Genomic DNA, 115,343 nt, shown 5'->3' with positions numbered 1-115,343 from the left:
TCCTGATCACAAACTCAATTACAACAGAGTGATTGAGGTGGTTGAGCAATCTTCCATATTTACACCTTTTCAATGGATTGACGCACTTCTTGCAGGCAAAGTAAATCGTGCTAAACGAATTTTAAGTGGTTTACAGGCGGAGGATATTCAACCAGTAATTTTACTTCGTACCTTACAACGTGAATTATTGACAATACTTGAGCTTACAAAACCCCAACAACAAGTTTGCATAATCAATGCCTTACCTATTCAACAAATTAAATCGGAATTTGATCGTCTTAAAATCTGGCAAAATCGCCGACCGCTCTTTTTAACTGCGGTACAACGATTAACCTATCAAAAACTCTATGAAATTATCCAAGAATTAGCTAATATTGAGCGCCTTGCGAAACAAGAATTTAGCAATAATGTATGGGAAAAATTAGCGGATTTATCCGTCAAAATTTGCTCATAACATCAGTTTCCGCAATTAAACGCTGAATAAGCTTTGCATTGGCAGGTGGAAATAATCCTGCATCCAGTGAGTGTTGTTCAATCCAAAACCCCTCCTGTCCTTCACGCCCAAAAGGTTCACCAATCCATTCATCCACAACATAAAAAAAGAACGAAATAATCTTAGTGGGATATTCAAACTGAAAGCGTTCATACAACTCGGCATTTAGCATCACAATACCGATTTCTTCTTCCAATTCACGCTTTAAAGCCTGCTCCGGCGTTTCACCGGCATCCACTTTACCACCGGGAAATTCGAGAGATTGTGCAAAATCCTGCCCTTCTAGGCGCTGAGTTAAATAAATCTGCCCGAATTCATTACGAATAATACCTGCGGCAACTTGTATTACTGGTTTTTCCATTTTGTTAAATCCAATATGAAAAAAGTGCGGTCAAAACAACCGCACTTTTAGTGAGTGCCATTAATTATACTTAGCGCGGCTACCATGGCAATGTTTATATTTCTTGCCGGAACCGCAAGGACAAGGCTCATTTCGTCCTACATGGCGATCAGAATAATCTTCCGCCTGTTCTGCCGAACTATTTTCATCTACAGGCTTATGACTCTGAGTTTCACGTGCTGCCATTTCTTGACGCAAACGTTCCGCTTCCTCAACTTCCTCTTGAGTACGGACACGGACACGAGTGAGAGTCGTAATAACCTGATGTTTTAAAGAATCGAGCATTTCCGTAAACATACGGAAAGACTCTTTTTTGTATTCCTGTTTCGGATCTTTTTGCGCATAGCCGCGTAAATGAATCCCTTGACGAAGATAATCCATCGCCGCCAAATGCTCTTTCCAAAGCTCATCTAGCGTTTGTAACATCACGCCTTTTTCAAAATGACGCATAGTTTCTTCACCGGCAAGCGCTTCTTTTTCTTTGTATTCTTCTTCTGCAATTTCTACAATGCGTTCACGCAAGTTTTCTTCGTGAAGGTTACTATCTTTTTCCAACCAATGCTCAATCGGTAATTCCATACCGAACTCTTGCGTAAGACGTTCTTCAAGCCCTTTGATATCCCACTGTTCTTCCAAAGATTGTGGTGGAATATATTGATTAATCACATTGTTAAATACATCATGGCGAATTGCTTTGATGGTGTCTGAAATATCATCGTTATCCAACAAGTGATTACGCTGCTCATAAATGGCGTGTCGTTGATCATTGGCGACATCATCATACTCAAGGAGATTTTTACGACCATCAAAATGGAATGCTTCGACTTTCGCTTGTGCAGAAGCAATCACTTTCGCCAACATTTTAGATTCCATCGCCTCTCCCGGCACAGTGAAGGCTTTACGCATTAAGTTGAGCTTGCCTTCATTGAGGTAAATTCGCATCAAACCATCTTCCAAAGAAAGATAGAAACGGGACGAGCCGGGGTCACCTTGACGGCCGGAACGACCACGTAACTGGTTGTCGATACGGCGTGATTCGTGACGCTCCGTACCGATAATATGCAATCCTCCTGCTTTCATCACAATTTCGTGATTTTTCTCCCACTCTGCTTTTAAAGCATCAATTTGTTCTTGAGTCGGATTATCTAATTTGGCTGCCTGCGCTCTCCAGTTACCACCTAGGATAATATCTGTACCACGTCCTGCCATATTGGTTGCGATAGTTACCGCCCCAGGGTAACCAGCCTCAGCTATAATTTCCGCTTCTTGTTGGTGGAATTTCGCATTTAATACATTGTGTTTGATACCCGCTTTATCCAAGGCTTTCGATAATTCTTCCGATTTCTCAACAGAGATTGTCCCCACTAATACCGGTTGTTGGCGAGCGACACAATCTTTTATATCCTCAATAATCGCATTAAATTTGTATTCTTCGTTTTCAAACATCAAATCAGTGCGATCATCTCGAATCATTGGGCGATTTGTTGGAATCACCACAGTTTCTAAACCATAAATTTGCTGGAATTCAAAGGCTTCGGTATCCGCCGTTCCCGTCATCCCAGCCAATTTTTCATACAAACGGAAGTAGTTTTGGTAAGAAATAGAGGCAACGGTTTGGTTCTCACTCTTAATTTCCACCCCTTCTTTGGCTTCAATGGCTTGATGTAAACCGTCAGACCAACGACGCCCAGCCATGGTTCGACCGGTATGTTCATCTACGATCACGATTTCACCATCTTTTACAATATAGTCCACATCACGCTCAAACAAAGTATGCGCACGTAATGCCGCCATAACGTGATGTAATAAGACAATACGACCCGGTGAATAAAGCGAGTCCCCCTCCGACATTAACCCTTGTTCAATTAACCAATTTTCGACTTTTTCCTGCCCGCGTTCGGTGAGGTGTGCCTGTTTAGATTTAAGATCCAGCGTGAAATCGCCTTCCCCCTGATATTCTTCGGTATCCTCCTTTTCTTGTTTAATCAAACTAGGAATCAACTTATTAACAGCAATATAAAGATCCGAACTGTCTTCCGCCTGACCGGAAATAATTAACGGAGTACGGGCTTCATCAATTAAAATAGAATCCACTTCATCCACCAACGCATAACCTAAGGTGCGTTGGAAACGTTCTTCTTTCGAATGAGCTAAATTATCGCGTAAATAGTCAAAACCAAGCTCGCTATTGGTGGCGTAAGTAATATCTGCTGCGTAAGCGGCACGTTTTGCTTCCGGCGGCAAGCCCGGAATATTCACCCCTACACTCATCCCTAAAAATTCAAATAATGGGCGATTGGTTTCTGCATCTCGGCGTGCTAAGTAATCATTTACGGTAACTACGTGTACGCCTTTTCCTTCAAGGGCGATAAGGTAACAAGGCAACGTTGCGGTTAAGGTTTTCCCTTCACCGGTACGCATTTCTGCAATACAGCGGTTGGTGAGTACCATCCCACCCACAAGCTGAACATCAAAGTGGCGCATACCCAACACACGTTTACTCGCTTCACGCACCGTAGCGAAGGCTTCCGGTAAAATATCTTGTAAGGTTTCGCCTGCATTCAAACGATCACGGAATTCATCAGTTTTAGCACGAAGTTGTTCATCGGTTAGAGCTTCAAATTCCGGTTCCAATTTATTAATTTTGATAACTTGTTTTTTAAGTTTACGTAAAATACGGTCGTTACGACTACCAAAGATTTTTGTTAAAATACTCATAATTTCTCTTTAAAAAATAATAGGTTAAAATGATCAATATGTGAAATTTCTTAAATTTTGCATATCACAATGATCTTATAATACGAATTTTCCAAATTCGTACCGATTATAGAAAATCAGAAATTAAATAAGTAAAGGGCCTGCACGAATAGGGGCTTGAGAATTCAATACTTCCGCGATAAAGTGCGGTTGAATTTCAAGTTGTTTTTTTGTTGAGTGGGAAATAGAGGGTTGCTGGAATTGTTGATGTTGCTCATTGCGCAACACTTTTACCGTTTCCAACACTTGTTGAACCGATACATTGGATAAATAGTTTTCCGCCGGCTGATTTTCTAAACTTTGAGCATTAGGCAAGGCAAAGATGGCGATCATACTTAAAAGTAATCGCGACCAAAAATTCTGCTTGGTTTTGCCTGAAATCATCATCTCGTTGTTTATTACAAAAATTGCGTGTATTGTAGCGGAAATCGAAACTGATGTCATTTATTGGGGTTATTTCATGAAAAACAAGGTAGAACGTTATCAAAAAGCCGTGAATATTGTCGAGATAATGGAACAGTCATCCTTTGCTCAAATAATGCAAAAAGGTTTGGCAATACATGAATTAAACCAAAAATTTAACCGCACTTTCCCCCAAGAATTTCAAGGTTTATTTCGTATAGGTCAAATAAACGGGGATACAATATTTATTGAAGTAGCAAATGCGATTGTTAGACAAGGAATGCTGTTTCGCCAACTGGATTTATTAACATTGATTCAAAAAGATTACCCACAGATAAAAAAACTTGATTTGAAGATCAGTCCTGAATTTAACAGAGCTATGCCTTAAAAATCGCAATCAACTCTTTCACTTTCACCCGTTTTTCTGAATTTTGGCTAATTGAACGCTGCACTTTGACCCGTTTAAATTTCGCGCCTTTGTAAATTTCTCGGGTAAATTTTATATCGTGGTTAGAAATCAAAACTGAGATCTGCTGTTCCTTTTGTACTTTTTTAGCGAGTTCTGCTAAGGCTCGTTGATGTTCCAAATCAAATTCATTGCCTGCATAGCCGGTGAAATTAGTCGTTTGTTGCAACGGCGCATAAGGTGGGTCACAGTAAATCACCGATGTTTTATCCGCCAATTCAAAAGTTTGTTTAAAATCACTACATAAAAAAACCGCACTTTGAGCTTTGTACGCAAAATAACGCAGTTCATCCTCCGGGAAATAATGGGTTTTATAATCACCAAAAGGCACATTAAATTCATTTTTACTGTTATAACGACACAGCCCATTAAAACCAAATCGATTTAGATAAAGAAAAATGACAGAACGTTCAAAGGGATCGCGGGATTCATTGAATTGTTGGCGTTTCGCGTAATAGTACTCGGGCGTATTGGCATGAGGTGAAAAGAAAATCGGTTTACAAGCGTCAATATATTGATCTACGTTATCTTTAACAATATTAAATAAATTAATCAAATCAGGGTTAATATCCGCCAGAATATAGCGCTCAAAATTAGAATTTAAAAATACGGCTCCTGCACCTACAAAAGGCTCAATCAAACATTGCTTTTTCTTTGGGAAGGCTTTGTTAATATCGTCCGTTAATCGAAATTTACCACCCGCCCATTTCAAAAACGGGCGGTGCTTTATTTTAGATTTAATTTGTTTTTTCGGACGTAACATTTTAGTCCGCTTGAGAACAACGGCAGATAGCATTTAGCACAAGCTTATGATCCGTGTCTGTTGCCACATAAGCTTGTCCTAGCGATTTAAGCAATATAAGGCGTAATTTACCGGCGAGTACTTTTTTATCGCGCATCATATGGGGCAGATAGTCTTCCGGTTGCATACCATCCGGTGATACAGTGGGTAAATTGGCGCGGGCAAGTAATTTTTCTAAACGGGCGACATTTTCTACGGAAATATTGCCCAATTCCTCCGAAAGTACGGCTGCCATCATCATTCCCACGGAAACCGCTTCACCATGTAACCAGTTGCCATAGCCAAGATGTGTCTCAATAGCATGACCAAAAGTATGCCCAAGATTTAATAGGGCACGATCGCCTTTCTCCGTTTCATCGCGCGCCACAACATCCGCTTTTATTTGACAGCAGAGGGCAATACAATGCTGAAGTGCCTCTTGTTTCAGCGCCACAAGATCATCAATATTCTTTTCTAACCATTCAAAAAATTCATCGTCTAGAATGGCACCGTATTTAATGACTTCCGCAAGACCAGCATTGACTTCACGCTTTGGTAAGGTATTCAACGTAAGCGTATCAATCATCACTGCGCTAGGTTGATAGAACGCACCAATCATGTTCTTACCAAATTCATGATTGACCGCTGTTTTGCCCCCTACGGAGGAATCAACTTGGGAAAGTAAGGTAGTCGGAATTTGAATTAAGCGGACACCTCGCTGATAGCTTGCCGCAGCAAAACCTGCAACATCTCCGATAACGCCGCCACCAAGTGCGATGATGGTTGTATCACGACCGTGGTTACCTTGTAAAAGTTTGGTAAAAATCAGATTGAGAGAATCAAGCGTCTTATACTTTTCACCATCAGGTAGCAAAATATAATCAACAACACAACCTCGCTTTTCAAGAGTATCGGTCACTGTTTTCAGATAAAATTGTGCGATCGTTGGATTGCTCACAATCATCACTCGTTCCCCATCTTCAACCGGATAGCGATGTTTATCTTGTAACAAACCACTACCGATTAAAATCGGATAACGACGTTCTTGTAATTCCACATTTATGCACTGCATAATTTATCCTTACAATAATGATTAAATACAGCTAATAAAGCTAAAGAGAGCCATTGAGTCCATTCATATTATCAATTAAATCAATAATTTGATTCACCATCACTTTGGCGTTTTGGTCATCGGTCGGGAGAGTAATATCCGCAATTTCTTCATATAATGGGTTACGGATTTTCGCAAGATCTTCCAATACTTGGCGAGGATCTTCCACATCTTGCAAGAGAGGGCGTTTTTTATCCCGTTGTGTACGTTGGAATTGTTTATCTACGGTCGTTTCCAGATAAATCACAATACCACGTGCTGATAAATAGTTACGACTGTCCTTTGAAAGCACCGTTCCGCCACCGGTCGAGAGAACAATGCCTTGCATTTGGGTTAATTCATTAATGATACGTTCTTCACGTTTACGAAAACCTTCTTCGCCTTCTAAATCAAAAATCCAACCGATATCTGCGCCCGAACGTTCTTCAATCACTGCGTCAGAATCTAAAAAATCCATATTTAACTGTTGTGCTAATTGACGACCAATTGTGCTTTTACCCGCACCCATAGGGCCTACTAAAAAAATATTACGTTTTTCTGCCATTACTCTTTTTTCTAATGATAAATTTACTCAAATTGATCTTCTTAACACTAAGCAAAACCATGAAATGAAGGCTGCCAAAAGATCACCCAAAAAATAATGGGGATTATCGCAATAAACCACCTTAATTTTCAACCTTTAAAGGGAATTTATTTTTAAATAAGCCTAAAGTGTGGTCAAAAATCGTTTAATTTTTGCTTACCTACTAAAGTGGCGATTAAATTTTCCTTTCCATTCTGTCTCGTAGCAACAATTTTTATGGAAAATTCTAAACATTGAATTCATCCCTTATGTGCCATATCCGACGAATAAAAGGAATAATTCCAACTAAAGCACGATTAATTGAAATCAGGCCTAAATTCATTTGTGTTTCTTTACCGGCTGGCGGACAAAATGCAAGGTGCTTATCTGGATCATTAATCGGTTTCCAGCGCCTTGGTTGAGAGGAACGGCTATTAGGATAAAACCCCACCGTTGGAAGATTAAAGGCACTACTTAAATGCAAAGGTCCTGTTGATCCCGCTATAAATAAATCCGCACAAGCTAGGGAATGAGCAAAATCAACCAAACCTTTATTTTTATCGTAAATCACAAGACGCGAATCCCCCACTAATTGAGCAAGTTCATGCGCTTTTTCACTTTCATCGGGGCCGGCTGTGAGCACGATCTGGCAATCAAACTCGGCGAGTAATCCTTGAATTAATTCGGCATATTGAGCAAGCGAAAGATTGGTTGCCGATCCCCCTGAACCGCTATGCACAAAAATCCATTTTTTATCCGTTGAAAGTCCTAAGTTTTTTTGTAAAAAAACACGCTGATTTTCAACCGCACTTTTATCAAATGCAAGATAGGGCGGTTTGGGTTCAACAATCGGCATATTGTATTTTTTTAAAAAAGCCCGAACTAAATCCTGATTATATTCTGCTTCCGATTTTTCCGAACGGGAACGGCGTTGTGTAAGACGATGATTATAAAGAAATTGAACCAGCTTTGTCGCTGGTGCAAGGCGGTATTTAATTCCGCTTTTCCACGCTAATTTAGCATTATGCGTATTGGAAAAAAAACTGATCATCGCATCAAAGTTTCTTATTTTAATTTCACCAATAAGGCGGTTAAAATCTGCTTTGTCGCCTTTTTTACTATCAACAATCACATCATCCAAATAAGGACAAATTTCTGCAAGCGGTGCAGTATAACTTGGCACAAGAGCGGTCAATTTTAGTGAAGGATTTGACGCTTTCAGCATAGCAAAAGCCGGCCATGCCTGCATAAAATCACCCAGTTTATCATTACGAATAACCAGAATTTTTTCCATTACACTCGCTCCAAAGATTGTCTTTTTTCACTTTGTTTTAACATGGCATAAAACACTGTTGTTAAGAAAAGATAGAAAATATTACCGGAATTATGCGCAAAAAAACCTTGACTCAAACAATAAATCATAACCGATAAAATATGCACCACTCCTAATGCGGCAATTAATTTTGTTTCTGAAGAAGTGCTGTTTAAACGACGTTTAAATTGATAAAACGGTACAAGTAAAATACCTAAAAATGCGATGAATCCAACAATACCCCGCTTAGATAAATCATCAAGATATTGATTGTGTGCATGGGTAAATCGTCCTATATTCCCTATTACTGCCTTGGTTTTCACATCTTGCTTACGCTTGTCTGTCGCCCCTTGCTCTCCCCAGCCTAAAATCGGTTTTTCTTTTATCATTTGAATCGCACTTTTCCACATTTCAAAACGTAATCCAAGTGAGGTATTCGCATTATTTTTCTCATATCCGGCAATATCACTTTGAATTAAAGAGAGACGCGCCATCACAGGACTATTTGGCATTTGGGTAACACCCACCGCTACCACCGCAAATACGCCTATTAAACTAAGGAAAAAACCTTTTGATAATGACCGACTATAAATCAGCAAGATCACAATCAGCACAATAGGCAATACAATCCAGCCTCCACGTGCCGTTGAAAGAATACTTCCCACTATGCCAAAGAAGGATGCAAAAATACAAAGTGCGCTGATTTTTTTCTGTGATTTTTGCCAGTAATAAAGCCCGACCACGATACTAAATAATCCTAATGACATCGCAATATCACCGCCTTGAATCTGCATAGTTCTGGGTGAATAAGCCATAGCACTATGTAAAATAAATTTATCATAAAGAGCAACCAATCCGGCAATGAGTGAGCCTAATGGGATAGCATAAACGACCGAACATAATTTTAAGGACATTCTTAATAGGAAAATTAACGCAGGAATCAATAAAATAGCACGGCTTGGATTATCCAGTTCCCTTCCCCTTCCTTCATTTATAAACAACGAAAGTACAAATACCGAAAAATAAAAAATATAGCTATAAATTAGCCATTTATCCTCTTGAGATAAGTTCCATTTAAACTTTTTAATTAATCCGTAAATACCGTAGCCAATCCCTAAAGTGATTAAAAAGAACGGTGCAACATTATGTCCGCCTTTAAATGCCAACACAGATAAAAAAAAGAAACTGATGCTAAAATTTGCGAGAAAAGGCAATAAATTTTGTTTTGAAATTTGCATAGATAATCACCAAAAATAAAAAACCGCACTAAAAAGTGCGGTCGTATTTTATGCTATTTTTGTGGATTATAAAACATCAACACAGTTTAAGTCTTCGAAAGATTGTTCTAAGCGTTTAGACATAGATTCTTCCATTTTTCTTAACCAAACACGCGGATCATAGTATTTTTTATTTGGTACGTCCGGACCTTCAGGGTTACCTAATTGACCTTGTAAATAGGCTTCATTCGCTTTATAGAAGTTTAAAATACCGTTCCAAGCCGCCCATTGCGTATCGGTATCAATGTTCATTTTGATTGCACCGTAGCCGATTGCTTCACGGATCTCTTCGCGAGAAGAACCGGAACCGCCATGGAATACGAAGTTGATTGGTTTAGCCGAAAGATTACGCTCTTTTGAAACAAATTCTTGTGATGCACCTAAGATGGACGGTTTTAATTTCACATTACCCGGTTTATAAACACCGTGAACATTACCGAATGCCGCTGCAACAGTGAAATTCGGGCTTACCGGATTTAATTGATCATAAACGTATAATACGTCTTCCGGCTGGGTATAGAGTTTGGATTCTTCAACATCTGAATTATCTACGCCGTCTTCTTCACCGCCTGTGATGCCGATTTCAATCTCAAGGGTCATACCCATTTTATCCATACGGGCAAGGTATTCACGGCAAATTGCCATATTCTCTTCCATTGGCTCTTCAGATAAATCGATCATATGAGAAGAGAATAACGGGCGACCGGTTTCGGCAAAGTGTTTTTCACCTGCTTCTAATAAACCGTCAATCCATGGAAGTAATTTTTTCGCTGCGTGGTCGGTATGAAGGATAACCGGTACACCATATTCTTTTGCAAGGGTATGTACATGTTTCGCTCCGGCAATTGCGCCTAGCACATCTGCACGTGCACCTGACTCCGGTTTGAGACCTTTACCCGCATAGAAAGACGCACCACCGTTAGAAAATTGAACAATGACCGGCGCTTTTACGCGTGCCGCCGTTTCCAATACCGCATTCACAGAATCAGAACCCACACAGTTTACCGCAGGGATTGCGAAATTATGTTCTTTCGCATAAGCAAATACTTTCTGAACATCTTCACCGGTTAATACACCCGGTTTTACGATATTTAATAAACCCATCTTATTGTTTCCTTCTTTAAGTGTTGAGAATTTTTGCACAGTGCATGGATCATTCAACCCACACACCATCATCATATTCGGTTAATTAACCGTTCGCACGTTTTTCAAGAATTTCTACTGCCGGTAACACTTTACCTTCTACAAATTCTAAGAACGCACCACCACCGGTTGAAATGTAGGAAATTTTATCTGCAATACCAAATAAATCAATCGCCGCAAGGGTATCGCCACCACCGGCAATAGAGAATGCTTCGCTATTGGCAATGGCATGGGAAATCACTTCAGTTCCTTTACGGAAGTTAGGAAATTCAAACACGCCTACCGGACCGTTCCATAAAACGGTTTTCGCATTTTTGATGATTTCCGCCAATTGCTCTGCTGATTTATCACCGATATCAAAAATGGATTCATCGTCTTTCACTTCAGTCACAGATTTTTCTGTTGCCGGTGCGGTTTCAGAAAATTCTGTTCCCACACGTACATCAACAGGAACAGGAATATCCGTACTTGCAGCTAATTCTTTTGCCACTGGAATTAAATCTTCTTCATACAAAGATTTGCCTACATTGTGACCTGCGGCAGCAATGAATGTATTTGCAATACCGCCACCCACGATAATTTGATCTGCAATTTTTGAAAGAGAATTTAATACTTCCAATTTGGTGGAAACTTTAGAACCCCCCACTATTGCCACCATTGGGCGAGCAGGTTCTTTCAATGCTTTACCTAAAGCATCTAATTCAGCCGCAAGCAACGGACCCGCACAAGCAACCGGCGCAAATTCAGCAACACCATAAGTTGAAGCTTGCGCACGGTGTGCTGTACCGAATGCATCCATCACAAACACATCACAAAGTGCGGCATATTTTTTACCTAATTCAGGATCGTTTTTCTTTTCACCGTTGTTTACACGAACGTTTTCCAGAACAACGATTTCGCCTTCTTTCACATCCACGCCATCAAGGTAATCACGCACTAAACGCACAGGAACATCAAGATGTTCGTTCAAATAATCAACAACCGGTTGTAAAGAATCTTCAGGCTTAAATTCACCTTCAGTCGGACGACCTAAGTGAGAAGTCACCATCACTTTCGCGCCTTTTTCAAGAGCTAATTTCAAAGTAGGGATGGTTGCACGGATACGTGCATCGGAAGTCACTTTGCCGTCTTTCACCGGTACATTAAGATCTGCGCGAATAAACACTCGTTTGCCCGCTAAATCTAAGTCGGTCATCTTGATTACTGACATAATCTATCCTCTTGGTTAGTTAAAATTAAAACTTCGCCTATTATACCTAGATCTCGCTAGGTTGTAACGATTTAGATCAAAGAAATCCTTATTACTTCTGACAATCAATCACTTGCCACTGCTTGTTATAACAAATAAATAATTCATTTCGGCTTGCACCAAGATAGGTGTTTTTAAGCTGCGGATTGTTTTGTTTCATCCAACGGAATAATTCACTTCGGCTTAAATTTTCTTTCGGTAAACGCAGCCCATTAAATAATTCCTGTTCTTTCGCAAAATATTGCTCTGCGGAATTAAAAGCACAACTACCGTGTTTTTCCCACTCTCCTTGCAATAGTTTTGCCCCCGGCGATAAGGTTAAATAAGGTTCAACAATTGATTTCGGTAACACCGGTAAATCCCCTTGGCAAAAACGGGGATGATCCGCCACAGAGCGAGCTTTGGCATTTTGTGGCCATAAACCGTGCACCACCCAGCCAAAAGTGCGGTTATTTTCACATTGATATTGCGCTGACGAAGGTAACTGATTGCCATATTTTTCACGCTGAGAAGCGCAAAAACTCGGTGACCAAGAAAGCACCAGCATATAATAATCCACCGACGCATTAGCATTTTGTCCGATAGGATCATCACGCATAATCACATCGTAATCGGCAAAAATATCTGTATTTTTAACCGCACTTTTACCTTTTTGGGGAGTGGAAGATTCTGCTTGAGAAGAAAACTTTTGATTTTCGCTAAAATATTGCCAAATGCTGAATGCAGCAAGGGCAATCATGGAAAGTGTAGAAAGCTGTTTTTTCATAAAATACGTTTGTTTTTTTGTCAATTTTGTGTTTGTCGGCTATAATCCGCCACCTTCTATTTCAGACATTGTAAAGGATTATTATGGCATTACTCATCACGCAAAAATGCACGAACTGCGATATGTGCTTACCGGAGTGTCCCAATGAGGCGATTTCTGTCGGTGATGAAATTTATGTCATTGATCCTGTGCTTTGTACCGAATGTGTCGGACATTATGATACGCCAACCTGCCAAAAAGTTTGCCCGATTACGAACTGTATTAAACCAGATCCTGACAATCAAGAAACGGAAGAACAACTTTGGGAGCGTTTTGTGATGATCCATCATGCCGATAAACTTAAAGGTTAAGCCATGTTTTCTCGAATGACTAAAACAAAATTACTCAAAATCGTGGTGATTTTAATTTATCTGTTTAGCCCTATCGATATTCTACCGGAAGCCGTACTCGGACCTTTGGGTTTAGTGGATGATGCGGCCGCCGTGTGGCTATTAATAAAAATTTTACTTGCTAAATAAAAAAGTGCGGTTAATTTTCTCTGAGAATTTCAACCGCACTTTTCCATATTATGCCGTCTTCATTTGGAAGATCACCAATTCTGCCTGACAACAGAAAGCAAATTTTGCCTTTAATAAATAGCCGTCATCGACTTTACTGATTTCCGCCTGAATTTCACAAGGTTCACTTTCAACCTCACGAGCTTTCTGAGTAAAAAAATCTAAAGCGGTTTGCGCTTGCTCTTGGGTGTCATAGATATAGTTGATCTCTTGTGTACAATCCCGATTATCAAACAATGATTTCATATCAAAGGTGTTACAACCGACACATTCAACCGGTCTTTCTGTTTGAATTGCCATATTTCTCTCCTTTTTAATTAATCGCTATTTTGCCGCCACAAACCCCACGGCTTCATACACTTTTGCGAGAGTTTCCTGCGCTTTCGCCCGTGCTTTTGCGGCACCTTGGCGAAGAACTTCATCAAGCAAGGCTTCGTTGCTACGATATTCATGAAAACGTGCCTGCAACTCTGCAAGTAAATTAGACACTTCATCAGCCACCGCAGTTTTTAAATGGCCGTACATTTTACCTTCAAATTCTTGTTCAAGTTCAGCAATGGATTTATCCGTTACGGCAGAAAGAATATCCAATAGATTCGATACCCCTGCTTTGTTTTTTACGTCATAACGAACAACAGGCGGCTCATCAGAATCAGTCACCGCACGTTTAATTTTTTTCGCCACGGATTTCGGATCTTCTAAAAGCGTCACCACATTATTGCGGTTATCATCAGATTTTGACATTTTCTTTTCAGGATCCTGCAACGACATAATGCGTGCACCGGCTTTACCAATAAAAATCTCAGGAATGGTGAAAATATCGCCATAAAGAGCGTTAAAACGGTTTGCAATATCACGCGTAATTTCTAAATGTTGTTTTTGATCATCGCCCACCGGCACACTTTTAGCCTGATAAAGTAAAATATCCGCTGCCATCAACACCGGATAATCAAACAAGCCCACATTAATATTTTCCGCATAACGTGCCGATTTATCCTTAAATTGCGTCATACGGCTCATCTCACCAAAATAAGTATAGCAATTTAACACCCAGCCCAATTGTGTATGCTCCGGCACATGAGATTGTACGAAAATCGTTGCTTTATTAGGATCGATACCGCATGCCAAATAAAGCGCCACCACATCAAGGGTCGCTTTACGCAGTGCCGCCGGATCTTGGCGAACCGTGATCGCATGTAAATCTACCACACAGAAAATACATTCATAATCATCTTGCATTTTCACCCAATTACGTAGTGCGCCTAAATAATTCCCGATAGTCAATTCACCGGAAGGCTGCACACCGCTAAATACGATTGGTTTTGCCATAACTTATCCTTTCTCATCTTGAAAATAAATTGGCGGTATCATATCAAAAGATCGCTTCTTTTTTAATGAGATAGTTCAAAACAGGCGGTAAAAATGCTATATTGCGTGCAATTTCAGCCTGTTTATCACGCCTATTACGTTTTTATATGACAAATTACCATGACATGGTGCTGGCACTTGCCGGCATTTATCAATCCACAGCATTGGTCAATCAACTTGCGATGAAAGGCAAAGTGGAAAATCAGGAGGCTTTTCACGCTACCATCAACTCCCTTTTTCAAACCCGACCGGAAAACACGCTTGCCGTTTTTGGCGGGCAAATTCATCCTCTAAAACTGGGTTTGGAAACACTTATTGAACAACTGTCCACCCTTGATGATAAAAATATCGTAAATTATTGGAGCAGTTTATTGGGCTTAGAAGGTATTCTGAATAAAAACCCTGAAGCAAAATCCGAACTGGCTCAACGTATTCAACGCTTGCAGGAACAACGGGCATATCACAAATCACTTGATGCACAGATGATTTCCATTATGGCTAATATTTATGTTGATATCATCAGTCCTTTGGGGCGAAGAATTCATATTATTGGTAACGAAAATTATCTACAACAACAATTTGTGCAAGACAAAGTTAGAGCCTGTTTGCTTGCCGGCATTCGTGCTACCGTGCTATGGCGACAAGTAGGTGGCAATAAATGGCGATTATTATTCTTCCGTAGCAAAATAATTAATGCAGCGAAAGAAATTTATTCAACGATTTATTCTTAATTTATCAACATTCCTTAATACACCGGAGTATTTTATGCAACTTTCCGCACTTACTGCGATTTCCCCAATTGATGGTCGTTATCAAGATAAAACGACCGCACTTCGCGATATTTTTAGCGAATTCGGTTTACTTAAATTCCGCGTTACCGTTGAGGTTCGTTGGTTACAAAAATTAGCAGCGACTGCCGAAATTCCTGAAGTATCTATGCTGTCTAAAGAAGCAAACGATTACCTAGATAAAATTGTCAGTGAATTTAGTTTAAAAGATGCCGAACGCATTAAAGAAATCGAACGCACCACCAACCACGATGTAAAAGCGGTGGAATATTTTTTAAAAGAAAAAAGCGAAGCGTTGCCGGAACTGGCAAAGGTTTCAGAATTTATCCATTTTGCCTGCACCTCCGAAGACATTAACAATCTTTCTCACGCCTTAATGCTAAAAACAGCGCGTGATAGCGTGATTTTACCGGAATGGCAAAAACTCATTGATGAAATCACCCGCCTTGCAAACGAATATAAAACAATCCCATTGCTTTCTCGCACGCACGGTCAACCGGCTTCTCCAACAACTGTCGGAAAAGAAATGGCGAATGTGGTCTATCGTTTACGTCGCCAATTCAAACAACTGCAACAAAATGAGATTCTCGGCAAAATCAATGGTGCGGTGGGTAACTATAACGCACACCTCTCCGCTTATCCAAACCTTGATTGGCATAAATTCAGCGAAGAATTTGTTACCTCACTGGGTTTGAACTGGAATCCCTACACTACGCAAATCGAACCTCATGATTACATCGCCGAATATTTTGATGCTATCGTGCGTTTCAATACCATTATTGTTGATTTCGACCGTGATCTTTGGGGCTATATTGCGTTAAATCACTTCAAACAACGCACCATTGCCGGCGAAATCGGTTCTTCCACTATGCCGCATAAAGTGAACCCGATTGACTTTGAAAACTCCGAGGGCAATCTTGGTCTTGCCAATGCTGTGATGACCCACTTAGGACAAAAGCTCCCTATTTCTCGTTGGCAACGGGATTTAACGGATTCCACCGTGTTGCGTAATCTTGGTGTGGGCGTGGGCTATTGCTTAATCGCTTATGCAGCGACCCGAAAAGGTATCAGCAAATTAGAAGTAAATGAACAACATTTACGTGATGAACTCAATCAAAACTGGGAAGTACTGGCAGAGCCGATTCAAACCGTTATGCGCCGTTATGGTATTGAAAAACCGTATGAAAAACTGAAAGAATTAACGCGAGGCAAGCGTGTGGACGAGCAAGCCATGCGCGAATTTGTAGAAAAATTGGAGATTCCGGCTGAAGAAAAAGCCCGTTTACAACAACTCACCCCTGCTACTTATATCGGAGCGGCAGTTGATCTGGTAGAAAAGCTCTAATTTGACACAATAAAGTGCGGTCAAAATTCTATGAGAATTTTGACCGCACTTATGAATAACAGAGTATTAATGAGCCAAAGAAGAAAAGTATTTAGGAGAATCAACCATCACACCATCAACACCTAATTTATTCGCCAGCTCCAAGTCTTCTTTTGTTTTTATACCGAATAAAATAATATGCTGAGGTTTTTGTTTAAAACATTTTATATCTTCCGGTGACCAAGCTAATACCGCTTCACTTACCCCTTCCCCTAATGTAAAGGTTTCAACCACTTTAACTTTTCGATAAAGTTCAAATCCATGCCAATATTCCTCTTTTAATGGTGTCGGACAATGATTACTGTTTAATGCCGTTTCGACTAAATATTGTCGAGTAAGATCCCGTGTAGCAAAAGTCGCTATTTCCGGCGATAAAATCTCTGTGAATGCCTTGTTTGTAGAGTACACTCTCACTCTGTTAAACGCCTTATTTTTGGTCAGTACTTGTAACAAAGAATTTTTCATGCTTATAGGATCGGCATCGGGCGATTTTAGATCCAAATAGAAAAAGGTTTCCGGATAAGACATTAAAATATCATCTAAACTGGGAATACCAATATCTTTATTACGATAGGGATAACCATCATTCGGTTTGAAATAATATGCCGCATCCAATTTTTTTAATTCAGCCGCAGAATATTCTGAAACAAAACCTTTAGCATTAGTATTCGCCGATAAATCCTGAGGACGATATAGAACAGGAATGTGATCTTTTGACAGTTGAATGGAGATCCAAATTGCATCCGCTTTATTTTTCAGCGCCTCATTAATGGCAAATGAAGTATTCTCCGGCGCATCGTCTTTTCCTGCACGATGAGCAATTAATTGTAACTGTTGAGAAACACTTGAAAAAGATGATTCGGTTGCGAGCAATATTTTCGGTATTAATGTAATTACCAATGTGGCAAATAAAATTCGATAAATAAACATAAGAATCTCCCATAAATTAAGTGATATATCACTCAATTTATTCTAAAAAAGATTTGTGACAATCAAATGACTCAAACTTGTATCAAGATTGTTTCGTTTTTGTTGTATTTATAGTGTTTATTCATCAATATCATATTTTTTAAGAGACAAACTTTAAAATTCATTCTAATATATGCCCCAGTATCTTTTAATGTTAATCTTAAATAGAGGAAAGCTAAAATGGCAAAAATCGTTAAAGTGATTGGTCGTGAAATCATCGACTCACGCGGTAACCCAACTGTAGAAGCAGAAGTTCATTTAGAAGGTGGTTTCGTGGGTCTTGCTGCTGCGCCATCAGGTGCTTCAACCGGTTCTCGTGAAGCATTAGAATTACGCGATGGCGATAAATCACGTTTCCTAGGTAAAGGTGTATTAAAAGCGGTGGCGGCAGTAAATGGTCCGATTGCTGAAGCATTAGTGGGTAAAAATGCTTTAAACCAAGCTGAGATCGACCAAATCATGATCGACTTAGACGGTACAGAAAACAAATCTAACTTTGGTGCAAATGCAATCTTAGCGGTTTCATTAGCAAATGCTAAAGCAGCCGCAGCATCTAAAGGCTTACCGCTGTATGCTTACATTGCGGAACTCAACGGTACGCCGGGCGTCTATTCTATGCCATTACCAATGATGAACATCATCAACGGTGGTGAGCACGCAGATAACAATGTTGATATTCAAGAATTTATGATTCAACCGGTTGGTGCGAAAACATTACGTGAAGCACTTCGTATCGGTGCGGAAGTATTCCACAATCTTGCAAAAGTATTAAAAGCAAAAGGCATGAGCACGGCTGTTGGTGACGAAGGTGGTTTTGCACCAAATCTTGCGTCTAACGCAGATGCCTTGGCTTGTATCAAAGAAGCCGTAGAAAAAGCCGGTTATGAATTAGGTAAAGATGTGACCTTAGCGATGGACTGTGCCTCTTCTGAGTTCTATAACAAAGAAACCGGCAAATATGAAATGAAAGGCGAAGGTCGCTCATTCACTTCTGAAGAGTTCACTCATTATCTTGAAGAGCTTTGCAAACAATATCCGATTGTTTCTATTGAAGACGGTCAAGATGAATCTGACTGGAACGGTTTCGCATACCAAACTAAAGTATTAGGTGACAAAGTGCAATTAGTCGGTGATGACTTATTCGTAACAAACACCAAAATCTTAAAAGAAGGTATCGAAAAAGGTATCGCAAACTCAATCTTAATCAAATTCAACCAAATCGGTTCTTTAACAGAAACGCTTGCCGCAATCAAAATGGCGAAAGATGCGGGCTACACTGCGGTCATCTCTCACCGTTCAGGTGAAACTGAAGATGCGACTATCGCAGATTTAGCGGTAGGTACGGCAGCAGGTCAAATCAAAACCGGTTCTATGAGCCGTTCTGACCGTATTGCAAAATACAACCAATTAATCCGTATTGAAGAAGCATTAGAACGTGCGGGTACGCCGGCTGCATTCCCAGGTTTAAAAGCAGTTAAAGGTCAAGCATAATCTTCGGTTGGTTTAAACTGAATCGCACCGCACTTTTGGAAGAAAGTGCGGTGTTTTTCTATTGAATTTTTAAGGAAAGAAAATGTTACATTTAACCCTTGAAGACGAACTCTTTCTCGGTCAGCCAAAACAAGTAGGGACTCATTCAACCGTGCATGATCATCTTGCAGTGATGTTTGAAGATGATGGTGAAACCGGTTATTTTTACGCACTTGATATGCGTCAAAACGGTCAACCGATTGTGGATGTATTGCACGTTTACAATGTGGATTCCACCTCAAATCACCACGAAGCCCGTAAATTGGAAATTTGTTGGGATAAAAACGGCTATTTAGCCCTGCTCTTAATTAACGGTTATCCACACGCAGTATTTGATTTTGCTCGCTTAGTCGGTTATAACAGCAATAAATATCCACAACCGAATTTAATGAGTATGTGGACACGAGAACAACTCAGCAACGATAAAGCCGAGCAATGGCTTGGCGTAAAAACCATCAAATAAATGAAATTTTATCGCAATCTTCAGCCTTTCAAAGTCATTAGCTTTGATTTGGACGACACTCTCTATGATAACCATGATGTGATTCGCACCGCTGTTTCACGCTTTGTGCAATTCACGCAAGACCTAACTCAATGCCCAACGTTTGAAACAGAGTGGTTGGATTGGAAAGAACGTGTTGCACAAGAAAATCCTCTTTTAAGCGAAGATGTAACAGAGTGGAGAAAAGAAGCATTACACCAATTTTTAAATGCACAGGGAAAAAGTGCGGTTGAAATTGACCGCACTTTAGCACGCTCAATGAATGAATTTTTACATTGGCGACATCAAATTGATGTTCCCCAAGACACGCTAAGGGTATTAAATCATTTAAAAACAGGCTATAAACTCTGTGCCATCACCAATGGCAATGTGGATCCTTTACGTATTGGATTATCACAATTTGACCTTATTTTACGTGGTGGCGAACATGGCAGGGCGAAACCTCATGAAGATCTGTTCCAACAAACCGCACACTATTTTAATGTTTCGCCACAAGAAATTTTGCATGTGGGCGATAACTTAACGACAGATGTACAAGGGGCGATTCAAGCAGGTTGCCAAGCGGTGTGGATTAATTTATCGGATAAACATCTCATTGATTTTCCACAAGCAACTCTTTTACCTACTTTAGAAATCAACAACTTAACTAAACTCTTATTACTATGAATATGAAAAAGAAAAACCAAATTCTCGTTACTCTTTCCATTGTCGCATTACTTGGTGGCTGTTCGGAAGAAGAAGTACAACGGGATGTGTACCATTCCCTTGAAGATTGCCTCGCCGATTGGAAAAAAATTGAGTTATGCGAAGCAGACAAAAATGCACAAGCAGCACCGACTAATGTGAATACTCAGGCACAACAAAACAGCGCTTCTCTCTCCGGTTTAGGTTTACGCAATAACAGTGAAAATGCCAATGCCGTCAATGGTGAATGGCAAAACGCCAACCAAAACAATCCTGCAGCATCTGAATCCAACAATGTAAACGGGGAAACCACTGCTAATGCTGAAAGTAGCGATCCTTCCTTAGGCGCAGCGGTTGCCGGTGGTGTGATGGGATATATAGCAGCCCGTGCCATTAGTAACTTTTTAGGTCCGAGCTATCATCCAAGTAATCGTGCCGTCTCCACCCCAAGCGGGCAAGTCATCCAGCCTCAAACCAACCGTTCCGTAGGCAAACCAATGCTCGTAAAAGGCAATGCAGGAAGTATGAACAGCAAACCGGTTTCACGAGGCGGTTTTAGCAGCCCAAGCAATTCAAACCGTAGTAGCGGAGGTTAAAATGAAACGCATAACCGGTTTTCCAACCCGTCCCGATATGGTGCAACAACTGCTTGATGTCGGATTTGATTATTACAATTTGCCTTCCAGTGACGGTTCTCATTATTGGTCGGATAATGTCGCTTATGAATTTACCTTAGCGGAGATTGATCGGATTGAAGATACAACAAATGAATTGCACACAATGTGTTTAGATTTTGTCGCCGATGAAATCAGACAAGGTGATTATGCCCATTATCGTTTTACCGATTTGCAAAAACAATTAATTGAAAACTCGTGGCGCAAGCAAGCACCCTATTTATACGGACGTTTTGATTTTGGCTATGATGGTGAAAATTTAAAAATGTTTGAATACAACGCCGATACGCCCACCTCTTTACTGGAGGCTGCCGTTGTACAATGGCAATGGTTAGAACAAATTGAAGGTTTGCAACATCGTGATCAATTTAATTGGATTCACGAAGAATTACTTAAACATTTCACCTTTCTCAAACAGCAAAGCGGAAAAAACGATTTCTATTTCAGTGCAATGCAAGAAGCCGGTCGGGAAGATTGGGGAAATGTAGATTATCTCGCAGACGTTGCTTACAATGCAGGCTGGAATATCCACCAACTTGCGGTGGAAGACATTGGCTATAACAAGGAAGGTAAAGAATTTGTCGATTTAAACGATGCGCCTATTGAGATGCTTTTCAAACTTTACCCTTTGGAATGGTTAAGCGGTGCAGAATTTGCCCAATATGTCCCTACTGCGAACACACACTTTATTGAGCCTGCTTGGAAAATGTTATTAAGTAACAAAGCATTACTCGCAAAATTATGGCAACGTTATCCGAACCACCCGAATTTACTGCCGGCTTATTTTAACAAATTCGATATTACCGATCGCAACACAATCTGGGTAAAAAAACCGATGCTTGGTCGAGAAGGGGCTAACCTATTCTATTATGAAAAAAGTAATGGCGTAGAATTTGCCGCTAAAGGGAGTGAACATTCGGCCTTCTATGATACATCAGGCTATATTTACCAACAAAAATTTGAACTGCCTAATTTTTACGGGATGTATCCGGTCATTGGTTCTTGGGTCATCGGTGATGTGGCTTGTGGTATGGGGTTACGTGAGGATTTCACAGCTGTGACAGGAAACGATAGTCATTTTGTGCCGCACTATTTTGTACCATAGCTTAAGCTAATACAAACAAAATAATGGAATGTGCTGGTTTCTCATATGTCTGAACATTATTAAAAAATATATTAAAGGGCATGTAATTGTGTCAATCTACATGCCCTATCTTTCCTACTTAGCCTCAAACACCAAAATTGCACCTGAATTTTGCATCTGCATATTTTGTTTGCCGTCTAATCCAAGTGAGGCTCCTGCAGTATCGGTCATCACGTAAATTTTACTGCCGTCTTGATTGACTTCTACATTGCGGTAGCGACTTGGACTGGTGAAATGTTTATAGAGTTCACCTTGTACATCATCGCTGTTACCATTCAATGGCATACGGTAAATTCCACCACTTTTTAGCCCTGACACTAAAATAGAATTGCGCCATTCTTTCACTTTGCCATCTTTCGGGTAATAAGTAATACTCGAGAGTGCCGCAGTCGGCCAACATAAATAACTGGAATCAGGACAATTCGGATCGAACATATTATGTCCGTTACGCACCGTGAAGAAAGTTTTTAACGGATTGCGATAATTTTCTTCCTGTTTAAAGTCGGTTTCTTTTTGTGCCACCATTTTATTCGGCGCAGCACCGCCAGAGGTTTCAAATTTCGTATCGCCGATAGTTTCCGGTAGGGTATTACATTTTTCTGCCGTAGCATAGCTGGTATAAACGTAATTTTGGTTATCGGGATAACCTGCCACATACGGCCAACCATAGTTAGCCCCCGCTTCTAATAAATTCACCTCATCATCCGAACCCGGTCCTTGTTCTTCTTGGAATAATTTATCACCCACGAATACAATACCTTGTGGATTGCGGTGTCCATAGGTATAAACATGGCTTCTCACGCCGTTAATAACCGGATTATCTTCGGGAATCGAGCCATCAACATTGAAACGCAAGGTTTTGCCTTCATAAGCGGCAAAGTCTTTGTTATCCACTTCTTGTTGAGTCGGTAAGCGTTGCGCACGATCCGCATAACAAGTACGGGAATATTGGTTTGCACCTTGGTTGCCGATGGTGTAGTACAATTTTCCATCCGGTCCTAAACGTAAGCGACCGCCTTGGTGATCGGTAAAAGAAGCCAAGTGATCCAGCACAATATCTGTTTTTTCTACTTTACGGGCGATTTTATCTAAGGTGAGCTTGACGATTTTAGTATACTCTTGCCCGTCTTTTCCTTTATAGGCATAAGCTGCATAAAGTACGTTTTCACCGTTGCCGGATAGAAAATTCGGATCAAGCGTCAAGCCCAACAAACCTTGCTGCTGACCACCATTCACCACATCATCAAAATGATGAATCACCTGATGTTTTCCCGTTTCCGCATCCACCAACAAAATATTTCCGCCCACTTCCGTGACCCAAAGCTGCCCGTTGCGGTCGATCGCCATATCCCAAGGGCTTTGCAAACCTTCCACCAATACTTTACCGCTGAATGGTTCTGATTGTTGGGTATTAAATATGTCGCCGGCTTTAGCAAAAACAAAAGTCGATGTGATTAGCCCTAATGCAAGGGAAAGTGCGGTCTTTTTCATAAAGATTTCCTTTTTATAAGTGAACGTAAAACGGGCGGATGGTAGCATACTTTTATGTAGGAAAGTAAGTGAGGGTAAGCCCACCTTTTTAATTTGTAAGTGACAGGATTAATAAGGTTTTTCCTAGTAAATACGGATTTTACTGTATGTATCGTCCGCCAAGTAAACCCGCACTTTCCTCGTCACATAGGTAGCCCCAATAACGATTACTTTCATCGTTTTCTTTTATTCATCGAAATGTATAAAATGAGTAAAACATAATACACGAGTTTCTATCCTAACTATTTCAATCGGAACACTTATGAACGAACAACTCTTGCAAACGCTTTCAACCTTAATTACCGAACAGCGTAATCCACGTTCTATGAATATCGATCAGCTTTCTGCCTTAGAAATTGTCACCTTAATGAACCAAGAGGATCGCCAAGTTCCCCTTGCCATTGAACGGATATTACCTCAAATCGCACAAGCAGTGGAAACGATTGTCACTGCATTTCAGCAGGGTGGAAGATTGATATATATAGGTGCCGGCACAAGCGGACGTTTAGGTGTTCTCGATGCCTCTGAATGTCCGCCGACTTTTGGTGTCAGCAATGAGATGGTAAAAGGAATTATTGCAGGTGGTGAAGTTGCTATTCGCTATCCTGTAGAAGGCGCTGAAGATAATCAAACCGCAGCAATTGACGATTTATGCGCAATCAAATTTTCAGCTCAAGATGTTTTGGTCGGCATTGCCGCCAGTGGGCGTACGCCTTATGTTTTAAGCGCCTTAAATTATGCTAAACAGTTAGGTGCGATAACGATCTCTATTGCCAGCAATCCACATTCGGCAATGGCTCAAATCGCCGATATTGCCATTGATACCGTCGTCGGCGCAGAAATACTGACCGGCTCTAGCCGTTTAAAATCAGGTACTGCTCAAAAATTAGTACTCAATATGCTAACTACCGCATCGATGATTTTACTGAGTAAATGCTATGAAAATTTAATGGTGGACGTGCAAGCCAGTAATGAAAAGCTTAAAGCTCGCGCTATTAGAATAGTAATGCAAGCAACCGATTGTGATAAAACCATCGCAGAAAAAAACCTTATTCTTGCCGAACAAAACGCAAAATTGGCGATCATGATGATTTTAAGCGGCTTAGATAAAAATGAAGCCCAGGCATTATTAGACAAAGAAAAAGGGCATTTGCGGAAAGCTTTGGCAAAATAAAACGGAAAGTGCGGTTAAATTTGACCGCATTTTTACTGATAGGATAAAATCTGTCTTGTTATTTATCATATTGATTTTTAAATAACGTTATCAATTCTATATAGGAACAAAATCGGAACATACTATGAAAAAACTTCTTACATTTATTGCTATTGCAATCACTGCTACCTCTACTTTTGCTTCATCAGAAGAACTTGTCAATCTTCGTGATGAAATGACCATTATGGCGCAACGTTTAAATTTTGCTAACCGTGCAAATTCTTCTGAAGAATTTCAAGACAGCATGGCAAAATTTATTGACGCAGCAGAAAAATCCAAAGCGACCGTTCCGCCTAAATGGAACGGAGATACATCACAATTTTCAGGCTATCAACAAGGGTTACAAAAAGTCATTGACGTTGCAACGGAAGCCTCGGTTCTGGCGAAACAGAATAAATTAAATGAGGCTAAAGAAAAGCTCAGCGAGCTACCTGAGCTAAGAACAATGTATCACAAATTGTATAAATAATTTTACGCTATTTTATGTAATATTTTTGTCTAAAAATCCTCCCTTATCTCTCTTGAAATCAACCCTATAATGGTGTTAAATCTACCCCTCTTATAGGGTTATTCATTTAGTTATATTTTAGAAGGGTTTTATGTGTCAATTACTTGGCATGAACTGTAACACTCCAACAGATATCGTGTTTTCTTTTGAAGGTTTCCGTCGCCGGGCAGGCTTAACAGGACGTCATTCCGACGGTTTCGGTATCGCTTTTTTTGAAGGACGGGGAGTACGGATTTTCCGAGATAATCGCCCTGCCTCCGATTCTCCTATCGCCGATTGTGTAAAACAATATCAAATAAAATCACTTAATGTGATTGCACACATTCGTAAAGCTACACAAGGTGAAGTAAATATTGAAAATACCCATCCTTTTATTCGCGAAATTTGGGGTGAAAATTGGGTGTTTGCACATAATGGTAATTTGAAAGATTTACCGGATATGTCCGAGAGTTTCTGCCAACCAATAGGTTCAACAGATTCTGAAGCTGCATTTTGTTACATGGCTGAATATTTAAAAAATCGTTTTCGTAAAAAACCGTCAGAAATGCAAATTTTTGAAGCGATTCAAGATATCACCCAAAAATTGGCGACACATGGTACATTTAATTTTATCCTTTCTAATGGTGAATGGATGATCGCCCACTGTGCAACCAATTTGCATTATCTCACTCGGAAAGCGCCTTTTGGTAAAGCTCACCGTATTGATGATGAGGGGGTAATTGATTTTAACGATTATGCCAAAGATGGAGATAAAGTTACCATCATCACTACCTTTCCTCTAACCAAAGATGAATCTTGGACCAAAATGGAAAACGGCGGTTTCGTCTTTTTCAAAGAAGGGGATAAAGTGGCAGAAATCATCGGCGTAGCAAAAGAAGCAACTGACGATGGAACTCTATAACATACCCGTTGGAGTTACATCAACCCGTTCACGCTTCAAAAACAAAAAGTGCGGTTAAAATTAACCGCACTTTTTATTGTTCTCGATAAAATTAACGCATTGTAACGAATTCCTCCGAACCGGTCGGGTGAATCGCTACCGTATTATCAAAATCTGCCCTTGTTGCACCCATTTTGATTGCCACAGCAAAACCTTGAATCATTTCATCAACACCATATCCAATTCCATGCAAGCCGACAATTTTTTCATTTTTTCCTACACACACTAATTTCATTCTACAAGGTTGACGATGCTGAGTAACAGCCGTGTACATCGCAGTAAAGGAGGATTTATACACTTTCACATTTCCTTCGCCGTATTGTTCAATGGCTTGTGGCTCAGTTAAACCGATAGTGCCAATCGGAGGATGGCTAAATACAACGGTAGGCACAAGATTGTAATCCAAGTGCTCATTAGGTTTATTATTGAATAAACGCTCGGATAAACGACGACCTGCAGCGACGGCAACCGGTGTTAATTCAATCCCACCCTCAATAATATCGCCCACAGCATAAATGCCTTTCACATTGGTATTTTGATATTTATCGACTTTGATATAACCTCGTTCGTTCGTTTCTACTCCGGCATTCTCTAAGCCGATTTTATCCGTTGCCGGTTCACGACCTGCCGCCCAGATTACACAATCTACCGTCACGCTACGTTCGTGATCAAATTTTACTGTGAGAGAATCATCTGCATTTTTAACGATTTCCTGAACCGTTGTATGTTTATGTAAAGCAATACCGTCTTGCTCCAGCACTTCAAGTAAAGTTTCAACAATTAACGGATCTTGATTACGCATCGGTGCGTGGCGACGTACCACTAAATGAGTTTCCGAGCCAAGACTATTTAATACTCCCGCAATCTCTACCGCAATATATCCTGCCCCGATAATCGCAACACGTTTTGGTAATGCTTTTAACGCAAAGAAACCGTCTGAATCAATGCCATATTCTTGCCCTTTTACAGAATGAGGGCGGAAAGGTCTTCCCCCTGTTGCAATCAGGATATGATCAGCTGTTATACGTTCGACCGAACCGTCCGCTAACGAGACTTCAATAGTATGTGTATCAACAAATTTCCCAAATCCATTAATCACATCAACATTATTCTTCGCTAACACATTATTGTAAGAAGTGTGAATACGGCTGATATACGCCTGACGACTTTCAATGAGTTTCTCAAAATCAAATTTTTTCACATCCACATTAAAACCATAATCCGGCGCATAATGATTAATGGCTTCTGCAATCTGTGCTCCATAAAACATTACTTTCTTCGGCACACAGCCCACATTTACACAAGTTCCGCCTAAATATTTCGCTTCTATAATCGCACATTTTTTGCCATAGCTTGCCGCACGATTAATTGAAGCAATGCCACCACTGCCACCACCGATAGCAATATAATCATAATGTTTAGTCATCATTTTATCCTTTATTCCGAATATAAAAATTTTCTACATTCTGCCGAAATTTCATAAATAAAGCTATAAATTAGTATAATTGGAAATGTCTATATCAAAATAAAAGTGCGATCATTTTTTATCGTATTTTGACACCTCCACGTTATTATGTAGTAGTTGCAAGGCCTAATAACTTGGAAACTCTACAATCTCCATTGAATTAACTATTTAGTAGAAAATTTTATTATGTATGTCGAAACCTACCGTATTTTGAAAATATTAGAGCTGTTTAAGGAAGTACTATCGTTTCTTACAAGTTGAAGGAACTAGTCGAAAGTTTTTAAATACACAGGTTATCTATTTGCGACATCTTCTTGAGGACATATCGATCCTAACTTTGATTTTAAAGCGATTAGAAAAGATTATGATGCAGCACAAATAGACAACGGGAAATGTACTGCATAAACTATATAATCAAGAAATAATTGAATAAAAAGAAAAAATCTGCATTACAAGATTAAGAAAAGGGGAATATTTGATAAATCGAATCGGACTTTAAAACGGTTCGAGTAGGAATGATAGGCAGAAGATAAACTAGAGATAACAAGTTATAACAACAGCGAGTGCTTTCCGTTTAAAATATGAACATCAAATTCAGCCTAAACAAAATAAAGAAAACACTCATATTTTATTCTAATAACACTCTTATAAAGACTGCTTTAATCAATTTATCTGTAGAAGATCAAATTATGATTGTTTATCTTGTTTTAATAGAGAAACCATCTCCTTAAGAAGTTGGATCTCATTATCCTTCTGCTCTAATAGCTGTTGATTGTACGATAACGATAATTTTAGCCTCTCATTTTCAATCATTAAAGCTTCATTATCACCGTAATAATTCGTACTCAAATATGAGTTCTCGTTTATCTGAAAACAAATATTTTTACCATCAAACTGCATTAGCTCTACTATATCAATACCAAACACATGGGCGATTTGTTCAAGCTTATACAAATAAATTTTACTCTCTCCACGCTCAATTTTCGCATAGCCATTTAGCGACATATTTAGTTTTTCTGCCATTTGCTCCTGAGACCATTTCTTTGCTTCTCGGATTTTTCGAATCTTCTCGTTTACACTCATTTTCTTTGTTTGTCGTTGAAACACCCACTAATAGTATGGGCAATAACCACCTGCAGTAGCTACATTATGCCAATTCTATTTCGTATCATATTTGCTATTGGTATCAAAATCAAAAGGACTACGTGATGAAAAACATACTTTATTGACACTTTTAGGCTTAATACTTTCAACGGGCACATTTGCCGTGTCAATGTTTTTGTTCCCAATACAGTTGTGGAGTTTGGATTAAGACAGATAAAGCAAGTGGCAACATGGAAAGGATGCATAGCAAGTTATCTAAGGCAATCATGGATAGATACACTGTTCCCACAAGCTCCTTGTTGTAAGAGCCCTTAAAATCGGTTGGATTATAACACAGTGGAAGGTTGAGTGGAAGATATCATTAATTTTCACTCGGTGTCGGATGAGGCTTTTACACCAACGTGAGGAAGTCACATATAAATTACTTTCCAAAGTAAAGAAAAGTTACAATATTACATTAAATAGGTGAACATTTATGAATAAAATTTTCCGAGTCATTTGGAATCACGCTACACAATCTTGGATAGCTGTGTCTGAATTAAGTAAGACTAAGGGAAAATCAAAATCCTCTTCCGGAAAAAAAATTTCCCTTTTAGCTATTTCTTTGACAACAGCAGGTGCAACGTTATTAGGGAGTACGGCTCAGGCTGCAATATCCGGTGATGCTGTGATATGGGGTTCTAACTCAGCAGGCACAAAAGCACCAGAAATCGTGGTGCAAAAAGATCCATTTGGTAACCCAATGGGGGAATATTCAATAGGCATTGCACCAGGGCAAGTAAAATTCCTTGGTGAGGGTAAGGATAAAGAGGTTAATGTAACTAATGCAACTAAGCCGCTCTATGTTTACGATAGTAACACCGGTGCATTATTAGATTATGTCCCTATAGGGGGATCATTATCAAAAACCTATAACACAGAGGTAACCAGACTTGAATATAGTGGCGAGTGGGTTGCGAGACCAACTGGGCGTTATAGTATCTCAATAGGTCAAAGTTCAGAGGCTGGTTCAATGCAGTCTGTTACATTAGGGCGTTTCTCAAAGGTTGATAATGCAAGTTTAGAAGGTTACGTTATTGGTTCTCAATCTAATGTGACGAAATCAGAGCAAGGTGTTCAGGTCGGTTCGCGTAGTAATGTAAATGCGAGTGCTCGTGGTATTTTGGTGGGGAATCGCGGTAATGTAACTAACAGTGATTATGCAAGTGCCATAGGATCTTATGGTGTAAATGTAACAAATAGTGGTTATAGTTCAAGTGTTGGTACAAATACGATTACTAATCAGAGTTATGGTGCAATAAATATTGGTCCTCATGGGAAAGTTGATAATTCTCAACTTGCTACTAATGTAGGTCCTTGGTCTGAAATAAATCGCTCAGAACAGGCGATTGCAGTGGGACGTAATGCCAAAGCTTTAGATAGTGTTGCTTCTACGGTCGTTGGTACATATGCAAAAGCAAATGTTAGTAACAATTCTGTTGCAGTGGGACGTAATGCTAATGTAGATAATAGCGAATTCGGTGTCACAGTTGGTCCATATACGAATATTTTAGGTTCACAACAGGCAACAGCTTTAGGACGTAATGCTAAGGTAGATAGCAGTCGATCCGGTGTGGCTTTAGGTACATTTGCTGTAGTTAATGGCTCCGTTTCAGCGACAGCGGTTGGACCTGGTGCAAACGTTCTAAATAGTGAAGGTGGATTTTCTGGTGGTCGTAATTCGAAAGTAGAAAACAGTAAAGACGGAACCGCTCTTGGTGTGGGAGCTACTATATCAGGAGCAGCAAATGCTACAGCTCTAGGGGCTCGTGCAAATGCTACCTTGGCTGACTCTGTAGCACTTGGTGCTGATGCAATAACGTCCGCAGCGACACCAACAAATAGTGCCAGTGTAAATGGGATAAATTACAGTGGCTTTGCAGGTGTGAATAATGATACTAACTATGTCGTCTCTGTGGGTAAGAATGGGGGAGAACGACAAGTTCAAAATGTTGCTGCGGGTCGTATTACTGAAAATTCAACAGATGCTATTAACGGTAGCCAGTTATATCACGTTTTGGCAGCAGGGAGCTGGACGATAGGTGATCAAACAGATCACTCGGGCAATGGTGTAAATAATGTTCGCTTTGGGGATCGTGTTGATTTTATAGGTAGTGGTGCAACCACAGTTAATGTGAGCAAGACAGCTGATAATAAAACGTTAGTAAATATTTCAAGCCCAGTTTATACAGCTGGTAATAATATTAACCTGACGACTAACAGCGATGGTTCAATTACAATTAGTTCATTGGATTCAAATACATTATCTAACTTAACCAGCCATTTACCGGATACAAGCAAAGTGGCTAACCCGAATGGTAGCGATGTTAACAAACAAGATGCCCCGACTACTTTAACTGACGACAATCGTAAAGAAGCAGCGACAGTGCAAGATGTCTTAAATACAGGTTGGAACCTCCAAGGTAATGGAGTGGAGAAAGACTTTGTTGCTGCATACGATACGGTGAATTTTGCTAATGGCTCGGCAACAGATGTTGTTGTTGATAATAAAGACGGTAAGCTATCAAATATCACGTTTAACGTGAAATACGATAACTCAACCATCGTATTAGATGAGAACGGTAACTTAAAAGCGAATCTAAGCAATATCATTAATGGTGATAACACAACGACAGAAGCTAACAACGGCACAGTAAGTGTGAAAACCGGTGATGTCACAGCAAACACCACCACAGGTAAAGCTGAGTCCAATACTGCTAACGGTACAATTGCGAAAGTAGAAGATGTTGCTAATGCAATCAACCACAGCGGTTGGAAAACGAACGCGAAAGATGCAAATGGTAACGATGTAACAGATGTATTAGTGAACCCGGGTGATATGGTTAACTATGTCGATGGTAATGGCACAAAAGCAAATGTCACAGTAACTAAGGGTGAAAACGGTAATCCGGATACCTTCAATGTGACTTACGATGTGAATACGACCAACGCAGTTGCAAATACCACAACAGGTAAAGCAGAATTACCGGATGCAACGAAAGGTGGTGATACGTTAAATGCAACCACAATCACTAACTTAGTGAATAACGTATTCCACACAGTGAATGCAACGAACAAAGATGAGCAAATTGAAGCGACTAACGGCACAACGACGGTAAAAGCGGGTGATACGATTGATTTTGTTGCGGGTAAAAACTTAGTGGTTAACCAAACAAGCAAAACGATTGCGTTTGGCTTATCTAGAGATATTGACGTAGGTAATATCACAGCGGGTAATGTCACTGTGGGTGATACTGTGTTAACAAACGGTACATTATCGAACTTAACCAGCCATTTACCGGATACAAGTAAAGTAGCTACCCCAAGTAGTGACAATAAAAATGAACAAACTGCACCGACTGATATTGCTAACAAAGGTAACGAAGCAGCAACAGTAAAAGATGTTTTAAACGCAGGCTGGAACCTACAAGGTAATGGTGAAGCGAAAGACTTCGTTGCAGCGTATGATACAGTGAATTTTGCTAACGGTACGGCGACAGATGTTGTGATTGGTACAGATGGTAAAACGTCGAATATCACGTTTAACGTGAAATACGATAACGCAACCATCGTATTAGATGAGAACGGTAACTTAAAAGCGAATCTAAGCAATGTCATTAACGGCGATAACACAACGACAGAAACCAACAACGGCACAGTAAGTGTGAAAACCGGTGATGTCACAGCAAACACCACCACAGGTAAAGCTGAATCCAATACTACTAACGGTACAATTGCGAAAGTAGAAGATGTTGCAGGCGCAATCAATGGCAGCGGTTGGAAAACTACCCCAACAAAAGTATTTGATAAAGACGGAAATGAAGTAAACAACCCTACAGACCAACTCATCAATCCGGGTGACCAAGTAAACTACGTAAACGGTAATGGTACGAAAGCGAATGTAACTGTGACGCAAGGTCAAGATGGTAAAGATACGGTAAACGTAAGCTACGACATCAAACCGGCGGATGAGACAATTGCGGTAACACCGGAAGGCGTGAAAGTGAACACCACAACGGGTTCGGTAAATGACAATGGTACGGTGACAGTTGAGAAACCTAACTTGTTATTAAACGCAAGTGAAGTGGCAAACTTGGTGAACAATGCGTCATTTAATGTCACCACTGAGAAGCACAATAATCAAGTTACAAGCGGAGGACACGCAAGTAAGCAAGTGAAAGCGGGTGATACAGTGACCTATAAAGCAGGAAAAAACCTAGAGGTTTACCAAGATGGTCATAATATCACCTATGGTTTAAGTGAAAACATCACAGTGAACCAAGCAAATGCTACCACGTTGACGGTAGGTAATGTTTCTGACTCTAGTGCACCGAAAGTAGATTTCAATGCAGAGAAAGCAACACTGGCAAATGTGAATCCTAATGCAACTGCGCCTGAAAATGCGTTGAATATCACGACAGCGGGCAAACCGACTCAAATTACCGGTGTGGGCTCAGTATTGAATTTGGGTGATGCACCAACCAATACAGGTGATGAGAAAGATGTGTCAGGTAATGTTACGAAAGCTGGTACAACAGGTAACGACCAGTTAGTTAATCTTACCAACCTACCGGATAATACTCTCAATTCAGCTGCAACAGTACGTGACTTAACCAATTTAGGTTGGGTGGTGAATGCGTCTGACAACAACTACACCAACACTGTGAAAAATGCGAACAAAGTTGACTTTGTGGGTGGTGATGCGATTACTGTAATCGGTTGGAATGACGGCGCTGTTCGCAAAATTACCGTAACAGCGAAATACGATAACTCAACCATCGTATTAGATGAGAACGGCAACTTAAAAGCGAATGTCAGCAATATCATTAACGGCGATAACACAACGACAGAAGCTAACAACGGCACAGTAAGTGTGAAAACCGGTGATGTCACTGCAAACAGCACCACAGGTAAAGCCGAGTTCAATACTACTAACGGTACGATTGCGAAAGTAGAAGATGTTGCAGGTGCAATCAACGATAGCGGTTGGAAAACAAACGCAAAAGACAAAGACGGTCAAGATGTACCAGATGCATTAGTGAACCCGGGTGATACGGTTAACTATGTTGATGGCAATGGTACGAAAGCGAATGTCACAATAACTAAAGGTGAAAGAGGTAATCCAGATGTCTTTAATGTGACTTACGATGTGAATACAACCAACGCAGTTACAAATACCACAACAGGTAAAGCGGAATTACCGGATGCAACGAAAGGTGGTGATACGTTAAATGCAACCACAATCACTAACTTAGTGAATGACGTATTCCACACAGTGAATGCAACAAACAAAGATGAGCAAATTGAAGCAACTAACGGCACAACGACAGTAAAAGCGGGTGATACGCTTAATTTTGTTGCGGGTAAAAACTTAGTGGTTAACCAAACAGACAAGACGATTGCGTTTGGCTTATCTAGAGATATTGACGTAGGTAATATCACAGCGGACAATGTCACTGTGGGTAACACTACTATTACTAACGGTACAATTAGTGGCTTAAACCCTAATTTGCCGAATACAAATAACAATGATGAGTACAAAGTTGGTGATGAGATTACTAAATCACAAACGTTACCGTCAACCTTGAATATTACGAACGCAGCGACAGTAGGCGATATCCTGAATTCAGGTTGGAACTTACAAAATAATGGTCAAGCACGTGATTTTGTGAAACCGTATGACTCAGTAAACTTTGTGAATGGTACTGCGACCACAGCGGTTGTTGAGACTGAAGCAAACGGTACGGTAAGCAACGTGACGTATAATGTGAACGTAGATGACAACACCATTAAAGTCGTTGACGGTAAATTAGTTGCAAATGCAACTAACATTGTTAATCAAGTAACAGGTAACTCGACCGTAACTGATGGTAGAGCAAATGCGACCACTGTAGATCAAGCGGGTAACCAAGTTGATAACAGTAATAAAATTGCAACCGTAGGTGATATTGTTAATACTATCAATAATGTACATTGGAATGCGACTGCAGGTAATGTAACTGGTACAAATGGTGAGTTTAGTAGTACCGGTTCAGAGCCAATCAAAGCTGGTGATACAGTGGCTTACAACGCAGGTAAAAATATTAAAATTGAACAAAATGGTAAAACCTTTAATATTTCGACCACGGACAATGTAACGTTTACTCATACAAACACGACAACATTAACGGTAGGTAATGTTTCTGATCCAAATCACTCAACGAATATCACATCAGGTCCTGAAGGCTTAAATGTGAATGGTGATAAGATTACAGGTGTCGCAAATGGTACTATTTCTGACAATAGTTCTGATGCTGTAAATGGTAGCCAGTTGTATAGCTTGGGTGATTCCATTACAAACATTTTTGGTGGTAATACAACGTTTAATACAACAACAGGTAAAGTTGAAGGATTTGAGCGTGTATTAAATACTACGGGCTTAGCACCTAGTGAGAACTATACAATACCAGCTGCAGCAACTAACATCACAGAAGCATTTGAGCAATTAAACAATTATGTAAATGCAGGTTGGAAACTAGGTAATGCAAGTGGTGCTGTGGTTGAACGTATTTCACCTGATGAACAAGTAAACTTTGTAGATTCTAATACGATCACATCAACGGTTGTTGCGAATGACAAAGGTGGTGCGAATATCTCATTTAATGTGAATGCGACCGCAGTAGCAAATAATGCAGCAGGTAATGTGTCTGCGAACAGTACAACCGGTAAAGCAGAGTTTGATAACCACAACAATACCAAACCACTTGCAACAGTAGAAGATGTTGCCAAAACGGTTAATAACACAGGTTGGTTCATGAATACGACCACTGGTGAGAAAGCACTGGTAAATCCAGGTGATACAGTTAACTACGTTGATGGCAATGGTACGAAAGCGAATGTGACCGTCACAAAAGGTGCAAATGGTCAACCGGATACCTTCAATGTAACTTATGACATCAAATCGGCGGATAACACCATTGCGGTAACTCCGGAAGGCGTGAAAGTGAACACTACAACGGGGTCGGTAAATGACAATGGTACGGTAAAAGTTGCGCAACCTGACTTGTTATTAAACGCAAGTGAAGTGGCAAACTTAGTGAACAATTCGTCATTTAACGCAACGATTGGCAGAGATGATACAGACTTTGTTGATCAAGCCGGTAAAGATAACTATAAAGTGAAAGCTGGTGATACTATCACATTCAATGCGGGTAAAAACCTTCGTGTGAAACAAGAGAACGGCACATTCACTTATGCGTTAGATAACAACATTACGGTGAACCACGCCAATGCAACGACATTAACTGTAGGCAATGTATCGAACCCGACAGCACCGAAAGTAGATTTCAATGCTGAACAGGCGAAACCGGCAACTAACAACCAAGAGGCTCCGAAAAATGCGCTGAATATCACAACAGACGGTAAACCAACGCAAATCACAGGCGTAGGCTCTACACTGAATACAACAAATGTTGTAACCAACCCGGATGGTAATGCATCAACACCGGTTGAAAATAAAACATTAGTTGACTTAACTAATGCAACAACACCGGATTCAGCAGCAACAGTGCGTGACCTACAAAACATGGGGTGGGTTATTGAAACAAGCGGTAACGGTTACGTTGATACGGTGAAAAATGCAAATCATGTGAAATTCAGTGGTGATGGTGCTGTTACAGTAACGGGTTCAACCGATGCTAACGGTACACGCAATATCACGGTGAAAGTTAATGCAACTCAGATGGCAAATAACGCAGCCGGTAATGTGTATGCGAATACGACAACCGGTAAAGTTGAATTTAACAATGCAAACGGTTCGAAACCACTTGCAACTGTTGAAGATGTTGCAAGTGCAATTAACGGTTCCGGTTGGGAGCTAAACTCTGCCAGTGTTGGTGGTGAAGTTATCGGTGATACAGCACCTACCCGTGTAAATCCTGGTAGCAAGGTAAATATCAATGCAGGTAAAAACGTTGTGATTACACGTTCCGGAAAAGATATTACTATTGCGACATCAGCAAAACCTGTATTTGAAAATGTTCAGGTTGGCGGGGACAAAGGTCCAATCGTTGGTGGAGATGCAAACGGCGATGTGAAAGTGTCTAAAGCAGATGGTTCACCAACAAAAGTAACAAATGTTGCAGCCGGTACCGCAAGTACTGATGCAGTCAATGTCGGTCAATTGAAAGGCACTGTTGGCAACATCAACAACCGTATGAATAAGATGAACAAAGATCTCCGTGGTGGTATCGCGGGAGCGAATGCAGCGGCAGGCTTACCACAAGTTTACATTCCAGGTAAATCAATGGTAGCGGCATCCGCAGGTACTTTCAAAGGTCAAAGTGCAGTTGCAGTGGGTTACTCCCGTGCAAGTGATAATGGTAAACTTATCTTGAAATTACAAGGTAATGCCAATACCCGTGGCGATCTTGGCGGCTCTGTTGGCGTAGGTTATCAGTGGTAATCACTCCATAATTGACAATATGAAGGCTAACCCAAAAAGTTAGCCTTATTTTTTTGAGGCTTTTACAAAGGGAGGAGAACAAGTTTCTTCACTTTTATGTAGCAAACGCACAAAAAACAATCAATTCGATTATTGCTATTACATTACCTCAACTATCAGCTAACACAGATCTATAAATTGAATACCCTCTTTTCCTATCTTTACTTGCAATTCCAGCAAATCTTAGTAAGATTCGAGTCCTTATTTTAACTCGGGTTCCCTCACCCCGATTTTCCATTAAATTAAAAAGGTATAACATGAAAATCCAACATTCTATTTTTAATGCGCAACAAAAGCGCACCGCTCTTATTTGGTTAAGTTTTTTCCATATTCTAATCATTGCGGCAAGCAATTATTTAGTACAAATTCCCTTTGAAATTACTCTAAAACTGACCGCACTTGGTGCCGCAGAAAACTTTTCTTTTCACAGCACTTGGGGAACGCTTACTTTTCCCTTTATTTTCCTCGCTACGGATTTAACCGTACGTGTATTCGGTGCAAAAGAAGCCCGTTGGATTATTTTTATCGTGATGATTCCGGCGTTAATCGTGAGTTATGTCATCTCAGTAGTATTTTCCGATGCTCAATATCAGGGTGTAGGTGCATTAAGAAATTTTGATATGTTCGTCTTCCGCATCGCACTTGCCAGCTTCTTAGCTTACGTAGTGGGGCAATTATTGGATGTTTCAGTATTCAACCGATTACGACAACTTAAAACATGGTGGGTTGCACCAAGCAGTTCTATGCTCTTCGGAGCTCTAGCAGACACTTTCGTATTTTTCGGCGTGGCATTTTATCAAAGTACGGATACCTTTATGGCAGAACATTGGATGCGACTTGGTTTTGTGGATTATTTATTCAAATTATTTATTGGTATCTTGTTATTTGTGCCGGCTTATGGCGTAGTATTAAACTTTATTTTGCATAAACTTCAAACTCTGAGCGGTCAAAACGAGGTGTCTCATTTAACCTAAAGTCAGAATAAACGAAATAAAGTGCGGTCATTTTTAACCGCACTTTTCTACTATAACCTCGCCTTTTCGCCACCGAATTCGTCTAATAAATTTTCAGTGAGTTTGCTAAGAATGCCTGTCATCAAGACAAAATCCGCATCAAATCGTTGGGCAAAATCTTCTTTTAAAATATCGTCATTCTTGTCACGAACCGTATCGGCAAATTTTAAGCGTTTAAGGGTACAATCCTCATTAAAGACAAAGGTGAGAGTCTCTTCCCATTCCAAGGCTAGTTTGCTCACGACTTTTTTACCCTCTTGTAAAAGAGCAAGAATTTCATCGTTTTCAAGGGGTTGTTTCTTGCAACGAATCACACTGTCTTCTTGACTGCCACGCAATTCAGCTTCTTCAAGGGCAATCAGCCAGTGTGGCAAACTATCTTGTGAGATCCAATTTGTCATTACCGTGCTAGGCTCATTAGCAAAGGCTAAAGGCACGACCGGCAAAGAGCCAAGGGATTTTCTCAATAAGGCTAAAGCATCTTCCGCACGTTTACTTGATGCAGCATCCACATGAATCAGTTGATTTTCCGTATCAATCCATAGAGCGGTATGTTGATTTTTACTGAAGGCGCGCGGCAAGAGATTCATCACCACATCATCTTTTAAGGTTTGTTTTTCCACCTTTTTCAATTTGCGGTTTTCTTTCTGTTCCAAGCTTTCAATGCGCTCATCCAACTCACGCTTCACCACGTTTGCCGGTAGGATTTTTTCTTCCTTTTTGGCAACTAATAAAATGTGATTGCCCACGGAAAAATAGAATAAATCCGAGCCACGCAACGGATAACCCCAGCCGAATTTACTTTGATCTTGTGCGCCACAAGGATGAAATTGACAGCTTTCAAGCTGAGTTTGAAGTTGATTGCGATCCCATTCCAAAGGCTTGGTGAGCCTATAACTCATTAAATTTTTAAACCACATCGTACAGCTCCTTCATAATCGGGTAAAATGGGCAACATTGTAGCCCATAAACTCATAGGAAAAAACGATGCAACAAAAATTAATTACCTTTATTGGTGGCGGTAATATGGCACAAGCTATCGTGCTGGGGTTATTGAAACAAGGTTATCCTGCGACACAAATTATTGTAAACGATCCCAATGAAGAAAAACGGGCATATTTCGCCAAATTGGGCGTGCAAACAGCAGAAAATAATGCGGAAAGTGCGGCTCGAGCAGAGGTTGTATTATTGGCGGTGAAACCACAAATGATGGCTGAAGTTTGCTCCCCATTAAGTGAGGTGGATTTCTCCAATAAATTACTCATTTCTATTGCAGCTGGCATTTCCACAACCCGATTACAAACTCTTATTCCCAGTGCAAAATCCATTGTACGGGTAATGCCAAATACACCGGCATTAGTGGGAGAAGGGATGTCGGGATTATTTGCCCCCGAAAATACGGCAGAAACCGACCGCACTTTTGCCCAAGCCTTATTAAAGGCGATAGGCAAAACCCTGTGGGTGAAAGATGAAAACCAAATGCATGCTGTTACTGCGGCATCCGGTAGCAGTCCGGCGTATTTCTTTTTAATGTTGGAAGCCATGCAGCAAGCATTGATTGAAATGAATATAAATGCTGACACTGCCCGTCAGCTTGTGCAACAATCCATGTTGGGCGCTGCAAAAATGGTGGTGGAAAACCCGCAAACCGCCCTTTCCACCTTAAGAGAAAATGTCACCTCAAAAGGTGGAACTACCGCCGCTGCATTGGATGTATTTAATATGCGGCAATTTGATCAAACTGTGACGGAAGCTATGCAAGCCTGTGTTGCACGTTCACAAGAAATGGAAACCTTATTCTGATGCAAATTCGTCCCTTTTACTGGCTCGCACTGAGCTTTCTCGGCTACTACTGCGCGTATGGTGTATTCTTACCGTTCTTTCCCGCTTGGTTGAAATCACAACAATATGGGGAAGAAATGATCGGGCTTATCATTGGCAGTGCCTATATTTTTCGTTTTATTGGCGGATTATTTTTCTCCTCATTAATCAAAAAAGCCGATCACATCATCAATTCTTTACGTTTACTGGCATTAGCTTCGGCCATCATTATGGCGACAATGAGCTTGGTCGCCCACAATTTCTGGCTGCTGTTTTCTGCTATTGGGCTTTTTGCCATGCTCAATTCCGCCGGTATGCCGATTGGTGATTCCTTGGCTTCCACATGGCAACGTCAAATCGGACTGGACTACGGCAAGGTTCGGTTAATCGGTTCCATCGCATTCATTTTGGGCGTGGTTGTCTTTGGCGGAATGATTGGTTGGCTGGGAGAAGACAATATCGTGTGGATTTTAACCGCACTTTTATTATTTTATTCCTTTATTCAATTATTAACCCCAAGAATCCCCCCAAAAGATGAACCTTTAGAAGAAGGCGCGTCAAGCCAAATCAGCTTTTTATCCTTATTAAAAAATCCAACCACCTTACGCATTATGCTTGCAGTGGGACTCATCCAAGGAGCTCACGCTGCTTACTATGTCTATAGCACAATCTATTGGACAAGCATCGGCATTTCCGTGCCTCAGACCAGCCTGCTGTGGGGGATTGGTGTATTAGCAGAAATTTTATTATTCTTCTTTTCACGCCGTTTATTTCAAAATTGGTCGGTGAGCCGTATTTTCTTTCTGTCCGCATTCGTGAGTATTTTGCGTTGGGCTGGCTTGGCTTACACAAACACCTTTTGGCAAATTTTACCGCTCCAACTGGCACATAGCCTAACCTATGCCGCTTGCCATTATGCCATTGTGCGCTATATCACCACACAACCACAAAGCCATATCGCCAAATTACAAGGCTTATATAACGGTTTATCAAATGGCGCGCTTATTGCCCTTTTCACGGCAATTTCAGGTCTGATTTACCCGATTTCACCGACAATGACATTCTTGCTGATGAGTGGTATCGCTGCAGTATCATTCTTCGTGATTCCACGCAAATTGGATGCTTTTTTGGTGAAAACCAACTAACCATATAGAAGACGACATAATGAAAAACACGGCATTAGTTGATTTATTCCTCAACGAATATTGGATCGAAAAAGGGCTTTCGGAAAATACGGTACAATCTTACCGCTTAGATCTAACCGCACTTTGCGATTGGTTAGATGAGAATAACCTTTCCTTGGAAAGCTTAGATGCGGTGGATTTACAAGGGTTTCTCGGCGGACGTGTGGAACAAGGCTACAAAGCCACGAGTACCGCTCGAATGCTGAGTGCGATGCGAAAATTATTTCAATATTTATACCGTGAAAAATATCGCACCGATGATCCCACTGCACTCCTCCGTTCACCTAAATTACCCAGCCGTTTGCCAAAATATTTAAGCGAGCAGCAAGTGGGTGATTTATTGAATACCCCCAATGTGGACATTCCTTTGGAACTACGTGATAAAGCCATGTTGGAATTACTTTATGCTACGGGGTTGCGTGTCACGGAATTGGTCTCACTCACGATTGAAAATATGAATGTTCAGCAAGGAGTGGTACGGGTGATTGGTAAAGGGAATAAAGAACGTATTGTACCTATGGGGGAAGAAGCCGCCTATTGGATTCGTCAATTTATGCTTTATGGTCGCCCTATCTTATTAAACGGGCAAAGTTCGGATATTGTGTTTCCCAGTCAACGCGCCCAACAAATGACCCGACAAACTTTTTGGCACCGCGTTAAACATTATGCGATTTTGGCGGATATTGATGGTGATACTCTTTCCCCCCACGTGCTTCGTCACGCCTTTGCGACTCATTTAGTGAACCACGGCGCCGATTTACGGGTGGTGCAAATGCTACTCGGACATAGTGATTTATCCACTACTCAAATCTATACACATGTTGCAAAAGAGCGTTTGAAACGCTTGCATGAACGATTCCACCCAAGAGGCTAAAAAAGTGCGGTTAAAAATAACCGCACTTTTGTAATATCACGGCATTATGTAGCAGTTTACATAAACCTTGATTTGGAGCCCATTGTAGGGGAACATTACGTGTGCCCTTACATTTCGTTGAAATGCCCTACTTTTATGCACTTGGTAAATACCGCAATATCATTGTGTAGAAACCTCACAACACTATTCCAACGCCAGCAATCTTGCCACATTTTGTGCAGCAGAAATTAAGTTTTGTTCACCTTGTTTGAGAATGTCAGGCAATGCGCCTAATTGACGAATAATCGGGAACACCGCATCAATTCCGTGAGTAAATACCACGTCATAGTCTTCACGTAAGCAACCGACAATGGCAATGACAGGTTTGTTAAATTGTTTTGCTGTTCGAGCCACACCTATTGGTGTTTTCCCCATAATACTTTGTGCATCCATTCGTCCTTCACCGGTGATCACATAATCCGCATCTTGAACATAGTGAACAAGATTTAGTGTATCTAACACAATTTGTACACCTGCTTTGAGCTGCACTTGTGGCAACAATAGCAAACCGCCACCCATTCCGCCAGCAGCCCCAGCACCGGCATGATCACAAATATCCTTACCACAGTCCTGTTTAGCGATTTCTGCAAAATGTGCTAATGCACGATCAAGTTGTTGCACCATCTCCGGTGTCGCCCCTTTCTGCGGACCAAAAATGGCTGATGCACCACGTTCACCACAAAGGGGATTATTCACATCACAAGCCACCTCAATATGCACATTTTGCAAACGTGGATCTAAGCCTTTCGCATCAATTCTTTCGAGGTTGACGAGCTGTGCACCACCAAATCCAATTTGCTTGCCTTGCGCATCTAAACATTGCATACCTAAGGCTTGTAACATTCCCACACCGCCATCATTGGTAGCACTGCCGCCAATACCAAGAATGAATTTTTCCACACCAAGATCAAGGGCATGTTTAATCAATTCCCCTGTACCATAGCTGGTGGTGATGAGTGGATTACGTTTTTCCGGTGGCACTAAATGCAACCCGGAAGCCGCCGCCATTTCAATGATAGCGGTTTTACCATCACCGGATAATCCAAAGAAACTTTTGATTTTTTCCCCCAAGGGTGCGGTGACTTCAGCTTCTACAATTTTACCTTGTGTGGCATCCACTAAAGATTGAACGGTGCCTTCTCCCCCATCTGCCATAGGCAATTTCACATATTCGGCATCAGGAAAAACATGTTTAAAGCCGATTTCAATGGCAGTTGCCACTTCAAGTGCGGTTAAACTCTCTTTAAAAGAATCGGGGGCAATCACAATTTTCATTTTGAACTCCTTGATTAGAATAAGTTAAATACACCGAAAATTAAGGTTGAAACAATGGTCATGAGTAAGCCGACCGCACTTTCGTAAGGAATCAATTTTAAACGCTCTTTCATTTCCATATTTACACTGCCACCGGTGGCGTGGAAAAAAGAGCCGTGAGGCATATGATCAAACACCGTCGCCCCGGCATGGATCATCGCTGCACCGGCAAGGCTGCTCACGCCCAATTCCAATAAGGTGCTGCTGAATACATTAGAGGCAACCGCCGTGCCTGCGGTAGTGGAAGCGGTAGCAAGAGACATTAACGCTCCTGAAATAGGTGCAAGAATGTAGGAAGGCAATCCGGAATGTTCCAACCCTTGAATCAACACATCTTTCAAACCTGAATTAGCGATAATGCCTGCTAATGCGCCCGTGCCAAGTAGCATAATCGCTACCGGCGCCATTTTGCCTAAACCACTGATGGCATAACTGTTCGCTTGACGTAATTTTCCCATACAAAGCGCACCGATTAAGCCACCTAACGGTAAGGCGATAAGCGGATCAACTTTAATATCAAACAAAGGGCGAAGGGCAAGTAACAAAATCGCCACCAACGGGGCTACAAGTGCGGTAGAAAATGAAGGTAAATTTTGACTTTCAACCATCACCACTTCTTTATCCGTCACTTTCGAGCCTTTATTAATAAGTCGTTTTGCCAAAAAATAAGTGAGCCCTAAACCAACTATTGCCGGAATAATGCCAGCAATCATCACGGAAGTCAGTGGCAAATGAAAAGTATCTGCCGCCGCAATAGCATTGGGGTTTGGCGATATAATATTACCTGCTTTCCCCCCACCAATCATCGCCAGTAAAATCGCTGCCTTGGATAAATCGGTACGGCGAGCCAAAGCTAAGGCGATCGGTGAAACGGTAATCACGGCAACATCAACAAATACCCCAACTGCCGTTAAAATCATCGTGGCTAATGCCAACGCCAATAATGCTCGTGTTTCACCAAGTTTATTAGTAATGCTCTCCGCAATGCTATTTGCCGCACCGGATTCAATCAATACACCGGCTAACACACCGGCGGCTAAAATACGCATCACAGCAGTGGTGATCCCCTGTGCGCCTCCAATCATTAAGGTCACAGTTTGCGATAAATCCACACCGCCAACCAAACCTCCCACCAATGCCCCCACTAACATCCCGTAAGCAGGCGATACTTTTTTCAAAATCAGGAAAATGGCAACGATCAACGCTACCAATGCCCCAAAAGCAGATACGGTTGTCATAATTTCTCTCCTCTCAAATAATCAGATATGAAAGATTATTTCCCGTTTAACAAAAAATTGCTTTATTCATATCAACAAAAAAGTGCTGTTAAACCCGCCCTACTTTGTAACTTTGAACAAATCAATGTTCCAGTAATGTCCCTAAATAAAGTCCAATACATCATCTATCTTATTGAAAGATAAATCTATTATTTGTTCAATCTTAGTAAGTCGATAACATAGGGTATTGGGATGAATAAATAGTTTTTCAGTGATGTGAGGATGATCACAGTTTTAAAATAAAGTTTTTTCCGCTCTTGAATAATTGTTTTTATTTTGTTGCTTTTTTGTAATTTTCTTAACTAGAATAAACTTTCTAATAAACTCTTCTATCATTCATCAAAATAAAGCTCAATCATATGAACTAGAATAATTGATAGTCAAAAATAAATTAGGGGTATATTTATGAAAAAATATATTACTTTAATAGCACTTTGTTTGGGTCAAGGTTTAAGCGGAACGGTAATTTCTTTACTGACATTAACCTCTGCTCTTGTGGGTAAATCTCTAGCGCCGACAGAAATACTGATAACCCTTCCTATGACAATGACGGTTCTAGGTTCATTTTGTATGATTTATTATGCAAGTTTATTAATGAAAAAATACGGTCGAAGAAGCTCATTTATCATAAGTGGTATTATTGGTATTTCAGGCGCAATTTTAGCTATATTTGCATTATATTATCAGTACTTTATGCTTTTTCTATTTTCAACATTTATTCTTGGTAATGCGACTATATTCAATCAATTTTATAGATTTGCATCGGCAGAAATTTTTGATAATGGAATATGGAAAAAAAGATCAACCTCATTAGTTATTGGTTCCGGCATTCTTGGAGGAATATTAGGCCCTTTTCTGGCAGGAAAAGGCGTTAATTTCATTTCAAATCATGATCTAATGGGTAATTTTATTTTTATTATCATAATATTTTCCCTATTGATTGTTAGCCAATTTTTTGTTTTTATTGAAAAAGAGTCTTCACTACCTAAATCTATAGGTTTACTAAATAAAGAGCAGATATATCGTTCCAGAAATTTTATTATTGGAACACTAAGTTGTACTATTGGATTTTCATTAATGACTTTAATGATGAATTCTGCACCATTATCAATGCATAATAATCACTATCCTGTGTCACAAAATGTATTTGCATTACAATTACATTTTATTGGTATGTATGCACTTGCCCTATTCATTCCATTTTTAATTGAAAAAATTAAAACCGGCACCCTAATTTTATTGGGTAGTTTATGTTTTACTTTTGGTTCAATAAGTATTTTTCTATTATCCCCATATTATAGTTATGTTATTTCTCTATTTTTTTCCGGTATAGGTTGGGCATTAATGTTTAGTGGCGGAACATTTTATCTTAATGAAATGAATCATGACATTAAGCATAAATTGCAAAGTATTAGTTCAATATTCACCTATTCCGGCAACTTAACATTTTCCTTTCTTGCGGGATTTACATTGGCTTTTCCAAATGGGTGGCAATGGGTGAATATTATTGTAATGAGTATTTCATCGCTCTTTTTTATTTATTATTTGACTAAAAGCTATCATCGCTTAGAAACTTAAAAAGTTTATGACTTTTAATCATTATTACCATTTACAACTAATATCGTACTCAAATAAAAACTCAACACATCATCTATCTTATTGAAAGATAAGCCAGTTAATTGTTCAATTTTAGCAAGCCGATAACGCAGGGTATTGGGGTGAATAAATAGTTTTTTGGCTGTGAGATGAAGATCGCAATTTGCCAGAAAATATTGTTGCAACGTTTTATAAAGCGTGGCGTTTTCCCCAGCAAATAAAGGGACAACCGGCTTTAACAGTTCCTTACCTTGCCAAGAAGAGGATAAACCGGTCAACAATACTGGCAAACGATATTCCTCAAAGCGATAAATATTTTTTCTCGGATGATGCTTCATACCGTAAGACAAGGTACTTTGTGCGCTTTGAAAAGAAAGGGGAAGTTGTTCGGATAAGGGCATATTCAAACTTGCGCCTACCGCCATTTTATAGTCCTGTCTTGTGTAATCTGTCGGGAGTAAAGTTTTTATTTGCTGAGAAAGTACGGTTGGCATAGTCTGTGTTTTTAGCACAACAACCTGATCGAGTGATAAAATCGCTACATCTTGTGCAAATTCAGGTTGTTCTAAATAATTGATCAAATGCTGTAATGAATCAGAATTCGGGTGTAACAGTTTGATCAAAATGGCCACACGGGATTTGGTTAAATCAAACGAAAAAAATTCAGCTTGTTGTTCAATTTCTTGCCAATTCAAATTACCATGCAACAACTGCAAAATAAATTCTTCTTTATAGCGATGACGCCATCTTTCTTGCTCCAATAATGCGTGCTGTTCCACAATCAATTCCGCTGTCATTTTTACCAATTCCGCATATTGTTTCACCTGCGTAGGATCACCGGAAATCCCCACTACGCCAATCACTTTTCCCAAATAATGAATAGGTAAATTAATCCCCGGTTGGGCTTCAAAATTCCACTTTTGAGCCAATAATTGATCCACTTCCACTACCCGATTTTCCCGTAATGCCAATACTGCTCCGGTATGTCGTTGCGATAACCGCTTCGGATTTCCAGAGGCAATAATCACACCATCATCATTCATCACGTTCACGGAATAATGAATAATTTGCATCGCACGTTTAACGATTTTTTGTGCAATAGTTGTATCAAGTTGCATATTGGTTTTTTTATAGAAAAAGATGAATACACGGTATAACCAACAAGCTTATTCGTCAATGAACTTTTATCTGAATAAAAATGAGGAGTAGGGATTTTTTATCGACATCATGTAGCAGTTGTATGCCCCCACATTTCATTGAAACGCCTGTTTTGTGCATTTGCTACATAATACCGAAAATTATTCATATTGAGTAAGAAAAGCCAAACTATCCCCTACTCAACAAATTAGCGGTTATAGCTTTTTACGCTGAATCTGAACATACCCCATAATTAACGCAAGAATGCCTAGTGGAAAGATTAAATCCGTTATTGAACCGTCATTACCCCAAATCAAATTGGCGATAATCACCAGACTTCCTCCAATTGCCCACGCGATTGTGGTTGGGACGGACCAAACGATCATTTGTTTCTTCACATCATTGATTCCCATCATCCGGTTTACCACCCAAAATAAACTATCGTTAAAGTAGCCGAAGAAAAGTGAACCCATTGTTGCAGCTTGAGCAGCGAGCAGCATATTTACGCCCGGAATTTGAGCCAGAATAGGCGCAGAAATTGATGCGGCAGTGATCATCGCCACCGTACCTGAGCCCTGAATAAAACGGACAAGTGTAGAGACGATAAAAGGAATTAAAATAGGCGAAATTGGGAGACCGGCAATTTGTTCCGCTAATTGTTTGCCTGCACCACTATCGCGCAATACCGCACCTAATGCGCCACCGGCACCGGTCACCAATAAAATAATACCGGCCGTTTTTACCCCTTCTTCAAGGTGAAGTGCGGTCGTATTTTTATCTATTTTAGGCAACAAGGTATAAACAGAAATTAAAACACTTAATGCTAATGCAATCATCGGATGACCAATAAAAGCAAAGAAATGGTAGATTTTCATCTCTGCAATTACCGGGCTACTCTTAATCGCTAAATCAAGAATCGCTTTGATAAAAATAAGTAAAATTGGCAGTACGATTGGAAGTAGAGATAACCCTAGGCTTGGAAGATTTTTCTTCTCGTGTTTCTCAATATAATCATCATATTTTTGCTTTAATTCCTCCGTAGAAAACGATTCTTGGTTGAAAGTGGGATACTTTTTATCTAACCACTTCGCATATAAAACCATGCCAATCACCGGTAATACTGCAAATGACATACCGACAAGCAACATTGCACCGATATCCACACCGAATAGACCTGCAACCCCTAATGGACCCGGTGTTGGAGGCACAGTATGGTGAGTAACAACTAAGCCACCGGCAAGAGCAACGCCCAAGGTCAGTAATGAACGTTTTCCGTTTTTCGCCAGCGCTTTAGCAACGGGATATAAAATAACAAAGGCTGAATCCACAAAAATAGGAATACTCACAATATAACCGGTTATTGCGAGAGCCCATTCTTCTTTCTTTTTACCTAAGAATTTGATGAAGCTAAATGCCATTTTTTCAGCCGCACCGGACACTTCCAAAACGCTTCCCATCATGACACCGAGACCGATAACAATCCCGATTCCCCCTAATGTTCCCCCAAAACCTTTAGTTATCGCACCAAGGGTATCATTAACGCTCATTCCCCCGATCAAACCGGCAATAGATGATGCAATTAACATCGCAATAAAAGCGTGAACACGTGTTCTTAACACCAAAACAACAAGAACGAATACAGCAATAATTAAGCCAATAATTGGCGTAGGTAGTCCAAGCATAGGTACTCCTTATCGTTAATAGGTCACATATCAAATTGGATGAATTGATGAATCACATCTTTAAAATTCTGATCAACAGAAAATCCCAGTGCTAAAGCTTGTGAACAATTAATTTCAGCCGGCCAACTTGCCACGATATTGTTAATGTTTTGATCAAATTCAAATTTGACATTTTCCAAAATCTGATCACCTTTTATACCAGCTAAATCGGAAAGCATCTGTTTAACACTGACTGTAAAGCCCGGAAGATTAATAACATGCCAGCTACGTAATGGTAACGACGGTAACGTTAATGTATGAATGAAGTTCTCAATAATTGTATTCGGGCTGGATAACCAAAGTCGCAAATCTTCCGATACCGGGCAGATGGCTTGCTCGCCATGTAATGGTTCTCGAATAATGCTACTCACAAAAGAAGAAGCTGCTTTATTCGGTTTTCCCGGACGAATACAAATGGTAGGTAAGCGAACACAAAAACCATCAACAAAACCTTTTCTTGTGTAGTCATTGATGAGTAATTCACTCATTGCTTTTTGTGTGCCATATGTAGATTGAGGGGTAACGGCAGTATCATTTTGAATGACTGCAGGTAATTCACCGCCGAATACGGCAAGCGAGCTGGAAAAAACGAAACGTACTTTAGGGTTATTTTGGCGACAAATTTCAAGCAAGTTTCTGGTTGCCAAGAAATTAATTTCATAACCGAGATCAGGATCTTGTTCCGCATGACTACTTACAATCGCTGCAAGATGGAAAATGGCATCCGTTTCAGCCGTTATAATCTTTTCCAATCCTTTAGGATGGCGAAGATCCATTTCAAAACAGTTTACGCGCGGATCATTATCCGGTGCGACAGGCTTCACCACATCAATTAAGGTAAGCTCATCAATGTCAATTTTTGTTTGATTAAGTAATCTTTTTGCAAGGCGTTGACCGAGAAATCCTTGTCCGCCGGTAATCACAATTTTCATAAAAAACGCTCCTTGAACCTTTAAAAAGGTAAATTTAGGGTATAAAAAAGCGGCTATTTTCATATTTAAAAAACATCGCAAAAAACAACCGCACTTTATGACTTATTTGTACTTCTCAAACCATCCCAAACTGCTTGATGTCCCTCCCCGCGGTTTATATTCACAACCGACAAAACCTTGATAACCGATTTCATCAAGTTTATTGAAAATATAGTCGTAGTTAATTTCACCTTCATCCGGCTCATGGCGATCCGGTACGGAAGCCATCTGTACATGAGCAAATTTGCCGTTTAATTTATCTGTTAAACGAGATAAATTACCGTCCACATTTTGTGCATGGTAATAATCTAATTGAACGAAGACATTATCCCGTTCAACCCGTTCCACGATTGCCAAGGTGTCGTATTGGCTCTTTAACAGGTAATTCGGTTTGACTTCCGGACTTAGGGCTTCAAGTAAAATATTCACACCATGAGGTTTAAATTTCTCTGACGCATAACGAATGTTGTTAATGAAAGTTTGCTGATATTCTTCTTTATCCGCTCCTTCGGGTACAACAGCCGCCATGATATGCACATTGGGGCAACCTAGACCTAAGGCATAATCCAGTGCCATATCAATATGCGCGTGACTTTCCGCTTCACGTCCGGGAATAGCCGAAACACCCCACTCTCCTTTAGAACCATCACCCGCCGGAGTGTTAAATAGCACCACTTGTAAACTATGTTTATCTAATTCTTGCTTAATGGTTTCAATGTCGTAATCGTAAGGCCAAAGAAATTCAACATACTTAAAGCCCGCTTTAGCGGCCGCGGCAAAACGTTCAATAAAAGGAACTTCGTTGAACATCATGGTTAAATTCGCAGCAAATTTTGGCATTGCTATTTCCCCCTATTTTTTAATTCATTCACTTCATCATCGGTGAGATAACGAATCGGTTTTCCTTGTAAAAGGAAGAAAAGTTTGGCAGTTTCTTCCAACTCTTCCGCATTGTCAGCGGCATTCAGCAAATCCGCCCCTGTTACCACCACCCCATGATTCGCCAGTAAAAAAGCTTTTCCGGATAATGCCTGGGCTTCTAACTCTTCGGCAATACGAGGAGAACCGGGACGATAATAAGGAATGACCGGCAAACTCCCGACCCGCATAACGTAATAAGGTGTAAAGGCTTTTATCGCATTTTGCGGATCAAGATTTTCCAAACAGGAAAGTGCCGTCAAATAGGTAGAATGAAGATGTACAATTGCCCGACATTCAGAATTTTTACGGTACATCGCCAAATGGAATACGGATTCTTTTGAGGGTTTATCACCTTCAAGTACATGACCTTCCATATCCAACACGGAAAGTCGTTCCGCTTTCAAACGCCCTAGGGAAGATCCTGTCGGTGTCACTAAAATACGATTTTCATCTAACCGAACGGAGATATTCCCTGCTCCACCAACGGTATAACCCCGTTCATAGAAAGAACGACCAAGTTGCACCATAAGTGTTTTTAATTCTGAATCAGTCATAACATCATTCCCTGCGCATCAATAAAAAAGGTTTCTTTCCCGAAATTACCGGATTTCAAAGCAAGTGCGGTCGATTCTCCCAACGCTTTTAACCAAGGCACACCCGGTGCAATTTGTTTACCAATTTGAAAACCGCTAAATCCTAGTTTTTGCACGACAATACTGGAGGTTTCACCACCTGCGGTGATAAAGTTTTCTACATTGGCTTTTTCTTTTAATCGCTGTGCCAATTTCGCAAAAGTTCGCTCAATGGCTTGGCTTGCCTGCTCCGCACCAAATTGCGCCTGAATTCGTTTTAATTCATCAGGTGGCACTGTGGCATAAACCATTGGCGCAAGCGGTTCATCAATATGCGGCAAAACTTGTTCAAATAAGATGTCGGCATAATTGGCGTTTGCTACCGCTTTTTCTACATCTAAGTAAATCGTGGTGGCTTTTTCTTTATAGGCGTTCACTTGCTTATTCGTCATCTCGGAACAAGAACCGGAAAGAATGATGCTTCGTGCTTTTTTCGGTACAAATGCCTTCTCTGCTTTTTTACCACCGCTTAATCTCGCCGCCATATAAGCACCCAGTCCGGAACCGCCGGTCACTAATTTCAAATCACTCACGGCTTCCGCAAGGGCAGCAAGCTGACGATTATCTGCCGCATCCACCACCGCATAACGGAATCCCGCTTGTTTTAATTGGGTAAAACAAGATTTCACATACTCTGCCCCTTGAATCACATCGGCATAGCTCACCAAGCCTGTTTTTCCTTTGGCTTGCGCATCCATTAAACGCATAAGGTTGGCATCTTTCATCGGAGTAATCGGGTGATGGCGCATACCGGATTCATTCAGCAACACATCACCAACGAATAAATATCCATTAAAAATCGTTCTTCCATTAATCGGTAGTGCCGGTGTAATCACCGTAAAATCTTCATTAAGTGCCGCCAACAAAGCATCCGTTACCGGACCAATATTGCCTTTTTCGGTACTGTCAAATGTCGAACAGTATTTAAAATAGAACTGAGAACAACCGCACTTTTGTAACCAATCAAGTGCCAGTAATGATTGTTCGATCGCTTCCTCCACCGGATTTGAACGGGATTTTAAACTGATGACAATGGCATCTACTTTTTCCGTTAATGTGATATTGGGTACGCCATTCATTTGCACCGTATTCAAGCCATTTTCAACAAGGAAACTGGCAATATCGCTCGCACCGGTAAAATCATCTGCAATCACACCTAACATCGCTACGCTCCTTTTTTCGGTAATTCAATACCACTAAAAATTTTAATCACTGCACTGTCATCTTCCTTTCCATAGCCTGCATTGCTGGCTTCTGTGAACATAGAATAGGCAGTGCCTGCAAGGTGAAGCGGGAAACGTAAAGATTTTGCCGTATCATTCACCAAGCCTAAATCTTTCACAAAAATATCCACCATGGAGAGCGGAGAATAATCCCCTTCCACCACGTGTTTCATTCGGTTTTCAAACATCCACGAATTACCTGCCGCATTCGTCACCACGTCATACATTAAATCAAGGGGAATGCCTGCCTTGGCGGCTAGAGCCATCGCTTCTGCCCCAGCGGCAATATGTACGCCTGCGAGTAATTGATGAATAATTTTCACTGTTGCCCCTAAGCCAATTTCTTCGCCAATGTTGTACACCTGGCCTGCCACAGCATCGAGTACAGGCTGTAATTTATCAAATGCCTGTTTTGAACCTGATGCCATAACCGTCATTTCTCCCGCAGCGGCTTTTGCTGCGCCACCGGAAACAGGTGCATCTAACATAACCAACCCTAAACTTGTTAATTTTTGTGAAATTTCTTTCGCATCTTGCGCTGATATGGTTGAAGAAACCATCACGGCGGTACCTTGATTAAGTTTTTCAGCCAAACCATTTTCACCAAATAACACCACATTGACTTGTGCGGCATTCACTACAAGTAATACAACAGCATCTAATTTATCGGCAAAATCAACCGCACTTTGACTAACGGCATAAGCACCGTCTTTCTTTAATTTTTCAAGTACGGTCTCATCAAGATCGACACCGTAGGTGATTAATCCTGCTTTCACGCAAGATTGTGCTGCGCCCATTCCCATTGCACCTAACCCAATCACAGCAACTGAATAAGGTTTATTTATCATTGCGCTTTCTCCAATAAGGTTATTTTGATTTTATGGTGATCATTCTGACAGGTTTCAAAGTAAAAAAACGTGAACAAGATCACAAATATTAACATTTATGTTATTTTTTGTTAAAAAAGAAAGAAAACAAAGGAGAGGAAAAAACGATATAATGGAAAAAATTTTGGGGAGGATTTTATGATTCCAGCAGAACGTCAAAAACTGTTACTCAATTTAATCAATCAAAAAGATGTGGTAAGCATCACACAATTAGCTGAATCACTGAATGTTTCACACATGACTATCCGTCGAGATATTCAAAAATTAGAAGAAATGGGAAAGGTAGTATCCATATCAGGCGGCGTAAAAATGCAAGAGCATTTGTCTTTTGAGCCAACCCATCAAGATAAATCACTTCTTTTTCATACTCAAAAAGAGCAAATCGGCAAATTTGCCGCACAACAAATTCCAACGAATACCACGATCTATCTTGATGCCGGCACCACAACATTAGAAATTGCTTACCGTTTAATTGAACGAGATGATCTCTTAGTGGTGACAAATGATTTTTCCATTGCTCATTTTCTTATGACGAATGGGCAGTGTGAATTGATTCATATCGGCGGAAGCGTGAATAAATTGAATCATTCTTCCGTTGGAGAGCTTGCAGGTCAATTCCTTCGACAGCTTTCTATCGATATCGCCTTTGTTTCCACCTCATCATGGACATTGAAAGGTTTAACCACCCCTGACGAAAATAAATTACCGGTAAAAAAAGCCTTGCTTGATGCCAGCAATCAAAGAATCTTAGTCTCAGACTCCTCAAAATATGGCAAAGTGGCGACATTTCATATTTGCCCCTTAACACGCTTTGATCGCATTATTTGTGACAAAAATCTTGTTGAACCGGTACAACACGCCATCAAAGAGCTCAATGTTGAATTAGTCACCGTCTAGTATTAGCCCTATAAAAAACGGCTTATGCCAACGCATAAGCCGAAATTTTGTTTAAAATCAACCGCACTTTAGAAGAATAAAATACTTCCCCATACTACACCAACAATACAAAGTGCGATAAATACGGCGGCGGAACCTTGATCTTTAGCCCGACCGGAAAGCTCATGGCGTTCGCTACCAATACGATCAACCACCGCTTCAATGGCACTGTTTAACAGCTCCACGGCCATCACAAGTAAGACGGATGAAACCATTAAAGCGATTTCGATCTTGGTCTCACCCAAAAGGAAGGCGAGCGGGATTAAAATGGCCGCAAGAAAACATTCGTGGCGAAAAGCGGTTTCATTCTTAAATGCACTTTTTAAGCCTTGAAGGGAATATTTTGTGGAATTGATTAGATGGGTTAAACCCGTCGTTTTATACATAAAGATTCCTATTTTATAAGCGCTTGGCTTCGATTACATCATTCAATTTTGAAACGCGAGCCAAGATTTTGCTTAAACTTTCTACATTATGAAGCTCGATTTCCATATCAATGGTCGCCAGTTGTTTTTTCGTATCGGTACGGCTGGATACGCTCAACACACTGATTTTTTCATTCGCCAATACTGTCGTAATATCACGCAATAAACCATTACGATCACTAGCCACAATGCGGATATTAATATGAAAACCACGGGCATAATTTTCACCCCAAATGGATTCTACCACACGTTCGGGATGTGCTGCTTGTAAATCTAAAAACTGTTCGCAATCGCTGCGGTGAATGGAAATTCCCCTCCCCATCGTGATGTAACCCACAATGGCATCACCCGGAATCGGTTGACAACAACGGGCAATATGATGCATTAAATTGCCCACACCTTCCACAATCACACAGCCGCCCTTTTCCGCATTTTTTTGCTGAGAATTGACCGCACTTTTGTTTGCCACATGACGCAAAATTTCTTGATCAACTTGCTCAGCGTTCACTTTGATAAGCTTATTTTGTAAAAAGTTCACCAAGTGATTGAGACGAATATCGCCACTGCCAATTCCCGCATAAAGATCATCGATATTTTTCAAGTTATAACGTGGCAATGCGTAAGGTTCGATCTGTTTGAGACTGAGATTTAAACGGGCTAATTCATTATCCAGCAATTCTTTTCCTGCCGGTACATTCTTATCACGATCCTGTTTTTTAAACCATGCCTGAATTTTTGTCCGAGATTTTGCTGTATGGGTAAAACCTAAATTTGGATTGAGCCAATCCCGACTCGGATTTGGATTTTTTTGAGTGATAATTTCAATTTGATCACCCATTTGTAATTGGTAGGTAAACGGTACTATTCGCCCTGATACTTTCGCACCGATACAGCGATGACCGATTTCACTATGAATGGCATAAGCAAAATCAAGGGGAGTCGAGCCTGTCGGTAAATCCACCACCTCCCCTTTTGGGGTAAATACATAGACACGATCATCAAATACTTGGCTTCGTAATTCAGCCATCACTTCACCGGAATCGGTAATATCATCCTGCCATGCGAGCAATTTACGTAACCAGGCGATTTTTTCTTCATACGCCGACATCGTGCCTGTCGTGCCTTCTTTGTATTTCCAATGTGCCGCAACACCTAATTCTGCATCATCGTGCATTTGCCGAGTGCGAATTTGCACTTCAATCGGCTTACCGCCTTTTCCCAACACAACAGTATGAATAGACTGATACCCGTTAGGTTTCGGGTTTGCCACATAATCATCAAACTCTTTTGGTAAATGTTTGAAATGAGTATGAACAATACCTAATGCGGTATAACAATCCTGCAATTTTTGAACGATAATTCTAACCGCTCTTACATCATATAAATCACCAAATTCTAAGTGTTTTTTCTGCATTTTACGCCAAATGCTATAAATATGTTTTGGGCGACCATACACATCGACATGATCAATATTTTTACGTAAATGGCGGCTGATCGTTTCCACAAAATCCGCAATGTAATGTTCACGATCAAGGCGGCGTTCTTGCAATAATTTGGCAATAGCACGATATTGCTCAGGGTGTAAATAGTGGAAACAGTAATCCTCCAGCTCCCATTTAAGCTGCCCGATCCCTAAGCGATTTGCCAAGGGAGCATAAATATTAGAACATTCTTTGGCAGCAAGAACCTTTTCTTCTTCAGAACAACGATTTTCTGCGTCGCGGAGAAAAGTAATACGTTCCGCAAGTTTGATAATGACACAACGAAAATCATCGACCATAGCAAGTAGCATACGGCGGACATTATCTACTTGTAAGGCATTGGCAGAATGGCTGGCATTGAGTTGGCGGATATTATCCATTTCCTCAACACCTCTAAGTAATTTGATGATTTTCGCACCGAATTTCTCTTCCAGTGCTTCCCAATCTATCAAACGATTCGCCACAATAGGGAAAAGCATAGCGGTGACAAGACTTTCCGCGTCCATATTAAGCTCGTGTAGAATTTCCACCATTTCCACACCGGATTGGAGTGTTAGAGTGGCACTTTTCATTTCATCGGGGTGGGTGGTTATTAGCTCACGCGAATAATACCAGGCATCAACCAACGTTTTTTCCGTTTGTTCTGTCAGTTTTAGCCCTATACACCATTGTTCAATCACAAAATCTTGCGGATTTAACAAATGAGAACTGCGAACAGCAACCATAATACCCCCTTGTTTATGAGAAAGCGTAGCTCCCTGTCACTCCATTTTGACGCTTCATTGTAACAGAATAACCTACTTATTTTGTAGAAAATAACGTAATGGATTCTAAATGCCCCGTATGAGGGAACATATCAATCACCGTGCTTTTTTCGATTTTATAACCAAACTTAAGCAAAATTTCTGCATCACGCACCAAGGTAGCAGGATTACAAGAAACATAAAGCATTTTCTCAGCCTTTAACTGACAAAGTGCACTCAATGCAAAAGCCGCACCACTACGAGGAGGATCGAGCAACACTTTGTTAAAAGGCTGATTTGCCCAAGGTTGATTAACAAAAGGTTGGTCAAGATTCGCTTGAAAAAATTCAATATTATTAAGCTGATTATATTCAGCATTTTGTACCGCTTTTTGTACCATCTCAAAAACACCTTCAATTCCAACCGCACGTTTCACTTGTTTTGCCAGAGGAAGGGTAAAATTTCCCATTCCGCAGAATAAATCCAATACATGATCCGAGGATTCAAGGGAAAGCCAATCCAATGCGGTTTGCACCATTTTCTCATTTAACTTGCGATTGACTTGAATAAAATCACGAATATCAAAATACAATCGAATACCACAAGAAAATTGATAGTAAGGAGAGTTACCATAAACCTGCTCAATGCCCTCATCGCTTTGTAAAAACAACATCAAATTTTCCTGACCGGCAAAATTCAACAACAAAGTGCGGTCGAAATCCGCAAGGTTTCCCGTGTAACGCAACAACATCGCCACCCCATTATCCGCCGCGACTAACTCAATATGCCCGAGTTGTTTTTGTGTGGAATAACACGCCAAAAGAGCGGTCAATTTTGGCAGTAAATTATTGATGGCGGGTTCAATCACTTCACAGCCTTCAACTACAATCAAATCATGAGAATTTTTTTGGCGAAACCCCATTTCAACTTGCTTGGTTTTCGGATTAAACCATAAACTTAAACGCACCCGACGGCGATACTGCCAAGGTTCGTCACAAATCATCGGTTGGAAATCAATAGGTTCTTGCTGGAGTTTTGCCAAGCGTTTGAACAATGCTATTTGTTTGGCTTCACGCTGCATTTCAACGGGGATATGTTGGGCTTGACAGCCGCCACAACGCCCATAATAGCTACATTGTGGCAAAACACGAAACGGGCTTTTCTCAAGCCATTTTTTCACCACTGCCCGACCATACTGGCGTTTTTCTTCCAATACGGTACATTCCACTTTTTCTTGTGGCAACGCATTTTCTATAAACCAAGTTTTACCGTTAATTTTTGCCACGCCTAACCCTTGGTAATCCAGCTCAATAATCGTTGCCGTGATCTGTTGTGGCTTGTTTAATTTTTTCTGTGGGGAATAAAGAAGTACCATTATTTTAAAAATAAAATATTTTGATTAAATAATTCTCGGCTTTTCAAAGGTTTATCGCCGAGGTAAGGTTTAAGCGCGATACGCGTGAAACGCTTAGCCGCTTGGCGTACGGCCTCATCGGAAAAATCAAGAGTAGCAAAGGCGATCAGATCACGTCCGTAAAAAGTGAGATTATCTTTCACCAATGAAGCGATGAAGCCTTTTTCCTCACGATAGCGGTAAGTCATTGTAGGCTCCACCTGCTGACCCGAGCCGGCACAGTGCAGAAAATCCACACCATAGCCGAGAATTTGTAGCAAGTTAAATTCAAATAAACGTAAGCAAGGTTCCACATTGGTTTCTGTCGCCAAGCTCGTTAAGCATCTTAGGTAATGTTGGAATAATTGGGGATTAGCCGTTTCCGGCTCAATAACACGTGTGAGCAATTCATTCACATAAAAACCGCTATAAAGTGCAGTTTGTTGTAAAGGTAAGGTGATTGCAGCAGGTTCTGCTTTGGTTAGCGTTTTCAAACTACCTTTTCCTGCCCAACGTAATAACAGGGGAGTAAAGGGTTGCAAGACGGATTTCCAAATTGAACGTTTCGCTCTCGCCCCTTTTGCAATCACGGTAAGACGGCCGCTTTCTTCCGTGAATAAATCCACTAACAAACTGGTTTCGCTATAAGGGCGACGGTGTAGAACAAAGCCACGTTGGAGTTCGGTTTGCACGTATTATTTACTCAATGACGGGTCGGAAGATTTCAACACACATTGCTCAGCCAAAGCTTCACCGACACTGGTTTTCAAGGTACTAAAATCATTACGCTCCAACCACGTCCAACGAATATTGCCGTAATTATTTCCTCTTTCTGAAATCATCAGTGTTAATCTTTCCGTGACATGATTAAAAGTGACAGAAACTCGTTTCAACATTCTCTTATTTCGCTTTTGTGTACTATGCACAACTCGAACTTCTTTACCACCTTTGCAACGATACAATTTTGCCGAGCCTATTTGTGAGGTTTTATCAACCTTCTGCACCACCATTTTTTGCTGGGGCGGTTCATTTAATAACGTACTTTGAGTACAACCGCCAAGCAAAAGTGCGGTCAAAATAAACAATGTTTTTCTTAACATAAACCTTCACCAAAAGGAAACAAAAAGGGCGAATATTCGCCCTTAGAATTATTTTTTGAATTGATATGAACCGTCAGCCTGACGCACAAACTTCGCTCCGTTAGATAAACGTAGCTCATTTACACGCCCTTGTCCGTTCAGGGAAACTTGAACTTTATCACCCGGCTTAAAGCTGCTCAATGCGTTACCCGCCCCGTTTGCTTTTGTCATGGCATTCACATCGGAAATATTCAAATTGTTATCACGGAATACTTGCATGAGAGAAACGCCTTTCGGTACTGTTAAGGTTTTGCTTGCGCCACTTGATACCACTTTTGCTGTATTGACCGCAGACTTTGCCTCAACAACTTGAACTTTACGCTCATTTTTCGCTGCCGCTTTTGTTTCTTGAACTGGTGCTTTTCGTGCCGTTTCGGTTTTTGTTTGAGCCGGTTTCACCGTCGGTTTTTCTACGATTTTACGTTCTTGAGTAACAGGTTTAACCGCTTCATGTTTTACGGTTTCACGGACATTTCCAACGGTACGTTCAACTTGTTTAACCGATTCAGTACGAGCAGGGGCGACAGGAATCGGTTGAGAAACCGTTTCATTAACGGATGAGGCGACTCCCGTTGATTTTGGTGAACCTGTTGTCTCTTTTTGATCGCCAACATATTCCATTTTACCTGGTTCAGCCGTATTCGCAGATTCTGTCTGCGCTTGATTTTCCGCTAATGGTGCGTTTTCTTGTGGCGCAGGGACATTATCTAACACCGTTGTTTCAACCGGTTGGGATTGATCTAAAGATTGAAATTGCACCGGAATTTCGTTGCTATTTTGTTGCTCAAAAGATTCCACCGTATCGGAATTCGGTTTTAACGCAAAAAATACAATTAAAAGTAAAACCAAGGCTAAAATTGCAATAAAGAGACGGCGGTGTTTTTCCGGTAAAATTTGAAGAATTTTCCACTTTTCGGGGCGTTTCAGCGCTGTCGCTGCGGCAGTTGCTCCTGCAGCTAGAGTTTCCTTCGCCTGCTCTGTTGCTGAAACCGTACTTTCTACGGCATTTTCTACTTTTGTTTCAACCTTTTCAACGGCAGATTCCAGCTTTTGTTCAACATTTTCAGCCGTCACCTTAACGCTTTCCGTGAAACCTGACTGCGGATGTGGTTGCGCAGTTTGCTGTGTATGGCTTTCGCCAAATGTCGGTTCTTTACGCACATGGAATTGCGTTCCGGCTTGCTCTTTACGCCCAAATAAATCTTTCAAACCTTTTGCTTTATCTAATAAAGATTCATTCGATTGAACCGGTTTTCTTGGTGTCACGGTATCCGCTTGGTTTAAACCAAGATCAAGCTCGTTTTGAGATTTATTTTCGTTTGATTGATTGTTATTCATAGAATCCACAGAATTACCTCAGTTAATTATTATTGCCCGTTGTCGTCTTAACGATAAGCACAAAAGTGCGGTAAAAATTTCGAGCATTTTATCGGATCTTATTCAGTGTATAAAGTCTTATTTGGCTCACCCGCAATTTCACGGGCAAGTTTAGGCACAAGATAGCCGGATGTGAGCGATTGCAAAGTTTTATAAATTGCCATGGCTTGTTTATCGCCGACTAAAAAATGGCTCGCTCCCTGTACCTTATCCAGTAAATGCAGATAATAAGGTAAAATACCGATTTGAAATAACTTATCACTCAGATTTTTTAAAACTTGTGCATCATCATTAATGCCTTTCAACAAAACCGATTGGTTAAGGAGCGTTATCCCTGCATTGCGGAGTTTTTTCATCGCATAGGCTAAAAGCTCATCAATTTCGTTAGGATGATTAATATGTGTCACCATCACGGTTTGCAAGCGGCTTTTCTCCAAAATAGCACAAAATTCATCTGTAATCCGCTGTGGAATGACCACCGGCAAACGGGTATGAATGCGTAAGCGTTGTAAGTGCGGTAGATTTTCGAGACGTTTTATCAACCATGTCAATTCATGATCTTTCGCCATTAGCGGATCGCCACCAGAAAAAATCACCTCTTCAATTTCAGTATGTTCGGCAATATAATTCAATGCCTGTTGCCAGCTTTTTTTATTACCCGGATTTTCATCATAAGGAAAGTGGCGACGGAAACAATAACGACAATTCACCGCACAGCCGCCTTTTACCATAAATAGAAGGCGGTTTTGATATTTATGTAGAACGTTTGGTACGGCATTGGCATTTTGTTCCTCAAGGGGATCTGTTGAAAATCCTTCAGCCTGCACAAATTCTAAATCGGAACACATCACTTGCAAAAAGAGCGGATCATTCGGATTACCTTTTTCCATTTTTGAGACAAAAGGTTGAGGGACACGAAGAGCAAAAAGTGTTCGGGCATTTAATGCATATTCAAAATCCTTTTTCGGTAAATCAAGTATTTTTAGTAATACTTGAGGATCAGAAATCGCATTTTTTAAAATAGCGAGCCAATTTTGTTCTTCTCTAATCACCGGATCTTGAGTTAAAATACACACTTTTTAAACCATCTTTCTTTTTAGGATATTTAATATGGCTACATATACTACCAGTGATTTCAAACCGGGTCTAAAATTTATGCAAGACGGCGAGCCTTGCGTAATCATTGAAAACGAATTCGTAAAACCGGGTAAAGGTCAAGCATTTACCCGCACCCGCATTCGTAAGTTAATTTCAGGCAAAGTGTTGGATGTGAACTTCAAATCCGGTACTTCCGTTGAAGCCGCTGATGTTATGGATCTAAACTTAACCTATTCATACAAAGACGAGGCATTTTGGTATTTCATGCACCCTGAAACCTTTGAGCAATATTCTGCCGATGCAAAAGCAGTAGGTGATGCAGAAAAATGGTTATTAGACCAAGCAGATTGTATCGTTACCCTATGGAATGGTTCGCCGATCACCGTTACTCCACCAAACTTTGTCGAATTAGAAATCGTGGATACCGACCCAGGCTTAAAAGGTGACACCGCAGGGACCGGCGGCAAACCGGCAACCCTCAGCACCGGAGCAGTAGTGAAAGTGCCTCTGTTCGTGCAAATCGGTGAAATCATTAAGGTAGATACCCGTTCAGGCGAATATGTCTCTCGAGTGAAATAATTTCATCTATGAAAGAAAGTGCGGTCAAAAAATCTTATACATTTTTGACCGCACTTTTGTTTTTTTAAGTTATTAAAAATTCATCTTTTATTCACTTAACAAGCTACACGAGTTTTGATAGACTCTCCAGCGTTTTAACTCTGGCTCATCTTAATTTTATTTATTAATTGTACAAGGTATCTTATGGAACTAACAAAAATTTCATTGACAAGATTTGGTTTAACTGCCCTGGCTGCGTTAATTGTTTCAGCTTGTGGAAGTAGCGGCGGTGGCAGCAGTAGTGATAATCAGCCGCAACAAAATAATGCGTCAAACAATTCTCAAATAAGTCAACAAACAAACAAAACATCTGATAATAAAACATCTGATAACAAAACATCTGATAACAAAACATCTGATAACAAAACATCTGATAACAAAACATCTGATAACAAAACATCTGATAACAAAACGTCTGATAACAAAACGTCTGATAACAAAACGTCTGATAACAAAACGTCTGATAACAAAACGTCTGATAACAAAACGTCTGATAACAAAACGTCTGATAACAAAACGACTGATAACAAAACATCTGATAACAAAACATCTAACAATCAACTCCAACAGGAGAGAAACGGAACAGGTACGGCAATTGTAATATCAGGAAGTAATGATAATGTTAATGCACAAACCTCAACATTAAATCATTACAACACAACCTCTATAAATATAGATGGAGTCGATATTATCATTGGATTGCAAGATCTTGATATTCAAGATTGGACGCTTACGGGCTTCAGGGGAAGAAAACTTGAAGTATGTTGCGGTCGCTATTCGGATATCCGCTTTGGTGTGAGTGATTCTTTAAATGAAAGTAGCAATGGCTATATGTTCTACAATGGAAATCCAACTCAAAATATGCCAACATCAGGTACCGCAACTTATTCCGGTGATGCGATTATTTCTGCAGAAAACATTTATGGACTAGATCCAAAAGACTACTACCGTGGCTCATCTAAATTTAATGTCAATTTTGGAAATAAAACCTTAGAAGGTTCACTCAGTATCCCAAATGGGAATCGCCAACCTGTAAAAGTAGAAATTAATGCCAAAATTTCAAGTAATGCATTTACAGGTACAACAAATTCAACCACACTACAGGATGGTCAAGTAGAAGGTAAATTCTATGGCAGTAATGCAAAAGAGATGGCCGGTCTTGCACAAGGTAACGATAAATCTTGGGGTGCCGCTTTTGGTGCAGCAAAACAACAATAAAATAAAAACCTAGAATTATAAAGCAAGCCACAGTGCTTGCTTTATTCATAATTCATATCTAAGAGAATTAAAATTAATGAAATCCGGTAAGATTTTTCTTTCTACCCTTTATATATTGTTTGCTATCAATGCTTCGGCAGAAGTGGCTCAATCTAAAAGTGATGGGCTGGACGATCGCATTAATATGGCAAAACCAAAACTTCCACAAACAGAGGCACAAATTTCTACACCAAAGAGAGAAAATATTTCAATGAGCAGTGCCGAACTACAGCAGCATCCCAATTTAATCATTCGTGGATTAGTTCCAGCCGTCTTACAAAATAATGCGAAAGCCGTAGAAATTTTACTCCCGTTTTATAAAAACTTACCTAATCAGGATCCCACTTTATTAGCTTGGTCTGAATCAATTCTAGCACGTCATCAAGGAAATTTTTCTCTGGCAGCCGAGCGTTATCGAACTTTATTTAGTCAGCATTCGCATATCATCGCCTTACGTTATCAGTTAGCACAAGCCTTATTTTTAAACAATGATAATGAAGCAGCAAAAGATCAATTTCAAAAATTACGTGCGGAAGATATCTCTCCGGAAAGCATTCAAATTATTGATCAATATTTATCTGCCTTAAACAAACGTAATCAATGGAAAGTAAATGGCGGGATCAGTTATTTAAATGAATCAAACATCAATAACGCCCCTAAATCCGGCACAAAAATTGGTAATTGGAACGCTTGGGAAAAAGAAAGTGCACAAGGTTTTTCCTACTATTTGAATGGAGAGAAAAAATGGTCTTGGGCGAATAATGTATTCACAAAATTGCAACTTGAAGGGCAAGGTCGATATTTTTGGAATAACAGAAAATACAATGAGTTAAATCTTCGCGTAGGAGCAGGTTTAGGTTATCAAACTGCACGTTTTGAAAACTTACTCACCCCCTTTACAGAAAAACGTTGGTATGGCGGTGGCTCATCGGGTGGTGATGCATTAAAACAATATGCTAAAAATTCCGGTATACGATTAGAAACAAACTATTGGTTAAATGAAAAATGGCAAATTTCGACCGCACTTGAGTATGGTGAACAACGTTATAACTGGCGAAAACATTTAAATGGCAATAATTACCTTTGGTCAAACACCTTACTTTATACTCCACAAAGCGGGCAATACTGGCTTATAGGCATAGATTATAACCGTGAAAATACACGAGACCATGATAACGCTTATCAACGCAAAAATATTCGTCTCGCTTGGGGACAAGAATGGTCATTAGGTATTTCCTCCCGTTTAAATCTTGCTTATGCAAGGCGAACATATAAGGATATTGATTTCTTTCAGATTCGTCAGAAAAATAATGAGTATTTTACTGCATTGACCTTATGGCATCGCGATTTCTATTTTTTGGGGATTACTCCAAAACTGACGTGGACTTATCAAAAAATAAAAAGCAATCATCCTTTTTATCGTTATGATAAAAACCGCATTTATTTAGAAATGAGCAAAATATTTTAAGGAGGCCTTACTTTATGACACTCACACAACGATACCAACAAGCAGCTAAAGAAGCAAAATGGGCATTAGGACTAACGCTCGTCTATGTGGTGGGCTGGTGTTTATGTGCTTACCTACCGAAAGAGACTTTAGGTCCAGTCGGTTTTCCCCTTTGGTTTGAGCTTTCCTGCATCTATTTACCGATTTTGTTTATCGTAGTCGGCTATTGGCTGATCAAAATCGTCTATCAAGATATTTCCTTAGAAATCAAGGAGAAAGGAGATAACCAATGAATCTAGGCATTATTCTCCCTTTAATCATTTACCTTACTTTTGTGTTTGGTGCAGCGATCTATGCTTATGTGAAACGCACAAGAGGTGATTTTTTAACAGAATATTATGTGGGAAATCGCTCTATGACCGGTTTTGTGCTTGCCATGACGACAGCCTCCACCTATGCCAGTGCCAGCTCTTTTGTGGGTGGACCCGGTGCCGCTTATAAATATGGGCTGGGTTGGGTATTGTTAGCGATGATTCAAGTACCTGCGGTATGGCTCGCCTTAGGTGTATTAGGCAAAAAGTTCGCCCTGCTTTCACGGGAAACCAACGCCCTCACTATCAATGATCTCTTTCTTTATCGTTACAAAAATAAATACCTTGTTTGGCTTTCAAGCCTTGCGTTATTACTCGCTTTCTTTGCTGCGATGACGGTACAATTTATCGGCGGTGCACGATTGCTTGAAACGACTATTGGGATTTCTTACACGCAGGCTCTTTTACTTTTCGCCTTCACCGTTGGCATTTATACTTTCATCGGCGGTTTCCGTGCCGTGGTGCTGACCGATACGATTCAAGGCACAGTGATGATTATTGGCACCGTTATTTTACTTGGTGGCACAATCTATGCCCTTGGCGGGGTGGAAAGTGCGGTCAATAAATTAACCGAAATTGATCCGGCATTAGTCAGCCCTTATGGACCGAACGATATGCTCGGTTTTCAGTTTATGGCATCATTTTGGGTATTGGTCTGTTTTGGTGTAGTAGGATTGCCTCACACAGCGGTGCGGGCTATGGCATTTAAAGACAGCAAGGCGTTGCACCGTGGTATGTTGATCGGCACCATTGTTCTTTCTTTAATTATGTTTGGTATGCACTTATCCGGTGCATTAGGGCGCGCGATTATTCCGGATTTAACCATTGCAGATCAGGTTATCCCAACCCTAATGTTGCAGGTTCTTCCGCCTATTGTGGCGGGAATTTTCTTAGCCGCCCCGATGTCTGCTATTATGTCCACCATTGATGCGCAGCTTATTCAATCTTCCTCAATTTTTGTAAAAGATTTGTATCTTTCCGCCAAACCGAATGCGGCTAAAAATGAGAAGAAAATCAGTTATATTTCTTCAATAATTACCCTGATCCTGACCGCACTTTTAATCTTTGCCGCACTCAATCCACCGGAGATGATTATTTGGTTAAACTTATTCGCCTTTGGTGGGTTAGAAGCCGCATTTTTATGGGTCATCGTGTTGGGGATTTACTGGGATAAAGCCAATGCTTACGGCGCATTAAGCTCAATGATCGTCGGCTTAGGCAGTTACATTTTACTCACGCAACTCAGTATGAAACTACTTGGGTTCCATCAGATCGTTCCGGCATTAACATTCGGCTTAATCGCCTTCTTGGTGGGAAATAAATGGGGAGAAGGTCGCCTTGTGAAAACAAGTGAAAAATCGACCGCACTTGGAAAATAATGGAATTTCTGTGATCTATCAAATTATCGCACTGTTCCTTTGGAGCAGTTCATTAATCGCTGCCAAATTCACGTATTCTATGATGGATCCTGTCCTTGTGGTTCAAGTGCGGTTAGTGATTGCGATGATTCTCGTCTTTCCTCTCTTTTTACGTCGCTGGAAAAAAATTGATAAGCCCACACGTAAACAATTATGGTGGCTTGCCTTTTTTAACTATACGGCAGTCTTTTTATTACAATTTATTGGCTTAAAGTATACTTCTGCCTCTAGTGCGGTAACGATGATTGGGCTAGAACCCCTGCTCGTCGTCTTTGTGGGACATTTCTTTTTCAAAGACAAAGCCAAATGGTTTCATTGGCTCTTCGGTGCTATCGCATTTTTAGGAGTTGCAGTGATGATCAATGGAGGACAAAACAATGAAGGAATCAATGAAATCAGCCTATTCGGCTGCCTATTAGTGCTGAATGCCGGTGTAGTTTTTGCTAGCGTATTGCGTTGGACACGTGCTGTCGTGGCAAAAGTCTCCACACAAGCCTACACCGCAGTGACTATTGTATTAGGAACAATGACCACACTGCCCTTCACGCTGATTTTGACAGAAAGCTGGGAAATCAACCTAAGCGGTTACGGTATCGCCGGACTATTTTATCTTGCCATCGGTTGTAGTTGGCTTGCCTATTGGCTATGGAACAAAGGCTTAAATAGTGTGGATCCTAATCTTTCAGGTATTTTAGTTTCTCTTGAGCCTTTATTCGGTATTTTATTTGCAGTGGTTTTACTCGGTGAAACGCTCTCATTTTCCACCGCACTTGGTATCACACTCATCATGCTTGCCACCCTTGGCTCGACTTTACTGCCGAAATTTTTGAAAAAATCGGTATAATGTCCCATTTTTATAGAATTAAGGAAAACACATGGCTTGGATTCAAATTCGCCTAAACAGCACAAATGAAAAAGCAGAAAAAATGAGCGATTTTCTCGAAGAAATCGGTGCCGTTTCCGTTACCTTCATGGATAGTCAAGATACGCCAATTTTTGAACCGCTACCCGGTGAAACCCGCCTTTGGGGTAATACAGATGTGATGGCACTGTTTGATGCAGAAACCAACATGATAGAAATTGTCGATCTGCTTCATCAGATGGGCCATTTGGATGAAAATACCGCCTATAAGATTGAACAAATTGAGGACAAAGATTGGGAACGGGAATGGATGGATAATTTCCACCCAATGCAATTTGGCAAACGTTTATGGATTTGCCCAAGTTGGCGTGAAGTGCCTGATGAAAATGCCGTCAATGTCATGCTCGATCCCGGTCTCGCATTTGGCACCGGTACACATCCGACAACAGCACTTTGTCTAGAATGGTTAGACGGCTTAGATTTAAAAGGCAAAACGGTGATTGATTTTGGCTGTGGCTCAGGCATTTTAGCTATTGCAGCATTAAAGCTCGGTGCCAAAAGTGCGGTCGGAATTGATATCGATCCGCAAGCAATCCTTGCCAGCCGTAATAATGCGGAACAAAACGGTGTGGCGGATCGCTTGCAATTATTTTTATCTGATGAAAAACCAACGGCTCTCAAAGCCGATGTGGTTGTCGCCAATATTCTCGCAGGTCCGTTAAAAGAGCTTTATCCGGCGATTAGTCGGCTCGTAAAAGAAAATGGTGAGCTCGGTTTATCCGGTATTTTGGAAACTCAAGCTCAATCTGTATGCGAAACCTACGCACAAACCTTTACTTTAGATCCCGTAGAAGTGCGTGAGGAATGGAGTCGAATTACAGGCAAGTTAAAAATCCATTAATTTCCTTTTGTCAATCAAAAAAAGTGTATTTTTTGAACAAATTTCACTTTGCAAACTAGGACAAAATGCGTATCATAGCACGCCTTGTCGGTTGTTGCCCTAATTCGACAATAATAGGATTTAGGCTTGCTTGAAGGTGGTAAAGGTAAAATGCAAATCGGTTCATACCAATTAAAAAACCGTGTTTTACTCGCACCGATGGCAGGTATTACCGATAAACCTTTTCGTCGTCTTTGTGCGCATTATGGTGCGGGGCTCACATTCTCAGAAATGATGTCAACCAATCCACAAGTTTGGCATACAGAGAAATCCAAACTTCGTTTAGCACATAGTAACGACTTAGGCATGAATGCCGTGCAAATTGCAGGTTCCGATCCGCTAGAAATGGCACAAGCCGCAGCCGTTAATGTGGAATACGGTGCAGAAATTATTGATATCAATATGGGATGCCCCGCCAAAAAAGTCAATCGTAAACTGGCTGGATCTGCCCTATTACAATTTCCCGACTTAGTAGAAAAAATTCTACGGGAAGTCGTCAATGCTGTTGATGTGCCGGTCACCTTAAAAATTCGCACAGGCTGGGATAAATCCAATCGAAATTGCGTACAAATCGGCAAAATTGCTGAACAATCTGGAGTTCAGGCTTTAACTATTCATGGTCGAACGCGAGAATGCTTCTTTGAAGGGAAAGCAGAATACGACAATATCCGCTCGGTTAAACAAGCTATCTCCATTCCTGTAATTGCAAATGGTGATATTGATTCCGCAGCAAAAGCAAAAGCAGTACTTGATTACACAGGTGCTGATGCAATTATGATCGGTCGTGCAGCATTAGGTAATCCATGGCTATTCCAAGCTGTAGAGAGCCTAATTGAGCATGATTCGATAACACAAACGCCAAGTTTAAGTGAAAAGTGCGGTCAAATTTTGCGTCATATTCAAGAATTACACCAATTCTATGGTGAACAAAAAGGTTACCGCATTGCACGCAAACACGTGGCGTGGTATTTACAGGGAATTCAACCCGATTCCGTTTTTAGACAGGCTTTTAACACAATTAGTGATGCCAAAGAGCAACTTATTGTGTTAGAGGATTTTTTAAATTCAATTTTGGATAAAGAAAAATGTTAGAACAACAACGTAATCCATCTGAAGCATTAACCGTTTCAGTTTTAAACTCTCAGTCACAAGTAACCAATAAACCATTACGTGATTCTGTCAAACAAGCATTGCGCAATTATTTATCACAGTTAGATGGTCAAGATGTGAATGATCTTTACGAATTAGTATTAGCGGAAGTTGAACACCCAATGTTAGATATGGTTATGCAATATACTCGCGGTAACCAAACCCGTGCGGCCAATATGCTTGGTATCAACCGTGGTACTTTACGCAAAAAATTGAAAAAATACGGTATGGGTTAATTTTTAATACTTTAAATAAAAAAGACGAACTATGTTCGTCTTTTTTATTAATTACATTCGATTTATATATACCCAAGTTTCTTTTATTAAATCCAATTTAGAGATGTAACCGACACCAATATTGCAATGAATTAACACTTTATCTAAATTTTAAATGAGTCATAATTTAAATGGGAGAATCCTAAATGATCTATATGATTCAAAATCTTAATATCAATATCTGAGTTGTATAAAGCAATATTAAAAATATGGTTGAGCGCTATGTCTATCTTCCATAAATCTATGCCGTATAACTTTGTCCATAATAGGCTTTACTTTAACTAAATCATTGATAACAAATAAGCCTGAATTTAATACGTAAAACTCCTTTGTTTGACGAACATAGTCCTTATCAACATACTGCATTCCATATCATTTACCTTTATTAAATGATGTGGGTGGAATAAAAGATGGCGTAATAACATGATCACTCATAACAATATGTAACCAATTTTTTATTCATATTTATTATCCATTAATGATTAATTATTTAATTTATCTTCTGCAAATTTAAGATTTTCTCTAAAACGTTGTTTATCCATTTCAGGAATAGAAGAATTATTAAGTAATTCTACGCATAAATCATGACAAAGTTGATAATTTTCTACCCAATAAGCGGCAACAGCTAATTCATCTTTTGCTTTCCAGTCATAAACCGAATAATTCACAAATAAAATATCTTTACTCAATGGAATATTAACCGCTGCACTGGCATAAATATAAGCTAGTTTAATCTTATCATTAAGACGGAAATGGCGGGCAAGGAAATAAAGACTTTCTGCACGATGAGGACGATATTCGTAAGCAGCAAGTAAAGATTGTTGAATTTCATCTAATGAGGCATTCAATTCTATTTTTAATAAACCGATTTGTAAAAGCGAGTTATAAACCTCTTCAGACCACCCTCCCAAATTAGCTCGGATAGAATACCATTCAATCGCTTTTTCCGGCATATCAGCATCACGATAAGATTGTGCCGTATAAAATGCGTAACGATTTTTAAGATCTTTATCTTCAGGTGCATAAAAAGCCTTTTCTAAAGCTTGCGCATCTTGAAAATATTTTCTCGGATTAAGGCTTCTGGCACCAAAACGGCCACTGATAATGTAATAGTCTCCAGTTTTAATAGCATATTCTACAATTGTCTTTTTTCGTTGCTCCACAAATTCATGTAAAACACCACGCCAGTAGAATGAGCCATCATTGATAAACATTAAAGGACGAAAATAAACATTTGTTCCCGAAATATCATTTGTCATACGAAACGTATATCGGTCATAAACGAGTGTATCAGGAAATACAAATTCTCCACTAAAACGATCATCGGCATCGAAAATCAATACATAATCTGTTTTATCTTCAGCGTATTGCAAAGCAAGATTACGGTTATGGGCAAAATTTACCCATTGGTCATGGTGAATCTCACCCGGGATACCTTTTTCAGTAAAAAATTGTTCTATTATTTCAGCTGTATTATCATCATAACCCATATCACTAATAACATAGTAATCTAGCGATATATAAGCCAGAATATTTTCTAAGGTTTCTCGAATAATTGCCGACTCATTTTTCACAATCATATTGAGACAAATGGTTTTTTTATCAGATTTTGTTGCCATAACCTATATTAAATTTTAATAACCAACTAGCAGTCTATTATAAAGCAAAGTGCGGTTATTTTCGCTCTTGTTTTATAACTTTTATTAATCAAAAATAAAAAGAAAACATATCATCTGATATAATAGTGTCCTGTTAAAAGCTATTAATAATAAAAATGAATAATTCCTCCAATGAACTCACTCTTAGTGCATTAACAAACACTTATATTAATCTTATAAATAAAGAAGATTATGAAGAAGCTAAAAAATATGCGGAGATGCTTTGTTTACTTTCTTCCGAAGATGTTGAGAATATACATAAACTTGCCTATATCTATTTAAAACAAGAAAAATGGCAGGAAGCTATTGATACTGGCTTACAAGCTATTTCATTGGATAACCAGTATGTGGCGACACTTGATTTATTAGCTCACGCTTACGGAGCGATAAGTGATTGGGAAAAATCCGGTCATTACGGACACCAAGCTTTAACAATACGTAATGCAAAAGTCTCTCCTCCTTCTGCGCCAATGCCAGTGCTATCCTCTCCTAAAAACGGTAAAAGATTGATTGTATTTTCATTGTTTGGAAAACGTTCAAAATATATCGAAACAGCAATATTAAATGTTCAGATTGCACCGACACTCTTCCCAAATTGGATTTGTCGTTTTTATATTGATGAAACCGTTCCAGAAAACGCAGTGCAACGTTTAAAAGAGAATGGTGCTGAAATGATTAAAATTGCACCTCATTTAAAAGCATGGCCGGGCACAATGTGGCGCTTCCTTGCAATCAATGATCCTGAGGCAGAATATGTTATTTTTCGTGATGCGGATTCCGTCATTTCTCCTAGAGAATCCGTTGCCGTTGCAGAATGGATCAAAAGTGGACGATCATTTCATACTATGCGGGACTCAGGATCACACACTGCCCTCATTTTAGCTGGAATGTGGGGTGCCAAAGCAAATTCAATTTCCAATATGGAAGAAAGAATCCAAAATTATATTAATAAGGGCTACGATAGTGCTCACTTTGCTGATCAAGATTTTTTAGCCGATGAATTATGGGGCTATATTCGTCAAGATCTTTGGGCCCATGATCGACTTTTTAATTTCTACGATCCTAAGCCTTTTCCTGAACTCCCTTTTAATAGTGAATATCAAATTGCTTTTTCTGAAGGTGGTGCCGGTTTTATTGCTAAAACAAACAACGAAGAAGGCTCACAAGTCAAATGGACACTATATTCGTCTATTTCACCGGTACTAAATACAGACTATTCTCCTATTATCGTTCCTGAATTTAAAGTTTGTAGTTATAAAGCTACCGTAAAAAATGGGGAAATTGCAGATAATATCCCGCGACGATATGCTTATGCCTTCAAAAAAGGGTTAGCTAGAATTGAGATTGAAAGCATATAAATAATTTCTCCGTTTTTAACCTCACTTAGATATGTCCCTACTTAATAATAAGTGCGGTCAAATTTTCCCTTATTTTTTTATCATTTATTGATTTTCTTCCAGTAAAAATCCACCTTCATAGAAGGCAGATTTGATTAACACCCCATAATTTATGTTTCCTTAAATAGGGAAACTTATTGAACAACCTTATGTCTGTCCTACCTTTTAAATCTCCCATTACTGCTGAAATTAATAATTTCAGTGGGATTTTGACTAACAAATGAACGTGAGCCATTTGGACATTTAATTCTATTACTTCATTTTCAACTGTTCACGTAACATCCTTAATGAATATAAACTTCCGACCTGCTTTATCTTTTAATATCCTAAAATGACATTTCGGGGCCCATATTAAATGATATTGACAATGCCAAATCACACGCGATTTATTCAGACAAAACCTTTTAAGCCGTTAATCACCTTCACAGAAGATGTTTTTTAGTTTAGAAATAAAAAAGCTCAATCTTTATCTACAAGATTGAGCTTTATATAACATCTGATTAGCTATAAATACTAATTACCATTCATAGCCAAGACCAACTGTACTTACAACATCACCACGAGTATTAGTACTACCACTTAATTTCAGCAATACTTTTCCGTTATCGCTGGCTCTAGTATAACCTAAGGCTACCGCATTTTCACCACGATAATTACTCGCTGCAACAGCAACCATTGATTTTCCATTTCCTCGAACCTGCGGTAAACCGGCAATCGCAGCGGCCCCAGCAATACCTGCTCTCAGATCTTTATCAACTTTGTTAATCTTGTTATTTAGGCGATTAACATTATTGCTAATATTTCGATTAACTGCGTATAACTGGGAGCCATTCACCGCCTCAGTTGAAGTGGCGGAAACTTCACCAGGTGCGACATTGGTAATTTTCTTATTGCCTGCATTAATACCATCAACAGTCATACTTGGACCATTTTTCACAGAAATACCACGATTGTTTATAACGGTATTACCTGCTCTTACAGATCCATCGTTACCAAGATCAATGTCTTTTGCAAGTTGAACTTCTAAAGTGCCTTGACCATCAGCTTTCACATTGATGTTGCCTAAAGCTGACTTGAATGATTTAGACACTGCCTTATCTACACCTTCACCTTTCACTGTTACCACAGAGTTTAGTTTATGGTTGTTTACAGTATCATTATCATTACCGGTAAATTTCAAACCATCATCATGGGTAGCAATTTCGTGTTTAGTACCTTTATCATCTGTATAAACGATACGGGTCATACCATCTTTACCGTCCTTACCATCTGTACCATCAACACCGACCGAACCTTTTCCACCTTTAATAGTTAGACCGTTTTCACCGTCTTTACCATTTAAGCCAATCGAGCCGTCTTTACCGTTGATTACAACAGCAGAACCATCTTTACCGTTTACACTGATAGAGCCATCAACACCATCTTTGCCATCTTTACCTTTTTCACCTAAAGAAAAATTATCAGAGGTTGCATAAACAATCTTCACAGAACCATCTTCACCGATGATTTGTTTAACTTCCACGTTTTTACCTGCTTGGAAGTCAACTTTATCACCTGCAGATATTTTCTGAGCTGTACCAGCTTCAGTCGTAAATGAAGATTGCTCTTCGGCTTTACCAGTATTCACAATCCAGCCGGCACTGTTGATCGCATCAGCTACATTTTTCACTGTAGCAACTTTATTGCCTTCACGAGCATCTGCATCAACTTGAGTTTCATTGCCAACAGGTGTACCTTTAACACTTACTTGACCTGCAGGGATGACTACATTACCCGCTGAATCTTTCACGTATTGATTACCCGCTTTTGTGATATTTCCGGTATTAACTTTCACTCCATCTTTATCAACAGTAATGGTGTTATCACCAGCTTTCACATCATAAGACACATTAACTGTATCCTTACCTGTAACTGGATCAGTTGTAACTGTAATATTCGCTGTTGTACCTGTACCATTAGTGTAATTCACTTGGTCACCTGGATTTACAACAACATTTGCGGTATTACCATCTCTGTCTCTAGCGGTCGTTGCCCAGCCGGTATTGTTAATAGTATCTGCTACATCACCTACTGTTGCTACTTCATTAGCTGCATCTGGTGAGATATCAGCTTTACCATCTTTACCAACAACTGCTTTACCAGTAGTTTTATCTGCAGAGACATTACCCGTATTAACAGCTAAATCAACTGTCGAAATATTCCCATCTGTAGTTGGTTTAATGGTTACAGTACCATTTTTGCTAGTTAAGTCCACAGCCTTACCATGTGTTACTGCACCAACTGCCTGGCCATTTGCTTTTAAGTTCCAGCCTATATTTAAGACATCACCAACTGTTGCTGCTTGTTTTTTCTCATCAAAAGACAAGTCAGCAGGTGCTGTTTGTGTTGCATTGGTTACATTGCTTGTTGAAGCAGTAACTGGATCTTTAAGGTGATCATTTAAACCTGAAACCGTACCGTTATTGATAACTGTATTACCAATAGTCACGCTACCATTTGATGTGAGGTCTAAATCTTTGTTCATTTGAACTTCCAATTTATCCGTACCATCGGCTTTAACATTGATATTGCCTTTTGCAGATTTAAATTTCTCTGAAGCTGCTTTATCTACACCTTCACCTAGAACTTTCACAACGGTATTTAACTTGTGGCGGTTTAGCTCCTCGTTATTACCAGTGAAGATAAGCCCGTCATTTAACGTTGCCACTTGTTCTGAATCACCTTTTGATGAACCATCCGGATTGGTCGGTTGGTAAACAATACGTGTTGTACTGTTTGCACCCGGTAAACCATCTTTACCATCTTCACCATTAACCCCTTGAGCACCGTCAGCCGATTTGAAGGTTAGACCGTCTTTACCATCTTTACCATTCAAGCCGATTGAACCGTCTTTACCATTGATAGCCACAGCTGAACCGTCTTTACCGTTCACTCCGATAGAACCATCAACACCATCTTTGCCTGATTGACCATCTTTACCTGGTTCACCTTTTTGACCAAGTTCAACTTGATCAGATAAACCATAAGCCACTTTGTTACCATCTTGAGCAATTTCTAAGTTTTTCGCCGCAACAAAAGTCACGTTATCACCGGTATTTACTTTGCTTCCTTTATCATTTGGTTGACCGGAAATATTATCTTGAGATTTCTCAGTCTTAACAAAGTGATGACCATCTTTTACGGTTGCAGTAGTTGTGTTACCACTTCCATCGGTAATGGTAATAGTTTGTGTACCATTAGCTGTATCTGTTGTAACAGTAGCTTTAGCATCTTTACCATCTTTCACAATAGAGGTGGTGGTATTACCGTTACCGTCTTTGATTGTAATCGTATGAGTACCGTCACCATTGTCTTTTACGTCAGCTTCCGCGTTTTTACCATCCGCACCGGTATCACCTTTCGCACCCGTTGCTCCGTCTTTCACGATAGCAGTGGTGGTATTACCGTTACCATCTTTAATCGTAATCGTGTGTGTACCGTCACCGTTGTCTTTTACGTCAGCTTCAGCGTTTTTACCGTCTGCACCGGTTGCTCCGTCTTTCACGATAGCGGTGGTAGTATTACCATTACCGTCTTTGATCGTAATCGTGTGTGTACCGTTCGCATTATCTGTGACTGAGGCTTCCGCATTCTTACCATCTGCACCGGTATCACCTTTCGCACCCGTTGCTCCATCTTTCACGATAGCGGTGGTGGTATTACCATTACCATCTTTGATCGTAATCGTATGAGTACCGTCACCATTGTCTTTTACATCGGCTTCCGCGTTTTTACCATCTGCACCGGTATCACCTTTCGCTCCTGTTGCGCCGGTATCACCTTTCGCTCCTGTTGCGCCGGTAGCACCTTTAGCACCCGTCGCGCCTGTATCACCTTTCGCTCCTGTTGCACCAGTATCACCTTTAGGTCCTTGAGGACCTGTTGCACCGGTGGCTCCTGTCGAACCGCCCGTTACGTTAGCATTGAGAGTATAGGTTACTATTGCACGCCCTTTACTATCTTTAGTAATTTCTTGTTTAATCGTTAATCCATTACCTGCTTTAAAATTAACTGCAGCTCCTGGATTAATAAGTGTATTGTTCCTTGCAGAACCGGCTGCAAGATTACCACCGACATTAGTCCACCAACCAGCGCTATTAATTGCATCCACAACATCCATTACAGTAGCCACGCCAGGTGTAGTCGGTTGTGAAATAATACCCGTAGTCGTTGTATTATTAATAACACCTTTTGTCACATTAATAGCAATAGATACATCTGTACCATTATTTTTAGGAACAACTACAACTTTAGTCAATTCACCATCTTTAAACTGTATATGGCGGTTATTATTAATACGCGCTACTGATTGATCTGCATTATTATGCACATTGAAGCCCATATAATTTAAAACATTATAAAGCTGTGAACCATTAATTGCGTCAGTAGAATCACTTGCAACACGTCCAGCCCCCACGTGTTGAATTTGACGTTCTAATCCTTTTCTACCAACTGAAAGGACTGTTGTTCCTGTTGCTTTTGTAATATTAGCTAAAGCATTTGTAGAAACATTATATTCTATCCCCTTGAGAGCACTAAACGTTCCACAATAATTTTGAGTGATCGTTGAACCATCTGCTTTTTTGAAGGTTACATTCGTGGACGATTGTTCATTATGGAAACCTTCCGTCACTGAAGAGCCTGCCCCCAACGCAACTGAAAGGGTTTGATTATCGTCAACTTTAGCACTTCTCCCTAATGCAACACTTCCCTCCGCATAACCATGAGTACCATGTCCTATTGAAACTGAACCTGCACCTTCAGATTTTATTTGAGTAATAATAGGCATACCTTCACCATTATCAAGCGTTCTCCTACCCACTTGACTATCACCTCCGGCCATCCAACCTATTGCAATAGAACCCGGTTTAGATGTTGTGGCTGCAGCTCCTTGTGCAATTGAGTATATCCCTGTTGCATTGGCAGAGGCTCCAATAGCTGTCGCATAACGTCCACTTGACCAAGCACCATTACCCACCGCTATACCAGGTGCAGAAGACCCATTTAAATTTTGGCTTAGAGACACTGCACCATTACCAAACGCGAGGCTATCAAACATCGAATAAGCACTTGAACCAATCGCAACCCCGGTTGGTAAAGTTGCCGCAAATGAGCCAATTGCTACTCCACCAGAACTTGTTCCCCCAACAACATTAGTGAAATTATGATATTTACCTTTCCCAGGATCTGATGAAATTTCAACCGATTTTGCTTGCACACCAATGGCAACACCACGTCTGTTAGTTGCTTGCGAGGCATTACCAATTGCAATAGTATCATTACCAGCAGCATTTGCCTTTGCACCAAGTGCTGTTGAATAACTACCTGTAGCTTTCGTCTGTGCACCAAGTGCGGTTGAATAGCCATTAGATGTCGTTGCTTCATTACCAATAGCAACAGCTTGTTCTCCAGGAGCTTTAGCTGCCCAACCTAATGCAATTGCACTATTACCTCCTGCTGACGCACCTTGTCCTCCCCAAACTCTACCAGCGTTATACTCAACATTGGCAGCTACGGCTGAACCTCCAATTACGGTTGCTCCAACTGTGATAAGCGATACAGCAAAAACTGAAATTTTCTTTTCTGTTTTTGACTTCGTTTTGCCTTTCGCTTTCGTTAATTCGGAGACTGCCACCCAAGATTGAGTCGCATGATTCCAAATTACTCTAAAAATCTTGTTCATTTAAGAACTCCCATCCTTGTTTATCAATTTTAACTATTCAAAAAAACAAATAATATTCTCCCCTAAAAACAACAAGTTGAGGATTTTCCGAAGTTTATATAAGCTCAGGATTTCTAACAAATAAATTTTCCTATCTTTGTACAACTTTACATTTACATAAAATTTACATTTAAACAACAATTAGAATGTCACATTAACACGCCTAAAATTTGGACAAACTAAAAAAACAAGAGGAAAACTGACCGCACTTTTTTAACAAGAAAAAATAAATAAAGAGGGGGGAGTGAATGGAGTAAATTAATTGAAATCTAATCATTAAAAAAGCCAATGGCATCATACCATTGGCTTTTATTTTCTACGATTATGAATTAAGCGATAACCGCTTTTTCAACAACACGAACTAATGTCCAAGATTTGGTTTTTGATAGAGGACGGCATTCGCGGATCTCTACAGTATCACCAACTTTGGCTTCGTTGTTCTCATCGTGTACATGTAATTTTGTTGTACGACGGATAAACTTACCGTATAACGGATGTTTTACCTTACGTTCAATTGCAACAACGAAAGATTTTTCCATTTTGTCGCTAACAACTTTACCTTGTACGCTACGAATTTTATCAGTCATTACTCACCCGCCTTTTCGGTTAATACAGTTTTTACACGTGCAATATCACGACGCACTTGTTTAGCCTGATGGGTTTGTTGAAGCTGACCGGTGGCTGTTTGCATACGCAATTTGAATTGTTCACCTAGAAGGTTTAATAATTCAGCATTCAGCTCTTCAACACTTTTTGTACGTAAATCTTGAGCTTTCATTACATCACCGTCTTAGTTACGAAAGTGGTCTTAACAGGCAATTTCGCTGCTGCTAATGCAAATGCGTTTCTTGCCACTTCTTCAGACACACCATCCATTTCATAAAGCACTTTACCCGGTTGGATTAAGGCTACCCAGTATTCAACGTTACCTTTACCTTTACCCATACGGACTTCTAATGGTTTTTCCGTAATTGGTTTATCCGGGAATACTCGAATCCAGATTTTACCTTGACGTTTTACCGCACGAGACATCGCACGACGTGCTGCTTCAATTTGACGAGCAGTTAAACGACAACGACCAACAGCTTTTAAACCGTAAGTACCGAAGCTCACTTCAGTACCGTTTGCGATACCACGGTTGCGGCCTTTATGAACTTTACGGAATTTTGTACGTTTTGGTTGCAACATTTAGCGTTTCTCCTTACTTACGACCTTTACCGCGTGGCGCTCTTCTAGGCTTATCGGTAGGTTGTTGTTCTGATTGCGCAACGGCAGCCATTCCACCAAGAATTTCACCTTTGAAGATCCACACTTTTACGCCGATTACGCCGTAAGTTGTATGTGCTTCTGCAGTGTTATAATCGATGTCTGCACGAAGAGTATGGAGAGGTACGCGACCTTCACGATACCATTCTGAACGTGCAATTTCTGCACCACCTAAACGACCACTAACCTCAACTTTGATACCTTTCGCACCTAAACGCATTGCGCTTTGTACCGCACGTTTCATTGCACGACGGAACATTACACGGCGTTCTAATTGAGAAGCGATGCTTTCTGCAACTAATTTTGCATCCAATTCAGGTTTTTTCACTTCAGCGATGTTAATTTGAGCTGGAACGCCAGCAATTTTAGATACTGCGTTACGTAATTTTTCAACATCTTCGCCTTTTTTACCGATGACGATACCAGGACGAGCTGTGTGAATAGTTACACGAATACTTTTAGCCGGACGCTCAATAGTAATACGTGAAACTGAAGCATTTGCTAATTCTTTATTTAAGAATTTGCGTACTTTGAAATCGCCTTCAAGATTGTCAGCGAAGTCTTGTGTATTCGCGAACCAAGTAGAGCTCCAAGGTTTAACAATACCTAGGCGAATACCATGTGGATGTACTTTTTGACCCATTGCTATTCTCCTACTGATTAACGATCCGACACAACCACAGTGATGTGGCTAGTACGTTTTAAAATACGATCTGCACGACCTTTAGCACGTGGCATAACACGTTTCATGCTAGGACCTTCATCTACGAAGATTTTAGCAACTTTAAGATCATCAATATCTGCACCATCATTGTGCTCTGCGTTTGCAATAGCTGATTCTAAAACTTTCTTCACTAAAGACGCAGCTTTTTTGTTGGTGAAAGTTAAGATTTCTAATGCTTGCGCAACTTTTTTACCACGAATTAAATCGGCAACTAAGCGAGCTTTCTGGGCAGAAGTGCGAGCGTAACGATGTTTTGCGATAGTTTCCATCTCTTTACCTCTTATTTCTTAGCTTTCTTATCTGCCGCGTGACCGCGGTATGTACGAGTCGGTGCAAATTCACCTAATTTATGACCGATCATTTCATCAGATACATAAACTGGAACGTGCTGACGACCATTATGGACTGCGATGGTCAATCCGATCATTGATGGAATGATCATTGAACGACGGGACCAAGTTTTGATTGGTTTTTTATCCCCGCTTTCCACCGCCTTCTCTACCTTCTTCAACAAGTGTAGGTCAAGGAAAGGACCCTTCTTGAGAGAACGTGGCATGGCTAATCCTCTTTAATTTAATCTATTATTTGCCACGACGACGTACGATATATTTATCGGTACGTTTGTTGTGACGAGTTTTCTTACCTTTGGTTTGAACACCCCAAGGTGTTACTGGGTGTTTACCAAAGTTACGGCCTTCACCACCACCATGTGGGTGGTCTACTGGGTTCATTGCAGTACCACGAACTGTAGGGCGAATACCTCTCCAGCGGTTAGCACCGGCTTTACCCAATACGCGAAGCATATGTTCTGAGTTACCGACTTCGCCAATTGTCGCAACACATTCAGCCAATACTTTACGCATTTCGCCTGAACGTAAACGTAAAGTTACATAGTTTCCTTCACGTGCGATGATTTGTACATATGCACCGGCAGAACGAGCAATTTGACCGCCTTTACCCGGTTTTAATTCAACATTATGTACTGTTGAACCAACTGGAATATTACGCATTGGTAATGCATTACCCACTTTGATTGGTGAGTTAATACCAGCTTGAATTTGATCGCCTACAGACAATCCTTTAGGTGCTAAAATATAACGGCGTTCACCATCTTTATAAAGCACTAAAGCAATGTTAGCAGAGCGGTTTGGATCATATTCTAAACGCTCAACAACCGCTGGGATATCTAACTTGTTACGTTTGAAATCGATTAAACGGTAGTGTTGTTTATGACCGCCACCAATGTGACGAGTTGTAATACGACCATAGTTGTTACGACCACCGGTTTTAGATTTAGTATCTAGTAATGGTGCGTAAGGTTTACCCTTGTGTAATTCAGGGTTCACGATTTTAACAACGTGACGACGACCAGCGGAGGTCGGCTTACATTTTACGATAGCCATTCTCTATTCTCCTCCGATTACTCTGCACTGTCCACGAAGTCCAAGTTTTGGCCTTCGGCTAAAGTTACATAAGCTTTTTTCCAGTCGCTGCGACGACCCATTTTAGTACCACGGCGTTTAGTTTTACCTTTAACAACCACGGTACGAACAGAATCTACTTTTACTTCAAATAATTGAGCAACTGCAGCAGCAATTTCAGCTTTGTTCGCATCTAAAGCAACTTTAAGTACAACAGTGTTAGATTTTTCAGCATTGTTGGTTGCTTTTTCAGAGATATGCGGTGCACGAAGCACGCTCAGCAAACGTTCTTGACTCATGCTAAGATCTCCTCAATTTGTTTCACTGCATCAACAGTAACAATCACTTTATCGAAAGCGATTAAACTTACCGGATCGATACCTTGTACATCACGTACGTCAACTTTATATAAGTTACGTGCTGCTAAGAATAGATTTTCATCTAAACTTGCTGTGATAATTAATGCATCTTCAACTGCTAAATCTTTTAATTTTTGTACTAAAACTTTAGTTTTTGGTGCTTCAATTTCAAATTTCTCAACAACCATTAAACGGTCTTGACGAACTAATTCAGAAAGAATGCTTTTAATTGCACCACGGTACATTTTCTTGTTCACTTTTTGGCTGTGATCTTGTGGTTTTGCCGCGAAGGTTGTACCACCAGAACGCCAAATTGGAGATTTAATATCACCAACACGAGCACGACCTGTACCTTTTTGACGCCAAGGTTTTTTACCTGAACCAGACACTTCAGCACGAGTTTTTTGCGCACGAGTACCTTGACGCGCACCTGCTGCATAAGCAACAACAACTTGGTGGATCAACGCTTCGTTAAACTCACGTCCGAAGGTAGTTTCAGAAACAGTGAGTGCATTTGCACCTACAACTTGTAATTCCATCTCTATCTCCTAGACTTATGCTTTAACTGCCGGCTTAACGATAACATCGCCATTGATAGCACCAGGTACAGAACCTTTTACTAATAGCAATTTACGCTCAGCATCTACACGAACAACTTCAAGTGATTGAACGGTTACACGCTCAGCACCTAAATGTCCTGCCATTTTTTTACCTTTAAACACACGACCCGGAGTTTGGTTTTGACCAATAGAACCAAGGACACGATGTGATAAGGAGTTACCATGGGTAGCATCTTGAGTACGGAAATTCCAACGTTTAACACCACCTTGGAAACCTTTACCTTTAGAAGTACCGGTAACATCTACTTTTTTAACATCAGCAAAGATGTCAACATTGATTTCTTGACCTAAAGTGAATTCTTCACCTTCAGTACGGAATTCCCATAAACCGCGACCAGCTTCAACACCTGCTTTCACGAAATGACCTGCTTCAGGCTTAGTTACACGATTCGCTTTTTTAGAACCTGTAGTAACTTGAATTGCAGTATAGCCATCGTTTTCAAGAGTTTTAACTTGAGTTACGCGGTTGGCTTCAATTTCGATAACGGTAACTGGTACTGACACACCGTCTTCATTGAAGATACGGGTCATACCAACTTTACGACCGACTAAACCAATCATTGTAATAACCTCTTAATTAACCTAGGCTGATCTGCACGTCAACGCCGGCAGCCAAATCTAAACGCATTAATGCATCAACAGTTTTTTCTGTTGGCTCTACGATATCTACTAAACGTTTGTGAGTACGAATTTCGTATTGGTCACGAGCATCTTTGTTCACGTGTGGAGAAATCAACACGGTGAAACGTTCTTTACGAGTTGGTAAAGGAATCGGACCACGAACTTGCGCACCGGTACGTTTAGCTGTTTCTACGATCTCCGCAGTAGATTGGTCGATCAAACGGTGATCGAACGCTTTTAAGCGGATACGGATTCTTTGGTTCTGCATTAGACCAGAGCTCCAATAAAATTTAGCTAATAAAAAACCAACACCAATCACAATTCTAACTTCAAAAATAGAAAAGGAGGTGCAAGTTACCTGTTATATAGTCTCCAAATCGGAAACATTGTTTAACGCAACATATCGTTGCGCACGTCTAATAAATGATTACATTAAACGACTCTCTCGAACTGAGAGCCCGCAAATACTACATAAAAGCAAAGCGGATTGCAAGGTATTTATTTAAAAATATACAAAAAGTGCTGTTATTTTCCATCATGTTTTGATTCTGAAACAATGTGGAAAATAACCGCACTTTTCAATATCAACACCTAAATCCAGTTATCAATGTCTTTTGGTGGTGATCCAAGCACCACAGTCCATTAAGGCATTCATACACCATCGTAAAAAAGCCTAATGAGAGACTGTATTTATATACGGTATTAAATAACAATCTAACAACCTGTAGAAAACTATGCTTTATTCATTACCATTCAAAATTTATGCCAGCATTATAGCTAACACTGCTACTACTCGGTGCCATTGCAATCCCTGCTTTAGCTGCAACATTCTGGTTAAAGCGATAACCACTACCAATAGCAAAAGCCGTTTCTGAATTATAACCACCAACAGCAGCACTCAAGTTAAATTTGCCCACATTATACGGTTGGAATAAACCGATTAATGCCGATTGTGCAGCAAAAGAACGTTTTACACTTTTTTCAAGTCGATCAACACGCCCTTCCAAATTACTGATACGAGCAATATTTTTAGCAATACTAGATCTATATTGTGCCATACCTGCTTTGTTTGTCGCTATGTCAGATTTATTCTGTGCAACACCCGCTTTATTTGTCGCTATGTCAGACTTATTCTGTGCAATACCCGCTTTATTTGTCGCTATGTCAGATTTATTCTGTGCAATACTTGCTTTGTTTGTGGCTATGTCAGATTTATTCTGTGCGATATCTGCTTTATTTGTTTTAATATCAAACTCATTCCCACTAACTCTTAATTCATGACCTTGAGTTATTTTATTTAACGCCTCAAACTGCACTTCATGAGAATTGACTGTAGATTGAACTGAGCCTAATGTATCATTAATACCGTTTGTTCTAGCAAACAATCCTCCGATCGCATCAAAGTGATGTCTAATATTTTCATTGATTTGGTCCAATGTATTATCGATATCCTCCGTTTTAGCAGTCAATAGATCGACCATACCAACGTTTCGTCCAACATCGTAATTGACTAGGTCCAATGTTTTATTGATATTCTCCATTTTAGCACTCAACACACTGATATCCTTAGTATTTTTCTCAACTTTATTGTTAATCTCTTGTACTCGTTGATCTGTGACTTGTGCAACCGAATAACTTGCAGTAAGACCTGCAAGTAAGGCTAATGACAATGTTTTATTTGTAGTTAAATTTTTCATAATTTTTCTTCCAAAAATAAGTTTTTCAATTTTTATTTATTCACATATCTATGCATGTGAGGTGCATACTTATAATAAAAAAGGAAATAATTCTCAACAAAGACAAATATAAAAATTATATGACAGAGAGAAAAACAAATAAAATCAATTAGTTAACACTGATCGGAGGAGTTTAAAGAACAGTGAAAAATATCTCAACTATCTACCCTGCCCAACATTTATCTTAAAAACCAATGAAAAATTAGTTGTTTCAACTAATTTTTACACATTATACAGCTACATCCTGCTATTAGTGGGTTTTGATTATTTTAACAATAGTTATTATTGCTCTTTTTTTAAAGAAGAATGGATTTAAATGGTATTGCAGGAGAGGAAAATCGTCATATTAGGATAAATAATATTCATCAAAAAAGTGCAGCTTGCTTATGAACTAAAACATAACTAAGAGATGATAATGTATATTGTCCACTAGAGCTCTCTGTCGAAAAAATCGCATCTCATTAGCAACTGTATTTTTTACTTTCTAATGGAAAGACTGTTACTAATATAAAAAGTGCAGTTGTTTTCCATATTGTTTCAAAATCAAAACACGATGGAAAACAACTGCACTTTTCAATATCAACAATTAAACTCGATTATCAATCAAGGCAATATGTCTTTTGGCAGCGATCCAAGCACCAACATAGCCCATAGTTAAACAGCTGACTAAGAGAAAAATCAATTCTCCGACGGCTAAGCCGTTTAGGGCAAATTGTACGGCGAAAATATCGGTGACATACTTCATGGCAGAGGTGAAATAGCCAATGACAAAACTACTAAAAATGGCGGCAACAAAACCACCCAGCAGAGCATAAATCATACCGGTGTAAAGATAAGGACGGAGGATAAAGTGATCCGTTGCACCGAGTAATTTCATCACATCAATGTTTGCCCGGCTACTATACACATCGGAACGAATACTATTGCCAATCACCAAAAATACAGCGATTACCATTAATACGGTGCAAAAAATCGCTACGTGTGCCACCAGCCATGAAAGTGCGGTCAATTTTTCCATCCAATCATTATCTAAACGAACCTCTTGTACCCCTTTGATTTTATCGAGATTTGTGCGTAATGTTTCACGTTTTTCGGAGGTTTCAAAAGCTTTCGACGGTTTCACCATCACCACTGCCGGTAACGGATTGTCATCAAGAATTTCCAGCTCTTCACCAAAGCCCGACCAACTTTTAAATTCCTTCAGGCTTTCTTGACGAGAAACATAATTCAGGGAATCAACCCCTTCTTGTTGGCGAATTTTTTCCACCACTAAATTGGCATCTTCTTCAGTTAAATTTTTGTGTAAATAAATGGTGAGTTCGCTTTCCGGATAAAATTGTGTGGTAGCTAAATGTAAATTTTTCCACATTAAATAACTGATCGTCGGAATAGTGAGCGAAACGGCAATCACCAAAATCGTAAGCAACGTACCGAATTTGCGTTGCCACAAATCCGCCCACACCGCACGTAAGGTGTAAGCCGTTTTCACAAAAAAAGAGGCATCAGTTGATCGGCCCATGGTTTTTCCTTAATAACGTAAATAGCCTTGTTCAAGCACTAAACAAGGTTTTGGCTTTTGTTGAATTAAATTAATGTCGTGGGTGGCAATTAATACGGTCATTCCCAAACGATTAAATTCTTCAAAGAGATTAAAAATCCCCAAAGATAGCTCATCATCGAGATTTCCCGTTGGTTCATCCGCCAATAAAAGTTGCGGTTTATGCACAATAGCACGGGCAATATCAACCCGTTGTTGTTCCCCTCCGGAAATTTGTGTCGGCAAATAATGAGCCTTATTACGCAGCCCTACGCGATCAAGAGACGCCATAGCACGTGAATGCGCATCTTTCGGGTGCATTCCGGCAATAATAAGCGGGAATGCCACATTTTCTGCGACGGTGCGATCAGTCAGCAAGCGGTAATCTTGGTGAACCATTCCAATTTGACGACGCAAAAAAGGAATCTCATATTTTGAGAGGCGGGTAATATCATGACCATTAAACCAAATTTGTCCTGCATTGGCTTTTTCCATACCCATAATCAATTTGAGCAAGGTACTTTTCCCTGCTCCGGAATGCCCCACAAGATAAGTCATACTCCCCACCGGTAAATGAAAATTCAGCCCCTGCAATGCCGGTTGGGTCGCGCCATGATAGGCTTTGGATACATTAGAGAATTTAATCACGATCTGTCCTTATTCTTCCTCATGGATAAATAATGCGTCAATGAATTCTTTAGCGTTAAATTCACGTAAATCTTCAATTTTTTCGCCCACACCAATATAGCGAATCGGTAAGTTGAACTGATCAGCAATGGCGAAAATCACTCCACCTTTTGCCGTGCCATCCAGTTTGGTGAGAGAAATACCGGTTAAACCGACGGTTTCATTAAACAATTTTGCTTGGCTAATGGCATTTTGCCCGGTGCCGGCATCCAAAGTGAGCATAATTTCGTGAGGGGCGGTTTCATCATATTTTTTCATCACACGAACGATTTTTTTCAACTCGTCCATTAAATTGTTTTTATTTTGCAAACGCCCTGCCGTATCGGCAATTAAGATATCAATATTGCGTGCCGCAGCAGATTGCATCGCATCAAAAATTACGGAGGCAGAATCTGCTCCCGTACTTTGTGCCACAACCGGAATATTATTTCGCTCACCCCAAACTTGCAACTGCTCCACCGCTGCCGCACGGAAGGTATCGCCCGCTGCCAACATCACGGATTTTCCTTCCCTTTGGAATTTACGCGCGAGTTTGCCAATAGTGGTGGTTTTTCCCACGCCATTCACCCCGACCATTAAAATCACATAAGGTTTTTTCGTGCTATCAATGACTAAAGGTTGAGCCACCGGTTCAAGAATTGCTGCCATTTCTACTTTTAACTGTTGATACAACAATTCGGCATCTTGCAATTGCTTACGGCTTGCGTGTTCGGTGAGGTTTTTAATGATTTTCGTGGTGGTCGGCACGCCAATATCTGCGATGAGAAGCTGCTCTTCCAACTCTTCAAACAATTCATCATCAATTTTTTTACCTAAGAAAAAACTGCGGAAACCGGCACCGATATTCTGTTTTGTTTTGAGTAGCCCTTTCACTAAGCGGCTGAAAAAACCACCTTCACTCGGTTTTTCACGTGTTTCACTCTGTACTTCCGCTTGTGATGCAGGATGAAATTCTTGTTTAACCTCTTCGACAATATCGGTTTCAATCTCTGTCCCTTCAACGGTGCTATTTTCTTCTACATTTTCAGGTTCAATAATCGCGTCAGGCTGCTCAAGTGCGGTTGAAATTTCTGAATTTTTTTCTTCTATTTCGGCTTGTTCCACCTCATCTTTTTGAGCATCTTCAGTTAAAACAGGGGCAAAATTGACCGCACTTTCTGCTTCATCTGACGGTTCTTTCACCTTTTCAACAGAAGGCTCGATAATTTCACTTTCAACAGCTGTTTCCTTGATTTTTTCTTCTTCCATTATTGGTTCAATTTGCGTGCTTTCTTGTTTTTTATTACGCCCAAATAATGATGCCCAAAATCCGCCCTTTTTATTTTCTTCTGCCATAAATTGTTCTCTTAACTGCTGTCCGATAAAAATGTGGTTCATTCTAGCAAAAAATCGTCTAAACTAAGCAGAATTTTCACTAAAAATCCGCTTCTTTATGAAAAAATCACAAGGACAATCTCCAAAAGGTGAAGTCCGCATTATCGCCGGACTCTGGCGTGGTCGGAAATTACCCGTGTTAAACGCAGAGGGATTACGCCCTACCGGCGACCGTGTAAAAGAAACCTTATTTAATTGGTTAATGCCCTATATTCACCAAGCAAAATGTTTAGACGGTTTTGCCGGTAGCGGTTCGTTGGGGCTTGAAGCGCTTTCCCGCCAAGCTGAAAAAGTGACGTTTTTAGAAAAAGACAAAACCGTTGCCCATCAACTGAAAAAAAATCTGCAAACCTTGAAATGCACCGAGGAACAAGCTCAGGTACTGAATCAAAATTGTTTGGATTTTTTAAAACAACCGCAAAATCAACCGCACTTTGATGTGGTTTTTCTCGATCCACCTTTCCATTTTGGCTTGGCTGAACAGGCGATCCGTTTGCTTATTGAAAATAACTGGCTGCATCCGAATGCCCTCATTTATGTGGAAACGGAAAAAGAAAATCCCCTCAACACCCCTGAAAATTGGACATTATTAAAAGAGAAAACCACCGGAATGGTGAGTTATCGTTTATATCAAAATTGAGAAAAATTATGTTAGACATTGTTTTATACGAGCCGGAAATCCCCCAAAACACCGGTAATATCATCCGTCTTTGTGCCAACACCGGTTTTCGCCTACATTTAATTGAACCGCTTGGTTTCACTTGGGATGATAAGCGTCTGCGCCGTTCGGGACTGGACTATCACGAATTTGCCAATATTAAACGCCACAAAACTTTTGAGGCATTTTTAGAAAGCAAAGAACCAAAACGGTTGTTTGCCCTCACCACCAAAGGATCACCGGCTCACAGCCAAGTGAAATTTGAACAGGGAGATTACTTAATGTTCGGCCCCGAAACCCGTGGTATTCCTATGGCAATTTTAGATACCCTGCCAATGGAACAAAAAATCCGTATTCCGATGACCGCCAATAGTCGCAGTATGAACTTATCCAATGCCGTTGCCGTCACCGTGTACGAGGCATGGCGGCAGCTGGGCTATGAAAGTGCGGTCAATTTGGCAGATAAATAGCCTGAAAGAAAAAGTGGGTTCACCCACTTTTTGCTTAATGGAGAGAATCAAGAGAAATAAGATAACGTTGATAAATCATTTCATAGGATTCAACATTTTCTTGATGAGGAAAGCATTTTGAGTCCGGATCTAAATGCACAAATTCCTCACATAATGTGCCTAACTCACCTTCGCCATTTGCCCACATTGCTTGAATTGCGCCTCCAAGTGCCGCCGATTCATCTTCCAGCAAACACACTACTTCGGTGTTCATCACATCGGCGATCATTTGTCGCCAAAACACACTTTTCGCGCCTCCGCCAATCAAACGAATTTGTGACGTTGCCAAGCCCGCTTGTCGGAAAAGATCCAACCCGTAACGCAAGGTGAAAGTTGCACTTTCCATCATGGCACGGCAAAGATTGGCTTGCGTGAAATTATTTGAATCCAAACCTAAAATACGAGCCTTTTCATTCGGTAAAGGCGGAATCCGCTCGCCATTAAAAAATGGTAAAATCGTCATCCCTTCCGCTCCAATCGGCGCTTGTTGCGCGAGATGATTAAATTCAGCCACATCAATATTGAGTAAATTCATCACTTGTTTATTTGATGAAGTCATATTCATCACACAAATGAGCGGCAACCAACCATTATTGCTTGAACAAAAATTAGCAATCATCGGAGGTAAATCTTGCAACGGTTTATGTGTGTAAGCATATAGAGTGCCGGATGTACCGAGACTCATAGTAACAATGCCTTCACGAATATTCCCTGTGCCTATTGCGCCCATCATATTATCGCCACCACCGGTGGAAACTATAACATCTTCGTTAAAACCGAATTGAGCCGCAATGTCAGGTTTTATCACACCCAATTTTGTTTCCGCAGAAAGCAAGGTTGGCAATACCTCCTCCATATTTAATTCCGGTGCAATTTGCGCAAATACTGTTGGATTCCATTGTCGTTTCACAATATCAAAATAACCGGTACCGGAAGCATCGCCAAACTCCGTACAAAAATTACCGGTAAGCCAATAGTTAAGATAATCGTGCGGTAACATAATTTTTCGTATTCGTTCAAAAAGTGTCGGATAATGCTTGCGAAACCAGCACAATTTAGAGGCAGTATAGCCTGTTTGGCACATGATACCGAGTTGATGAAATGCTTTCTCTTCGCCCCCTAGGCGTTCAATCAACGCTGCGTTTTCATTTGCCGTTTCCGTATCACACCAAAGTTTTGCGTTGTATAAAGGTTGATCGTTTTCATCCAACAAAACTAAACCGTGTTGCTGACCAGAAATCCCAATGGCTTTCACTAAGCGTGGAGAAAAGTGCGGTGAAATTTGCGCTTGTTTTAACGCTATGCTTAATGATTGCTTGAATGCCTCAATCCACCAGCTCGGATGCTGTTCACGCCGTCCATTTGATTGTTCAATCAAATCATGTGCAGCATACCCCACCCCAATCACTTTTTTCCTCGCATAATCTACGATAATCGCTTTTGTGCCTTGCGTGCCACAATCAATGCCGATATACATACTGCCTCCAAAGCTAAAAAGTGCGGTGAAAAATAACCGCACTTTTGAAATAAACCTAACGATAAATGATTTGATTCACGATATTTTCTAAATATTCTTGCTGACCGGACACCGGTTTTGGATCAAATCCTTTCTCTTGAACAAGCTGGGCAAGTTGTTCCAAAGAGAGCTGACCTTGCAAAAGGTGTTGACCGAGTTCACCATTCCAACCGGCATAGCGCGCCTCAACTATTTTGTGTAAAGTTTCTTCTTCGATCATTTTTGCTGCACGTTTTAAAGACAGCGCTAGTACATCAATCGCCCCAATATGACCATGGAATAAGTCATAAGGATCAGTGCTTTGACGACGAATTTTTGCATCAAAATTAAAGCCACCCGTGGTAAATCCGCCGTGTTTCAAAATTTCATACATCACTAAAGTGTTTTCCTCTATGCTGTTCGGGAATTGATCCGTATCCCAACCAAGTTGCGGATCACCACGATTAGCATCAATAGAACCAAAAATATCCAATGCACAAGCAGTTGCCACTTCATGTTGGAAAGAGTGTCCGGCAAGTGTCGCATGATTTGCCTCAATATTCACCTTAATTTCTTTTTCCAATCCAAATTGTTTTAGGAAACCATAAACGGTTGCCACATCATAATCATATTGATGTTTTGTCGGTTCTTGCGGTTTCGGCTCAATTAATAACGAGCCGTTGAAACCGATTTTATACTTATGTTCCACCACCATTTGCATAAAACGGCCAAGTTGTTCACGCTCACGTTTAAGATCCGTGTTAAGCAAGGTTTCATAGCCTTCACGCCCGCCCCACAATACATAGTTTTCTCCTCCTAAGCGTTTTGTGGCATTCATCGCATTGAATACCTGCATCGCAGCCCACGCAAACACTTCAGGATTCGGGTTTGTCGCTGCACCGGACATATAACGCGGATTGGTGAAACAATTTGCCGTTCCCCATAGCAGTTTTACACCGCTTTCCGCTTGTTTGCGTTCTAAAATATCCACTACATGATGGAAATTTTGTAAATATTCTTTTGCACAATGACCTTCCGGTGCCACATCCACATCATGAAAACAATAATAAGGCACGCCTAATTTACGGAAAAACTCAAAGGCAATCTCAGCTTTTTGTTCTGCCCCTGCAAGCGCATCAGCCTCCTTTTGCCAGCTTCGATCAAGAGAACCGTGCCCAAACATATCATTTCCATTCCAACAAAAAGTATGCCAATAACACACAGCTAAACGCAAATGTTCCGCCATAGTTTTGCCTAAAATGACCTGATTCGCATCATAGTGTTTAAAAGCAAAAGGGTTGGTTGATTGTACGCCTTCAAAGGTGACTTTTTCAATTTTATCGAAGTAGTTTGCCATAGGATTTTCCTCTTTGAATGATGAAATTTTCTGTATTTTTATGAAAAACAGGTTATTCATCAATTACGTTATTTTGTTTTCCAATGGCGATAATTTGCAATTGTGGCATAGATCACAATTGTGAAAAAACGTAATGATAGTGAAAGATTTTATAATTGAAAGAGTAGGTTAAAGTAGGAAAACTAGCAATTGGAGCAAGCGCTCTACCTTCTATTCAATTAACTATTGAGGTATCAGTATGCAAATTAAATCAGTTTTACTCACCCTTGCAGCGGCATTAACGGCATTGAGTAGTTCTGCCTATACCAAAGATCTTAAAATCGGCTTATCTATTGATGATTTACGCTTAGAAAGATGGCAAAAAGACCGCGATATTTTCGTCAAAAAAGCGGAATCCATGGGTGCCAAAGTTTTCGTACAATCCGCCAACGGTGATGATTCGGCACAAATTTCTCAAATTGAAAATATGATCAATAAAGATATTGATGTGTTAGTGATTATTCCACACAACGGTGAAGTATTGAGCAATGTCATTGCCGAAGCGAAAAAAGAAGGCATTAAAGTATTGGCTTATGATCGCTTAATTAACAATGCCGAATTAGATTTCTATGTTTCTTTTGATAATGAAAAAGTGGGGGAATTACAAGCCAAAAACATTGTAGCAGTAAAACCGGAAGGTAATTATTTCTTGATGGGCGGTTCACCGGTCGATAACAATGCAAAATTATTTAGAAAAGGGCAAATGAAAGTCTTAGACCCTTTAATTAAAACAGGAAAAATTAAAGTGGTTGGCGATCAATGGGTAGATTCTTGGCTCGCCGAAAAAGCATTGCAAATTATGGAAAATGCACTCACCGCCAATAAAAATAATATTGATGCCGTTGTCGCATCAAATGATGCAACCGCAGGTGGCGCGATTCAAGCATTAAGCGCACAGGGATTATCAGGTAAAGTCGCTATTTCAGGTCAGGATGCGGATTTAGCCGCAATTAAACGCATCGTTAGCGGCTCACAAACAATGACCGTTTATAAACCTATTACAAAACTCGCAGATAAAGCTGCTCAAATCGCAGTACAGCTAGGCAAAAACGAAAAAGTTGAATCTAATGCAGAACTGAATAACGGACTTAAAAACGTACCTGCCTATTTACTTGATCCGATTGCCGTTGATAAAACCAATATTGATGAAACGATTATTAAAGACGGTTTCCACACAAAAGAAAGCATTTATCAATAGGCTTAAAAGGGAAGTATCTTCCCCTATTCTTTAGGGAGTATAGCTATGGCATTGTTAGAAATGAGAAACATCACAAAAAAATTTGGTGATGTGACCGCACTTCGCGATATTTCCATTGAGCTTGAAGCCGGGGAAATCCTGTCCTTATGTGGTGAAAACGGTTCAGGAAAATCTACACTAATGAAAGTGCTTTGTGGCATTTATCCTCATGGTGATTACAGTGGCAATATTTATTTTTCAGAAAGTGAATTAAAGGCAAAAAATATCAAGGAGACTGAGGAAAAAGGCATTTCCATTATTCATCAGGAACTCACATTGGTTAAGAATATGTCGGTGTTAGAAAATATCTTTTTGGGTAACGAAGTGACACATAAATGTATCACCGCAGATAATGAAATGTATCTACGCTGTAAAACATTACTGCAACAGGTTCAATTAGATATTGATCCTAATACGCGTGTAGGGGAATTAGGGCTTGGTCAACAGCAATTGGTTGAAATTGCAAAAGCACTAAACAAACAAGTGAGATTATTAATTCTTGATGAGCCTAGCGCCTCATTAACTGAAAAAGAAACTGCCATTCTATTAACGCTTGTTAAAGATTTAAAAGCACATAATATTGCCTGTATCTATATTTCCCATAAACTAAATGAAGTAAAAGAAATTTCTGACAAAATCTGTGTCATTCGAGATGGCGAACATATCGGAACAAAGGATGCCGACACAATGAGCGAAGATGACATTATCACCATGATGGTGGGAAGAGAAATCACCTCCCTTTACCCCCACGAACCTCACGAAATTAAAGATGAAATTTTACGTGTTGAAAATCTTTCTGCTTGGCATCCTATCAATACGCACATTAAACGTGTGAACAATGTGAGTTTTAACCTTCATTCCGGAGAAATTCTTGGTATTGCAGGGCTCGTAGGTTCCGGTCGCACCGAAATGGTGCAATGCTTATTCGGCTCTTATCAAGGTAAATATGAAGGAAATATTTTTATTCATCAGAAACAGGAACAGATCAAAAATTGTGCTCAAGCTATTGCACATAAAATGATGATGGTTCCGGAAGATCGGAAAAAACACGGTATCGTCTCTATTATGGGCGTGGGCAAAAATATTACACTTTCATCGTTAAAAGAATATTGTTTTGGCAAAATCGTCATCAATGATGCAAAAGAGGAAAAGGTTATTGACTCTGCAATTGAACAATTGAAAGTAAAAACCTCTTCCCCAGCTCTTCCTATCGGGCGGTTAAGCGGTGGAAACCAACAAAAAGCCATTCTGGCAAAATGCTTATTACTTAATCCTAAAATTCTGATTTTAGATGAACCGACACGGGGAATCGATGTTGGCGCAAAATACGAAATCTATAAATTAATCAACCAATTAGCTAAAGAAGGGATGGCAATTATTGTTATTTCCTCCGAATTGCCTGAAGTGTTGGGCATTAGTGACCGAGTTCTCGTAATGCACCAAGGTAAACTCAAAGCCAGTCTGGTTAATAACGGACTCACTCAAGAACAAGTCATGGAAACCGCACTTAAGGAGTAATCTATGTTTAAGTTAAAATCCGTAAACTTACAAGTTTATATTATGTTAATTGCCATAGCGGTGATTATGGTATTTTTCACTATTACAACGGACGGTGCTTATTTAAGTGCACGAAATATTTCTAACCTACTGCGTCAAACATCAATCACGGGTATTCTTGCCATTGGTATGGTATTTGTCATTATTTCTGCCGAGATTGATTTATCCGTTGGTTCTCTAATGGGACTATTAGGGGGATTTGCCGCCATCGCAGATGTGTGGTGGGGATTGCCATTACCGGTCACAATCATTGCTACTCTTGCTTTAGGTTTACTCTTCGGTATTTGGAACGGCTGGTGGATTGCTTACCGTAAAGTCCCTTCATTTATCGTCACACTAGCCGGTTATCTCGCGTTCCGCGGAATTTTAATTGGTCTAACCAATGGAACAACCGTATCTCCGATTAGTAGTTCAATGACCGTTATCGGACAAGGCTACCTTTCCGATATAACCGGATTCATACTTGGTGGAATAGCGGTCATTGGTTTTATTCTCTGGGGGAATTACCAACGCAAAAGTCGTCAACAGCTTCAACTTAACGTTCCTCCATTATCAAAAGATTTTTCAAAATATGCCTTGTTTGCCATCATTGTATTAGGTGCCATTTATTTATTAAACGATTATCGCGGCATTCCATTTCCCGTATTAGTACTTGCCATTCTCGCTATATTTGGGTTATTTCTTTCCCGTAAAACCGCCTTTGGTCGCCACGTTTACGCCATCGGGGGAAATATTGATGCAGCCAAATTATCCGGTATTAACGTAGAAAAAACTAAGCTCATCATCTTTGCTATGAATGGGGTATTGGTCGCCATCGCAGGATTAATTTTAAGTGCCCGTTTAGGGGCGGGCTCACCTTCTGCCGGACAAAATGCCGAATTAGACGCCATTGCTGCTTGTGTCATTGGAGGTGCGAGTTTGGCAGGAGGTGTCGGGAGTGTCTTCGGTGTCGTCATTGGTGCATTGATTATTGCATTATTAGATAACGGCATGAGTATGCTTGATGTCCCAACGTTCTGGCAATATATCGTCAAGGGTGCAATTTTATTACTTGCCGTATGGATTGATACCAGTAGCAAGAAAAAAATGTAACAGGCTATCGCCATTGAAAAATGGCGATTTTTCTATCCGCACTTTTATAAAAATCCATTTTCCGCTATATTTCTTACAACCCAATCAACGGACAAAACAATGGCGGAACAATACTACAAAATCGCACTCTTATTTAATGCCAATAAAGTCTATGATAGGCAAGTAGTGGAAGGTATTGGGCAATATATTCAGGCTTCGCAGTGTATGTGGGATATTTTTGTAGAAGATGAATTTATTTACCATGCCGACAGCATAAACCATTTATCTATTGACGGTATTATTGCCGATTTTGATGATCCAAAAACGGCTGAGTTACTTGAACATACCCAAATTCCGACAATTGCCGTTGGCGGTTCTTATAAACAGCCTCATTTTTATCCGCACTTTCCCTATGTTGCAACCGATAATTTCGCCCTTGTTGAACTCGCCCTTTCACACCTTCAACAAAAAGGCTTGTCTCAATTTGCTTTTTACGGAATACAAGTAGAAGCCGAAAAGCATTGGTCGAGGGAACGAAAGAATGCGTTTATTGAATTAACGGAGAAAAATCATTACCCGCTCCACCTCTATGAATGTGGACAAATTGATGCACAAAATTGGCAGGCTGAACAGGCAAAACTCATCAATTGGTTAAAAACTTTACCGCTTCATACAGGCATCGTTGCCGTCACCGATGCACGAGCGAGACATCTATTGCAAGCCTGTGAATACAGCAAAATCGCCGTTCCGGAAGAACTTTGCGTAGTGGGTATTGATAATGAGGAATTGATTCAGTATTTATCTCGAGTCTCCCTTTCCTCTGTCGAACAAGGTACTCGGGAAATTGGCTACCAAGCCGCCAAATTGCTACATCGGCAGCTAAACGGGCAAAAAGTCTCGCATACGCCGATTTTAATTCCACCTGTCACTATACATGCGAGGAACTCCACCGATTATCGCTCACTACACGATCCTCTCGTAATGCAAGCGATGCATTATATTCGCCATCGTGCATGCCAAGGAATAAAAGTAGAACAGGTATTGGATCATCTTGAAACATCACGCTCTAATCTTGAGCAGCGTTTCAAAAATTTGATGAATAAAACCATTCATCAAGTTATTCACGAAGAAAAAATCTCGCGCGCAAAGAATTTATTACAACAAACAGATATTTCCATTCAAGAAATTTCCGAGATTTGCGGCTATCCTTCCATTCAATACTTTTACTCTGTATTTAAGAAAGAATTTGGCATGACCCCAAGAGAATTTAGAAAGAATAAGTGCGGTTAAAAATTTAAGAGAATTTTAACCGCTCTTTTCTCTTGATTATTTCAAATAATACTAACTTGCCATAGTAAACCCTGCTGGTAAAGGCACATTACAAATAATTTGATCAAATTGATTCAGCTCACCAACATACGACTGTCGTACTTTTCCAATTTTGCTATCATCAAAAACTAAAATACTACATTGTGTTTTCGCCATTGCTTTTAGTTTGACCTGTGTTTCGTTTAATCTGAAACAGGTTACACCTTGTTTAATATCAACACCGGCAGCAGAAATAAATGCTTTTGTGGTGCAAATCCTATCAATTTCAGTATTATTTTGAACAGGTGTGAGGAAAGAATTTTCTCTTGAATAATCCCCGCCACACAAGATTAAGCGACAATTTGGTTTATCTTGTAAAACCATAAACGTGTTAATCGAACAACAAAGTGCGGTGAATTTTATAGAATTTGGAATTTGTGAAGCAACAAAGGGAATAGTTGAGCCACAATCAAAGAAAATTACATCATTATCTTCTACAAGTGCGGCAGCGATTTTTCCCACCTGCATTTTTTCTGCAATATTCTTATTTTGTTGCTCCGTAATTAAATATTGATTTGATGATTGTAACTGGGGATCTCGCACAATGTATCCCCCGAGTAAAACAATAGAAGATACCGTGGCGTTTAAATCTCTCCTAATCGTCATTTCAGAAACATTCAAAATTTCTGCAGCATCTCGCAGATGCAACTTATCCATTTGTTTTAATAAAAATTCTAACTTTTGAATGCGAGTATTGATTTTACTATCCACAACATTATCTCCAAGCTCAATATTGGCTATTACTATCCGTTAATCCTTTAATAATTGCAATTCCTGCGCTAGCACCAATACGTGTTGCTCCGGCATCAATCATGGCTATAGCGGTTTGTGTATTCCTTACCCCACCAGAAGCTTTAACACCGATCTTATCTCCCACTGTTTGGCGCATTAATTTAACATCTTCTACCGTTGCGCCACCTTTACTAAAGCCGGTAGAGGTTTTCACAAATGCCACATTTAAATCTCGACAAATTTCACAAGCCTTGACTATTTCTTCTTTTGTTAAAAGACAATTCTCCAAAATCACTTTCAACACTATCCCATTACAAGCATTAAGAACTTGTTTGATTTCATCCCGCACAGCATCCCATTTTCCTGACTTAATCCAGCCGATATTAATCACCATATCCACCTCTGTCGCCCCATTAGCAATCGCATTTTCCGTTTCAAATACTTTAACCGCTGTAGTATTAGCTCCTAACGGGAAACCAATCACTGTGCAAATATTAACATTTGAGTTTTGTAATATTTTTTTAGCTAAGGGAATATGGCATGGGTTTATACATACAGAATAAAAGTGGTTTTCCATGGCTTCATTACATAGAGTGAGAATATCCTTTTCAGTTTTTTCCGGTGTTAATAAGGTATGATCAATGTATTGAGCAATTTCATTTGGTTTCATTTAGGTTTTCTCCTGTTTGGTTTTTTATCTTTTTGTATTATACACAAAGAAAGGTTGAGATTTGTGATCAAAGTCACTTTCTTAACATTTTATTTATATTAATATAAAAATAATTAAACTTGTTAATATATTAACATTTCAAACCAAGGAGACATTATGGAAATTGCAGTTATTGGATCAAATATGGTGGATTTAATCACTTATATTGATGATATGCCTAAAATAGGCGAAACACTTGAAGCGCCTAACTTCCAAATGGGATGCGGTGGTAAAGGTGCGAATCAAGCTATTGCCGCAGCAAAATTAGGCGCAAATGTCATGATGATGACCAAAGTAGGCGATGATGCTTTTGCCGAGAATACCATTCGTAATTTTCAACAATATGGTGTTAATACGGATTATGTAGAAAAAGTCCCGGGTGTATCGAGTGGTGTCGCGCCTATTTTTGTAGATAAATCATCGCAAAATCGCATTTTAATTATTAAGGGAGCAAACGCTCATCTGAAACCAAGTGATATTGATAATGCAAAAGAGCGGTTAAAAAATTGCAAGTTATTTATCCTACAATTAGAGATACCGTTAGAAACAGTCTATTACGCAATTGATTTTGCCAACACAAATAATATTCCCGTCATTCTCAATCCTGCTCCCGCCAGTAAAGCACTTGATATTAATTATGCGTGCAAATGCGATTTCTTTATGCCGAACGAAACGGAGTTAGAAATTTTAACCGGTTTACCGGTTGAAAATATGGAACAAATTCGTATAGCTGCAAATACTTTGCTTTCTAAAGGACTAAAAAATCTTATTGTTACTTTAGGTGAAAAAGGTTCTGTTTGGTTACAAGGTTCGGAAGTCACCTATATTGAGCCATATAAAGTAAATGCTGTTGATACCAGCGGAGCCGGTGATGCCTTTATTGGTTGTTTTGCTTATTACTATGTCAAATCGCAAGATATTGTTGAGTCCATGAAAATGGCATCATTATTTTCTGCTTATAGCGTGACAGGTCAAGGCACTCAATCGTCCTACCCGACCAAAGAACAGTTTGATACATTCAAAAAATACTATATTTAAAGGAGAGATAGTATGAAAAACATTCAACAAATGCCTGACGGCTACTTAAATAAAACACCGATATTTCAATTTATTCTACTATCTTGTCTATTTCCCTTATGGGGTGCAGCAGCAAGCTTAAACGATATTTTGATTACACAATTCAAAAGTGTGTTTACACTTAGCGATTTTGCCAGTGCATTAGTACAAAGCGCATTCTATGGTGGGTATTTCCTTATCGCGATTCCAGCCTCATTAGTCATTAAGAAAACCAGTTATAAAATTGCGATTTTAGTTGGTTTAACTTTATATATTGTCGGTTGTTCGATGTTTTATCCGGCCTCACATATGGCAACCTATACCATGTTCCTCGCTGCTATTTTCTCTATTGCAATAGGGTTAAGTTTTCTTGAAACCTCTGCAAATACCTATAGTTCAATGATTGGTCATAAAGATTACGCGACATTACGTTTAAATATCAGCCAAACATTCTATCCGGTAGGCGCGATTGCAGGTATCTTACTTGGTAAATATTTAATTTTCCAAGAAGGCACCAGTTTACATGAACAGATTGCTACAATGACACCGGAGCAATTACACGCGTTTAAATTAGCAACCTTAGAACATACATTGCAACCGTATAAATACCTTATCTTTGTGTTAATTGCCGTAACAATCTTGTTCTTAATCACACCGTTTCCAAAATGTAAATCCGTTAATGATTCAACCAAGCATAACAATGTGCATTTTATTGACACACTGAAATATCTAGCTAAAAACAGTGCGTTCAAAAAAGGGATTGTGGCTCAATTTTTATATGTAGGTATGCAGGTTGCCGTCTGGTCATTTACTATCCGTTTGGCATTAAACTTAAGTGAAATGAATGAACGTGGTGCCTCTAACTTTATGGTATATAGCTTTATCGGTTTCTTTGTCGGGAAATTTGTTGCGAATTTCTTAATGACAAAATTTAAATCTGATCTCGTATTATTTGTTTACTCTATATTGGGTGTCTTTACGCTTGCTTATACCGCGTTTGTGCATGATTTTTCCGCTGTTTATGCCGCCATTTTTGCTAGTGTTTTATTTGGACCTTGTTGGGCAACAATCTATGCTTCCATATTAGATACCGTTGAACAAGAACATCGCGAAGTCGCCGGTGCGGTTGTCGTTATGTCTATTATTGGTGCCGCAGTTGTACCGGCAATTCACGGTTATGTGTCAGACACGATTGGTTCATTACAAACCGCATTTATCGTACCGCTATTTTGCTTTGCTTATGTAGGATATTACTTCTTTGATAAATACAAAGCACATAAATAAGGAGCTAAAAATGAAAAGCTACATTTATTTAACAAAAGCATTATTCACTGAAAAAGAATACATTTTATTTGAAAATCCAGAGTTCAAAGCGATAACGTTTAAATACCCATCAGGTATTGAAGCTATCAGATTAGAAAACAGCAAAGGCTTTGTTACCGTGCTTCCATTTTATGGACAAATCATTTGGGATGCAGAATTCTGTGGTAAAAATCTAAAAATGAAAAATATGTTTAACGAACCGAAATGGGGAGAAACAATTATTGATACCTACGGTTGCTTTGCGTTCCATTCAGGATTAATCCGTAACGGTTGCCCAAGTCCCGAAGACGATCATCCATTACATGGTGAAATGCCTTGCGCCATCATAGATAAGGCTTGGTTAAGCATCAGTGAAAATTCATTATCAATAGGGGGCTCAGTTGAATATGTCAAAGGATTTGGTGATCATTATCTTGCCGAACCGGAATTAACCCTGAATGCTCAAAGTTCATTGTTTGAAATTCAAATGAAAGTGACTAATTTAGCCAATGTAGACATGCCGTTACAGTATATGTGCCATATGAATTACTGCTATGAACATGGTGCGAACTTTACTCAAAATATTCCGACAGAAGCGATTCGTTTACGAGAAACGATTCCTGCACATGTTAAACCGACACCTGAATGGCTCGCTTTTAATGAACAAATCAAACAAGGTAAGCACACATTAAATTCATTGATTAATGATCAAATGTATAATCCTGAAATTGTGTTCTTTATGGATAATTTACAGCAATATCAGGAAAATTTAGAATACAGAATGATCTCACCCGATGGAAATGTTTATCTCACGAAATTCTCATCAAAAGATTTTAATTATGCAACACGTTGGATTTTATACAATGACGATCAGCAAGTCGGTGCCTTTGTGCTTCCCGCCACTTGTCGTCCGGAAGGCTATCTTGCCGTTAAAAATACAGGCAGTTTAATCATGATGAAACCGAAAGAGGTGAGAACCTTTAAAGTAATTACCGGTGTTGAATCATAATTTCCACAACGAAAAGTGCGGTCAAATTAACCGCACTTTTTATCAACTACACATTATGCGCCAAGCGATATTCGACTAAATCCTCTATCGTCAGCACGACGTAACCAAATTTTTGTGCAAATTCAATAATTTCCGGTGCTCTCGCCATGGTGCCGTCATCGTTAGTGATTTCACAAATTACTCCTGCTGGTTTGAATCCGGCAAGACGGGCTAAATCCACTGAAGCTTCTGTATGACCTCGACGAACCAATACACCGCCATTTACCGCACGAAGGGGGAAAATATGACCGGGACGATGTAAATCGGTCGGCACGGCGCTGTCTGCAACAGCGGCTTGAATCGTGGTAACACGATCTGCAGCGGATACGCCTGTGGATACGCCTTTCGCGGCTTCAATAGTCACTGTAAAAGCAGTTTTATTCACACTATTGTTGTTTTCCACCATCGGAGGCAAATCAAGTTGTTGGCAGAGTTCTTCCGTAATGCATAAACACACGATACCGCTACCGTAACGGATTAATTTTGCCATTTGCTCGGTGGTGATGGTTTCTGCCGGGAAGATTAAATCACCTTCGTTTTCACGATTTTCATCATCTAATACCAATACACCGTTGCCGTTTTTAAATGCTTGGATGGCGTTAAGTACACGTTCTTCGGCGGTTGTACCGAATGGGAATAAAATGGACTGATTCATCGTAATTTCCTTTATTTCTTAGATTAAAATTAACCAGAATCAGGGCTGAGAAATGCAAATAAAAAGAACGGTTTGGAAATCCAACCCGCTTTATTCTCTTTCATCCAGACTTTACTGTCGGCTTTGGAATTACACCAAATCTGCTAACCTTAAAAAGCGTCCAATACGTCAAAAAATTCTCACTAAAAATTGACCGCACTTTTAAGTGCTCGCGGGCTTTACCGCCGGTAGGGAATTTCACCCTGCCCTGAGAATGCGCGTAGAGTATAGCCTAAAATCATTAAGTAAAAAATCAGAACGTGAAAAATATTTGTATTTATCCTACAATACGCCCAGTTAGTCCTTATGCGATTGGCAGGTAAACCATGTCAGCAATCCAAGAGAAAAAAATCGGTGTTATTTTTGGGAAGTTCTATCCCGTTCATACCGGTCATATTAATATGATTTATGAGGCGTTTAGTAAAGTCGATGAATTGCACGTGATTGTGTGTAGCGACACCGAACGTGATTTGAAGCTCTTTTATGATAGCAAAATGAAACGCATGCCCACTGTGCAAGATCGTTTACGTTGGATGCAGCAAATCTTCAAATATCAAAAAAATCAGATTTTTATCCACCATTTAATCGAGGACGGTATTCCGAGTTATCCTAATGGTTGGCTGGCTTGGAGCGAGGCAGTAAAAAACCTGTTCAAAGAAAAAGAATTTGATCCCTCCGTGGTTTTCAGTAGTGAACCACAGGATAAAATCCCTTACGAAAAATATTTAGGTTTAGAGGTCTCTTTAGTGGATCCTGACCGTACATTTTTTAATGTGTCGGCAACCAAAATTCGTACAACGCCTTTTCAATACTGGAAATTTATTCCGAAAGAAGTCCGTCCGTTTTTCGCCAAAACCATCGCCATTCTAGGCGGTGAAAGCAGCGGTAAAAGTGTGTTGGTAAATAAACTTGCGGCGGTATTTAATACTACATCTGCATGGGAATATGGGCGCGAATTTGTGTTTGAAAAACTGGGTGGCGATGAGCAAGCCATGCAGTATTCAGACTATCCACAAATGGCATTGGGACACCAGCATTACATTGATTATGCAGTTCGTCACGCTCATAAAATCGCCTTTATTGATACGGATTTTATTACTACACAGGCATTTTGTATTCAATATGAAGGTAAAGCCCATCCTTTCCTTGATTCGATGATTAAAGAATATCCTTTTGATGTCACGATTTTGCTAAAAAATAATACCAAGTGGGTGGACGATGGCTTACGGAGTTTAGGTTCTCAAAAGCAACGTCAACAATTCCAACAACTTCTTAGAAAATTGTTAGATAAATATAAAGTACCTTACATTGAAATTGAGTCACCAAGCTATTTAGAACGTTACAATCAAGTTAAATCGGTGATTGAAAAAATATTAAATGAAGAAGAATTGGACAATTTACAGAACGGTCCGAGAACACTAAAGAGTAAATAAAATGATTCTATTTGCAGGTGATCCGCACGGAAGTTATGAACATCTCTATCCCTTCTTACAAGAAAACAACAACGTTGCCCTGATTATTTTGGGTGACTTACAGCTTTCTTCACCTGATGAATTAGAAAAATTAGCGCAGTACTGTGATATCTGGTTTATTCACGGTAATCACGATAGCAAAACCGTCGCAGCTTTTGATGCTATCTGGGGATCGGAATGGAAACATCGCAATTTACATAATCGTGTAGAGGAAATTCAAGGTGTCCGTATTGCCGGATTAGGGGGCGTATTCCGAGGTCAAATTTGGATGCCACCGAATCGTCCGATGTATTTTGATCCTATTCATTATTGCCAATATAGCTCACAAGAAAAAATCTGGCGTGGCGGTTTGCCGTTGCATCATCGCACTTCTATTTTTCCTTCTGATATAGAGATACTGGAAAATAAAAAAGCAGACATTTTAATCTGCCATGAGGCACCTAAACCTCACCCGATGGGTTTTCAGGTCATTAATGAACTTGCAGAAAAAATGGGCGTGCAGCATATCTTTCATGGGCATCATCACGATAATTTTATTTATAAAACCCAGCATTCTTACAAGATTACAAATGTGGGATTCCGTAGCCTTGCAGATGTCGGTGGAAATTATTTATTGAAAAATATTGATGATCGTGAAGGAAGACAAAATACCGTCTAATTAAATTATTTGTGGAAATTATTAAAAACGAGAGACAAAAGAGAAATGGCGCACCCGAAAGGATTCGAACCTTTGACCGCTCGGTTCGTAGCCGAGTACTCTATCCAGCTGAGCTACGGGTGCGTAGTGATGTTTTAGCTATCCTTGACCATTTTAAGAAGATAGAGCCGCTTTAAAATGGCGCACCCGAGAGGATTCGAACCTCTGACCGCTCGGTTCGTAGCCGAGTACTCTATCCAGCTGAGCTACGGGTGCAGAATAAATAAAACCACAAATGGCGGTGAGAGAGGGATTCGAACCCTCGATGGAGTTTTTGACCCCATACTCCCTTAGCAGGGGAGCGCCTTCAGCCTCTCGGCCATCTCACCACAATCGGTGTGTGGGCGGTATAATACGTTTTTTTGAAAATATGTCAAACCCTTTTTTGAAAAAGGCAATGCATTTGAATATTTTATCTTCAGATTGTGCAAATAAAGTGCGCTGAGTAAAATTTTCGTTTTTCCGACCGAACTTTTAACCATTCAAAATAGAACGTAAACGATCTAACTGACTTTGAGTTTGGTGCTGTTTTTGTTCTGCAGTGAGCTGAGGTTTATCCCGTTCCCAAAGCACATCATCGCCGGGTAATTCGACTAAGAATCGGCTCGGTTCCGGGCGGATAAGCTCGCCATATTGACGGCGTTCGCGGCATAGGGAAAAAGTCAGCGCCTTCTGTGCCCTGGTGATCCCCACATAAGCCAAGCGACGTTCTTCTTCCACATTATCTTCATCAATGCTGGTTTGATGTGGCAAAATGCCTTCTTCCATGCCTATCAAATATACGTAGGGAAATTCTAACCCTTTCGAGGCGTGCAAAGTCATCAACTGGACTTGGTCACTCTCCTCATCATCTTCCCCCCGTTCCAACATATCACGTAAGGTTAAACGGGTGACCACTTGATTGAGATTCATCGGTTCATTGGTTTCATCACCTTTCAGCATATCCGCCACCCAGTCAAACAATGTGGCAACATTTTTACTTTGCATTTCTGCTGCTTTTGGACTTGTGGCATATTCGTACAAATATTCTTCATAATGAATTGCAGACAGCATTGCACGAACAGCACGTTCCGGTTCCGAACGTTGCACTTCGTCATTTAATTCTACTATCCAGCGTCCAAATTTTTGAAGTGCATCATAGGCTTTTGGTGTCAGCCGTTGGATAAGCTCAAACTCGAAAATCGTTTCAAATAGGCTAATATGTTTTTCCTGTGCAAGCTCGCCCAGTTTTTGCAAGGTTGCCGTGCCGATCTCACGTTTTGGCGTATTCACGATACGTAAAAACGCCGCATCGTCATCTTGATTTACTACCAAACGTAAATACGCCATCATATCTTTAATTTCCGATCGAGAGAAAAAAGAGGTGCCACCGGAAATCTTATAGGGAATACGATTTTGCATTAACACTTTTTCCAACAAACGGGATTGATGATTGCCTCGATACAAAATGGCGTAATCCTTATATTTAGTCTTGCGACTAAAACGATGGGCGATCAACTCGGCAACAATCCGTTCGGCTTCGTGTTCTTCATTCTTCGCTTCAATCACCAGCAATTTTTCACCTTCACCGATATGAGAAAATAATTTTTTGTCGAACACGTGTTCATTGTTATCAATCAAAATATTGGCACAATGTAAAATACGCTGGGTAGAGCGGTAATTTTGTTCCAATTTAATGACTTGCAAATGCGGAAAATCATCACGCAAACGCACCATATTCTCCGGTCTCGCCCCACGCCATGAATAAATGGATTGGTCATCATCCCCCACTACGGTAAAACAGGCTCGCTCCCCGACCAGCAATTTGATTAACTCATATTGGCTGGTGTTGGTGTCTTGATATTCATCCACCAACAAATAGCGAATTTTTTCCTGCCATTTTGACCGCACTTCTTCATTTTGTTTGAACAATAATGTGGGGAGCATAATCAAATCGTCAAAATCCAACGCATTATAGGCGCGAATTTGCGTAGCATAACGTTCATAACATTTGGCAAAGGTTTGATATTTCGCATCCCGAGCTAAGGCATAGGCTTGCTGAGGTGAAACTAAATCATTTTTCCAATTAGAAATAACGGAAATTAATTCACGCAGTAGATCTTTATCTTCCTTCAGCATATCCGCCGTGAGTTCTTTCAATAAAGCAAATTGATCATGTTCATCAAACAATGTCATATTAGCTTTGAAACCTAACGCCCTGTATTCCCGCTTGATGATGTCAAAACCGAGAGTATGAAAGGTGGAAACCGTCAGCCCTTTGGATTGTTCTTTTCCGATGGAATGCGCCACCCGCTCTTTCATTTCCCGCGCCGCTTTATTGGTGAAAGTGACCGCCGCAATTTGTTTCGGAGAATAACCGCACTTTGCGATCAAGTGAGCAATTTTATTAATAATCACACGGGTTTTGCCGGAACCTGCACCGGCAAGAACCAAGCAAGGGCCGGTTACATATTCCACAGCCTGTTGTTGTTGGAGATTAAGTTTCATCATTGTCATTGCGCCCATACGTAGGGCAGTAAAATGCTATCGAGTAAAAAAGACAGAGGCAAATCCAAAATCGGTAAGCCCCATTTTTGCGCCATTTCCAGATCATATGCTATCCCCGCATAGGCAGTATAGTCTTCCGAGGGATCAACCAACTTCACTACAGTGCCACAGCCGGATAAGGCAAAAAGTGCGGTTAAAATGAAAGCTATTTTTTGCATCGTGCTTGCAAGGCATTTAATACCGCCGTTGGTACAAGCTCAGCCACATCGCCACCATGTAAATAAATTTCACGCACGATAGTGGATGAGACAAATGCCCATTTTTCAGTCGGCGGGAAGAAAAGGCTTTCAACGCCGTTTGTGAGCAATCGATTAAGGGATGCGAGCTGGAGTTCGTATTCAAAATCTGTTGTCGTTCGCACACCACGGATAATCGCAGCAACATTACGGGCTTTAATAACATTCGCCAACAAATCGGAAAAACCAAAGACTTCAACATTCGCTAAATGTGCAATGGACTGCCGGGCAAGGTCCACTCGTTCATCCAAAGAAAATAACGGCTTTTTACTTGGGCTATTCGCCACCGCTACGAAAACTTTGGGAAAAATGACCGCACTTCGCTCAATAATATCAATATGTCCGTTTGTAATGGGATCAAAAGTACCGGGATAAATCACCGTTGTCATACATTACGCTCCAAATAAGGCTTCAATAAATCAAATAAACGCGATAGTGCACCTCGATTTTCCATTAACACTTCATAACCCGCGTAACCTAAACGCAAACGTGCCTCTTTTGAATTAAGCAATGCCTCTACCGCTCGCTCTAATGCTGCAACGGTTGAATTAACTTCTAACACCCCTTGCATTTCAACAAGTGTTCTAAAAACCTCAGGGAAATTAAAGGTATGTTTTCCACTAATCACGGGAATTTTAAACGCCAACGGCTCAAGAGGATTATGCCCCCCATGTTTAACAAGGCTTCCTCCTACAAAAGCAATGTCAGAAATACCATACATCAGCATCATTTCGCCCATGGTATCGCCCAAAATGACTTGAGTATTCGCATTCGGTAATGCACCGGAAGAACGGCGAATAAATTGAAATTTTTCTTTTTCAATTAACTTTGCCACTAAATTAAAGCGCTCCGGGTGGCGTGGTACGAGTAATAAAAGTAAATGAGGATACTTTCTCAACAATCGGCGATGAGCTTGTAAAATAATTTCCTCTTCGCCCTCGTGGGTACTTGCTGCAATCCAGATTTGGCGTTCTTTCACCCATTGATCATGCAGTATTTGAATTTTTTCAAGTAAAGATCGGCTGATGGTTAAATCATATTTAATATTACCGGTCAGGGTAATTTTTTCTTTTGGATAACCTAAGTCGATAAAACGTTTTTCACTAATTTGATCTTGGGGGGCGACTAAGCTGATTTGTGACCACATTCCCTGCAAACGCAATCGCACCTTGCCATAACGTTTCGCAGAACGGGCCGATAAACGGGCATTAGCGACAATAAACGGAACATTACGCCGATGCAGTTGTTTGATTAAATTCGGCCAAAGCTCTGTTTCAATCACAATACAAAGTTTGGGTTGAATAAAATCAATAAAACGATTGATCGCAAAGGGAATATCATAGGGTAAATAATAGTGCATCACCGTATCACCAAAGGCTGCTTTCACACGATCAGAACCTGTTGGCGTGACTGTGGTAAAAGTAATGGGTAAATCGGGGTAATGCCGTTGAATACGACGAACCAAGGGTGTGGCGGCGATTACCTCACCAACGGATGCCGCATGAATAATCACCCCCTTTGCTTTTGGGAGAGCCAAATTGGCATAAAAACCATAACGTTCGCCTATTCTTTTACGATAATTCGGTGATTTGAAGCCCCGTATCCATATAAAGAATAGTAGCAATGGCTGGATCAAATACATTAGGCTGGTATAAAAAAAACGCCACATAGATTAAATTCGGTTATACTGGGTAAAATTTCCAGTAGTATAGCAAAAAAAGGATCAAAATATGCCAACAATTAGCGTTGCGATGATTGTGAAAAACGAAGCTCAAGATCTCGCATTATGTCTAGATACGGTGAAAGATTGGGTAGATGAGATCGTCATTTTAGATTCCGGTAGTAGCGATAACACGAAAGAAATCGCCCTAAGCTATGGAGCAAAATTCTATGAGAATATTGACTGGCCCGGCTTTGGTAAACAACGTCAAATTGCACAACAGTATGTGACTTCCGACTATGTACTTTGGTTGGATGCCGATGAACGGGTGACACCCGAATTACGCCAATCAATCCAACGTGCTGTGCAACAATCCCCTGAAAATACAGTATTTGAAGTTCCACGCATAAGTGAGGTGTTCGGGCGTAAAATTCGTCATTCCGGTTGGTATCCGGACTATGTCGTTCGTTTATATCGCACCGATTATGCCGGCTACAATGATTCTTTAGTCCATGAGAAAGTCTGTTATCCAAGCAATACCCGTGTTGAGAAATTAACTGGCGATTTAGAACATTTCACTTATAAAAATCTTCATCATTACTTGGTGAAATCTGCCGGTTACGCCAAAGCTTGGGCCGATCAACGCCAAGCAAGAGACAAAAAAGCAACCCTTTGGCAAGGGATAAGCCATGGGATCAGCTGTTTTATGAAAATGTACTTTTTAAAAGCAGGTTTCTTAGACGGAAAGCAAGGCTTTTTACTGGCGGTACTTTCTGCCCATTCCACCTTCGTGAAGTATGCCGATTTGTGGGAAAGGGAACAACATTAAAAAAGTGCGGTTAAAATTAACCGCACTTTCCATTTTCAACGATAAAAAAACTAATTTTTTGCAGCAGCTGCCGCTTTGACGATCACCGCAAATGCCGGTGCTTTAAGTGATGCACCTCCTACTAATGCACCATCAATATCAGGTTGAGTAAATAATTCCGCTGCATTTGCATCATTAACAGAACCACCATATTGAATGATCACTTGATCTGCCACCGCTTGAGATTTAGCCGCAATGTGACCACGAATAAAGGCATGAACGGCTTGTGCCTGTGCTGGAGTCGCTGATTTACCGGTACCAATCGCCCAAATTGGCTCATAAGCAATCACAGCACCGTTAAAAGCTTCCACACCTAGTGCATTGATTACTGCATCAATTTGGCGAGCGCACACCTCTTCGGTTTTACCTGCTTCATTTTCCGCTTCTGATTCACCAATACATAATACAGGGATTAAACCTGCTTCTTTTAATGCGGCAAATTTTTTCGCAATAAACTCATCGCTTTCTTTATGATAAGTGCGACGCTCAGAATGACCAATAATAATATATTTTGCACCAAAATCTTTTAACATTTCCGTTGAAATATCACCGGTAAACGCGCCTTTTACATTCACATCTACATTTTGTGCACCAAGCACAATTTTACTACCGACTAGTGCTGTTTCCGCTTCTGCTAAGTACATCACCGGAGGAGCGATCGCGACATCACAACCATTCACATTAGCTAATTCAGCTTTTAAACCTTCGATTAATTCTTTGGTAAAAGCTTTACTACCATTTAATTTCCAGTTACCCATAACTAAAGGACGACGTGCCATTTGTGTTTCTCCATATTAATTAACAAATGGGGTTACTATACCAAATTTTCGCCTTGATTCTTTGCTCAAAATCATAAATTTTAAAAATTTTTTCCTGAATGCGTGATTCTTCAACCTGAAAAAGCTACAATCTATTGCATAGAAATCAATAGAAAGTAACCGGTTTTATTAAAATGAAGATTTTTAAAGCTGAACAATGGAACATTGAGGTGCTTTTGCCCCTTTTTGAGCGTTACCGTCTCAACAATGGAATGACAGAAAATCCTGACCGCACTTTAACATTCTTAACCAACCGTATCCGTTTTAATGAAAGCCTCTTTTTTATTGCTGTCAATTCACAAGATGAAGCCGTAGGATTTGTTCAACTTTCCCCACGCCTATCCTCCCTCCAATTACAACGCTATTGGCAGCTGACCGACATCTACGTTGTGAATTGCTCTCTACAAACTGAAATCTATACAGCCCTCATCTCCAAAGCAAAAGATTTTGTACTTTATACTCAATCAAATCGCTTAGTTGCTGAATTAGGACAAGCACAACATGAATTATTAGAGCAAGAGGGTTTTAAATTAAATCCGAAAAAAAGTCTATTTGAATTAACGTTATAATGCTTACAGATCTACAATCTTACTTGGATTATTTGCGTATTGAACGCCAAGTTAGTCCTCATACTGTCAGAAATTATCAACGTCAGCTTGAGGCAATATTAATATTGCTTGCAGAGCAGGACATCCAAAATTGGCAACAAATTACTCCTAGTGTGGTGCGTTTTATATTGGCTCAAAGCAAAAAAGAAGGACTTAAAGAAAAAAGTCTGGCATTACGTTTATCCGCGCTTCGGATGTTCCTCAGCTATCTCGTTCAGCTAGGTAAGCTAAAAGCCAACCCTGCCACGGGTATTTCAGCTCCCAAACAAAATAAACGTTTACCCAAGAATATTGACGGCGACCAAATCCAACAACTCCTTGCCAATGATAGCAAGGAACCAATTGATATCCGCGATCGTGCCATTTTAGAATTAATGTACAGTTCCGGATTACGCTTATCAGAAGTACAAGGATTGGATTTAAGCAGTATTAATACACGCACGCGTGAAGTTCGTGTATTAGGAAAAGGCAACAAGGAACGCATTGTACCTTTTGGACGTTATGCCTCACACGCCCTACAACAATGGTTAAAAGTGCGGTTATTATTTAATCCAAAAGATGAGGCGCTGTTTGTCAGTCAACTGGGAAATCGAATTTCTCATCGCGCCATCCAAAAACGGTTGGAAACTTGGGGAATTCGCCAAGGGCTAAACAGCCATCTAAACCCACATAAACTTCGTCATTCCTTTGCAACTCATATGCTAGAAGCCAGCTCCGATCTCCGAGCGGTACAAGAATTACTTGGTCATAGTAACCTTTCAACCACACAAATTTACACGCATCTTAATTTTCAACATCTTGCCGATGTTTACGATCAAGCACATCCCCGTGCCAAACGTAAAAAGTAAAGTGCAGTTAATTTTTATAGAGTGCTTTAACTCCATGTTGAGTTTTTTATGATTTAAATGATAGTAGATATCATGGACTGGAATTAGTTTAGCTCAGTAGGCTATCCGTAAATCACGATAAAGCTCTTTACCTCTGCTCCACACATATAACATATAGCCCCAAAAGCAAAATCCCCCAAATCTCTCGATTCAGGGGATTCCTTAATAATAAAACCTGGCGGTGCCCTACTCTCACATGGGGAAACCCCACACTACCATCGGCATTACAGCGTTTCACTTCTGAGTTCGGGATGGATTCAGGTGGGTCCACTGCACTCTCGCCGCCAAGATAATTCTTCAATAACGTCTAATTTGTCTTTTCTTTTAGTTCTTTGTTCTCTCGGTCACAAGCTGATTACTTTATTTATCTTACTTAATTCTGTTTAGTCTTTATTCGCTTCATTTTGACTTTGGCTTC

Annotated in this window: 106 protein-coding genes, 3 tRNA genes, 1 rRNA gene, 2 pseudogenes and 1 riboswitch (1 of these 113 running past the window's edge); of the genes and pseudogenes, 45 read left to right on the top strand and 67 right to left on the bottom strand. The window is 40.1% G+C overall.

What is annotated here, in order from left to right:
• Positions 1-454, top strand: partial view of a DNA polymerase III subunit delta gene (gene holA, locus A3GE_RS0105680; RefSeq protein ID WP_018356301.1) — the final stretch only. Its footprint begins 581 nt before the window's first position; only the last 454 of its 1,035 coding nucleotides appear in the window; the start codon falls outside the window, past its left edge; the stop codon is at positions 452-454.
• Here the strand turns inward: holA and mutT are convergent.
• The 3 genes from mutT to secM form a co-directional block, all read right to left on the bottom strand.
• The gene (gene mutT, locus A3GE_RS0105675) at positions 438-854 is read right to left on the bottom strand and encodes an 8-oxo-dGTP diphosphatase MutT (protein ID WP_018356300.1); all 417 of its coding nucleotides are present in this window, start codon (positions 852-854) and stop codon (positions 438-440) included. The genes holA and mutT overlap by 17 nt on opposite strands.
• 60 nt (positions 855-914) lie before the next feature.
• Entirely contained in the window at positions 915-3,611 is a 2,697-nt protein-coding gene (secA, locus tag A3GE_RS0105670) for a preprotein translocase subunit SecA (protein WP_018356299.1), read from the bottom strand.
• Between the two features lie 123 nt (positions 3,612-3,734).
• On the bottom strand, positions 3,735-4,034 hold the full coding sequence (gene secM, locus A3GE_RS0105665; protein WP_018356298.1) for a secA translation cis-regulator SecM: 300 nt from the start codon (positions 4,032-4,034) through the stop codon (positions 3,735-3,737).
• 76 nt (positions 4,035-4,110) lie between these two features.
• Here secM and A3GE_RS0105660 point away from each other — a divergent pair, with 76 nt between their 5' ends.
• Entirely contained in the window at positions 4,111-4,440 is a 330-nt protein-coding gene (locus A3GE_RS0105660; RefSeq protein WP_018356297.1) for a DciA family protein, read from the top strand.
• Here A3GE_RS0105660 and A3GE_RS0105655 read toward each other — a convergent pair.
• From A3GE_RS0105655 to A3GE_RS0105620, 8 genes are all read right to left on the bottom strand, one after another.
• Positions 4,430-5,281 carry a Dam family site-specific DNA-(adenine-N6)-methyltransferase gene (locus A3GE_RS0105655; protein WP_018356296.1) on the bottom strand — a complete coding sequence of 284 codons (852 nt, stop codon included), beginning with the start codon at positions 5,279-5,281 and terminating at the stop codon, positions 4,430-4,432. The two genes, A3GE_RS0105660 and A3GE_RS0105655, sit on opposite strands and share 11 nt — an antisense overlap.
• A 1-nt stretch (position 5,282) precedes the next feature.
• A complete protein-coding gene (aroB, locus tag A3GE_RS0105650; protein ID WP_018356295.1) occupies positions 5,283-6,371 on the bottom strand; it encodes a 3-dehydroquinate synthase in 1,089 nt (362 codons plus the stop codon).
• A 40-nt stretch (positions 6,372-6,411) separates the two neighbouring features.
• Entirely contained in the window at positions 6,412-6,954 is a 543-nt protein-coding gene (gene aroK / locus A3GE_RS0105645) for a shikimate kinase AroK (RefSeq protein ID WP_018356294.1), read from the bottom strand.
• 265 nt (positions 6,955-7,219) lie between these two features.
• Positions 7,220-8,266 carry a glycosyltransferase family 9 protein gene (locus A3GE_RS0105640; RefSeq protein ID WP_018356293.1) on the bottom strand — a complete coding sequence of 349 codons (1,047 nt, stop codon included), beginning with the start codon at positions 8,264-8,266 and terminating at the stop codon, positions 7,220-7,222.
• A complete protein-coding gene (locus tag A3GE_RS0105635) occupies positions 8,266-9,522 on the bottom strand; it encodes an O-antigen ligase family protein (protein ID WP_018356292.1) in 1,257 nt (418 codons plus the stop codon). The genes A3GE_RS0105640 and A3GE_RS0105635 overlap by 1 nt, the downstream gene beginning before the upstream one ends.
• A gap of 66 nt (positions 9,523-9,588) precedes the next feature.
• Positions 9,589-10,665, bottom strand: a complete 1,077-nt coding sequence (gene fbaA, locus A3GE_RS0105630) for a class II fructose-bisphosphate aldolase (RefSeq protein WP_018356291.1) — start codon at positions 10,663-10,665, stop codon at positions 9,589-9,591.
• A gap of 85 nt (positions 10,666-10,750) precedes the next feature.
• Positions 10,751-11,914: a phosphoglycerate kinase gene (gene pgk, locus A3GE_RS0105625; protein ID WP_018356290.1), complete on the bottom strand. Its 1,164-nt coding sequence runs from the start codon at positions 11,912-11,914 to the stop codon at positions 10,751-10,753.
• A 91-nt stretch (positions 11,915-12,005) separates the two neighbouring features.
• The gene (locus A3GE_RS0105620; protein ID WP_018356289.1) at positions 12,006-12,719 is read right to left on the bottom strand and encodes a ribonuclease T2 family protein; all 714 of its coding nucleotides are present in this window, start codon (positions 12,717-12,719) and stop codon (positions 12,006-12,008) included.
• A gap of 83 nt (positions 12,720-12,802) precedes the next feature.
• Between A3GE_RS0105620 and A3GE_RS0105615 the strand changes: the two genes are divergently transcribed.
• Together A3GE_RS0105615 and A3GE_RS11815 are read left to right on the top strand one after the other, a co-directional pair.
• On the top strand, positions 12,803-13,069 hold the full coding sequence (locus A3GE_RS0105615) for a YfhL family 4Fe-4S dicluster ferredoxin (protein ID WP_018356288.1): 267 nt from the start codon (positions 12,803-12,805) through the stop codon (positions 13,067-13,069).
• 15 nt (positions 13,070-13,084) lie between these two features.
• Positions 13,085-13,237 (top strand): DUF1232 domain-containing protein, encoded by a 153-nt coding sequence (locus tag A3GE_RS11815; RefSeq protein ID WP_069029814.1) that lies wholly within the window; start codon positions 13,085-13,087, stop codon positions 13,235-13,237.
• Between the two features lie 48 nt (positions 13,238-13,285).
• Here the strand turns inward: A3GE_RS11815 and A3GE_RS0105605 are convergent, their stop codons facing one another.
• Complete coding sequence (locus A3GE_RS0105605; protein WP_018356286.1) at positions 13,286-13,576, bottom strand: YfcZ/YiiS family protein; 291 nt, start codon at positions 13,574-13,576, stop codon at positions 13,286-13,288.
• Positions 13,577-13,600: 24 nt separating this feature from the next.
• Positions 13,601-14,605, bottom strand: a complete 1,005-nt coding sequence (gene trpS / locus A3GE_RS0105600; protein ID WP_018356285.1) for a tryptophan--tRNA ligase — start codon at positions 14,603-14,605, stop codon at positions 13,601-13,603.
• Positions 14,606-14,751: 146 nt separating this feature from the next.
• Here trpS and hflD point away from each other — a divergent pair, with 146 nt between their 5' ends.
• Both hflD and purB read left to right on the top strand, forming a co-directional pair.
• Positions 14,752-15,375, top strand: a complete 624-nt coding sequence (gene hflD, locus A3GE_RS0105595; protein ID WP_026215407.1) for a high frequency lysogenization protein HflD — start codon at positions 14,752-14,754, stop codon at positions 15,373-15,375.
• A gap of 34 nt (positions 15,376-15,409) precedes the next feature.
• Positions 15,410-16,777: an adenylosuccinate lyase gene (purB, locus tag A3GE_RS0105590; RefSeq protein WP_018356283.1), complete on the top strand. Its 1,368-nt coding sequence runs from the start codon at positions 15,410-15,412 to the stop codon at positions 16,775-16,777.
• Between the two features lie 66 nt (positions 16,778-16,843).
• On the opposite strand, the gene A3GE_RS0105585 is transcribed toward purB, so the two are convergent.
• Positions 16,844-17,746: a glycerophosphodiester phosphodiesterase family protein gene (locus A3GE_RS0105585; protein WP_018356282.1), complete on the bottom strand. Its 903-nt coding sequence runs from the start codon at positions 17,744-17,746 to the stop codon at positions 16,844-16,846.
• Between the two features lie 219 nt (positions 17,747-17,965).
• Between A3GE_RS0105585 and eno the strand changes: the two genes are divergently transcribed.
• The 5 genes from eno (at position 17,966) to A3GE_RS0105560 (ending at position 22,280) form a co-directional block, all read left to right on the top strand.
• Positions 17,966-19,276: a phosphopyruvate hydratase gene (eno, locus tag A3GE_RS0105580; protein WP_018356281.1), complete on the top strand. Its 1,311-nt coding sequence runs from the start codon at positions 17,966-17,968 to the stop codon at positions 19,274-19,276.
• A gap of 82 nt (positions 19,277-19,358) precedes the next feature.
• A complete protein-coding gene (locus tag A3GE_RS0105575) occupies positions 19,359-19,778 on the top strand; it encodes a DUF2251 domain-containing protein (protein ID WP_018356280.1) in 420 nt (139 codons plus the stop codon).
• Entirely contained in the window at positions 19,779-20,483 is a 705-nt protein-coding gene (locus A3GE_RS0105570) for an HAD-IA family hydrolase (RefSeq protein ID WP_018356279.1), read from the top strand.
• A gap of 2 nt (positions 20,484-20,485) precedes the next feature.
• Positions 20,486-21,097, top strand: a complete 612-nt coding sequence (locus A3GE_RS0105565; RefSeq protein WP_026215405.1) for a hypothetical protein — start codon at positions 20,486-20,488, stop codon at positions 21,095-21,097.
• A gap of 1 nt (position 21,098) precedes the next feature.
• A complete protein-coding gene (locus A3GE_RS0105560) occupies positions 21,099-22,280 on the top strand; it encodes a glutathionylspermidine synthase family protein (RefSeq protein WP_018356277.1) in 1,182 nt (393 codons plus the stop codon).
• Between the two features lie 114 nt (positions 22,281-22,394).
• On the opposite strand, the gene A3GE_RS0105555 is transcribed toward A3GE_RS0105560, so the two are convergent.
• A complete protein-coding gene (locus A3GE_RS0105555; RefSeq protein WP_018356276.1) occupies positions 22,395-23,810 on the bottom strand; it encodes a glucose/sorbosone family PQQ-dependent dehydrogenase in 1,416 nt (471 codons plus the stop codon).
• 301 nt (positions 23,811-24,111) lie between these two features.
• On the opposite strand from A3GE_RS0105555, the gene murQ reads away from it, so the two are divergent.
• The 3 genes from murQ (at position 24,112) to A3GE_RS0105540 (ending at position 26,471) form a co-directional block, all read left to right on the top strand.
• On the top strand, positions 24,112-25,023 hold the full coding sequence (gene murQ, locus A3GE_RS0105550) for an N-acetylmuramic acid 6-phosphate etherase (RefSeq protein WP_018356275.1): 912 nt from the start codon (positions 24,112-24,114) through the stop codon (positions 25,021-25,023).
• Positions 25,024-25,147: 124 nt separating this feature from the next.
• Positions 25,148-25,531 carry a cytochrome b562 gene (locus tag A3GE_RS0105545; RefSeq protein ID WP_018356274.1) on the top strand — a complete coding sequence of 128 codons (384 nt, stop codon included), beginning with the start codon at positions 25,148-25,150 and terminating at the stop codon, positions 25,529-25,531.
• Positions 25,532-25,661: 130 nt separating this feature from the next.
• Positions 25,662-26,471, top strand: a complete 810-nt coding sequence (locus A3GE_RS0105540; RefSeq protein WP_018356273.1) for a class II glutamine amidotransferase — start codon at positions 25,662-25,664, stop codon at positions 26,469-26,471.
• A 91-nt stretch (positions 26,472-26,562) separates the two neighbouring features.
• On the opposite strand, the gene gorA is transcribed toward A3GE_RS0105540, so the two are convergent.
• Positions 26,563-27,936: a glutathione-disulfide reductase gene (gorA, locus tag A3GE_RS0105535; RefSeq protein WP_018356272.1), complete on the bottom strand. Its 1,374-nt coding sequence runs from the start codon at positions 27,934-27,936 to the stop codon at positions 26,563-26,565.
• Positions 27,937-28,662: 726 nt separating this feature from the next.
• The gene (locus tag A3GE_RS0105530) at positions 28,663-29,058 is read right to left on the bottom strand and encodes a helix-turn-helix domain-containing protein (protein WP_018356271.1); all 396 of its coding nucleotides are present in this window, start codon (positions 29,056-29,058) and stop codon (positions 28,663-28,665) included.
• Between the two features lie 496 nt (positions 29,059-29,554).
• Here A3GE_RS0105530 and A3GE_RS0105525 point away from each other — a divergent pair, with 496 nt between their 5' ends.
• Positions 29,555-37,561 (top strand): YadA-like family protein, encoded by an 8,007-nt coding sequence (locus tag A3GE_RS0105525; RefSeq protein ID WP_018356270.1) that lies wholly within the window; start codon positions 29,555-29,557, stop codon positions 37,559-37,561.
• 296 nt (positions 37,562-37,857) lie between these two features.
• Positions 37,858-38,574 carry a 7-cyano-7-deazaguanine/7-aminomethyl-7-deazaguanine transporter gene (locus tag A3GE_RS0105520; RefSeq protein WP_018356269.1) on the top strand — a complete coding sequence of 239 codons (717 nt, stop codon included), beginning with the start codon at positions 37,858-37,860 and terminating at the stop codon, positions 38,572-38,574.
• Between the two features lie 50 nt (positions 38,575-38,624).
• On the opposite strand, the gene rdgC is transcribed toward A3GE_RS0105520, so the two are convergent.
• Complete coding sequence (rdgC, locus tag A3GE_RS0105515) at positions 38,625-39,533, bottom strand: recombination-associated protein RdgC (protein WP_018356268.1); 909 nt, start codon at positions 39,531-39,533, stop codon at positions 38,625-38,627.
• 67 nt (positions 39,534-39,600) lie between these two features.
• Between rdgC and proC the strand changes: the two genes are divergently transcribed.
• The 3 genes from proC to xerD are packed head-to-tail and all read left to right on the top strand — an operon-like array spanning position 39,601 to position 42,492.
• Entirely contained in the window at positions 39,601-40,416 is an 816-nt protein-coding gene (gene proC, locus A3GE_RS0105510; RefSeq protein WP_018356267.1) for a pyrroline-5-carboxylate reductase, read from the top strand.
• A complete protein-coding gene (locus A3GE_RS0105505) occupies positions 40,416-41,579 on the top strand; it encodes a 3-phenylpropionate MFS transporter (protein WP_018356266.1) in 1,164 nt (387 codons plus the stop codon). Before proC ends, A3GE_RS0105505 begins: the two co-directional genes overlap by 1 nt.
• 19 nt (positions 41,580-41,598) lie before the next feature.
• Positions 41,599-42,492, top strand: coding sequence for a site-specific tyrosine recombinase XerD (xerD, locus tag A3GE_RS0105500; protein ID WP_018356265.1), 894 nt, complete (start codon positions 41,599-41,601; stop codon positions 42,490-42,492).
• Positions 42,493-42,675: 183 nt separating this feature from the next.
• On the opposite strand, the gene A3GE_RS0105495 is transcribed toward xerD, so the two are convergent.
• From A3GE_RS0105495 to A3GE_RS11810, 3 genes and pseudogenes are all read right to left on the bottom strand, one after another.
• Complete coding sequence (locus tag A3GE_RS0105495; RefSeq protein WP_018356264.1) at positions 42,676-43,806, bottom strand: glycerate kinase; 1,131 nt, start codon at positions 43,804-43,806, stop codon at positions 42,676-42,678.
• Between the two features lie 14 nt (positions 43,807-43,820).
• Positions 43,821-45,083 (bottom strand): GntP family permease, encoded by a 1,263-nt coding sequence (locus tag A3GE_RS0105490; RefSeq protein WP_018356263.1) that lies wholly within the window; start codon positions 45,081-45,083, stop codon positions 43,821-43,823.
• 121 nt (positions 45,084-45,204) lie between these two features.
• Positions 45,205-45,356, bottom strand: a pseudogene (locus tag A3GE_RS11810) (helix-turn-helix domain-containing protein); the annotation flags it as partial.
• A 171-nt stretch (positions 45,357-45,527) separates the two neighbouring features.
• On the opposite strand from A3GE_RS11810, the gene A3GE_RS0105485 reads away from it, so the two are divergent.
• A complete protein-coding gene (locus tag A3GE_RS0105485) occupies positions 45,528-46,700 on the top strand; it encodes an MFS transporter (protein ID WP_018356262.1) in 1,173 nt (390 codons plus the stop codon).
• Between the two features lie 14 nt (positions 46,701-46,714).
• Here the strand turns inward: A3GE_RS0105485 and A3GE_RS0105480 are convergent, their stop codons facing one another.
• From A3GE_RS0105480 to ltnD, 7 genes are all read right to left on the bottom strand, one after another.
• The gene (locus A3GE_RS0105480) at positions 46,715-47,836 is read right to left on the bottom strand and encodes a CdaR family transcriptional regulator (RefSeq protein WP_018356261.1); all 1,122 of its coding nucleotides are present in this window, start codon (positions 47,834-47,836) and stop codon (positions 46,715-46,717) included.
• 234 nt (positions 47,837-48,070) lie between these two features.
• Complete coding sequence (locus A3GE_RS0105475; protein WP_018356260.1) at positions 48,071-49,537, bottom strand: GntT/GntP/DsdX family permease; 1,467 nt, start codon at positions 49,535-49,537, stop codon at positions 48,071-48,073.
• Between the two features lie 23 nt (positions 49,538-49,560).
• Positions 49,561-50,508 carry a D-erythronate dehydrogenase gene (denD, locus tag A3GE_RS0105470; protein WP_018356259.1) on the bottom strand — a complete coding sequence of 316 codons (948 nt, stop codon included), beginning with the start codon at positions 50,506-50,508 and terminating at the stop codon, positions 49,561-49,563.
• A 102-nt stretch (positions 50,509-50,610) separates the two neighbouring features.
• A complete protein-coding gene (otnI, locus tag A3GE_RS0105465; protein WP_018356258.1) occupies positions 50,611-51,387 on the bottom strand; it encodes a 2-oxo-tetronate isomerase in 777 nt (258 codons plus the stop codon).
• A gap of 2 nt (positions 51,388-51,389) precedes the next feature.
• A complete protein-coding gene (otnC, locus tag A3GE_RS0105460; protein WP_018356257.1) occupies positions 51,390-52,022 on the bottom strand; it encodes a 3-oxo-tetronate 4-phosphate decarboxylase in 633 nt (210 codons plus the stop codon).
• A complete protein-coding gene (gene otnK, locus A3GE_RS0105455; protein WP_018356256.1) occupies positions 52,019-53,263 on the bottom strand; it encodes a 3-oxo-tetronate kinase in 1,245 nt (414 codons plus the stop codon). Before otnK ends, otnC begins: the two co-directional genes overlap by 4 nt.
• Positions 53,264-53,265: 2 nt before the next feature.
• Positions 53,266-54,171: an L-threonate dehydrogenase gene (gene ltnD, locus A3GE_RS0105450; protein WP_018356255.1), complete on the bottom strand. Its 906-nt coding sequence runs from the start codon at positions 54,169-54,171 to the stop codon at positions 53,266-53,268.
• A 177-nt stretch (positions 54,172-54,348) separates the two neighbouring features.
• Here ltnD and A3GE_RS0105445 point away from each other — a divergent pair, with 177 nt between their 5' ends.
• Positions 54,349-55,107 carry a DeoR/GlpR family DNA-binding transcription regulator gene (locus A3GE_RS0105445; protein WP_018356254.1) on the top strand — a complete coding sequence of 253 codons (759 nt, stop codon included), beginning with the start codon at positions 54,349-54,351 and terminating at the stop codon, positions 55,105-55,107.
• Positions 55,108-55,175: 68 nt separating this feature from the next.
• On the opposite strand, the gene A3GE_RS0105440 is transcribed toward A3GE_RS0105445, so the two are convergent.
• The 7 genes from A3GE_RS0105440 to epmB form a co-directional block, all read right to left on the bottom strand.
• Entirely contained in the window at positions 55,176-55,532 is a 357-nt protein-coding gene (locus A3GE_RS0105440) for a diacylglycerol kinase (protein ID WP_018356253.1), read from the bottom strand.
• Between the two features lie 13 nt (positions 55,533-55,545).
• Positions 55,546-57,777 (bottom strand): GTP diphosphokinase, encoded by a 2,232-nt coding sequence (gene relA / locus A3GE_RS0105435; RefSeq protein ID WP_018356252.1) that lies wholly within the window; start codon positions 57,775-57,777, stop codon positions 55,546-55,548.
• A 76-nt stretch (positions 57,778-57,853) separates the two neighbouring features.
• Entirely contained in the window at positions 57,854-59,170 is a 1,317-nt protein-coding gene (gene rlmD, locus A3GE_RS0105430; RefSeq protein ID WP_018356251.1) for a 23S rRNA (uracil(1939)-C(5))-methyltransferase RlmD, read from the bottom strand.
• Positions 59,170-59,880, bottom strand: a complete 711-nt coding sequence (recO, locus tag A3GE_RS0105425) for a DNA repair protein RecO (RefSeq protein WP_018356250.1) — start codon at positions 59,878-59,880, stop codon at positions 59,170-59,172. Before recO ends, rlmD begins: the two co-directional genes overlap by 1 nt.
• A 3-nt stretch (positions 59,881-59,883) precedes the next feature.
• Positions 59,884-60,288 carry an MliC family protein gene (locus tag A3GE_RS0105420; protein WP_018356249.1) on the bottom strand — a complete coding sequence of 135 codons (405 nt, stop codon included), beginning with the start codon at positions 60,286-60,288 and terminating at the stop codon, positions 59,884-59,886.
• A 48-nt stretch (positions 60,289-60,336) separates the two neighbouring features.
• A complete protein-coding gene (oapA, locus tag A3GE_RS0105415) occupies positions 60,337-61,665 on the bottom strand; it encodes an opacity-associated protein OapA (RefSeq protein ID WP_033259754.1) in 1,329 nt (442 codons plus the stop codon).
• Between the two features lie 98 nt (positions 61,666-61,763).
• On the bottom strand, positions 61,764-62,780 hold the full coding sequence (gene epmB, locus A3GE_RS0105410) for an EF-P beta-lysylation protein EpmB (protein ID WP_018356247.1): 1,017 nt from the start codon (positions 62,778-62,780) through the stop codon (positions 61,764-61,766).
• Between the two features lie 34 nt (positions 62,781-62,814).
• Here epmB and efp point away from each other — a divergent pair, with 34 nt between their 5' ends.
• The 9 genes from efp (at position 62,815) to fis (ending at position 71,100) form a co-directional block, all read left to right on the top strand.
• Positions 62,815-63,381, top strand: coding sequence for an elongation factor P (gene efp, locus A3GE_RS0105405; protein WP_018356246.1), 567 nt, complete (start codon positions 62,815-62,817; stop codon positions 63,379-63,381).
• A 183-nt stretch (positions 63,382-63,564) separates the two neighbouring features.
• Complete coding sequence (locus A3GE_RS11575; RefSeq protein ID WP_018356245.1) at positions 63,565-64,638, top strand: Slam-dependent surface lipoprotein; 1,074 nt, start codon at positions 63,565-63,567, stop codon at positions 64,636-64,638.
• A gap of 76 nt (positions 64,639-64,714) precedes the next feature.
• Positions 64,715-66,145, top strand: a complete 1,431-nt coding sequence (locus tag A3GE_RS0105395; protein ID WP_018356244.1) for a surface lipoprotein assembly modifier — start codon at positions 64,715-64,717, stop codon at positions 66,143-66,145.
• Positions 66,146-66,159: 14 nt separating this feature from the next.
• Entirely contained in the window at positions 66,160-66,417 is a 258-nt protein-coding gene (locus A3GE_RS0105390) for a YhdT family protein (protein ID WP_018356243.1), read from the top strand.
• The gene (panF, locus tag A3GE_RS0105385; RefSeq protein WP_018356242.1) at positions 66,414-67,874 is read left to right on the top strand and encodes a sodium/pantothenate symporter; all 1,461 of its coding nucleotides are present in this window, start codon (positions 66,414-66,416) and stop codon (positions 67,872-67,874) included. The genes A3GE_RS0105390 and panF overlap by 4 nt, the downstream gene beginning before the upstream one ends.
• 10 nt (positions 67,875-67,884) lie before the next feature.
• Complete coding sequence (locus A3GE_RS0105380) at positions 67,885-68,757, top strand: DMT family transporter (protein ID WP_026215401.1); 873 nt, start codon at positions 67,885-67,887, stop codon at positions 68,755-68,757.
• Between the two features lie 31 nt (positions 68,758-68,788).
• The gene (gene prmA, locus A3GE_RS0105375; RefSeq protein WP_018356240.1) at positions 68,789-69,676 is read left to right on the top strand and encodes a 50S ribosomal protein L11 methyltransferase; all 888 of its coding nucleotides are present in this window, start codon (positions 68,789-68,791) and stop codon (positions 69,674-69,676) included.
• A gap of 150 nt (positions 69,677-69,826) precedes the next feature.
• Positions 69,827-70,807 (top strand): tRNA dihydrouridine synthase DusB, encoded by a 981-nt coding sequence (dusB, locus tag A3GE_RS0105370; protein WP_026215400.1) that lies wholly within the window; start codon positions 69,827-69,829, stop codon positions 70,805-70,807.
• Positions 70,801-71,100, top strand: coding sequence for a DNA-binding transcriptional regulator Fis (gene fis, locus A3GE_RS0105365; protein WP_018356238.1), 300 nt, complete (start codon positions 70,801-70,803; stop codon positions 71,098-71,100). The genes dusB and fis overlap by 7 nt, the downstream gene beginning before the upstream one ends.
• A 521-nt stretch (positions 71,101-71,621) precedes the next feature.
• On the opposite strand, the gene A3GE_RS0105355 is transcribed toward fis, so the two are convergent.
• The gene (locus A3GE_RS0105355) at positions 71,622-72,758 is read right to left on the bottom strand and encodes a glycosyltransferase (protein WP_018356236.1); all 1,137 of its coding nucleotides are present in this window, start codon (positions 72,756-72,758) and stop codon (positions 71,622-71,624) included.
• Positions 72,759-72,913: 155 nt separating this feature from the next.
• On the opposite strand from A3GE_RS0105355, the gene A3GE_RS0105350 reads away from it, so the two are divergent.
• Positions 72,914-74,155 carry a tetratricopeptide repeat protein gene (locus A3GE_RS0105350; protein ID WP_018356235.1) on the top strand — a complete coding sequence of 414 codons (1,242 nt, stop codon included), beginning with the start codon at positions 72,914-72,916 and terminating at the stop codon, positions 74,153-74,155.
• Positions 74,156-74,270: 115 nt separating this feature from the next.
• Here A3GE_RS0105350 and A3GE_RS12540 read toward each other — a convergent pair whose 3' ends face one another.
• From A3GE_RS12540 to ftsY, 17 genes are all read right to left on the bottom strand, one after another.
• Positions 74,271-74,447 carry a transposase gene (locus tag A3GE_RS12540; RefSeq protein WP_338139240.1) on the bottom strand — a complete coding sequence of 59 codons (177 nt, stop codon included), beginning with the start codon at positions 74,445-74,447 and terminating at the stop codon, positions 74,271-74,273.
• 264 nt (positions 74,448-74,711) lie between these two features.
• On the bottom strand, positions 74,712-79,916 hold the full coding sequence (locus tag A3GE_RS12025; RefSeq protein WP_018356234.1) for a collagen-flanked surface repeat-containing protein: 5,205 nt from the start codon (positions 79,914-79,916) through the stop codon (positions 74,712-74,714).
• Between the two features lie 368 nt (positions 79,917-80,284).
• Positions 80,285-80,542, bottom strand: coding sequence for a 30S ribosomal protein S17 (gene rpsQ / locus A3GE_RS0105340; protein ID WP_005625886.1), 258 nt, complete (start codon positions 80,540-80,542; stop codon positions 80,285-80,287).
• Positions 80,542-80,733 (bottom strand): 50S ribosomal protein L29, encoded by a 192-nt coding sequence (rpmC, locus tag A3GE_RS0105335; RefSeq protein ID WP_018356233.1) that lies wholly within the window; start codon positions 80,731-80,733, stop codon positions 80,542-80,544. The genes rpsQ and rpmC overlap by 1 nt, the downstream gene beginning before the upstream one ends.
• Positions 80,733-81,143, bottom strand: coding sequence for a 50S ribosomal protein L16 (gene rplP / locus A3GE_RS0105330; protein WP_018356232.1), 411 nt, complete (start codon positions 81,141-81,143; stop codon positions 80,733-80,735). The genes rpmC and rplP overlap by 1 nt, the downstream gene beginning before the upstream one ends.
• A gap of 13 nt (positions 81,144-81,156) precedes the next feature.
• On the bottom strand, positions 81,157-81,864 hold the full coding sequence (gene rpsC, locus A3GE_RS0105325) for a 30S ribosomal protein S3 (RefSeq protein WP_018356231.1): 708 nt from the start codon (positions 81,862-81,864) through the stop codon (positions 81,157-81,159).
• 17 nt (positions 81,865-81,881) lie between these two features.
• The gene (gene rplV, locus A3GE_RS0105320; protein WP_018356230.1) at positions 81,882-82,214 is read right to left on the bottom strand and encodes a 50S ribosomal protein L22; all 333 of its coding nucleotides are present in this window, start codon (positions 82,212-82,214) and stop codon (positions 81,882-81,884) included.
• Positions 82,215-82,225: 11 nt separating this feature from the next.
• Positions 82,226-82,501 carry a 30S ribosomal protein S19 gene (rpsS, locus tag A3GE_RS0105315; RefSeq protein ID WP_005539416.1) on the bottom strand — a complete coding sequence of 92 codons (276 nt, stop codon included), beginning with the start codon at positions 82,499-82,501 and terminating at the stop codon, positions 82,226-82,228.
• Positions 82,502-82,526: 25 nt separating this feature from the next.
• Entirely contained in the window at positions 82,527-83,348 is an 822-nt protein-coding gene (gene rplB / locus A3GE_RS0105310) for a 50S ribosomal protein L2 (protein ID WP_018356229.1), read from the bottom strand.
• 17 nt (positions 83,349-83,365) lie between these two features.
• Positions 83,366-83,665, bottom strand: coding sequence for a 50S ribosomal protein L23 (gene rplW, locus A3GE_RS0105305; RefSeq protein ID WP_018356228.1), 300 nt, complete (start codon positions 83,663-83,665; stop codon positions 83,366-83,368).
• Positions 83,662-84,264 (bottom strand): 50S ribosomal protein L4, encoded by a 603-nt coding sequence (rplD, locus tag A3GE_RS0105300; protein ID WP_018356227.1) that lies wholly within the window; start codon positions 84,262-84,264, stop codon positions 83,662-83,664. The genes rplW and rplD overlap by 4 nt, the downstream gene beginning before the upstream one ends.
• Before the next feature lie 15 nt (positions 84,265-84,279).
• Complete coding sequence (gene rplC / locus A3GE_RS0105295; RefSeq protein WP_018356226.1) at positions 84,280-84,906, bottom strand: 50S ribosomal protein L3; 627 nt, start codon at positions 84,904-84,906, stop codon at positions 84,280-84,282.
• Between the two features lie 16 nt (positions 84,907-84,922).
• Entirely contained in the window at positions 84,923-85,234 is a 312-nt protein-coding gene (gene rpsJ, locus A3GE_RS0105290) for a 30S ribosomal protein S10 (protein WP_001181005.1), read from the bottom strand.
• Between the two features lie 478 nt (positions 85,235-85,712).
• Positions 85,713-86,663, bottom strand: a complete 951-nt coding sequence (locus tag A3GE_RS11125) for a YadA C-terminal domain-containing protein (RefSeq protein ID WP_018356225.1) — start codon at positions 86,661-86,663, stop codon at positions 85,713-85,715.
• Positions 86,664-87,288: 625 nt separating this feature from the next.
• Positions 87,289-88,221, bottom strand: a complete 933-nt coding sequence (ftsX, locus tag A3GE_RS0105280; RefSeq protein ID WP_018356224.1) for a permease-like cell division protein FtsX — start codon at positions 88,219-88,221, stop codon at positions 87,289-87,291.
• A gap of 9 nt (positions 88,222-88,230) precedes the next feature.
• Positions 88,231-88,887, bottom strand: coding sequence for a cell division ATP-binding protein FtsE (gene ftsE / locus A3GE_RS0105275; RefSeq protein WP_018356223.1), 657 nt, complete (start codon positions 88,885-88,887; stop codon positions 88,231-88,233).
• Between the two features lie 9 nt (positions 88,888-88,896).
• Positions 88,897-90,261, bottom strand: coding sequence for a signal recognition particle-docking protein FtsY (gene ftsY, locus A3GE_RS0105270; protein WP_018356222.1), 1,365 nt, complete (start codon positions 90,259-90,261; stop codon positions 88,897-88,899).
• 97 nt (positions 90,262-90,358) lie between these two features.
• Here ftsY and rsmD point away from each other — a divergent pair, with 97 nt between their 5' ends.
• Both rsmD and trmL read left to right on the top strand, forming a co-directional pair.
• Entirely contained in the window at positions 90,359-90,940 is a 582-nt protein-coding gene (rsmD, locus tag A3GE_RS0105265; RefSeq protein WP_018356221.1) for a 16S rRNA (guanine(966)-N(2))-methyltransferase RsmD, read from the top strand.
• 8 nt (positions 90,941-90,948) lie between these two features.
• The gene (gene trmL, locus A3GE_RS0105260; RefSeq protein WP_018356220.1) at positions 90,949-91,428 is read left to right on the top strand and encodes a tRNA (uridine(34)/cytosine(34)/5-carboxymethylaminomethyluridine(34)-2'-O)-methyltransferase TrmL; all 480 of its coding nucleotides are present in this window, start codon (positions 90,949-90,951) and stop codon (positions 91,426-91,428) included.
• Positions 91,429-91,462: 34 nt separating this feature from the next.
• Here trmL and xylB read toward each other — a convergent pair whose 3' ends face one another.
• Both xylB and xylA read right to left on the bottom strand, forming a co-directional pair.
• Positions 91,463-92,944, bottom strand: coding sequence for a xylulokinase (gene xylB / locus A3GE_RS0105255; RefSeq protein ID WP_018356219.1), 1,482 nt, complete (start codon positions 92,942-92,944; stop codon positions 91,463-91,465).
• Positions 92,945-92,999: 55 nt separating this feature from the next.
• The gene (gene xylA, locus A3GE_RS0105250) at positions 93,000-94,319 is read right to left on the bottom strand and encodes a xylose isomerase (protein ID WP_018356218.1); all 1,320 of its coding nucleotides are present in this window, start codon (positions 94,317-94,319) and stop codon (positions 93,000-93,002) included.
• Positions 94,320-94,557: 238 nt separating this feature from the next.
• On the opposite strand from xylA, the gene xylF reads away from it, so the two are divergent.
• From xylF to A3GE_RS0105230, 4 genes are all read left to right on the top strand, one after another.
• Positions 94,558-95,556, top strand: a complete 999-nt coding sequence (gene xylF, locus A3GE_RS0105245; protein ID WP_018356217.1) for a D-xylose ABC transporter substrate-binding protein — start codon at positions 94,558-94,560, stop codon at positions 95,554-95,556.
• A 45-nt stretch (positions 95,557-95,601) separates the two neighbouring features.
• Positions 95,602-97,113 (top strand): D-xylose ABC transporter ATP-binding protein, encoded by a 1,512-nt coding sequence (gene xylG, locus A3GE_RS0105240; protein ID WP_018356216.1) that lies wholly within the window; start codon positions 95,602-95,604, stop codon positions 97,111-97,113.
• Between the two features lie 3 nt (positions 97,114-97,116).
• A complete protein-coding gene (locus tag A3GE_RS0105235; protein ID WP_018356215.1) occupies positions 97,117-98,244 on the top strand; it encodes a sugar ABC transporter permease in 1,128 nt (375 codons plus the stop codon).
• A gap of 99 nt (positions 98,245-98,343) precedes the next feature.
• Positions 98,344-99,513, top strand: a complete 1,170-nt coding sequence (locus tag A3GE_RS0105230; RefSeq protein ID WP_018356214.1) for a XylR family transcriptional regulator — start codon at positions 98,344-98,346, stop codon at positions 99,511-99,513.
• Between the two features lie 51 nt (positions 99,514-99,564).
• Here A3GE_RS0105230 and deoR read toward each other — a convergent pair whose 3' ends face one another.
• Positions 99,565-100,302, bottom strand: a complete 738-nt coding sequence (gene deoR / locus A3GE_RS0105225; RefSeq protein WP_018356213.1) for a DNA-binding transcriptional repressor DeoR — start codon at positions 100,300-100,302, stop codon at positions 99,565-99,567.
• Positions 100,303-100,318: 16 nt separating this feature from the next.
• The gene (deoC, locus tag A3GE_RS0105220) at positions 100,319-100,993 is read right to left on the bottom strand and encodes a deoxyribose-phosphate aldolase (RefSeq protein WP_018356212.1); all 675 of its coding nucleotides are present in this window, start codon (positions 100,991-100,993) and stop codon (positions 100,319-100,321) included.
• A gap of 156 nt (positions 100,994-101,149) precedes the next feature.
• Between deoC and rbsK the strand changes: the two genes are divergently transcribed.
• Genes rbsK through A3GE_RS0105205 form a run of 3 tightly spaced genes read left to right on the top strand, consistent with a single transcriptional unit; the run spans position 101,150 to position 104,399 of the window.
• A complete protein-coding gene (rbsK, locus tag A3GE_RS0105215) occupies positions 101,150-102,070 on the top strand; it encodes a ribokinase (RefSeq protein ID WP_018356211.1) in 921 nt (306 codons plus the stop codon).
• Between the two features lie 12 nt (positions 102,071-102,082).
• Positions 102,083-103,372: an L-fucose:H+ symporter permease gene (fucP, locus tag A3GE_RS0105210; RefSeq protein WP_018356210.1), complete on the top strand. Its 1,290-nt coding sequence runs from the start codon at positions 102,083-102,085 to the stop codon at positions 103,370-103,372.
• A gap of 10 nt (positions 103,373-103,382) precedes the next feature.
• Positions 103,383-104,399 carry an aldose 1-epimerase family protein gene (locus A3GE_RS0105205; RefSeq protein ID WP_018356209.1) on the top strand — a complete coding sequence of 339 codons (1,017 nt, stop codon included), beginning with the start codon at positions 103,383-103,385 and terminating at the stop codon, positions 104,397-104,399.
• A gap of 46 nt (positions 104,400-104,445) precedes the next feature.
• Here the strand turns inward: A3GE_RS0105205 and ribB are convergent, their stop codons facing one another.
• Positions 104,446-105,093: a 3,4-dihydroxy-2-butanone-4-phosphate synthase gene (gene ribB, locus A3GE_RS0105200; protein WP_018356208.1), complete on the bottom strand. Its 648-nt coding sequence runs from the start codon at positions 105,091-105,093 to the stop codon at positions 104,446-104,448.
• A gap of 88 nt (positions 105,094-105,181) precedes the next feature.
• Positions 105,182-105,352: riboswitch (FMN riboswitch) on the bottom strand.
• Here ribB and nadR point away from each other — a divergent pair.
• Positions 105,347-106,565: pseudogene (gene nadR, locus A3GE_RS11120) on the top strand (multifunctional transcriptional regulator/nicotinamide-nucleotide adenylyltransferase/ribosylnicotinamide kinase NadR). Its footprint overlaps the riboswitch before it by 6 nt.
• Before the next feature lies 1 nt (position 106,566).
• A complete protein-coding gene (locus A3GE_RS0105190) occupies positions 106,567-107,262 on the top strand; it encodes a metallophosphoesterase family protein (protein WP_018356206.1) in 696 nt (231 codons plus the stop codon).
• A gap of 46 nt (positions 107,263-107,308) precedes the next feature.
• Here the strand turns inward: A3GE_RS0105190 and A3GE_RS0105185 are convergent.
• The 7 genes from A3GE_RS0105185 to waaA all read right to left on the bottom strand — a co-directional run bounded on the left by A3GE_RS0105185 (position 107,309) and on the right by waaA (position 111,753).
• Positions 107,309-107,385 (bottom strand) — tRNA-Arg (locus tag A3GE_RS0105185).
• Positions 107,386-107,440: 55 nt separating this feature from the next.
• A tRNA-Arg gene (locus A3GE_RS0105180) sits at positions 107,441-107,517 on the bottom strand.
• Positions 107,518-107,537: 20 nt separating this feature from the next.
• A tRNA-Ser gene (locus A3GE_RS0105175) sits at positions 107,538-107,630 on the bottom strand.
• 145 nt (positions 107,631-107,775) lie between these two features.
• Positions 107,776-109,788 (bottom strand): DNA helicase Rep, encoded by a 2,013-nt coding sequence (rep, locus tag A3GE_RS0105170; protein WP_026215399.1) that lies wholly within the window; start codon positions 109,786-109,788, stop codon positions 107,776-107,778.
• A 5-nt stretch (positions 109,789-109,793) separates the two neighbouring features.
• Complete coding sequence (locus A3GE_RS0105165; RefSeq protein ID WP_018356204.1) at positions 109,794-110,006, bottom strand: YceK/YidQ family lipoprotein; 213 nt, start codon at positions 110,004-110,006, stop codon at positions 109,794-109,796.
• Positions 109,994-110,473, bottom strand: coding sequence for a pantetheine-phosphate adenylyltransferase (coaD, locus tag A3GE_RS0105160; protein ID WP_018356203.1), 480 nt, complete (start codon positions 110,471-110,473; stop codon positions 109,994-109,996). Before coaD ends, A3GE_RS0105165 begins: the two co-directional genes overlap by 13 nt.
• A complete protein-coding gene (gene waaA / locus A3GE_RS0105155; RefSeq protein WP_018356202.1) occupies positions 110,470-111,753 on the bottom strand; it encodes a lipid IV(A) 3-deoxy-D-manno-octulosonic acid transferase in 1,284 nt (427 codons plus the stop codon). Before waaA ends, coaD begins: the two co-directional genes overlap by 4 nt.
• Before the next feature lie 61 nt (positions 111,754-111,814).
• Here waaA and A3GE_RS0105150 point away from each other — a divergent pair, with 61 nt between their 5' ends.
• The gene (locus A3GE_RS0105150) at positions 111,815-112,573 is read left to right on the top strand and encodes a glycosyltransferase family 2 protein (protein WP_018356201.1); all 759 of its coding nucleotides are present in this window, start codon (positions 111,815-111,817) and stop codon (positions 112,571-112,573) included.
• Between the two features lie 50 nt (positions 112,574-112,623).
• On the opposite strand, the gene tpiA is transcribed toward A3GE_RS0105150, so the two are convergent.
• Positions 112,624-113,391, bottom strand: a complete 768-nt coding sequence (tpiA, locus tag A3GE_RS0105145; RefSeq protein ID WP_018356200.1) for a triose-phosphate isomerase — start codon at positions 113,389-113,391, stop codon at positions 112,624-112,626.
• A 173-nt stretch (positions 113,392-113,564) separates the two neighbouring features.
• On the opposite strand from tpiA, the gene A3GE_RS0105140 reads away from it, so the two are divergent.
• Positions 113,565-113,999 carry a hypothetical protein gene (locus A3GE_RS0105140; RefSeq protein ID WP_018356199.1) on the top strand — a complete coding sequence of 145 codons (435 nt, stop codon included), beginning with the start codon at positions 113,565-113,567 and terminating at the stop codon, positions 113,997-113,999.
• Entirely contained in the window at positions 113,999-114,886 is an 888-nt protein-coding gene (gene xerC / locus A3GE_RS0105135; protein ID WP_018356198.1) for a tyrosine recombinase XerC, read from the top strand. The genes A3GE_RS0105140 and xerC overlap by 1 nt, the downstream gene beginning before the upstream one ends.
• A 212-nt stretch (positions 114,887-115,098) precedes the next feature.
• Here xerC and rrf read toward each other — a convergent pair.
• Positions 115,099-115,214 (bottom strand): 5S ribosomal RNA (gene rrf / locus A3GE_RS0105130).
• Between the last annotated feature and the right edge of the window lie 129 nt (positions 115,215-115,343).

The organism is Rodentibacter pneumotropicus DSM 21403, assembly GCF_000379905.1.
Lineage (GTDB): Bacteria > Pseudomonadota > Gammaproteobacteria > Enterobacterales > Pasteurellaceae > Rodentibacter > Rodentibacter pneumotropicus.
Note: the sequence above shows the minus strand (reverse complement) of the source record. Positions and strands in the feature narration are given on the sequence as shown.

What these genes read in the sequence shown, in the direction of transcription:
- mutT (WP_018356300.1), bottom strand. Translation starts at nt 854, where the DNA reads ATGGAAAAACCAGTAATACAAGTTGCCGCAGGTATTATTCGTAATGAA.
- secA (WP_018356299.1), bottom strand. Translation starts at nt 3,611, where the DNA reads ATGAGTATTTTAACAAAAATCTTTGGTAGTCGTAACGACCGTATTTTA.
- secM (WP_018356298.1), bottom strand. Translation starts at nt 4,034, where the DNA reads ATGATTTCAGGCAAAACCAAGCAGAATTTTTGGTCGCGATTACTTTTA.
- A3GE_RS0105660 (WP_018356297.1), top strand. Translation starts at nt 4,111, where the DNA reads ATGAAAAACAAGGTAGAACGTTATCAAAAAGCCGTGAATATTGTCGAG.
- A3GE_RS0105655 (WP_018356296.1), bottom strand. Translation starts at nt 5,281, where the DNA reads ATGTTACGTCCGAAAAAACAAATTAAATCTAAAATAAAGCACCGCCCG.
- aroB (WP_018356295.1), bottom strand. Translation starts at nt 6,371, where the DNA reads ATGCAGTGCATAAATGTGGAATTACAAGAACGTCGTTATCCGATTTTA.
- aroK (WP_018356294.1), bottom strand. Translation starts at nt 6,954, where the DNA reads ATGGCAGAAAAACGTAATATTTTTTTAGTAGGCCCTATGGGTGCGGGT.
- A3GE_RS0105640 (WP_018356293.1), bottom strand. Translation starts at nt 8,266, where the DNA reads ATGGAAAAAATTCTGGTTATTCGTAATGATAAACTGGGTGATTTTATG.
- A3GE_RS0105635 (WP_018356292.1), bottom strand. Translation starts at nt 9,522, where the DNA reads ATGCAAATTTCAAAACAAAATTTATTGCCTTTTCTCGCAAATTTTAGC.
- fbaA (WP_018356291.1), bottom strand. Translation starts at nt 10,665, where the DNA reads ATGGGTTTATTAAATATCGTAAAACCGGGTGTATTAACCGGTGAAGAT.
- pgk (WP_018356290.1), bottom strand. Translation starts at nt 11,914, where the DNA reads ATGTCAGTAATCAAGATGACCGACTTAGATTTAGCGGGCAAACGAGTG.
- A3GE_RS0105620 (WP_018356289.1), bottom strand. Translation starts at nt 12,719, where the DNA reads ATGAAAAAACAGCTTTCTACACTTTCCATGATTGCCCTTGCTGCATTC.
- A3GE_RS0105615 (WP_018356288.1), top strand. Translation starts at nt 12,803, where the DNA reads ATGGCATTACTCATCACGCAAAAATGCACGAACTGCGATATGTGCTTA.
- A3GE_RS11815 (WP_069029814.1), top strand. Translation starts at nt 13,085, where the DNA reads ATGACTAAAACAAAATTACTCAAAATCGTGGTGATTTTAATTTATCTG.
- A3GE_RS0105605 (WP_018356286.1), bottom strand. Translation starts at nt 13,576, where the DNA reads ATGGCAATTCAAACAGAAAGACCGGTTGAATGTGTCGGTTGTAACACC.
- trpS (WP_018356285.1), bottom strand. Translation starts at nt 14,605, where the DNA reads ATGGCAAAACCAATCGTATTTAGCGGTGTGCAGCCTTCCGGTGAATTG.
- hflD (WP_026215407.1), top strand. Translation starts at nt 14,752, where the DNA reads ATGACAAATTACCATGACATGGTGCTGGCACTTGCCGGCATTTATCAA.
- purB (WP_018356283.1), top strand. Translation starts at nt 15,410, where the DNA reads ATGCAACTTTCCGCACTTACTGCGATTTCCCCAATTGATGGTCGTTAT.
- A3GE_RS0105585 (WP_018356282.1), bottom strand. Translation starts at nt 17,746, where the DNA reads ATGTTTATTTATCGAATTTTATTTGCCACATTGGTAATTACATTAATA.
- eno (WP_018356281.1), top strand. Translation starts at nt 17,966, where the DNA reads ATGGCAAAAATCGTTAAAGTGATTGGTCGTGAAATCATCGACTCACGC.
- A3GE_RS0105575 (WP_018356280.1), top strand. Translation starts at nt 19,359, where the DNA reads ATGTTACATTTAACCCTTGAAGACGAACTCTTTCTCGGTCAGCCAAAA.
- A3GE_RS0105570 (WP_018356279.1), top strand. Translation starts at nt 19,779, where the DNA reads ATGAAATTTTATCGCAATCTTCAGCCTTTCAAAGTCATTAGCTTTGAT.
- A3GE_RS0105565 (WP_026215405.1), top strand. Translation starts at nt 20,486, where the DNA reads ATGAAAAAGAAAAACCAAATTCTCGTTACTCTTTCCATTGTCGCATTA.
- A3GE_RS0105560 (WP_018356277.1), top strand. Translation starts at nt 21,099, where the DNA reads ATGAAACGCATAACCGGTTTTCCAACCCGTCCCGATATGGTGCAACAA.
- A3GE_RS0105555 (WP_018356276.1), bottom strand. Translation starts at nt 23,810, where the DNA reads ATGAAAAAGACCGCACTTTCCCTTGCATTAGGGCTAATCACATCGACT.
- murQ (WP_018356275.1), top strand. Translation starts at nt 24,112, where the DNA reads ATGAACGAACAACTCTTGCAAACGCTTTCAACCTTAATTACCGAACAG.
- A3GE_RS0105545 (WP_018356274.1), top strand. Translation starts at nt 25,148, where the DNA reads ATGAAAAAACTTCTTACATTTATTGCTATTGCAATCACTGCTACCTCT.
- A3GE_RS0105540 (WP_018356273.1), top strand. Translation starts at nt 25,662, where the DNA reads ATGTGTCAATTACTTGGCATGAACTGTAACACTCCAACAGATATCGTG.
- gorA (WP_018356272.1), bottom strand. Translation starts at nt 27,936, where the DNA reads ATGACTAAACATTATGATTATATTGCTATCGGTGGTGGCAGTGGTGGC.
- A3GE_RS0105530 (WP_018356271.1), bottom strand. Translation starts at nt 29,058, where the DNA reads ATGAGTGTAAACGAGAAGATTCGAAAAATCCGAGAAGCAAAGAAATGG.
- A3GE_RS0105525 (WP_018356270.1), top strand. Translation starts at nt 29,555, where the DNA reads ATGAATAAAATTTTCCGAGTCATTTGGAATCACGCTACACAATCTTGG.
- A3GE_RS0105520 (WP_018356269.1), top strand. Translation starts at nt 37,858, where the DNA reads ATGAAAATCCAACATTCTATTTTTAATGCGCAACAAAAGCGCACCGCT.
- rdgC (WP_018356268.1), bottom strand. Translation starts at nt 39,533, where the DNA reads ATGTGGTTTAAAAATTTAATGAGTTATAGGCTCACCAAGCCTTTGGAA.
- proC (WP_018356267.1), top strand. Translation starts at nt 39,601, where the DNA reads ATGCAACAAAAATTAATTACCTTTATTGGTGGCGGTAATATGGCACAA.
- A3GE_RS0105505 (WP_018356266.1), top strand. Translation starts at nt 40,416, where the DNA reads ATGCAAATTCGTCCCTTTTACTGGCTCGCACTGAGCTTTCTCGGCTAC.
- xerD (WP_018356265.1), top strand. Translation starts at nt 41,599, where the DNA reads ATGAAAAACACGGCATTAGTTGATTTATTCCTCAACGAATATTGGATC.
- A3GE_RS0105495 (WP_018356264.1), bottom strand. Translation starts at nt 43,806, where the DNA reads ATGAAAATTGTGATTGCCCCCGATTCTTTTAAAGAGAGTTTAACCGCA.
- A3GE_RS0105490 (WP_018356263.1), bottom strand. Translation starts at nt 45,083, where the DNA reads ATGACAACCGTATCTGCTTTTGGGGCATTGGTAGCGTTGATCGTTGCC.
- A3GE_RS0105485 (WP_018356262.1), top strand. Translation starts at nt 45,528, where the DNA reads ATGAAAAAATATATTACTTTAATAGCACTTTGTTTGGGTCAAGGTTTA.
- A3GE_RS0105480 (WP_018356261.1), bottom strand. Translation starts at nt 47,836, where the DNA reads ATGCAACTTGATACAACTATTGCACAAAAAATCGTTAAACGTGCGATG.
- A3GE_RS0105475 (WP_018356260.1), bottom strand. Translation starts at nt 49,537, where the DNA reads ATGCTTGGACTACCTACGCCAATTATTGGCTTAATTATTGCTGTATTC.
- denD (WP_018356259.1), bottom strand. Translation starts at nt 50,508, where the DNA reads ATGAAAATTGTGATTACCGGCGGACAAGGATTTCTCGGTCAACGCCTT.
- otnI (WP_018356258.1), bottom strand. Translation starts at nt 51,387, where the DNA reads ATGCCAAAATTTGCTGCGAATTTAACCATGATGTTCAACGAAGTTCCT.
- otnC (WP_018356257.1), bottom strand. Translation starts at nt 52,022, where the DNA reads ATGACTGATTCAGAATTAAAAACACTTATGGTGCAACTTGGTCGTTCT.
- otnK (WP_018356256.1), bottom strand. Translation starts at nt 53,263, where the DNA reads ATGTTAGGTGTGATTGCAGATGATTTTACCGGTGCGAGCGATATTGCC.
- ltnD (WP_018356255.1), bottom strand. Translation starts at nt 54,171, where the DNA reads ATGATAAATAAACCTTATTCAGTTGCTGTGATTGGGTTAGGTGCAATG.
- A3GE_RS0105445 (WP_018356254.1), top strand. Translation starts at nt 54,349, where the DNA reads ATGATTCCAGCAGAACGTCAAAAACTGTTACTCAATTTAATCAATCAA.
- A3GE_RS0105440 (WP_018356253.1), bottom strand. Translation starts at nt 55,532, where the DNA reads ATGTATAAAACGACGGGTTTAACCCATCTAATCAATTCCACAAAATAT.
- relA (WP_018356252.1), bottom strand. Translation starts at nt 57,777, where the DNA reads ATGGTTGCTGTTCGCAGTTCTCATTTGTTAAATCCGCAAGATTTTGTG.
- rlmD (WP_018356251.1), bottom strand. Translation starts at nt 59,170, where the DNA reads ATGGTACTTCTTTATTCCCCACAGAAAAAATTAAACAAGCCACAACAG.
- A3GE_RS0105420 (WP_018356249.1), bottom strand. Translation starts at nt 60,288, where the DNA reads ATGTTAAGAAAAACATTGTTTATTTTGACCGCACTTTTGCTTGGCGGT.
- oapA (WP_033259754.1), bottom strand. Translation starts at nt 61,665, where the DNA reads ATGAATAACAATCAATCAAACGAAAATAAATCTCAAAACGAGCTTGAT.
- efp (WP_018356246.1), top strand. Translation starts at nt 62,815, where the DNA reads ATGGCTACATATACTACCAGTGATTTCAAACCGGGTCTAAAATTTATG.
- A3GE_RS11575 (WP_018356245.1), top strand. Translation starts at nt 63,565, where the DNA reads ATGGAACTAACAAAAATTTCATTGACAAGATTTGGTTTAACTGCCCTG.
- A3GE_RS0105395 (WP_018356244.1), top strand. Translation starts at nt 64,715, where the DNA reads ATGAAATCCGGTAAGATTTTTCTTTCTACCCTTTATATATTGTTTGCT.
- A3GE_RS0105390 (WP_018356243.1), top strand. Translation starts at nt 66,160, where the DNA reads ATGACACTCACACAACGATACCAACAAGCAGCTAAAGAAGCAAAATGG.
- panF (WP_018356242.1), top strand. Translation starts at nt 66,414, where the DNA reads ATGAATCTAGGCATTATTCTCCCTTTAATCATTTACCTTACTTTTGTG.
- prmA (WP_018356240.1), top strand. Translation starts at nt 68,789, where the DNA reads ATGGCTTGGATTCAAATTCGCCTAAACAGCACAAATGAAAAAGCAGAA.
- dusB (WP_026215400.1), top strand. Translation starts at nt 69,827, where the DNA reads ATGCAAATCGGTTCATACCAATTAAAAAACCGTGTTTTACTCGCACCG.
- fis (WP_018356238.1), top strand. Translation starts at nt 70,801, where the DNA reads ATGTTAGAACAACAACGTAATCCATCTGAAGCATTAACCGTTTCAGTT.
- A3GE_RS0105355 (WP_018356236.1), bottom strand. Translation starts at nt 72,758, where the DNA reads ATGGCAACAAAATCTGATAAAAAAACCATTTGTCTCAATATGATTGTG.
- A3GE_RS0105350 (WP_018356235.1), top strand. Translation starts at nt 72,914, where the DNA reads ATGAATAATTCCTCCAATGAACTCACTCTTAGTGCATTAACAAACACT.
- A3GE_RS12025 (WP_018356234.1), bottom strand. Translation starts at nt 79,916, where the DNA reads ATGAACAAGATTTTTAGAGTAATTTGGAATCATGCGACTCAATCTTGG.
- rpsQ (WP_005625886.1), bottom strand. Translation starts at nt 80,542, where the DNA reads ATGACTGATAAAATTCGTAGCGTACAAGGTAAAGTTGTTAGCGACAAA.
- rpmC (WP_018356233.1), bottom strand. Translation starts at nt 80,733, where the DNA reads ATGAAAGCTCAAGATTTACGTACAAAAAGTGTTGAAGAGCTGAATGCT.
- rplP (WP_018356232.1), bottom strand. Translation starts at nt 81,143, where the DNA reads ATGTTGCAACCAAAACGTACAAAATTCCGTAAAGTTCATAAAGGCCGC.
- rpsC (WP_018356231.1), bottom strand. Translation starts at nt 81,864, where the DNA reads ATGGGTCAAAAAGTACATCCACATGGTATTCGCCTAGGTATTGTTAAA.
- rplV (WP_018356230.1), bottom strand. Translation starts at nt 82,214, where the DNA reads ATGGAAACTATCGCAAAACATCGTTACGCTCGCACTTCTGCCCAGAAA.
- rpsS (WP_005539416.1), bottom strand. Translation starts at nt 82,501, where the DNA reads ATGCCACGTTCTCTCAAGAAGGGTCCTTTCCTTGACCTACACTTGTTG.
- rplB (WP_018356229.1), bottom strand. Translation starts at nt 83,348, where the DNA reads ATGGCTATCGTAAAATGTAAGCCGACCTCCGCTGGTCGTCGTCACGTT.
- rplW (WP_018356228.1), bottom strand. Translation starts at nt 83,665, where the DNA reads ATGAGTCAAGAACGTTTGCTGAGCGTGCTTCGTGCACCGCATATCTCT.
- rplD (WP_018356227.1), bottom strand. Translation starts at nt 84,264, where the DNA reads ATGGAATTACAAGTTGTAGGTGCAAATGCACTCACTGTTTCTGAAACT.
- rplC (WP_018356226.1), bottom strand. Translation starts at nt 84,906, where the DNA reads ATGATTGGTTTAGTCGGTCGTAAAGTTGGTATGACCCGTATCTTCAAT.
- rpsJ (WP_001181005.1), bottom strand. Translation starts at nt 85,234, where the DNA reads ATGCAGAACCAAAGAATCCGTATCCGCTTAAAAGCGTTCGATCACCGT.
- A3GE_RS11125 (WP_018356225.1), bottom strand. Translation starts at nt 86,663, where the DNA reads ATGAAAAATTTAACTACAAATAAAACATTGTCATTAGCCTTACTTGCA.
- ftsX (WP_018356224.1), bottom strand. Translation starts at nt 88,221, where the DNA reads ATGGGCCGATCAACTGATGCCTCTTTTTTTGTGAAAACGGCTTACACC.
- ftsY (WP_018356222.1), bottom strand. Translation starts at nt 90,261, where the DNA reads ATGGCAGAAGAAAATAAAAAGGGCGGATTTTGGGCATCATTATTTGGG.
- rsmD (WP_018356221.1), top strand. Translation starts at nt 90,359, where the DNA reads ATGAAAAAATCACAAGGACAATCTCCAAAAGGTGAAGTCCGCATTATC.
- trmL (WP_018356220.1), top strand. Translation starts at nt 90,949, where the DNA reads ATGTTAGACATTGTTTTATACGAGCCGGAAATCCCCCAAAACACCGGT.
- xylB (WP_018356219.1), bottom strand. Translation starts at nt 92,944, where the DNA reads ATGTATATCGGCATTGATTGTGGCACGCAAGGCACAAAAGCGATTATC.
- xylA (WP_018356218.1), bottom strand. Translation starts at nt 94,319, where the DNA reads ATGGCAAACTACTTCGATAAAATTGAAAAAGTCACCTTTGAAGGCGTA.
- xylF (WP_018356217.1), top strand. Translation starts at nt 94,558, where the DNA reads ATGCAAATTAAATCAGTTTTACTCACCCTTGCAGCGGCATTAACGGCA.
- xylG (WP_018356216.1), top strand. Translation starts at nt 95,602, where the DNA reads ATGGCATTGTTAGAAATGAGAAACATCACAAAAAAATTTGGTGATGTG.
- A3GE_RS0105235 (WP_018356215.1), top strand. Translation starts at nt 97,117, where the DNA reads ATGTTTAAGTTAAAATCCGTAAACTTACAAGTTTATATTATGTTAATT.
- A3GE_RS0105230 (WP_018356214.1), top strand. Translation starts at nt 98,344, where the DNA reads ATGGCGGAACAATACTACAAAATCGCACTCTTATTTAATGCCAATAAA.
- deoC (WP_018356212.1), bottom strand. Translation starts at nt 100,993, where the DNA reads ATGAAACCAAATGAAATTGCTCAATACATTGATCATACCTTATTAACA.
- rbsK (WP_018356211.1), top strand. Translation starts at nt 101,150, where the DNA reads ATGGAAATTGCAGTTATTGGATCAAATATGGTGGATTTAATCACTTAT.
- fucP (WP_018356210.1), top strand. Translation starts at nt 102,083, where the DNA reads ATGAAAAACATTCAACAAATGCCTGACGGCTACTTAAATAAAACACCG.
- A3GE_RS0105205 (WP_018356209.1), top strand. Translation starts at nt 103,383, where the DNA reads ATGAAAAGCTACATTTATTTAACAAAAGCATTATTCACTGAAAAAGAA.
- ribB (WP_018356208.1), bottom strand. Translation starts at nt 105,093, where the DNA reads ATGAATCAGTCCATTTTATTCCCATTCGGTACAACCGCCGAAGAACGT.
- A3GE_RS0105190 (WP_018356206.1), top strand. Translation starts at nt 106,567, where the DNA reads ATGATTCTATTTGCAGGTGATCCGCACGGAAGTTATGAACATCTCTAT.
- rep (WP_026215399.1), bottom strand. Translation starts at nt 109,788, where the DNA reads ATGAAACTTAATCTCCAACAACAACAGGCTGTGGAATATGTAACCGGC.
- A3GE_RS0105165 (WP_018356204.1), bottom strand. Translation starts at nt 110,006, where the DNA reads ATGCAAAAAATAGCTTTCATTTTAACCGCACTTTTTGCCTTATCCGGC.
- coaD (WP_018356203.1), bottom strand. Translation starts at nt 110,473, where the DNA reads ATGACAACGGTGATTTATCCCGGTACTTTTGATCCCATTACAAACGGA.
- waaA (WP_018356202.1), bottom strand. Translation starts at nt 111,753, where the DNA reads ATGTGGCGTTTTTTTTATACCAGCCTAATGTATTTGATCCAGCCATTG.
- A3GE_RS0105150 (WP_018356201.1), top strand. Translation starts at nt 111,815, where the DNA reads ATGCCAACAATTAGCGTTGCGATGATTGTGAAAAACGAAGCTCAAGAT.
- tpiA (WP_018356200.1), bottom strand. Translation starts at nt 113,391, where the DNA reads ATGGCACGTCGTCCTTTAGTTATGGGTAACTGGAAATTAAATGGTAGT.
- A3GE_RS0105140 (WP_018356199.1), top strand. Translation starts at nt 113,565, where the DNA reads ATGAAGATTTTTAAAGCTGAACAATGGAACATTGAGGTGCTTTTGCCC.
- xerC (WP_018356198.1), top strand. Translation starts at nt 113,999, where the DNA reads ATGCTTACAGATCTACAATCTTACTTGGATTATTTGCGTATTGAACGC.